The sequence below is a fragment of the Lysobacter antibioticus genome (assembly GCF_001442535.1).
In the GTDB taxonomy this organism is placed as follows: domain Bacteria; phylum Pseudomonadota; class Gammaproteobacteria; order Xanthomonadales; family Xanthomonadaceae; genus Lysobacter; species Lysobacter antibioticus.
The window spans coordinates 2,694,624-2,806,736 of the sequence record NZ_CP013141.1 but is presented as its reverse complement, the minus strand read 5'-3'; the positions used below and the strand labels follow the sequence as shown (position 1 = coordinate 2,806,736).

The window sequence follows — 112,113 nt, the reverse complement described above, 5'->3', positions numbered from 1 at the left end:
CACCTCCAACGATTACCTGCTGCCGGAAGTGCCGGCCCTGCCGGCCTTCGCCCTGCAACGCGCGGTCTCGACCACCATCCGCGACCTCGGCCACGACTACTGGACGGGCTCGGTCTACACCACCAACCGCCGCGTCTGGGAGCACGACGAAGCCTTCAAGGAACGCCTGCGCCAGATGCGCTGCATGGCCATCGACATGGAGACCGCGACCGTGTTCGCCGCCGGCTTCGCCAACCGCATTCCCTGCGGCGCGCTGCTGTTGGTGTCCGACCAGCCGATGATCCCCGAAGGCGTCAAGACCGAAGCCTCGGACGCCAAGGTCAGCGCGAACTTCGTCGACACCCACATCAGCGTCGGCATCGAAGCGCTGAAGCTGATCCGCCGCCACGGCAAGTCGGTGCGGCATTTGCGCTTCGACGAATAACCGCCGCAGCGCGCCAGCCTTTCCGCCTTTGAGTGATTCGCGCCGTCATGACGGATCACTCACGTGTAAGCGCCAACGCACAAAATCCCTCTCCCGCCCGCGGGAGAGGGGTTGCGGTGAGGGCAGCAACCGCTTTGCGCGCGCGCCGTGTCCGCCATCGCAGATCCGCCGCGCAGCCCTGAACCGTTTATCGATGAACGAGCGGATAAGCCTGTTTTTATAGGGGTTCTGCGACGCCAAGCACACGACATCGCACGGCCTGAGACCTCGCGCGCCGACACTGTATTCCACGGCCGGAGGACAGGTCATGGAACAGCTCATCTTCACCATCATCGGCGCCTTGCTTACCTGGGCGTTCTACTTCATCCAGCGTTTCGCCGAACGTCGCGGCACGGTCGACGCGATCGAGCGCGGCAAGCAGTTGCTGGCGCTCAAGCAGGAGCTCGACGGCGCTCATACCAGCGTCGAGGAACTGCGCCGCTTCGAAAGCCGGCTGGTCGGCAAGGCCGAAACCGCGGCGCGCATCGCCGACAGTTACTTCAGCAAGGCCGCCGCGGTCGCGCGCGACAACGAGGACGCGCGGGTCAGCGAAGCCGACATGAGCCAGCAGGCGATCGCCGAACTCAGCCGCGAGGAAGTGCGCTTGCAGGGCTTGGTCGCGCATCTGCGCAAGCAGCTCGACGGCGACGGCCTGGCGGCGTTCGAGCGGGCGCACGAAGCCTGGCTGACTTTTCGCGAATGCCATGCGCGTTTCGTCTCGCATTCGTACTCGGCCGGGCCGATCCGTCCCTTGATCCACGCGGTGACCATGGAAAGCATCACCGTGGCCTGGATCAACGAGCTGGAGACGCAGTTGGGCGAGGATCAGGCCGCTTGATGCGGCCTGCGATCTTCGGCGATTCATGTCGATGCGGCTTGGTGCCCGTCGCAGGGTGAGCGCGACAGCTTCGCGCTTGGTTTGCTAGGGTTCGCCACTTGATCCTCAGCGAGAACCCGCATGTCCGTGACCGCGAAAGACGTCGTCGATTTCTGGCGCAACGCCGGGCCCGCCCGTTGGTTCGATCGCAACGACAGCTTCGATCACCAATGCCGCAGCGGCTTTCTCGAAGCGCACCATGCCGCGGCGCGGCGCGAACACGACGATTGGGTCGAGCGCGATGCCGAATCCGCGCTGGCCCTGTTGATCCTGCTCGATCAGATTCCGCGCAACGTCTTCCGCGGCAGCGCGCATTCCTACGCGACCGACCCGCTCGCGCGGCACTACGCTCGGCGCGCGCTCGAACTCGGCCACGACCGCAGCATCGAGCCGGCGCTGCGCGCGTTCTTCTATTTGCCGTTCGAGCATTCCGAGGCCATCGACGATCAACGCCGTTCGGTCGAATTGCACCGTGGCCTGCCGCCGAACCAGGACGGCAGCGACGCCGCGCAGTGGGCCCTGGCTCATCTCGAGATCATCGAGCGCTTCGGCCGCTTCCCGCACCGCAATGCCGCGCTCGGTCGGGACAGCACGGTCGAGGAGCAGGCCTATCTCGATGGCGGCGGGTTCAAGGGCTGAGCCGGGGCGCGTTTCCCCGCGAACGCGTCGTATCCCCTGTAGGAGCGACGCCGCCGCTCTTGGGTAGGAGCGACGCAAGTCGCGACCGCGCGCCCACCCGAACCGACGCCGCAGTCCGTCAGCCTGCGTCGCGGCTCGCGCCGCTCCTACCCTCGCAGGCGGCGCTCCGGCTACGGCCGCATCAATCCAACAACCGCTGCTGCGGCGAATACGGGACGACGCGCAGGGTGCGGTCCTGGATCTCGCCGACCATGCGGCCGTGCACGCGGGTCTGGCGCTTGATCTCGGACCATTCTTCGTCGGCCATGAACTTGCTCCAGCGGTCCTTCATCGTCGTCTCGTCGGGCCATTCGAGCAGGTAGGCGAATTCGGTGCGCTGCGCGGTTTTGGTCTCCCACATAGCGACGATGCGGAAGTCGTAGCGGCGCATGATGCGCAGGGCGTGATCGCGGAAGCGGGCGTGGAAATGCGGTTTGGTGTCTTCGAAGATTTCGTAGATGCGCAGTTGTTGTACGGGAGCGGCGGTGGCGGCCGGGGTGTCGCTGGCCTGGGCCACGGGGGCGGCGCAGAGCAGGCACAGAAGCAGGGCGAGCGCACAACGGCGAAGGGCGGGCACGGCGGTAGCGTTCACGAAGAAGACTCCGGGTCGGATGCGCCGGTCCGTGGCGATGGTCGTGCGGGCAAGGGGCAAGGCGTGGTTGCCGGCGCCGAGCTTAGGCGATGGCCACGCCATGTCCATCGGCCAGAAGTTGGTAGAGCGACGACCATCCGCGGCGTTGCCAGCGCTCGGGTAGGAGCGACGCGAGTCGCGACCGCGCACCCGCCCGAGCCGGCGCGGCGATCCGCCAGCCCGGCCCACAAAACGAAACGGCCGCGACGCAGGGCGTCGCGGCCGTTCGATGCGGGCTTGCCGATCGATCAGAACTGCCGATCGATCAGTACTTCGGAATCGAAGCGTCCAGGTTGGCCCAGGCGTCGATGCCGCCTTCGATGTTGTAGACCTCGCGGAAACCGAGCTGGCGGAAGTGCTCGGCGGCCTGGGCGCTGCGGCCGCCGTGGTGGCACAGGAACGCCAGCGGGGTGTCCTTGGGCAGGCCTTCGAGGGCATCGGTGCCGGCATCGAAGGTATCGAAAGCGATGCCGACGCGGGCGATCGCGCGTTCGTCGGCGGGACGCACGTCGACCACGCGCAGCGAGCCTTCGCCGGCGCGCGCGAGCGCCTGCTCGGGGGCGATCGGCTGCACCGCCGGCGGGGCGTTGGGGTTGGTGATGACCAGGCCGCGGCCGCGTTCGTCGTCGGCCCAGTCGATGCTGACGCCGTCGGCGCGGCGGGCGTTGATCCAGTCGGTCTGCACGCGCACGCCTTCGGCCTCGACGGCGATGGCGTTGGCGTCGACCGGCGCCAGTTGCAGACGGACGTTGTGGCGCGCATCGACTTCAAGCTGCACCGCGTAGTTGTCGCCGGCATTGGCCACCGCGTCGCGCAACATCTTCGCCGCGGCCGGAGTGATGGTCAGCTTCGGCGGGCTGCGGTCCGGGACCGGCAGGCCGAGCAGTTCGTGCAGCTCGCCGCTGGCGGCCATCTGCTCGACGATGTCGCTGCCGCCGACCAGTTGTGCGTCGATGTAGAGCTGCGGGATCGTCGGCCACTCGCCGTATTGCTTGATGCCCTCGCGGATCTCAGCGTCGGCCAGCACGTCGACATGGGCATAGCCCTGCGGCAGCAGCGCGTTGAGCGCGCCGGAGGCCTTGGCCGAGAAGCCGCATTGCGGCGCGGTGGGGCCGCCCTTCATGAACAGAACGACGCGGTTGGACTGGAGCAGGGTTTCGATGCGCGAACGCAGGGCAGGGTCGAGGGACATGGAGGTCAGCCGGGCGGGGATAGGGGCAAGGTGGGGGCGGGCAGTCTACGCCGCAAGGTAGGATGCGGCATCCGCCGGCGTCTCGGGCTGCCGCGGAGCCCCTCCCGACCCTCGGAACCGCCCGCCGCGCATGAACGCCATCCTCGTCGCCCATCGTCCTCCGCGCCGTCCTGGTGTCTGGCTGTGGCTGTTCCTCGGCTCGCAGCTGCTGATGGTCGCCTTGTGGGCGCGCTACGGCTGGACCGTCGGCCTGCCGGCCTTGCTGCTGAGCCACGGGGCGATGGTCTGGGGCACCCTGTGGCCGCGTTCGCGTCTGTTCAGCCCGGTGCTGTCGCGGCTGCCGACCCGCGAACGCGCGATCTGGCTGACCATCGACGACGGCCCCTCCGACGACACCCTGGCCCTGCTCGATCTGCTCGACGCCCACCAGGCCAAGGCCACCTTCTTCGTGGTCGCGCAGCGCGCCGAACAACGCGCCGACTTGCTACGCGAGATCGTCCGCCGCGGCCACGACCTGGGCAACCACAGCGCCAGCCACCCCGCGGCGCGGTTCTGGATGCTGGGGCCGGCGGCGATGGCCGCCGAGATCGGCGGCGCCCAGGCGCGACTGCAGGCCTTGATCCCCGGCTTGCGCCTGCGCTGGTTCCGGGCGGTGGTCGGCATGGCCAATCCGTTCACCGCGCAGCCCTTGAGCACGCACGGTTTGATCCGGGTGGCGTGGAGCGCGCGCGGCTTCGATGCAGTCGCGGCCGACCCGGCCACGGTGGTGGCGCGGATCGAAAAAGATCTCGCGCCGGGCGCGATCGTGCTGATGCACGAGGGCGCGCGCCATGGGCGCAATGTCGAGACCATGGCGGTGTTGTTGCGGCGTTTGCGCGAGCTGGATTATCGCTGCGTGGTGCCGTCGGTCGAATGAGGGGCCGCCTGGGCCGAGCCGATAAGGGTAGGAGCGGCGCGAGCCGCGACCGCGCCCTGTCCGGTTACCGCGTGCCCCTCACTCCGGTCGCGCCGCCACGATCCGCCAGTTGTTGAACGGCGTGCGCCCGAACAGCGGCGTGAACTCGACCTCGAGACCGGCTTCGCGCAAGCGCGCGCGCAAACCTTCTCCGTTGGGGTAGTAGCGCGGCATCGCATTCATCCAGCCCAGCGCGCGCGAGAACAGGTCGACCGCGAGGGTGATGCGGGCACGGTGGGTGCCGTCGTCGAGGCCGGTGCGGATCACCAGGCGCGCGCCCGGGGTCAGCATCGCGATCATGGCGTCGATCGCGCGTGCCTGCGCCGGGTAGGGAATGAACTGCAGCACGTCGAGCATCACCACGCTGCCGCGATGCTCAGGCACTTCGTGAGCGAGGTCGACGGTCTCGAACACGGCCTGATCCAGGCCGACCCGCGCCGCGGCGCGGGTGGCGCGGCGGATCTTCGCCGCATCGCTGTCGACGCCGCGATACGGCAGGCGGATGCCGTCGGCCAGCAAGGTGTGGGCGAGCAGGCCGAGGCCGCAGCCCAGGTCCAGCAGCGGCGCGCGGGTGCCGCGCAAGGCTGCGCTGACGCCCGGATAGAGCGGATCGCTGCCGAGCTTGGCGCGGCTGTAGTAATAGTCCCAACGATTGCCGAGCGGGTGCTCGGGCAGATAGGCGCGCGCGATGCGGTCCGCCTGTCCGTGGGCCATGGCTTGTACCGCTTCGTTCATTGCTGGGTCCGGACTCCGTTCGCGGCCGTGCCGCCGGCGGCAGTTTGGCATCCCGGCGCGGCCCGCGCTCGGCGGTCGCGACGGGGCGGCATCGAGTACACCGTCGCCGCACTCGGCGCGGCCGCGTTCAGTCCGCGCGCGAGGCCAGCAGCCGCTGCGCCACCGGCACGGCCAGTTCGGTCCACTGCGTGTACATCGCCGCCGACGGATGCAGGCCATCCTCGGCGACCATCGCCGCTTCGCTGCCGCGTGCGCGCGAGACCGGAGTGATGTCGACGAAGGCGACGCCATGCCGCGTGCAGATATCGCGCGCGGCCTGATTGAACACATCGAGCTCGGCGCCGATCGTCGCCGGGCTGCGCTTGTCGCTGGCGCCGAACGGGGTCGCGCCCCAATCGGGGATCGACAGCACCAGCACGCGGTCGGCGCGGCCGTGGGCGTAACGGATCGCGCGTTCGAGCAGTTCGCGGAACTCGACGCCGTACTGCACCGCGCTGCGGCCGCGGTACTGGTTGTTGACGCCGATCAACAGGCTGACGAAATCCCACTGCCCCAGCGGTTCGGCCAGATCCAGCGCGAGCGCGAGCTCGTCGGTGGTCCAGCCGGTGGTGGCGATGATGCGCGGGTCGGCGAGGTCGACGCCGCGCTCGCGCAGCGTGCCGGCCATCTGCAGCGGCCAACGCCCGGCTTCGGGCACGGCTTCGCCAATGGTGTAGCTATCGCCGAGCGCGAGATAAGACAGCGCCATGGTCGCTTCAGGCCACCGCGGCGCGCTGCGTTTCGACCTGGGCGCCGCGCTCGGCGTAACGGTCGAGCACGCGTTCGATGCGCTGGAACACCTCGCGCACTTCGGCCGGCTGCGGCAGCAGGGTGACGCGGAAGTGGTTGCGGTAGGGCACGTTGAAGCTCGAGCCCGGCACCACCAGCACGTCTTCGGTTTCGAGCAGTTCCAGCGCGAACTTGTGGTCGTCGAAGCCCTGCGCGGCGGCGCCGACCACGGCCGGGAACGCGTACAGGGCGCCGGCCGGCGCGACCAGCTCCAGGTGCCGGCTGGCTTCGACCGACTCGATCACCGCGCGGCGCGCCTCGTACAGGCGTCCGCCCGGCACGCACAGCGGGGTGATGGTGTCTTCGCCGTTGAGCGCGGCTTCGATCGCGAACTGGCCCGGCACGTTGGCGCACAGGCGCAGCGCGCCGAGCAGGTCCATGGCGTGGTGGAAGTCGCCGCTGGCGACCGGGTCGCCCGACAGCACCGCCCAACCCACGCGCCAGCCGCAGGCGCGGTGCACCTTGGACAGGCCGCCGAAGCTCAGGCAGGGCAGGTCGCCGGCGATCGGCGCGACCGGGGTGAACTGGGCACCGTCGTAGAGGATCGAGTCGTAGATCTCGTCGCACATCAGCAGCAGCTTGTGGCGCGCGGCGATCGCGACGATGCGTTCGATCAGCTCGCGCGGGTAAGCCGCGCCGGTCGGGTTGTTCGGGTTGATCAGCACGATCGCGCGGGTGCGGCTGGAGATCAATTGCTCGATCTCGTCCGGGTCGGGCAGGAAGCCGTTCTCGGGCTGGCAGCGGTAATACACCGGGCGGCCGTCGTTGAGGATGGTCGCGGCCGACCACAGCGGGTAGTCGGGCGAGGGCAGCAGCACTTCGTCGCCGGGATTGAGCAGGGCGCGCAGCGACAGGTCGATCAGCTCGCTGACGCCGTTGCCGACGAACACGCGCTCGGGCGAGGCGTTGGGCGTGCCGCGGCGCTTGTGGAACGCGGCGATGGCTTCGCGCGCGGCCGGCAGGCCTTGCTGATGGGTATAGGGATCGGTGTTGGCGATGTGGTCGGCGATCGCGCGCTGCAGATGTTCGGGCGCGCGGAAGCCGAAGGCGCCGGGGTTGCCGATGTTGAGCTTGATCTGCTTGCGTCCCTGGGCCTCCAACTCACGGGCTCGCCGGGCCAGTTCACCGCGGATTTCGTAACGGACTTCGGACAGGCGTTCGCGGGTTTTCAGGGGCGGCAATGACATCGGGGCAGGGCTGGGTCGAAGGAGAGACCCCCAGACTAGCTGAATCGGTCCGGCGAATCAGCCGGGGGCGCCGATTCCGGGCGTCGGCGATCTGCGCAGGCGGGCACGGATTGGCCGCGCCGGCGGCCCCATTCCCGGCCGCCGCCGCCTTCGCCGCCGGTCCGGAGCCCGCCGCCGGGGCCGAAACCCGCGGCCGGCCTATGTAGAATCGCGCCATGACCCTCGTTGCCCGCGCCTTTGACTCCTGAACTCGCTGCCTTGCAGGCGATCGGCTGGCCGATCACGGCCGCCGAGCCGTTGCCCGCCGACCCCGTCTGGCGCCAGGCGCTGCTCGACCACCCTCAGGCCCGCCCGGCGCGGGTGACCGAGCAGCACCGCAGCGGCTATGTCGTGTCCGAAGGCCCCGACAGCGGCTATCGGGTCGAATCCCTGCCCGAATGGCAGCGCCCGGCCAATTACAAGAAAGGCTCGGTCGCGCCCGAACAGCGCCCCGGGGTCGGCGACTGGCTGCTGATCGAGGGCGACGGCAGCCGCGGCAAGGTCGTCGCGCTGCTGCCGCGCTACAGCGCGATCAAGCGCGGCGCCGCCGGCGAGCATTACAAGCAGCAGTTGATCGCGGCGAACATCGACACGGTGTTCATCGTCTGCGGGCTGGATGCCGACTTCAATCCGCGCCGGATCGAGCGCTATCTGCTGCTGGTCCGCGGCGGCGCCGAGCCGGTGGTGGTGCTGACCAAGGCCGACGAAGCCATCGCCGCCGACGAGAACGCGGTCGCCGAGGCGACCGGCGCCTTGATCGAGCTGGCCCAGGGCGTGGCGATCCGCGCGGTCAACGCGCGCGACCGCGACGGCAGCGTCGCGGCGATGGCGCCGTGGCTGCAGCCGGGCCGCACCGTGGTGCTGGTGGGTTCTTCCGGCGCCGGCAAGTCGACCCTGACCAACAGCCTGCTGGGCATCGAGCGCATGAAGACCGGCGCGGTGCGCGAGAGCGATGCGCGTGGCCGCCACACCACCACCCACCGCGCCCTGATCCCGCTGCCGTCGGGCGCCTGCCTGATCGACACCCCGGGCATGCGCGAGCTCAAGCCGACCGGCGAGGAAGACGTCGCCGAGAATTTCAGCGACGTCGAAGCCTTGGCCGAGCAGTGCAAGTTCCGCGACTGCTCGCACGACCGCGAACCCGGCTGCGCCGTACGCGCGGCGATCGAAGGCGGCCGGCTCGACCCGCAGCGGTTCGCCAACTATTTGAAATTGCGCGACGAAGTCGCCGGCGCGGCCAACAAGCTGGCCAACCGGCGCGCGCAGAAGGCCGACGAGAAAGTGGCCGGCAAGGCGCCCGGCAAGCGGCCGGACGACAAGCATGGGCGCCGCTGAGCGCCCGGGTTCAGTCGTAAAGCCGGGCGCAGACGGGGCGTTTGCGCTGGCCGAACCGCTCTCGCTCTCCACCGCGAAACACCCCCAAGGCCCTGCTGCATGAGCCTGCTCAGCCCCAGTCTGCACAGCGAAATCCAGCATCACGCCGCGCTCGATGCGCGCATGGTCCGGGTCGCGCGCGGGATCAAGCTGCTGACCATGGCGAGTTGGCCGTCGGGCCTGGAGGTGCAGTTCCTCGACGACTACGCGCGCGGCACCGCGCAGTTGCCGATCATCGAGTATCCGAAGTACGACTTCAGCGAAGCCCGGCGTGAGCTCGAAGCGGTCGCCGCCGAAGCCGATCCGGATCATCCGCTCGGCGAGTACCTGATCGAATCGGCGCATTCCTGGGGCGTGGCCGCGCAGTTGCTGGAATCGTTGGGCTCGACCGCGGTCACGGGCTATTCGGTGCAGTTGTTCGGCAAGCCCGATGCGGCGCTGCCCGGGCAGGGGCCGAGCACGCGCGAGGCCGCCAATCATTTCATCTCGATCGCCAACGAACTCGACCGCGAGCTGATGTCGCCGGCCGAAACCGTGGAAATCTCGGCGACTGCCTTGAGCCTGCAACTGCAGCGCGATCTCGACGATTACTTCGACGCCCGCGTGATCGAGGTCGTGCTCGACCCGGACCTGATCGCCAAGGCCGCCGCCGGCGCGACCCGCATCCGCCTGCGCAGCGGCGCCGCCTTCAGCGACTACGACCGCCATCAGCTGCTGCAGCACGAAGCCTTCGTGCACTCGCTGACCGCGCTCAACGGCCGCGAACAGCCGGTGCTGCCGAGCCTGGCGCTGTCGTCGCCGCGTACCACCGCGACCCAGGAAGGCCTGGCGACCTTCGCCGAACAGATCACCGGCAGCATCGACATCGGCCGCATGAAACGGCTGAGCCTGCGCATCGACGCGGTGGCGATGGCGCTCGACGGCGCCGATTTCATCCAGGTGTTCCGCTACTTCATCGACGCCGGCCAAACGCCGGCCGACAGCTTCGCCTCGGCCCAGCGCGTGTTCCGCGGCGTGCCCACGACCGGCGGCTCCGCCTTCACCAAGGACGCAGTCTATCTGCGTGGCCTGGTCGGCGTGCACACCTTCTTCCGCTGGGCCTTGCGCCAACAGAAGCTGCACCTGTGCCGCTGGTTGTTCGCCGGCAAGATGACCCTCGGCGACGTACAGCGGTTCGAGCCCTTGTTCGACAGCGGCGTGCTCGCGCCGCCGCGCTGGATGCCGCCGTGGATCACCCGCGCGAACGGACTCGCCGGAATGCTGGCGTTCTCGCTGTTCGCCAACCGCATCCGCCTCGACCAGATGGCGGAGGGGGATTTCAGCGAAATCGGTTGAGAGCCAGGAGTGAGTGCAGAAAAGTGAGAAGTGAGTAAGGGCAATAGCTTGCTCTCACTCATTCCTCACTCCTCTCCACTCGTTTCTAGCTTCAAGCCATATGCAGCCCGCCGTTGACCGCGTAATCCGCACCGGTCACGAAGGCCGCATCGTCCGAGGCCAACCACGCGCACAGGCTGGCGACCTCGTCCGGCTTGCCCAGGCGGCGCACCGGCACCGACGCGGCGAGCCGGTCGAGCACATCGGGCGGAAACGCGCTGATCGCGGCGCTGGCCACATAGCCGGGCGATACCGTGTTGACGGTGACGCCGCGCGCGGCGAACTCCTGGGCCAGGGCGCGGGTGAAGCCATGCATCGCCGACTTCGCCGTGGCGTAGTTGACCTGGCCGATCTGGCCTTTCTGCGCGCTGACCGAGGCGATGTTGATGATCCGGCCCCAGCCGCGCGCCGACATGCCGTCGATGACCTGCTTGGTGATGTTGAACAGGCTGTGCAGGTTGCCGGCCATCACCGCGTTCCAGTCCTCGCGGGTCATCTGCCGGAACAGCACGTCGCGGGTGCCGCCGGCGTTGTTGACCAGTACGTCGATCTCGCCGACCTCGGCCTTGACCTTGGCGAATGCGGCGACGGTCGACTCCCAGTCGGCGGCATTGCCTTCGGAAGCGATGAAATCGAAACCCAGCTCGCGTTGTTCGCGCAGCCAAGTAGCCTTGCGCGGCGAGTTGGGCCCGCAGCCGGCGACCACGGTGTGGCCGCCGTGGGCGAGCTTCTGGCAAATCGCGGTGCCGAGGCTGCCCATGCCGCTGGTGACGTAGGCGATGCGGAGTGTCATGGCGTCCCTCGTGGGTGGTAGGAGTGAGAAGTAAGCAGAGAGGAGTGAGTTGAGGGATAAGGAGTGAGTCGAGAGGAGTGAGAGTGAGTGGAGGCGTATGTGCGAGGTGAGGGAGCTTGTCGCTCTCACTCACTCCTCACTCCTGCCTACTCACTCCTCGCCTCAAGACGCCAGCGGATACAACGCCAGCGCCAGCGAAGCGAACATCAGCACCAGCGAGATCAACACCGCCCATTTCAGGGCGAAGCGCTGGTGGTCGGCGAAATCGACGTTGGCCATGCCGACCAGCAGATAGGTCGACGGCACCAGCGGGCTCAGCAGATGCACCGGCTGGCCGGCGAGCGAGGCACGCGCCATCTCGACCGGGGTGATGCCGTAATGGCCGGCTGCTTCCGACAGGATCGGCAACACGCCGAAGTAGAAGGCGTCGTTGGACATGAAGAAAGTGAACGGCATGCTCGCGATGGCCGTGATCACCGCCAGGTACGGGCCCCAGGCGTCGGGAATCACCGCCAGGAAGCTGCGCGACATCGCCTCGACCATGCCGGTGTTGGACAAAATGCCGGTGAAAATGCCGGCGGCGAAGATCAGCGACACCACTGCGAGCACGTTACCGGCATGGTTGCCGATGCGGCGGCGCTGTTCGGCGAGGTCGGGGTAGTTGATCACCAGGGCGAAGGCGAAGCCGATCATGAACAACACCGGCAGCGGCAGCACGCCGAGCACCAGCGCCGTCATCAATCCGAGCGTCAGCGCGGCGTTGATCCACAACAGCTTCGGCCGCTTGGTGTCTTCGCTGTCGGCCAGGGTCGGCAGATTGTCGCTGGCGGTGTCGAGGTCGGGGTTCCAGTCGGCGGCATGGCCGTCCAGGGTGACGATGCCGAGGCGCTTGCGCTCGCGCAGGCCGAGGTACCAGGCCAGCAGCAGGATGCCGACCAAGGACACCGCCATCGCCGGCACCAGCGGCACGAATACGTCGCTGGGGTCGACGTGCAAGGCGGTCGCGGCGCGCGCGGTCGGGCCGCCCCATGGGGTCAGGTTCATCACCCCGCCGGCGAGGATGGTCACGCAGGTCAGGTTGAGCGCGTTCATGCGCAGGCGCTGAAACAGCGGCAGCATCGCCGAGACGGTGATCATGTAGGTGGTCGAGCCGTCGCCGTCGAGCGAGATCAGCATCGCCAGCACCGCGGTGCCGACCACGATCTTGACCGGGTCACCCTTGACCAGCTTGAGGATGCGCTTGACTACCGGGTCGAACAGACCGGCATCGATCATCACCCCGAAGTACAGGATCGCGAACATCAGCATCACGCCGGTCGGCGCGATCTTCTTGATGCCCTCGATCATCATCTCGCCGATGTCGTTGCGGAAACCGCCGACCAGGGCGAACAGGATCGGGATCACGATCAGAGCCACCAGCGGCGACATCCGCTTGCTCATGATCAGATACATGAAGGTCAGGACCATGCCGAAGCCGAGCGCGGTCAACATGAGGAACTCCGGTGGGGGCGAGAAGTGAGGAGTGAGGAGTGAGGAACGAGCAAGAGCGGAGTGCCGTTACTCACTCCTCACTCCTCGCCTCTCACTCCTGCTTCAAAAGTCGTACTGGAACCGCCCCGTTAACGCCCGGGTCCGATCGAGCGTGACGCCCGCCAGGCGATCGCGGTTGCGACTCTCGATCCAATCGAGCATGAAGCGCAGGTTCGAACGCAGATGCCAGTTCACCCCGAGGCTCGCCTGCTCCATCGATACGTCGCTGAAATTCGCGGCGCCGTCGAGGTGCTGCTTGCCGCGGATCGTGTCGTAGCGCAGCGCGACCTGCCAGGCACCGCTGCTGCGCGCCGGTTTGACCCGGGCGAAGCGGCCGGTCTTGCTGTCGTAGGGCATCGACTCGCCGGTCAGGAACCAGCCGACCAGGCCATAGGCCGAACGGATCTGGCCGCGCTGGCTGCCGTCGTCGAAGTTGGCGCCGCCGAGTTCGGACTGCACATACAGCGGTCCGTGGGCGAGGCCGAACTCGAGCGAGTACTTGTCGACGTCGGTGTCGAGCCCGCGATTGAAGTTGACCAAGGTCGCGCGGCTGTTGTCGGACAGATGCCCGGCCGGGCGCGGCGCGATGCGCAGCGCGTTGGCGCCGTCGCGGCCGGGATGGTCGTAGGCCTCGCGCGCCAGCGACAGGCCCAGGTGCAGGGTGCGTTCGTCCGCATGCAGCGGCGTCCAAGTGCCGCGCGCGCCGACAGCGTGGCCCTTGACCTGCCACACGTCGATGCTTTCCAGGCTGTAGACGCTGCCGGCGACGGTGTAGTCGTCGCGCGCGGTGATCCAGGCGGCGCCCAGCCGGTACAGCGGCGCGACCGAGCTGGCGAACATGCTGCGCTCCATGAATACGCCGTAGTTCGAGCTGATGCGGTCGTCGAGGGTGAAGTGCTGCTTGAACTGGCCCAGGGTCAGCTTGCCGGCCTTGAAATCGCGGGTGACGTAGACGTCCTTGGCTTCGATGCTGTCCTTGGAGAAATCGTCCTGCAGGCCGGCGAAGTCGCCTTCGATCTTGTAGCCCCAGCCGTAGAACTTGCCGGACACGTCGAGCCACAGCCGGCGCACCTCGGTGTCGTCGCCGTTGCGCAGGCCGCGCGCGTCGTTGTCGAAATCGGCGAAGTCCCAGTGCAGGCGGCCGCCGAGTTCGGCGGTGACCGGGCCGTCTTCGGCCAGGCACGGGGCGGCGAACAGGCACAGCGCGGCGCACGCGGCGGCATGACGGAAAAGCACCATCGTAGGCATCTGGTTTCCCTATTTTTCTGCCGTTTTTCGACGACAGGCGCGTGTTGGTGCGCTTATAGTTGCTTCGGCCAGGACGGCCAGCCGCAACCCCTCGAGCGCAGGCTAGGCGGGCGAAGCTGTCATTGACCTGTCATTGGACTGTTCTCACCGCCGAGATCGGCCCGGTGGTACCTGACTTCGGCCACTGCGAGGGCCCCCGTTCGATGCGCATTCTTTTGGTCGAGGACAACGCGGATCTGGCCGACGCCATCGTCAGGCGGATGCGTCGCGACGGTCATGCGGTCGACTGGCAGTCCGACGGCATCGCCGCAGCCAGTGTGCTTCGTTATCAGTCCTTCGACTTGATCGTGCTCGACATCGGCCTGCCGCGGCTCAACGGCCTCAGCCTGCTCGCTGGCTTACGCGAGCGCGGCGACACCACGCCGGTGCTGATGCTCACCGCGCGCGACGGCATCGAGGACCGGGTCAAGGCGCTCGACGTCGGCGCCGACGATTACCTCGGCAAGCCTTTCGATTTCCGCGAGTTCGAAGCGCGCTGTCGGGTGCTGCTGCGTCGTAACCAGGGCCGCGCCGCCGGCGTGATCCAGGTCGGCAGCTTGGCCTTCGACAGCGCCGCGCATCGGGTCACGCTCGACGGCGAGGCGATCGACGTGCCGAACCGCGAGTTCCGCCTGCTCGAAATCCTGATCGGCAAGCTCGGCCAGGTGGTCAGCAAGGACGAGATCGGCAACGGCCTGTTCGGCTTCGACGACGAGGCCGGGCCGAACGCGATCGAGTTGTACGTCGGCCGCCTGCGCAAGCGCCTTGCCGCCGCGCCCTTGCGCATCCTCACCGTGCGCGGCGTGGGCTACATGCTCGAAGCGGCGCCGCCGGCCGAGACGCAGGTCGGCGCGGAGCCGCTCGATGCGTGAATCCACGCATGCATCGCCGGCGCGGCACGGTTCGATCCGCCGCACCCTGCTGGTTTATCTCGGCGCCTTATCCTTGATCGGTGCGGTGCTGTTGTTCGTCGCTGCGCGCAGCTACGGCCGCGCAGCCGCCGACCGCTCCTACGATCACCTGCTGATCGCCTCGGCACTGTCGATCGCCGACAGCGTGGCCCTGGTCGACGGCCAATGGCAGGTCGACCTGCCGTACGCCGCGCTCGATCTGCTGGCGATGGCGCCGGAAGACCGGGTGTTCTACCGCGTCGCCAGCCGCGAAGGCGCAACCATTACGGGTTACGACGACTTGCCGTTGCCGCCGTCGCCCCCGCTCGATGGCAAGCCGCGTTTGTTCGATGCGCTGTATCGCGGTGAGCCCACCCGCTTCGTCGCAGTATCGCGCTGGGTCGCCGGCCCGGCCACGCAAGGGCAGGCGATCGTCCAGGTCGGCCAGACCCGCATCGCCCGCGAGGCCCTGGCCGACGATGTGGTGCTGCGCGCCATCGTCGCCATCGTCGTGTTGTCGTTCGCCGCTCTGGCCCTGGTCTGGATCGGCGTGCATCGCGCGCTGCGGCCCCTGCAGAAGCTCGAACGCGATCTGTCACTGCGCGAACCTTCCGACCTCAAGCCGGTCGCCGGCGAAGTGCCGCTCGAACTCGATCAACTGGTCGGCGCCTTGAACCGTTTCATGGCGCGCCTGTCGGCGAGCAACGAGACCCTGCGCGCATTCATGGCCGATGCCGCACATCAGATGCGCACGCCGCTGGCGGCCTTGCGCGCCCAGGCCCAGCTTGCCCTCGACGAGGACGACCCGGCCGAACAGCGCCGCAGCCTGGTCACCATCGAACGCAACGCCAGCCACATGAGCCGTTTGCTCAACCAGTTGCTCAGCGATGCCAGCGCGATCCACCGCTCGCACCTGCAACAGTTCGAGACCGTCGACCTGGCCGAGCTGCTGCATCAAGCGCTGTACGAATCGATCCCGCAGTCCGGCCCGCGCCCCGACGTGCGCCTGGCTGCGACCCAAGGGCCGGTATTGGTGCGCGGCGATGCCTTGCTGCTGCGCGAGGCGATCAAGAACCTGATCGACAACGCGCTCAAGCACGGCCAACCACGGCCCGGCAGCGATGGCGGGCCGCTGCAGATCGCTCTGACCGTGGCCGAAGGCGAGGGCGCCTCGACGGCGGTGCTGACCGTGGCCGACCACGGCCCCGGCATCGCCCCGGCCGACGCGCAGACCGTGTTCGAGCGCTTCGCCCGCGGCCACGATGCTGCCGCCGGCGGCGCCGGGCTCGGCCTGGCGATCGTCAAACGCATCGTCGACAGCCACGGCGGCCGCATCGATCTGTCCAATCGGGTCGGCGGCGGGCTGATCGTCACTCTCAGCCTGCCGAGGAGCGTGGTTTGAAAAACGAGTCGAGAAAAATGAGAAACGAGAAAAAGCGGGATGCCTCGCGCTACAGCGCCGCGCGCTGCTTTTGCCTGTACTCGTTCCTCACTCTTCTGAACTCGTTCTTCGCCCCCGCCCCAGCCCACGCCGCCCCCGGCGACATCCGCATCTTCCAATCGCCGCAGACCACCACCGCGCGCCTGCGCATCCACGGTTCGACCGACATCGAGAACTTCGCCGCGGTCATCTCCGACTACCAGCGCCTGCATCCGGGCACCGAAGTCGAGTATTCCGACCTCGTCGCCCAGGACATCTACACCCGCCACCTCGCCGCCGGCCGCGGCCGCGTTGCCGACCTGCTGATCAGCAGCGGCATGGACCTGCAGACCAAGCTGGCCAACGACGGCCATGCGCTGGCCCACCGCTCGCCGGCCACGGTCGGCCTGCCGGCGTGGTCGCACTGGCGCCATGAAGCCTTCGGCATCAGCTACGAACCCATCGTCATCGTCTACAACAAGCGTCTGCTGCCGGCGGCGCGGGTGCCGCATACGCGCCGACAGCTGCTGGCCCTGCTGCGCGACCCGGCCGCGCCCTTGGCCGGCCGGGTCGGCACCTACGACGTCGCCCGCAGCAGCGTCGGCTACCTGCTGGCGACCCAGGATCATCAGCTCGGCAGCATGGCCGGCGCGTTGCAGGCCGCGCTCGGCGACAACCGCGTGCGCCTGGAAGAGCGCACCGGCGCCTTGCTCGACCGCGTCGCCCGCGGCGAACTCGCCCTGGCCTACAACGTGCTCGGCTCCTACGCCCAGGCCCGCATCGACGCCGGCGCGCCGCTCGGCATGGTCCTGCCCGAGGACTACACCCTGGTCCTGCTGCGCACCGCGCTGATCCCGCGCAGCGCGCCGAACGCGGCCGAGGCCGGGCGCTTCCTCGATTACCTGTTGTCGCCGCGCGGCCAGGCCATGCTGGCCCAGCAAGTCGGCCTGCAGCCGATCCGCGCCGCCAACGGCGCGCCGCTGTCGCCGCATGCGCGCGACGGCGCGCGGGTGCGCGCCCTGCGCCCGATCCCGCTCGGGCCAGGTCTGCTGGTGTATCTGGATGCGCTCAAGCGGCGCCAGTTCCTCGAGGCCTGGCGCAGCACGGTCCAGCCCGGACGCAAGCAGGCCGCCGATGCACCGTGACCGGGTTCGCCTTAGGCCCGTCGGCCTCGAGCCGGCCCGCCCATACGCCGGCGTCGGTTCGCTGCCGCGCCCGACCGTCGCGGCCGGCCCGCGCCGGGTTCGGCAAAGCGCCCGCACCGTCGTGCGGGTACAACTCCAAAGTACTAAGGCTTTCGCCACCGCGGTCGCGCGAATCCGCGTCGGCGATCCTTTAGACTGCAAGTCCACCTTTCCTCGCGCCCTTGCCACGGCAGCCATTCCCTGATGTCCGACAACGATCTGAAAACCGCCGCGCTCGACTACCACCGCCTCAGCCCGCCGGGCAAGATCAAGGTCACCGCGACCAAGCCGATGGTGACCCAGCGCGACCTCGCCCTGGCCTATTCGCCGGGCGTGGCCTACGCCTGCGAGGCCATCGTCGAAGATCCCAACGCCGCCAGCGAGCTCACCGCCCGCGGCAACCTGGTCGCGGTCATCAGCAACGGCACCGCCGTGCTCGGCCTGGGCGACATCGGCCCGCTGGCCGGCAAGCCGGTCATGGAAGGCAAGGGCGTGCTGTTCCAGAAGTTCGCCGGCATCGACGTGTTCGACATCGAGATCGACGAGCGCGACCCCGACAAGCTGGTCGACATCATCGCCTCGCTGGAGCCCACCTTCGGCGGCATCAACCTCGAAGACATCAAGGCCCCGGAGTGCTTCATCGTCGAGCGCAAGCTGCGCGAGCGCATGAAGATCCCGGTGTTCCACGACGACCAGCACGGCACCGCGATCATCGTCGGCGCCGCGGTGTTCAACGCCCTGGAAGTAGTCGGCAAGAAGATCGAAGACGTCAAGCTGGCCACCAGCGGCGCCGGTGCGGCCGGCATCGCCTGCCTCGACATGCTGGTCGCCCTGGGCATGAAGCCGGAGAACATCCTCGCGGTCGACCGCGACGGCGTGCTCTACACCGGCCGCCCCAACCTCGACCCGGACAAGGCCCGCTACGCCCGCGACACCGACAAGCGCACCCTGGCCGACATCGTCGCCGGCGCCGACGTGTTCCTCGGCCTGTCGGCCGGCGGCGTGCTCAAGGCCGAGATGGTCGCGACCATGGCCGCCAAGCCGATCATCCTGGCGCTGGCCAATCCCTACCCGGAAATCCTGCCCGAAGACGCCAAGGCCGTGCGTCCGGACTGCATCATCGCGACCGGCCGTTCGGACTATCCGAACCAGGTCAACAACGCGCTGTGCTTCCCGTACATCTTCCGCGGCGCGCTCGATGTCGGCGCCACCGTCATCAACGAAGAAATGAAGCTGGCCTGCGTGCGCGCGATTGCCCAATTGGCGCGCATGGAATCGTCCGACCTCGGCAGCGCCTACGGCGGCGACGTGCCGACCTTCGGCGCCGAGTACCTGATCCCGCGCCCGTTCGACCCGCGCCTGCTGGTCATGCTGGCCCCGGCCGTGGCCAAGGCGGCGATGGACTCCGGCGTCGCCGCGCGTCCGATCGTCGACATGGACGAGTACGAGGAACGGCTCAGCCAATACATCTACCGCACCGGCCTGCTGATGAAGCCGGTCTACGACCGCGCCCGCGCCGACCGCAAGCGCGTGGTCTACGCCGAAGGCGAGGAAGAGACCGTGCTGCGCGCGGTGCAGACGGTGATCGACGAGGAACTGGCCCACCCGATCCTGATCGGCCGCCCCGACGTCATCGAAACCCGCATCCAGCGCCTCGGCCTGCGCATGCGCGAAGGCGTGGACTTCGAGTTGACCAACATCAACGACGACCCGCGCTTCAACGATTACTGGCAGCAGTACCACGCCCTGACCGAGCGCCGCGGCGTGTCCCCGGCGGCGGCGAAGAACCTGCTGCGTTCGCGTCCCACCTTGATCGCTGCCCTCATGGTCGAGCGTGGAGAGGCCGATGCGATGATCTCCGGCTTGGTCGGCCGCTTCCACAAGAAGCTCGGCTACATGCGCAGCATCTTCGACTTCGACCCGGGCGTGTCGGGCACCTCGGCGATGACCGGCGTGATCAACGACCAGGGCGCCTGGTTCTTCCTCGACACCCATGTGCAGGTCGACCCGACCGCCGAGCAGATCGCCGAAGCGACCCTGCAGGCGACCTACCGCCTCAAGCTGTTCGGCATCGAGCCCAAGGTCGCCTTGCTGTCGCACTCCAACTACGGCAGCCACGACAACCCGTCGGCGGCGAAGATGCGCAAGGTTCGCCAGATCATCAAGCAGCGCCAGCCCAAGCTCGAGATGGACGGCGAAATGCAGGCCGACACGGCTTGGGACGACGCACTGCGCAAGCGCATCTTCCCGAACGCGACCCTGCACGGCCGCGCCAACCTGTTCGTGCTGCCGAACCTCGACGCCGCCAACATCACCTACAACATGGTGCGGGTGATGACCGACGGCGTGGCCATCGGCCCGATCCTGATGGGCCTGGACAAGCCGGCGCACATCCTGACCCCGGCCTCGACCCCGCGCCGCGTCGTCAACATGACCGCGATCGCCGCCGTCGACGCCCAGATCCGCGCCTCGCGCGAATCCGAGCGCAAAGGCCTGGGCGAAGTCGGCGGCACCTGAGCCGCGTTTCGCGGTAACCGTCGGCTGCGTCGATGACGCAGCCGGCGCTGCGACAGCCACGCATCCCCGCGCAGTTCCCCCTTTGTTGAGGGGGCGGGGGGATTCGCCGCAATGCTTCGTTTGCATCGTCGATTGATTTGCGTGGTCGCGGCTCGCGCCGCTCCTACCCAGGAAGCGCAAATTCCTGGTCGCGATTCGCGTCGCTCCTACACGGAACACAACGCCGCGCCGTTCCCTGCTAGCCCCGTGCTATTCCCCCCTTTGGAAAAGGGGGCAGGGGGATTTGCTTCAGTGCTTCGTTTGCATCGGCAATTGATTGGCGCGGTCGCGGCTCGCGCCGCTCCTACCCCAAAGCCGCGTACAGGGTAGGAGCGGCGCGAGCCGCGACCGCGAAAGCGAACGCTCGCGGCGCCACATCAAACACCCGCGCATCGCCGCTACATCCCCGCATTCTGTATTGCTGTATCCCGCACCCAACCCCGGTCACGCCGCGACAAATCCTCTCTCCCGTTCACGGGAGCGGGGTTGGGGTGAGGGCCGCGCGCCGATCAACCGCCTCACTCCAACGCCACCTCGCCCGGCAACCACCGCAACGCAAACTCCCGCAACAACTTCACCTTCGCCGAGCGCCGCAGATCCGGATGCGTCGCGAACCACAGATCCGCCCGTACCTGCGGCAACGGCGCCGAAATCCGCCGCACCGCCGGCGACGCATCGGCCAGATAACACGGCAACAAGGCCCGTCCCAATCCCGCCTCGCACGCCGCCAACGCCGCCGGCAGGGTATTGACCCGCATCGCGATGCGTTCGGCCGGCACCCGGTCGCTCAACCACTGCGCCGACGACAGATGCGCCAGGCTCTCGTCGAGCGCGACCCAATCGCCTTGCGCCAACGCCGCTTCGTCGAGCGTGGTCTTGCCGCGCCCGGCACCGCGCCCGCCGCCGCGTCCAGCCGCCGCATAGGCCGCGATCGAAATCGCCGCGACCTTGCGCGACGACAACCCCTCCGGCGGCAACACGCTCGCCCGCAGCGCCACATCCGCATCCTGCTGCTGCAGGCTCAGGAACGCATTGGCCACGACCAGGTCGCAACGTAACCCCGGCTGCTCGACGCGAAACGCCGCGCACATGCGCGCTGCCACCGGCGCCAAGGTGTCCGGCAAGGTGATGCGGATGCGCCCTTCGGTGCGCGCATCGCGCCCGGCGAGCTCGCGCTGCAGGCGCTCGGTCTCGGCCAGCACGCGCTGCGCGCTGGCGATGGTCAGCTCGCCGGCATCGGTCGGCGTATAGCCGCGGCGACTGCGCCGGAACAGCGCCGCACCGACCCGCGCCTCGACCGCGGCCAGGCGCCGGAACGCACTCGAATGGTCCAGCCCCAAGGCCTTGGCCGCGCCGGTCAGGCTGCCGTGCGCGCCGATCGCGCGCACCAGCTCCAGGTCGTCCAGGCTCAATCGTTCGTGTCGCATGTGCAAGCAATCCTTGTCGGTTCGCCGTGTTGGCGCCGCCGCGGCGGACGCCGAAAGTAGCGCCATCCCAACGGAGTGCGCTCATGAAACTTTACTTCACCCCCGGCACCTGCTCGTTCGCCCCCCACATCGCCATCCGCGAACTCGGTCTCGACGCCGAACTGCGCCGCGTGCGCATCGGCGCCGACCCGGTCGTCGTCGCCGACGGCCGCGACTTCCGCCAGATCAACCCGCTCGGCTACGTGCCGGTGTTGGAACTCGACGACGGCCGCGTGCTCACCGAGGGCGTGGCGATGCTGCTGCACCTGGCCGACCTGAAGCCCGAGGCTGGCCTCGCCCCCGCGGTGGGCACGCCCGAGCGCGACGAACTGCACCGCTGGTTGAACTTCATCAGCTCCGAACTGCACAAGACCTTCAGCCCCTGGCTGTTCCATCCCGAATACGGCGAACAGGCCGCCAACGTCGCACGCGAACGCCTGGCCAAGCGCCTGGCCGTGGTCGAGCGCCACCTCGCCGATCGCGACTACCTGCTGGGCGAGCGTTTCAGCGTCGCCGATGCGTACTTGTTCACCATCGTCGACTGGACCCGCCCGCTGAAGATCGCGCTCGACCCGTACCCCGCCTTGGCTGCCTACCTCGAGCGCGTGCGCGCCCGCGACAGCGTCGCCGAAGCCTTGCGCCGCGAGAAAGCGCCATGATCGGCGAAGCGATCAAACCCTCCGTCGCCTGGACCATGCTGATCGCTGCCGGCCTGATCGACGTGGCCTGGGCGCTGACGATGAAGTTGTCGCAGGGCTATACCAAACCCTGGTGGACCGCGGCCTCGATCGTCGCCCTGATCGCCTTCGTCTGGCTGCTCGGCCGCGCCCTGACCGCCTTGCCGGTTGGCAGCGCCTACGCCGTGTGGACCGGCATCGGCGCCGCCGGCACCGTGCTGATCGGCTCGATCCTGTTCGGCGAATCCATCACCCCGTTGCGCCTGGGCGGCGTGGCTTTGATCGTCGCCGGCATCGTGGTGTTGCGCAGCGCTCCGGGTTGAGGGTGGCGTGGAGAGAGATGTATCGCCGTCGATGATCGCGCAGCAGGAGGATGACGGTCGCGGCTTACGCCGCTCCTACAGGGGCGGCACCGCGGTTTCTCTGTAAGAGCGGCGTGAGCCGCGACCCCAGTTCGCGGCAAACCCCGACCTCACGACGACCCCGCATCCGATACCTGCGCTGGCGACGGGCAACGACGCTGTATCGCATGACCCCGTCTCCACCGCGCCCTCCTGGACACGCCGCACTCCGTCGCGGGCGTTGCTCCGAAACCCAAGGCATTTATTTGGTCACGTCGGTCACTGACGGCCGGCGAGCTTTGTTTGCCGACCCACGTCTGGCCACTGCGGCGACCGACGCGCTGCTCGATATGCGCCTGTGGCCGCGCTCGCGGCTGTTGGCGTGGGTGCTGATGCCCGACCACTGGCACGGCTTGGTCGAACTCGGCGCATGGGAAACCTTGCCGGATCTCATGCGGCGTTTGAAATCGAACACCGCGCGCCAGGTGCGCTTCGTACTACCGCTCGCGTGCAGCGTTTGGGCCCCGGCGTATCACGACCGCGCCTTGCGTCATGACGACTGTTTGCTTACGGCTGCCCGTTACCTGGTCGCCAACCCGCTCCGCGCCGGCCTCGTGCGTCGCGTGGGCGACTACCCTCATTGGGGCGCCCTATGGATCGAAGGCGTCCCGCCGACAGCGCGTGCTGCGCCACCCCATGCCCTGTGTCGCCGAATAGCCCCTGTAGGAGCGGCGTAAGCCGCGACCCGAGCCGCTGTGTGGTGGCATCGGGCGCCATAACCGGTCGCGGCGTCGTTGGCCCCAACCCGCTGCATCCATCCGCCGCAACCCCGCTTCGCCGGTCGCGGCTCACGCCGCTCCTACAAAAAGCCGGTGCCCACCCCTGTAGGAGCGGCGTAAGCCGCGACCCGAGCCGCTGTGTGGCGGCATCGGGCGCCATAACCGGTCGCGGCGTCGTTGGCCCCAACCCGCTGCATCCATCCGCCGTAACCCCGCTTCGCCGGTCGCGGCTCACGCCGCTCCTACAAAAAGCTGGTGCGCAGCCCCATGTAGGAGCGGCGTAAGCCGCGACCGCGCGACCTCACATGCCCGCGCCTGTCCAGGCGACCGCCCTCATACACCAAGTGCGACCCCGCCCCCAACCACACGCCCGCGTATCCCAGGCCGCCCCATCCACGGCCCGTCAACCCGATCCCCAGCCACCCGCCAACCCAAGCACACCCCTAGCCAAAACGGACTATTCCACCGTTTACAGCCGCCACCGCAAGCCGTAACCCCGTCACCGTTTGTTAGACTCGGTGCTCTAATCCGTCCCCCACCTTTGAGGCGCGGCCACGGGGCCGCGAGATCGATGAATCAGCCGCTTGCCAGCTCTCTGCACGACCTGCTCCAGAACGACCCCGATCCGACCGAAACCCAGGAGTGGGTCGAGTCCGTACAGGCCGTCATCGCCCGCGACGGTGCCGAGCGCGCGCACCAGCTGCTCGAAGGCATGGTCGAAGTCACGCGCCGCGCCGGCGCGCACCTGCCGTTCCAGCCCACCACCGAATACATCAACACCATCCCGCCGCACCTGGAGGCCAAGAGCCCCGGCGACGCCGCGATGGAATGGCGGATCCGCTCGCTGATCCGCTGGAACGCCATGGCCATGGTCGTGCGCGCCAACCGCAAGCCCGGCGACCTCGGCGGCCACATCGCCAGCTTCGCCTCGGCGGCCACCCTGTACGACGTCGGCTTCAACCACTTCTGGCGCGGCCCCGAAGGCGACCACCCCGGCGACCTCATCGGCATCCAGGGCCACAGCTCGCCCGGCATCTACGCGCGCTCCTTCCTCGAAGGCCGCCTGAGCGAATCGCACCTCGACAACTTCCGCATGGAAGTCGACGGCCGCGGCGTCAGCTCCTACCCGCACCCCTGGCTGATGCCCGATTACTGGCAGGTGCCGACGGTGTCGATGGGCCTGGGCCCGATCAGCGCCATCTACCAGGCGCGCAACTGGAAATACCTGGAAGGCCGCGGCCTGATGCCAAAGTCCGACCGCAAGGTCTGGGCCTTCCTCGGCGACGGCGAAACCGACGAGCCCGAATCGCTCGGCGCCATCTCGGTGGCCGGCCGCGAAGGCCTCGACAACCTGGTCTTCGTCATCAACTGCAACCTGCAGCGCCTCGACGGCCCGGTGCGCGGCAACGGCAAGATCATCCAGGAGCTGGAAGGCCAGTTCCGCGGCGCCGGCTGGAACGTCATCAAGACCGTCTGGGGCAGCTACTGGGACCCACTGCTCGCGCGCGACACCACCGGCAAGCTGCGCCAGCTGATGATGGAAACCGTCGACGGCGAATATCAAAACTGCAAGGCCTTCGGCGGCAAGTACACCCGCGACAATTTCTTCGGCAAATACCCGGAAACCGCCGCGCTGGTCGCCAACCTGTCCGACGACGACATCTGGCGCCTCAACCGCGGCGGCCACGACCCGCACAAGGTCTACGCCGCCTACCACGAGGCGGTAAACACCAAGGGCATGCCCACCGTGATCCTGGCCAAGACGGTCAAGGGCTACGGCATGGGCGCGTCGGGCGAATCGCTCAACCCGACCCACGGCACCAAGAAGATGGACGACGAAGCCGTCCGCCTGTTCCGCGACCGCTTCAACATCCCGGTCAGCGACGAGCAGCTCAAAGACGGCGCCGTGCCGTTCTTCCACCCCGGCGAGAAGTCGCCGGAAGTCGAATACATGCTCGAGCGCCGCAAGGCCCTCGGCGGCTTCCTGCCGCAGCGCCGCCGCAAGGCCAGCACCGCGCTCGAAGTGCCCAAGCTCGAAACCTACGACCGCCTGCTCAAGAGCACCGGCGAGCGCGAAATCAGCACCACCATGTCGTTCGTGCAGGCGCTCAACATCGCCCTGCGCGACAAGCAGGTCGGCCCGCGCATCGTGCCCATCGTGGCCGACGAAGCCCGCACCTTCGGCATGGAAGGCCTGTTCCGCCAGCTCGGCATCTACGCCCCGCACGGCCAGAAGTACAAGCCGGTCGACCGTGACCAGCTGATGTACTACCGCGAAGACACCACCGGCCAGGTGCTGGAAGAAGGCATCACCGAAGCCGGCGCGTTCTCGTCCTGGCTGGCGGCAGCCACCAGCTACAGCACCAACGACCTGCAGATGCTGCCGTTCTACATCTATTACTCGATGTTCGGCTTCCAGCGCATCGGCGACAGCGCCTGGCAGGCCGCGGACATGCGCGCGCGCGGCTTCCTGCTGGGCGCCACCGCCGGCCGCACCACGCTCAACGGCGAAGGCCTGCAGCACGAAGACGGCCACAGCATGGTCCAGGCCGGGTTGATCCCGAACTGCCGCAGCTACGACCCGACCTTCAGTTATGAGGTGGTGACCCTGCTCCAGCACGGCATGCAGCGCATGCTGACCGAGCAGCGCGACGAATACTGGTACCTCACCCTGATGAACGAAAACTACACCCACCCGGACATGCCCGAGGGCAGCGCCGAGGGGATCATCAAGGGCATGTACCTGCTGAAGGACGCCGGCAAGCCGAAGAAGGGCGAACTGCGCGTGCAGCTGCTCGGCAGCGGCACCATTCTGCGCGAAGCCATCGCCGCGGCCGAACTGCTCGACAAGGACTTCGGCGTCACCGCCGACATCTGGTCCTGCCCGAGCTTCAACGAGCTGGCCCGCGACGCCACCGACGCCGAGCGCTACAACCGCCTCAACCCGGAAGCCAAAGCCCCGCGCAAGCCCTACATCACCGAACTCTTGGAAGGCCGCCAAGGCCCGGCGATCGCCGCGACCGACTACATCCGCATGTACCCGGAACAAGTCCGCGCCTTCGTGCCGATGCGTTACACCGTGCTGGGCACCGACGGCTTCGGCCGCAGCGACACCCGCGCCAACCTGCGCCGCCACTTCGAAGTCGACCGCTACTACATCGCCCACGCCGCCATCGCGGCCTTGGCGGCGGAAGGGAAGATGACTGGGAAGGATGTGGCCAGGGCGATCAAGCAATACAAGATCGATGTGGAGAAGCCGAATCCGTTGGGGGTTTGAGTCTCAGCCCTTGAGGCGATCATCTGCCAAAGTAGTTTTGGCAGATGACTAACGGCGTATTCACTACACAGAGCTGATAGTTGCTCTGCGTGATGAATTGGCGTATACGACCTAACTAAGTGACGGTGCGGCTGGAGCTCAACATGACAACTGACATAGAGCATATTTTCCCCAAGGACTGGATAGCCACGCTTTCTTCGGATGAAATTGAGATTCTCCGGCAAGCTTTCGATCTTGCGCGGACGAGTCGTCTTAAGGAGGGCGCCAGGTTTGATTTTTTTGGCGGCGCCACTTTAGATCTTGACTCTGTTTTTATTCCGCCAGGCAGAGGGGATGCCCTGCTTAATTTTATGGATGAAAAATTGCAGGCGGCATAAGGATTATGTCGACATCGAATATTGCGTTAATCATACTGCCGCTCCTAGTGAGCGGCTTTTTATTTACTTTAATTTTTTACCCAACAAGGTTTATAAGTGCGAAGTTCGATGGGCAGAGGTTATTTTTCTTTGCTGCGACAATTGGCATTTTTTTTGGCCTTGTGACCGCTCTAGTTTATCCGATTATTGATTCCCTCATAGATGCTATTTGGCCATTATCCTATGGTCCGTTGGGGCTCCGAGCTCAGAAGATTTTCCCTGTAGATTATCCCGGGGCATTGATATCTTGCGTGGCGCTGTCGCTAGTTTTTGCTCTAGCGCTTAATGGTTTGCTCTGTATCTCATGGAATAAAAATAAATGGCATCGTGTAGTTGTTCGGAGTGGTTGGAACTGGACAATCAATTTTCTGATTCGCAAAATTGGCGATCCGCTGCAGCAATTGCTTATTCGTGCAGTAACTGAGCAAAAGAAGGTCGTAGTAAGCTTGAAGTCCGGGCGAGTCTATATAGGCTTCGTATATAGAGTTCCTCCCCGCCCTCATGTTGATACCTCTTATATCGAAGTTTTAACGGAATACTCCTTGTTTAGGACCACGCTGGGTAGATTTCCTAAGAGAGATCAATGGAGTGTTTATCCTGGGGCGAAGCTGACCGAGCTAAAAGGGTATATGGGGACCCTAAATGATTCCATTCGGAATATTAAAGCCCTTGAAGACGCGGCAGCTCAAACCAAGACCAAGCTTGTAACGATGCTTGAAAAAAAGCTTGGGACTGTCCGAGAGACTCTCGCGAAGCTCGAAGACGAGATTGGCGTGCTTCCCAAAGAAGATTGGATCCGAGTTATCCCTACAGCGGAGATAGAGTCAATTTCATATTTTGATGAGAGAATATTTGTTTGGTTTAGAGAAAATGCGCCAGAAATAGAAGAGGCGACAGTGCCAAGTTCAAAGGCTTAGTTAATTGGAGCTGTTCTTTGTAATATTCGTCTCTCTTAAGTCGAATGCAAAAGGCCAAGCTCATAAGTTATGAGCTTGGCCTTTTTGTGGTCTGGAGATTGGCGTGGTTACTTGGGTTGGTTCATGCCGTTCTTCAGTCCCAAGTCGCGGATATTGATAAGCGACTAATTGAAAAGATTGACTACGTTTGTGGTCGAATTGGTTTCGCTGATTCCAAGTAAATCATTTAAAAGCTTTGGTTGTACATGCATTTCACGTGAAACTGCGGCAATTGGAATGGATAATTGTTCTGAAAGGACTTGGATGCCTTCTGAAACAATTTCAGGAGTTTCTTGGGGGATGAGGCTGTCTTCATTTTCCTCAATGGCCTCTCCATGCCGCTTAAGAGTGATATAGCCCGATCGCATTTGATCATCGGAGAAAACGCCAAGTTGCTTTCCACGATACAAAAGAGCGGCTTTAGAAACACCCCAGCGAATTTTCAATTCACTAATCCCTTCCCAGTTAAGTCTAGATCTGCGAAGAACCCGATGGCTTTCGGCGAGAAAAGATGATCGTGGGAGTAAGAGTGCGCTGGCAAAGCGATTGGCCTGAGTTTCAGTCAGCCGATCTCCGGTTAGCACTCCTGTATGCAGAGCAAAGTGCCCCAGCTCGTGAGCAATACCAAAGCGAGCGCGGCAAGCAGATTTTCCCTGGCCATTCAAAGCGATTACAGGGCGTTGGGTGGCAAATGAAACGGCATCAACCTCTGCCGCCAGTCCGTTAACCCGCATAACTACAGCGCCGGCATTCTCAGCAATTCTCGTTATATTACTAATTGGGCCGTATCCTAAGCCCCATAATGACCTGCATCTTTCTGCGCCACGCTCTATCGCTTCTTCGGAGGTGGGTTCAGTCTCCAAAATATTATATGAGGGCAGCTCAAGGTGCCTGTCTAAAACACAAACTAAGCGTTTTAGAAGCTCACCCCGCGCACGTGCATATTGACGCAATGCCACCTTGGTAGTGAGTTGTTTTCTGAAATGACATTGTTCTTCAGTAATCGGCATCGGATCAAGATGCCGAAAGAATGCAGGAAGAACTCCTAATTCATCAACCAAGTCTCTTTCGAGAGTAGCGGAAACCTGTTCCGCTCCGGTCTCAATACGGCTTAAATATTGTTTCGATTTTCCAAGTCGCTCCCCTAGATCCGCCAAAGATAATCCGTGAAGTAATCGCGCGAGACGAATATTGGAGCCTAGAATGCTTTTCATTGTCCTGCGGATGTATCGATATCGTCACCTACGTCATAATCTCGCCGCTTAGGTGTGACCATCGGCTTGGTGACTTCAACAGCTTCAGGGCGAGGTGCTTTTATATCAATCAGCGTGCGATCGAGGGTCCCAGATTGCCAGCGACAAGCCAAATTACCAGAAGCGGTGAAGCCAAGAAGTTCAGCCCTCGGTTCTATGATTTCACCAAACCCTTGGTCAATTACGAAGCAGAATCTGACAGCCTGCCCAGGCTGCGCATCTTCAATTAAGCTCATCTGATATGGGTGAACCTGCAGTACTGCTCTTTTAGTCGGAGCCTCAAGACTGTCATTACTAAATCGGCACGGAATTCCAGAAATCGAGAAGACGAGATCAAGGCTGCCATTCTCAATTCCAAGCCAGTCGTGCTGGCCTGACAAATATTCGTTCACGATTCGCTGTAACTGACGGCCAAATCGGGTTGTGCCTCTGGTGTAAGAGGTATCTGTTTCCCGAATTAGGTCATCTTCGGTTGCATACCACTCTTCCAGCAGCCAGTTAGCTACCTGAGTTAAATACTCATCCTTCAAGCCTGGGTGGAAATCGGAGGGTCTCTTGATGGCCATGTTTGTGCGATATCCAGTGATCGTCAACCTATTGTGTGCAAAATTTACGATTCGTCAACCCCCTTCGTGGGGCTGCCTCACCATCGGGAAGATCCAGCCCGGTTGAGCATCTTTCGCGCTATGTTTTCGAATGAAAGCCTTAAAGCGCGGTCAGAGATCCACTAAAGCTAGACATTAAATTACGTTTAACGTAATTTACGCTCTAGCGGTTTGAAGCCATCCTTCTCCACATGGCCCAGACCGAAGTAGACGCCCGCTCCATCTTTGCCCAGCGCTTGAAGCAGGCCAGGGAAGATGCCGGGCTCACTCAGAAGGAGCTGGGTATGTCTGTGGGTTTGCCGCAAGAAACCGCCGCCGTGCGGATAAACCGCTACGAGAAGGCGGTCCATGACGCCGATCTGGCGACCGCGCGCCGCATCGCCGAGGCCTTGGGCGTCCCGCTCGCCTTCCTCTACGCCGAAACCGACACCATGGCCGAGGCCATCCTGACCTTGGGCCTGTTGTCCAAACCCGAGCAGCGCAAGGCCGTGGCCGACCTCAAGGCCCGGCTGACCGAGTCGGTCGCCACCCGCAGCAAGGCCTGACCTGGGCAAACCGAGCGGGCAGGGCAGTGCCTTCGGGTTATGGACGGCCGCCCGGCCGACAGCGAGAGTGCGCGCATCGGATCGGCCTGATCGAGGTGACGCTATGGGATGGCAGGCAGCGGTGTTGGGCATCCTGGTGATGCTCAACCTGGCGGCGACCTGGGTGGTGCTGCGCAGCGGCGGGTTCTCGGCCGCTCAACGGCGATGGCAGCTCGCCCTGATCTGGTTGTTGCCGCTCATCGGGGCCGCGGTGTGCGTGCACTTGGCGAGGACCGACGCATGCGAGGTCGGTCTAGCCCTCTCGCAACACGACCCGAACCGATACCCCGGCGACGGTGCCTACTCGGAAGATGGCCCTTCGATTTGCGGTTGTGGTAGCGGAGGCGAGAGCGGCGATTGATCCGCCCAACTTCAGGGCATTGAGCCGACTAGGTCACCCATGAGGTCATCGATGGGATCGAGGCTCCCCTTGTAGCGCCGCTCAAACACTTGCGTGCGGTGGTAATCCAGGTAAGCCCCCTGCTTCTCGCTAAACAAGCCGCAGTTCCGCCCCTGGCGCAGGTTCAAACCAAACCGCTTTATCACGTCGGCCGGCAGGTCGCTGGTAACGATGAGGCTGCCCTTGCCTTCGAAAGTGATCCAGCCGCGGTCAAACAGCAGGTCGGCTTGCGGTGTCAGCAGCACGCCGTTGTGGGCGTCGGTGCGTTCGTCGCCACTCGTGCAGGCGGCCCACGGCTTGATGTGGCTGGCGCGAAGGAAGCGCAGATCTTGAATGCCGGTGAGCCGGCACTGCTTCTCGATGCCGAGCAGACGCCTGCGGAACAGCGTCTGCTTGTTGCGAACTTCAACCAGCTGCGAAGAAACCGTACTGTCGAGCGTCTGATATGGGGCCTGGGGCTCCGCGATCTTATTACCGGCAAAGAAGGCGCCGTCTTCAACCGGGACGAGGCGAAAGACGATCGCGGTACGCAAAGAGCCGCCGGTGTCCGGTGTGTTGGGCCTCAGATAGGAGGACTGACTGACGAACTCGCCGAGGTAACGATACGGCTTGCCCCGTCCCATCATCTGAAACAACAGCAGTCGCTTGCCGTCGGCTACATGGTTCTCAATGGCCCAGTTGCCGCTGGTGTATTGCATGTCGCCGCTTTGGCCTTCGCCAAAGTAGTGGAAGACGCGTTCGTCATCCCAGAAGTCGTCATAACCGTGCGACTTACCGGCCTCGCCGGTGAAGGCAATGATGAAGGGCTGGTCCTTCGGCGTGGAGATGCCGCCTTGCCGTTGGCCCCCTAGCAAGCCATGAATTTCGTTGCCGCGGTGATACAGCGCACCAACTTCAAAAGGGAGGTCGATCACTGGGGCTTCGCCATGGTTGCGTCCGATGCGGGGCGGAGAGGTGTTTAGTCTTCCAACAGGCCAAGCAACATCTTCTGCTTCTTGGCCGGCAGTCGACGGTAGCGGGCTAGCAATGCCTGCTCGTCCTGACTGTCCGCCGCCCGGGGGGAAGGCTCACTGGCTTTGCGGGCCTTATCGGTCTTCGCCGAGCCGGACTTCTTCCCCGTGATCAGCCAATCCAGCGTCACGTTGTCCTGGGCGAACACCTGCAGGAACAGCTCAAGGTGTCCCAGATTCGGCTCGGCCCGCCCGGTCTCCCACTTAGAGACAGTCGCGCCCGTGACTTCGAGTTCGAAGCCCAGCTTCTCCTGAGACCAGCCGCGCGCTTCGCGCAGGCCTCGCAACCTGGAACCGAAAGTATCCATGGCCGGAGTCTGACTAAATCGGCAAGGACTTTCCTTTCCAAAACGGTTGACTTTGGTGCTGCCATATTGGAAAGTTGCGATGTGTCCGATCTGGACATATCCGGCCTTAGTCGCCGGCTCACTGAGGACTGGACGCATGGATGCTGCCCTGAATACCCGTCTCGCAAATGCCCGATTCGTCCGGTACTTAAAGCCGGGCGACGAGCCCGAGCTAGCAATCTTGCAACGCATCGCGGACGAGCTGCGAGTGCCGATCGCCTACCTGTTTGCAGACTCGGACTTGCTCGCGCAAATGGTGCTCGCCTTTGGGCTGCTATCAGAAGGGCAGCAGCGCAGGACCCTGGCGCAGATCAAGCAGCACATATTTCCTCCTTCTAAGTCGCGCGGCTAAGATGCAGGCACCATTGAGATAAGGACATCTAAGATGACGTCTAAGAGTGCAGCAATCGTAGGTTTCATTGCGAACCTGATGCCGCTGTATGAGCCTGAGCAGGTTGGAGATACCTGGTGTGCTCGTTCTCTGACGGATGGAACGCTAGTCCTTCCGGTCGATGAAGCAGCTGCCGGTGTCGACCCTGATGAAGAGCAGGGCTGGGTTCGAGTCCGCTGGCAGGGTGATCCGAATCGAGAGATTGAGACGTTTGGCACCAACTTAGCAACGTTGGCTGTCATTCGGTACATAGAGCTAAACAGCTTGGGCCAACCTGCAAAGAAGGTCGCCGTAGAGCTAGAACACCTTGAACAGCATTTCATATTCAAAACAGGCTGTTCGCTATATCTCCATGCCGAAATTGAAGCACCCTCAGCTCTTATGGTGGCAGTGAGAAAGGCGGCAGGCCGCATGGGTGAGAGGGCGCTAGCTGATCTTATTCTGAACGCCATCTAGGAGCGGATTAGTAATCCGGAAGACGGCCGAACTAGCTTCAAATTGCACAGCGGTATCGATACTGAAGAATAGCGCAACCCAGAGTTTCGACTTGGAATAGTCTGGGGCGAAGGTCTGATCAATAACGGATCTCTAATGATGGCGTGCAAGTGTGCTTAGTTCTCGATTCTTTGTAGACAGATCCGGCTATCGGTGCGGTTTATCGAAATACGCATTGTTTCCGGGGCAAGGGCTGACGTAACCTCGGCCTTGATTCCGAGATCATAGGCATTAGGCAGGCATGGACGGGCCGCAAACCATACGCATGAAGCGATCATTGCCGCCGCGATGGCTTGCGCTATGCGCATTGCCCGCCGCCTGCCTCGCATTAGCGGCCTGCGTGCAAGCACCGTCGAAGGCGAAGACCGCTCACCGGTCTTCGGAATCTGCCGCTAGGACCTTGTCCGATACTTTCAAGCCGAGTCTTGCCAGCGACTACCCGGAGATCACATCGGAGGAAATGGGACGGCGCTTTCTGAAGCTGGTCGACGGGCTTAAGACGGTGGACGCGCTGGCGCCGGGGTACGTGGCTGCCCAGACCGGCCTGCCTTTGAAGTACGTATCGGCCGGCAAGGTCCACTCGTTCACCCTTCACGAGCCCAAGTCGGGCTGGTACTACGGGCTGAACTATTATCAAAGCCCCGCAGCGGGTTGGAAAACCGCTAGCGTGGAGTTCAACAACCCGGCCAACCCGGGTGCGGATATGGCCCCGGTCTGTGGCTTGGATTTTGATGGCTATGCGGCGGTGCTCAAGGGCATGGGCTTCGTGATGACGCCAACCTACGACATGCACGGCAACGTGGTGGAGTACCACTTCTACCGCGGTGAGCTTGACGTGTCAGTCGGCTATCGCGAACAGGCACGCTCGACGCAGGCCGAGGAGACGCATTACTGCGTGGAGTCGATCTCGGTCCGCGGAGCGAAGTGACATGTCCCAGGCGAATGCTCAGCTGCAGGCAGCCATCCACCGCTTCGCGGTCCAGCCAGGCGTAACTGCGGACCTTGCCCAACAAAACCATGCAGCGCGAGGCGGTAACCCACTTCAAGGACCGACCGGCGAAGGCGAGCAGGATGCAGTTCTGTCGCATGAGTGCCGAAAACTCTACCGGAAGGGCATGCGCAGCTTCCGCACTACGCCGCCCAGACTTCAGAGAGTGTCTATGTGTCCTGAAGGCGAACGGCTCTTGGTTCTCTGTTCGTTGCTGGCGGGTTCGCTTATGCTCGCTTCGTCTGCAAAGCGAGCGGTGCATGGAATGCGCAAATTTCAGTTACGTCCGTTTCAATTATCGGCCCGTTTGGCCGCACGATTCAGGGCGCTTCGCGCAATTGCGCCGGCACCCGAGCCTCAGCAGATCCAGGCGGATCTCGGCCCGGCACGCGCGAGCTCCGCAATCCACCGTGCGTCACGCTCCTTGTTAGCGGCGACGCTCCTGGTATTGGGCAGCGCGTGTGCGCACGAGCCAACGGCCAGGCCCTCCACCCCACACAAGGAGCCACACGACATGACGTCAAAGGAGCCGTTTCGACCGAGTTCGTCCGCCGAATATCCCGAGCTGACCCCGTCGGAGGTCGGCAATCGGGTGCTTCGACTGTTGGATGGTTTGAAGACCACCGATGGTTTGACCGTGGATGAAGTAGCAGCCAAGACCGGGCTCCCACTGAAGTACGAGCCCCGGGGTAATGCTCATGGACTGATCATCAAATTACCGGATTCGCCCTGGTTCTACAGCGTCGTCTATCGTGGCGACAAGCTACCCAAAGCGGTCGAACTGAACTATGCGTACGACGGCGATGCCCCGCCGGCCGGAGAGCCGCTGTGCGGGTTGGAGTTGGATGTGGTGGCTAAAAAACTAAAAGATGATGGCTTCATGATGCGGGTCGATGAAGACGGGATAGGTCAGCCGCTCGCTTACATCTTTCGCCGCGACCGCGTCGATGTGATGGCGGTGCTCGCTTCGGATGCCCCTGGGGAGCAGTCCGCTGTGCCGCGTCTGTGCATCGGCCAATTGATGATCACTTCGGCGGACTGAGCATGGCAGGGATGAATCGGCAGCTGGATGCTGCAATCGACGCGTTCGCTGCGCAGCCTGGGATAACGATGGCTCAAGCTGAACAGTTGCGTCGATCTTTGCAGGCGGATGAGACGCTGCTAAGAGGTCTGAACGACGCAGCCAAGCAAGGAACCCTGCGCTCCTTCGCTCTTGAATCTGTTCAGGACGATCTTGTCGGCAGAACGGATATCGTCAGCGGGACCATGCGGCTGCCGCCTGATGCCCTCTCATCGGCGGAGCACGGTACGGCTGCCTCATTGCACACGGCGCTGAAGCTTCAGGAAATGTCCCTGCGTTTCGGCAACAGCGAGTACGTGGACAGTCAAGGCCGAGCTGCGCGCGTATCCCAGGAGATGGTCAGTAACTTGCAGCAGACACTGGGGGCGTCGCCGCTGTTGCTCCAGCGCACCGCAGAGGCCATCAATGCCAGGCCAGAGCCGCACCTGAAAAGCTTCACGGTTCTGGCTGGGGATCAAGGCATGGGCGCGGCCTACGATGGCGACGCCAAGGCCATGCTGATTCCAGCGCATCGGCTTCAAGCCATATCCGCAACGAATCCTCGCGGGTACGAGCAGGTCTCGATGGTCTACGCCTTCGGCCACGAAATCCAGCACGGCTTCAATCACGAACGTAAGCAAGGGGCGTGGAGCGAGTTCAAGGCGGAAGTGCGTCAGATCGCTAGGGACGGCGAGCCGGTCAACGACTATACGCAGCCTGTCGCGAAGATCATTCGGGCCTCGCGCGTGGATGAGGCGGAGGGCGAGATCGCCGGTTGGAATGCCGTGTTGAGCATGAAGCAGAAGGACAACCCGTCGTTCGACCTGGACGGTATGAAGAAACTAACAGGTACGCGACCCTATCTGTTTGTCACGGTTAATTCGTCGAGCCTGAACCCGCTTGGGCGATCCGGGCTGAGGTTCAATGATGATGGGTCGGTCACGCCTTCCGCCGAGAACATCGAGGCGATGGGAAAGAACTACTTCGACCGTGCGTCCAAAAAAGGACTGGCCGAGTCCGCCGACCGGGTAGGGTTGGGGCCGCATAAGGAATCCAACTACCCCAACTACTACGGGCGGAACGCGATCGAAGAACTCATTACCCTCGATAGAAGAGCTGCGAGAACGGTCGGTGGGGTCGAACCGCGGATGCAGCTGAACATGGCGGCACTGGGCTTGGAAGAAGATCTCATAGAGCGGCTGGGGCTGCGGGTCGATCCCCGGCCGCAAGAACGTCAGCCGTATTACGACAGCAGCGAATCGCCGCCCGTTCTTCGCCATTTCGACCATACGCGCAACGGCGCTAATTTGAACCAGCACATCCCACTCGAACCGGTATCCGACGTCTTGGCTGATGCTGCCAAGCCTGGCGATCCGACGCAGCCCTCGCACCCAGACCACCGGCTGTACGGACAGATTCGAGATCTCGTGCTGGCCCAAGATCAGCAACACGGCCGCCAGTGGGATCAGGACAGCGAACGGCTGAGCGCGAGTCTGTTGGCTCTGTCGAAGGAGGCCGGGCTGACCCGCGTCGACCATGTGGTGTTCAGTCAGAAGACCGACCGCGTTGCCGCGGGCGAAAACGTCTTCGTCGTGCAAGGCCGGCTGGACGATCCGGCCCATGTCCGCGCGCACATGAAGACCGAAGAGGCCACGCGAACGCCAGAAAATGCGTCATTCGCAAAAGTAGACGCGTTAAACGAGCGGATGGCTACGCAGCCCGCCGTGCCCGTGCAAACCCAAGGGCAGGAGGAGCTCGCACGAGGCCCATCTATTGGGCGGTAATGCCCGGTTGCAACGTTCCCGGCTACGTCCCAACGATCCGCAAATGCAGCAGTGTGGGCGGCGGCGATTGATCGGGTCGGTTCTTGCAGGCCTGCGAAGCTCAGGCCTCGACCGGATAGCGCATGACCAGTGCTTGAGTGATAAGGCTGGCCTGAGCCGGGCTGAGTGGTGCCGCGCCAGGGCGCGCATCCGCCATGAAATGGGCGCCCCGGCCCGAAGGGTTGAACACCCGGACGCCGTCTTCCGGCAGGCGAGGGCTATCGATCCACCAGCCCGGAAGCGCGACGGCCGCTTTCACCGGCACCGTAATATTCATCTGGCGCAGGTGGGCGGCTAACCAGCCGGCTTGCTGCCGTGCCTGCGTAATGGCTTTCGCGTTGACGTGGTCCGGAAAGCGCAGCCGCTCGCCGTCGTAGGCGACCTTGAAGTGATCTTTGCTGCCGGTCTTGGGCGGTTTGCGCACCGACTTCGTTTCGACCACGAAAACGGCATGGCGGCCGATGACGACGTGGTCCAGGTTGAAGGACTCGCAGGGCACGTCGTGCAAAACCGTCAAGCCCAGCCCGACCAACCGATTCAGCTCCTGCGCGACGAACATCTCGGCCTTCAAGCCGTCCATTCCGCGGCGCCGTGCGTTGCCGCTGACGATGATGCGCCGCAGGGAGAACGCTGCCATCACCAGGAAAGCGACCAGAAACAGGGTTTCGCTCAGGCCAAATTTAGCCTTGCTCCAGTCGACCCGCGGCAGCGCCCATGCGGCGAGAAAGTAAGGGCCTAGAAAGAACAGGGCGATCAAGCCGCCCAGCATCGAGTCGGTATGGTCTTCGATGCGCTTGCGCAACTGCTCGCCCGCTCCGTGGATGCGCCGGTCCGCGAGTGGGGATCGGCGGCCCTGGCGGTCGCGCCAGAGTTTGTAACCCCACAGCGCGCCGACCGCGAGCAGCGTCGGGATAAAGATGGACGCGGCCACCACAAGAATGAGAAGGATCGAATCCATCAGATGTCCCTATCTGTGTCGGGTTTACCCGCGCAGGCTCTTACATGAAACGGCCGATGACAAGGGCAGGGCGCTCAGATTGAGCAGGTGAGAAACCTAGCAGCCCCCGATGCCTGGTACTCCGTTTTGACCGCCTTATCCTTCGACACTATTCCGGCTTGAGGCCGGTGCTGGCCTAAATACTCGGGCACTTCGGCGTCGCTGGCCGGCGGAGAGAATGCAGCGATGGTTGAGCGAATAGGCCCGTCTACGAGCCAAGCCGCAACCTGGAGTTGCGATAACAATGCACCGGGGAGGGCTGGACAGCGGATGACGCTGCGCCCATTGCAGCCTCACAAGTGTGCCTAGCTCACGATTGCTTGTAGACAAAACGCGTGAACAATGCGGTTCATCGAAATACGCATTGTTTCCGCGGTTGGAGCTGGCGTACTCTCGGCCTGATCCCGAAGTTACAGGCAAAGGCGACATGGACGGGCCGCGAAACTTACGCATGAAGCGACTACCGCCGTCACGGTGGCTTGCGCGATGCGTATCGCTTATCTCCTGCCTTGCATTGGCCGCTTTCGTCCATGCGTCGCCAGCTCCCGTGTCGGAAGGCCCGGCAGAAGCCGGGCCTTCCGACACGGCGCCGACCGATACCTATCGCATCAGCGCACTCTCCGAGCATCCGGACCTGACCCCTGAGGAAGTCGGTCGCCGAATGCTGCGGCTGATTGACGGGCTGGGCTCCATGGATGAGCTGACGACCGAACAGGTGATCCTGAGAACCGGGCTTCCTCTGAAATATGCGCCCAAGGGGAAGGTCTACGCGTTTACGATTCAGATGCCCGACTCGCCTTGGTATTACGGCGTGACCTATCGCGACGAACGCGAAACCAAGATGGTCGAACTGGAGTATTCGTACTCCGGGGACAGCATGCCAAAGGGGGCGCCCTTATGCGCTATGACGGTCGACGATTTGGCAAAGCAATTCAAGAGAGATGGCTTTTCCCTATGGATCGACGTGGACGAATTGGGGCAGGCTTTGGCCTACTACTTCAAGCGTCCGTCGCTTAGGGTTCGGGTGGTGCCGGGCGCGAGCGTTACTAATAACGAGACTGGAACCTATCGCTTATGCGTGTCGCAGTTGATGATTACCAAAGCGGATTGAGGCCGAGCGGAAGCATATGAAGATCCTAATCAATTCCTCAGTGGTATCGCTCCTGCTACTGAGTACCGGCAGCGCCCTGTTAGCTGCTTGCGCCCATGCCCCGTCAGTTAGCGCGATAGAGAATTCATCTGCCAAGGAGGCTTCCGACATGACCTCAACCGAGTCCTATAAACCGCAGCTTGCCAGCGACTACCCCGAAATCACACCCGAGGAAATGGGGCGGCGCTTCCTGAAGTTGGTCGATGGGCTCAAGACGATCGACGACCTGACTCTCGAACGTATCATCGAGCAGACCAAACTGCCAATGAAGTACGCCCCGTTGGGCAAGGTGTACTCCTTCACCATCCACGAGCCGAAGTCTGGCTGGTACTACGGAGTGGATTTCTATCAGGACCCAGGCTCCGGTAGAAAGACGGCGCGCTTGGTATTCGGTAACCCAGCTGATAAGCAGGCCGACATGGGGCCGGTTTGCGACATGAATTTTGCTGCGTACGCTTCCGCTCTGCAGGGAATGGGTTTCACAATGGCGGACATCCGGGATGAGCTCGGGCGGGTCGAAGACTATCGCTTCTATCGTCCTAAGATCAGCGTGATGGTGGCTCATCGATATCAGGCGCGTTCACCGGAGGAGAAGTTAACGCTCTTCTGCGTGGAGTCGATATCGATTCATGCGGCGAACTGATCATGGCGAATCCCAATGATCAACTGGAAACCGCGATCAGCAAACTAACAGCGCAGCCTGGCGTAACCTCAGATCAGGTGATGCAATTAAGAGCCGCGATTGTGGCCGATGCTCAGCTACTGTCCCGCCTGAATCAAGATGCGCAGGCGGGGCATTTGCGAGGTTTCGCCTTGCAAGGGGCGGGTGGCCCGGCCAATCTGATCGGGACGTACGACTTGCAGTCCGGCGTGGTGACCTTGCCATTGTCGAGCCTTGGGTCAACTGGCGTAGACCCGACGGCCGATATTGCTGGTACGTTGAGGCTACAGGACATGTCGCTCAGATTCGGGCACAGCGTCTATAAGGATTCGTCGGGCAATCAGCAAGTTGTCACCCAGGAAATGGTCGACAACCTTCAGGGCAGCATTAATAGCTCGCCTGTTCTGGCTAAACAGGTCCAGAGTGCGGTGACTGCAGGGCCCAAGCCGCATCTAGAGCATATTGCCATTTCGCCCGCGGAAGCGGGGTTAGGCGGGAGTTACGACGGAGTCAGCAAGACCTTGAGCTTGCCAGCAGTTGTTCTGCAGGCGGGAACGAGCACGAATACACAGGGGCGGTTCGACAGCGACAATTTGGCTTTCACGATTGCTCATGAAGTGCAACATGGGTTTAATCACGCAGGTAGGATGGCGGCGCTAGCTGCATTCGATAGGGACGTCACGCTGATCGCGCAGGATAGCAATCCGATCAATGACTACACAGTTCCTATCGAGAGCCGTATCCAAGCGGCCCGAGAAGATGAAGCCAAGGCTCAGATTGCAGCTTGGAATGCTCTAGTCAGTAAGCATCAGAAAACGGGTTCGGCAAACCTGGAGAGTATCTACGGATTGCAAACAACGCGAGTGAACGACTTTTTAGAGTACGACGTCGCGGCAAAGCAGGTTGTCCCAAAGGCTGGCTTATCGCTCAACAACGATCTCACCTTGTCGGAAACTCCAGGTAATGTCGTTGCTGCTGGGAAGCACTACTTCGATAAGTTTCCAAAAGGGCAAGCAGGTGTTCCCGTCGAACAGACGTCGACATTAGGGCCGCATCGGGAAGCAGATAACATCAACTACAGCGGTAGGGGCGCGATTTCAAGAGCGATCACGATCGATCGAGCCTATGCGCACCCAGTCGATGGCGTTGCTCCTCAGATGCATATAAACATGAAGCAACTGCGCCTAGAGGAGCGTTTGATCGAGCGCTTAGGTCTAGGCATCACTCCGAATCCGGGCCAGCCGCAGGCTTACTACGACACTAGCCAGAATCCGCCGGCCCTGCATCATTTTGAGCATACAAAAACCGGTCCGAATCTGAATCAGCATGTGCCTCTGGAGCTGCCCGTTGCTGAGGCTTTGACTGCGCCCAGCTCGCTTACTCCTGCGCAATCGGGCCACCCCGACCACACGCTGTACTCGCAAATAGTCGCGCAAGTAAAGGAACAGGATCGTGCGAACGGGCGCAGCTGGGATCAGGTCAGCGAGCGCTTGAGCGCAAGCCTGTTGTCGCTGGCAAAGGAAAACGGCGTCGCCCGCGTGGACCACGTGGTCTTCAGTCAGAAGACCGATCGCGTGGCAGCCGGGGAGAATGTATTCATCGTGCAAGGGCAGTTGAACGATCCTGCTCACGTGCGCGCGCATATGAAGACCGAGGCGGCGGTGCAGACGCCGGAGGCCGTGTCGTTCCAGAAGGTCGAAGCGCTGAGCGAGCGGTCGGCGCAGCAGGCGCTCAACACACAGCAGAATTATCAGGCGCAAGAGGAAGTGCAGAAGACTTCAGGCATGAGTCGATAAGGCGCGTCTCGATGGCGTTGCATCGGTTTGCTGCCGAGACCTTGTCCGTAACGACTATCCGACATCTCAAAAAACCGGGCCGCTTTCGCGGCCCGATTCCTATCTATCGCTGACGGCGACCGATCACTCGACAAACCGCGCCGTCCCCACGTCGTACCACGGGGTGCACAGCAGCTGGCGGCCGGCGCTGGTGTCGCCGGTGGCGGTCCAGATCGGGCCGTGGTCGGTCTTGACCGGGTTGCGGTACTGCTTTTCGTCGAACGCGGCCACGGCGACGCACCAGCGCAGGCGCTTGGGGGCGTCGGTGCCGGTGAAGCGGTGGACGAACTGGTCGGAGAGTTCGCCGCCGGGCTTCAGTTCGACGGCAAGCGGGGCGGAGCCCAGCGGGTCGGCCGACGCGGTGGCCGCGGCGGCGCCGGGGGCGTGCAGCAGCACGGTGCCGCCGTCTTGTTGTTCGACGCGCGGGGCGCCGACCGGGCCGGGGTTGAAGACGGCGCCGGCGCGCTCGCCGTAGACGCCGCGGTCGAACACGGCCAGGGCGCGGTCGGCGCTGCCGTTGCGCAGGCGGTAGCGCACCAGCACGGTGTTGGCGTCGGCGCTGTAGTGGAACTCGGCGTGCAGGCTCACTTCCTGGCCGTCCTGCACGCGCAGGCGGGTGTCGGCAGCGGCGGTGGTGGTGTCGGGTTGGGCGTTCATTCGGGATTCTTCTGCAGGATGCGGTAGGCCATGCGCGCAGGCGGCGGCAAGCGAGGCGGCGAACACGGCGGTGGCCTTGAGCGCGTGTCGCGGGCGGGCGGCGGTCGTGTGGTTCGCTGTCATCGGGCGGGTCTCGGCATGGGTCGTTGATTCACAGGTAGGTGTGGGCGCGCCGCGCAGGCCCGTGGGCTGCGCGCGGCGGTCGCTCATCGGCGCATGCCGCCGGCGCTTTGCGTCGGTTCGGCTTGTTGTTGCTGCTGCGCCTGGGCCTGGGTCTGCGCCTCGGCTTGTTCCTGGCGGTCGACGGCGTGGATGGCTTCGTGGCGCATGGCCTGGCCGGGCGCTTGCTCGGCGAGGGCGCGGGTGGCTTCGCGCGTCGCAGTGCGGTCGCCGGATTCCATCGCCTGCAACAGCGCGTCCAGGTGGGCGTGGCTGTGGTTGTGCCCGCCGTTGGGGCCGGCGCCGGTCGCGCTGGGGTTGCCCGGGGCGGAGAACGCGCTCTTGGCGTCGACGCTGTAGTCCGGACGGCGCGTCAGACCCATCTCGTCGCGCATGCCGTTCTCGGTCAGGTTGCGCGGGTTGGTCTTGGTGTCCGGTGTGGCCGCGTTGTGATCGAAGTCGAAGGCGACGCCGCTGTTGTCCAGGCCGACGGCCTGGCGCTCGAAGTTGCGTACGGCGCCCGAGTCCGGGCCGGTGCCGCTGTACACGCCCTGCTGCAGGGTGCCGCCGGTGATGTTGTAGGCGTGCGACATCTCGTGGTGTAGCACCACCGTCGGCGTCTCGAAGAAGTCGCTGTGGAACGAGGGGTTGTAGCTGATCACCGAATCCATGCCGGCGCCGCGCGTGGTGACGCCGGTGGTGGGGTCGGTCTGGAGGAAGGCGTCGTTGGTCAGCGAGGGGCCGGCGTAGCCGTTCATCTCGTTGCTCAGCTCGGTGATGCTGACGCTGTGGCCGGTGCCGATGGCGGGGCTGGCGTTGCGGTCCAGCTCGCTGAGCATTTCGCGGCCGTTGTTGGACGAGCGCAGCATGTCCAGGTCGGCTTCGACACGCTGGCGGAACGCATCCGATGAGCCGGCGGCGACAGTGACCGTGGCGCCGACGTTGGTGGTCATGTCCACTTCGATCTGATTGTTGCGCGCGCCGCGGGCGGCGGTGATGGTGTCTTCGCTGCTCTGGCCGTAGACGGTGTCGCGGCCGGAACGGTTGTCGACGGTGTCGGCGCCTGCGCCGGTGTAGACGCGGTCGTTGCCCTGGCCGCCGCGCAGGATGTCGTTGTCCTGTCCGCCGGACAGGATGTCGTTGCCCTGGCCGCCTTCGAGAGTGTCGTTGCCGCGCCCGCCCTCGAGGTAGTCGCGGCCCTGGCCGCCGCGCAGGATGTCGTTGCCGTCGCCGCCGTAGACCACGTCGTTGCCGCCGCCGGCGTCGATGGTGTCGTTGCCGGTGTTGCCGAACACGTCGTCGCGGCCCAGGCCGGTGCTGATGGTGTCGTCGCCGGCGCCGCCGTCGACGCGGTCGCGTCCGCGGCCGGTGGTGATGGTGTCGTTGCCGTTGCCGCCCTGCACGTCCATGTTGACGCGCACGTTGGGGCCGGCATGAATGATGTCGTTGCCGTCGCCGCCGCGCACGCCGAGCTGCTGCTGGGGGGCGAGGGTGATCTGGTACGGCTGGCCGTTGATCTGCACGTCGAGCACGCCGTTGGCGCGCTGGCTGACCTGGACGTTGTCGTCGCCGGCGCCGCCGTTGATGACGAGCAGGTCGCTGAATTGATCGCCGCCGGTCACTTGCTCGCGGCTGATGACGATGTCGCCCTGGCGGAACAGTTCCTGCGAGACGATGCCCTTGCCGTCGGCGGTGCTGCGCGACAGATCGGGCGGCGGACTGCCGGGCGGGACGGTGCCACCGTTGATGACGGTGGGAGTAGGACCTGCCATAGATATTCTCCTTGGCGTTGAAAGGCTGACGGGTTGAAGGGGGCTCGGCGCAGCCGTGTTCCTGCCGAACGTCCTGGATTTGCCGCACGGGGCGGCGTTCTGTGCCGACTATAGGCGGACTGCGGGAGCGAAGGAAATCGGGCGGTCCGATCGACGCGTCCTGCGGCCCCGGCTGGGTCGGCGAGGGTGCGCCCCGGGGCCGGGTCGAGGCCCTGAAGTGGGAGCGCAGTCACAAGAAACGCGATGGCCGGGGGTATCCGGCCACGGCGGGGGCGGCGTGGGTCCGTGGGCCGCTGTCCATGAGGGGCATCGGCGGGTCGCGCGGTGGCCGGCGGGCTCATCGCCCGCCGAGGTCGCGCCTGGCTGAACAGGGCTGGCCTTGCCGTATCCTGCCGCCCCATGCACACCTATATCGCCTTGCTGCGCGCCGTGAATGTCGGCGGCACCGGAAAACTGCCGATGGCCGAGTTGCGCGCGATGTGCGAGGCCGCCGGCTTCGCCGATGTGCGCACCTACATCGCCAGCGGCAACGTGGTGCTGCGCAGTGCGCTGACCGCCAAGCGCGTGCAGGCGGCCCTGGAACAACGCTTGGCCGACTACGCCGGCAAGCCGGTCGGGGTAATCGTGCGCACCCCGACGGAGATGGCGCGCGCGCTGGCCGCGCAACCGTTCGTGGGCGCCGCGCCGAACCGCGCGGTGCTGATCTTTCTCGACGCGCCGCCGCCGGCCGATGCGCTGGCCGCGGTCAGGCATCGCAACGGCGAACAGATCGCCCTGGGCGAGCGCGAGATCTACGTGCACTACGGCGACGGCATGGCCGATTCCAAGCTGGTCATTCCCGCGGCCAAGGCCGGCACCGCGCGCAACTTGAACACGGTGGCGAAGTTGATCGAGATGGCGGGCGGTTGAACGGCGCGGCCGCCAATATCGGGGCCGGAACGGTGGAGCTGGCCTTCCTGGAGCCGGCGCGGGTCGGCGCTCGTCTTCCGGCCTACGGCCCGCCGTACTAGACTCCGGCCCATGCGAAATCCACTGCAAGATCAATTGCTCAAGGCCGGCCTGGTCAAGAAGGCCCAGGTGTCCCAGGTCGCGCGCGAGCAGGCCAAGCAGCGCCAGGGCAAGGCGCCGCCCGCGCCGACTGCCGAACAGATCGAGAGCGAACGGCTGCGCGCCGAACGCGCCGAGCGCGACCGCGCACTGGCGGCCGAACGCAATGCCCAGGCGAAGGCGCACGAGTTGCGCGCACAGGTCCGCCAGATCGTCGAGACGAACAAGGTCAAGCGCGAGGGCGAGATCGCCTACGGTTTTACCGACGAAGGCAAGATCAAGAACGTGCTGATCAATACCGCGTTGCGTACGCAACTCGCGAACGGCAGCCTGGTGATCGCGCGCCACGACCAGGGTTACGAGCTGCTGCCGCGCGCCGCCGCGGAGAAGGTCTACGCTCGCGACCCGTCGATGATCGTGCTCGATCACGCCGCACCCAAGCCCGAGGCGCCGCCGAGCGAGGACGACGAGTACTACGCCCAGTTCCAGGTGCCGGACGATCTGGTCTGGTGAGGCCTGCAACGTAATCTGTGTGCATTGGTCGCGTCGGTTTCGGCGCATCGAAACCGGGGTAGGAACGCTCATGAAGTCCGTCGTGGCGCTTTGCTTCTTGCTTGCCGTGGACGCGACGCTCGCGCCCGTGTCGGCGGCTGCGTTCGACTCGCCGGCGAACCTGCTCAAGGACGTCGACACCGCCGATGGCGTCAGCGAGTGGGAAGCCGACGCCATCGCGAAGGCGTACTTCGCACGCCACGTCGGTTGCGGCTCCTACGGCGGTGTGTCCGATAGCCCGGAGGGTTGGGTCGTCGCGGGCAGGTTCGGCTATGCCGGCAGCGAGATCACCGGTTTCCTGATCGACAAGGCCGACGGCCGCGTGCATTCCACGATCGGGCCGAGTTATGCGACACCGCGCGAGATGTTGCAGCCGGCGACGGATTTTCCCGAATCGCAGGACGGCCTGCCACGCGCCCCGGAAACGAACGGGGCGGCAGCATCGAGTGGCGGCGCTTAGCACGAATGTGGTAACCGGACTCTGTCTTAGCCAGAAGCTCTCTAAAGTCTCCGTGTGTCATCAAGCCCATTGCGCCTCTATGCGCGTTAGCAACTGCTTGTTGCATCAGAAACTGTAGCGCCGACGACGTCAGCGCTACTTTCAGTTGCCGTTGTTGCGGTCGTTCGGTTGACGTAGGCTTCGAGCCATAAGAACCGATCGAGTCGCGACCTGCGTGTCATCGCCATCGTCGCGTAGTCCGGACTTTTCTTGCCATGGAGGCATCGATGCGTACCGTAGTCCCTCTTATCTTTCTCGCGCTGCTGGCGATGGCTGTGTCCGGCTGTTACGACACCGGGTTCCCGACGACCAAAGAGCTCGAAGCGATGTACCGTCGCAACCCCGCGCCGAAACAGACCTACCGGGTCACACTTAGCCTCGCCGAGGCGCCGGGGCCGTTCGCCAAAGTCGAAGGCTCGATCCGCTACGAGGCGCCGAATTGCGGCTATATCGCCGAAGGGATCTCTGGTGTGTCGAAGCTTCCTTACTATTACTTGCCGATCAAGTTCAGCAAAATCGGTGAGAACACCTTTGCCGCCACGATCCATGCGGATGCAATGCTCGATGAGGATTATCTCGGCACGGGTGTGTGTCGCTGGCAACTGACGAGCGTGACTTCCTCGATCCGGGCCACCGGCGCCAAAACCGATATCGAATACATCGTGGGTTTGAGTGGCGACGAGTTGCGGGGGCTGAGTGCCCAGACTAATTACTTCGTCAAGGACGAATATCCGGGCAACGATCCGTCCGAGCGCAGCGATTTGGGCAATGCCGATCCCAGCCGCTACCGGCCGGAGCTTCAGAATCAGCTGTTCAGCGCCACCCTGACGCCAGCGGCGGTGACACCGTGAGCACCGGAGCGTCGCCGGTATGTCCGCTGGGCATTCGCAGGGCTCTGGCCATCCAACGCCAACGCAACTTTCGGTTGCCGTTGCGGCAATCTCCCACCTGACGTAGGCTCGGACCCATAAAGGCCCAGCCTTGACCTGGGTCGAGGCCGTCGCGGTACTGCCGCGGTTGGCCCGTCCCTTAACCATCTCTTGCCATGGAGGCATCGATGCGCGGTGAGCTTCGCACCTTTTGTCTTCTGCTGGCGTTGAGTACTTCCGCCTGTGGCGCTCCCGAGACTGCAATGACTTCCGACAAATCCTCGCCTGGTTCAGATCCCTCCACGGCTGAGATGGAGGCCAAGTACAAGCGCAATCCTGCTCCCAAGCAGCCGTATCAGATCGTGCTCAAGATAGAGGGTGCGCCAGGGCCATTCGCCAAGATAGAGGGCTTTGCGAGCTATGAGGCTACGGAGTGCACCTATACGCCTGATCCGATCGCCGGCGTGCCGCTGAAGCCTGGGAGCGACATACCGATGGAATTCTCCAAGGTCGACGAATCCACGTATACGGCGACGATTTATGCCGACGCGATGCTCGATGAAGACTATCTTGGTAGGGGGGTCTGCCATTGGGGCCTGATGAGCGTGAATACTTGGGTTAAAGCCACTGGCGCAAAAACCGATATCAGCTATGTTGCGACCTTGTGGAGTGATGATCTGATCGCCCAGAAGGCGCGTACGAATTACTACGTCAAGTACGCTTATCCAGGCAGCGATCCGGATGAGTTCTCCGATCATGGCGAAGTGGATCGGAGCAAGTACAAACCTGAGTTCCAGGATCAATTGTTCACTATCAACTTGACGCCGAAGGCTGGGATGCCATGACTCTCAATAGCCAGCAGTACGCTGATCTTGCCCGCGACGCTTACGAGGACCGATCGGATAAGAAGGGCGTTGTACTCGACGGTGTGCACTACAAAGTGCTCAAGACTGTCGACAAGCCTTCTGGTTATCAAGGAACGATTTATCAGCGTTCTGATACGGGCGAGATCATCGTCGCTCACCGCGGTACCGAATTTGATCGGGAGATGATCAAGGATGGTTTGGCTGATGCCGGCATGGCCACGAACCGCACCAATGCTCAGGCCGAGGATGCCATCGCTCTGACTCGTTATGCGTTGAAGCATGCAGAACTGCTAGGCAGCGGCAAGTCCTCCGCCCCCGAAGTCACCGTCACAGGCCACTCCCTGGGCGGCACACTCGCGCAGATCACCGCCCACCACTTCGACCTACGCGGGGAGACCTTCAATGCCTACGGCGCGGTCAGTCTGGGCTATCGCATTCCCGAAGGCGGCAACCGCGTCACCAACCATGTGATGGCGGGCGACGCGGTCAGTGCGGCCAGCGACCACTACGGCAAGGTCAAGGTCTACGCGACGCCGCAGGAAATCGCGACGATGAAGGACCGCGGCTACGAGAACAATCGCAGTATGTTCGACTCGCGCAATATGGCTGGCGCGGTGAAGGACATGGTCGTTCCTTCGCACCGCATGGACAATTTCACTAATGAGGATACGAATCACAAGCCCGACCGCTCGGTGCTCGCCGATCCACAGACGCAGCGCCTGGCGCAGCAGTACGACCCGATGATCGACAAGTACCGCGGGGACGTCGAAAACACACGCCGAGGTATCACCCATATTTCCCGCGGACCGTTCGAACGCGTCGGCGATGCGATCGACGATATTCGCGGCCCGGTCAAGGCCGGCGAGCCGGGGCGCAAGGAAGAGCGCCACGCGCCGGCCCTGCCGCAACGACATTCGGCGCCGCTGCATCTCGATCCCTATGCCCCCGGCAAGAGCATTCCCGACTACATCCATCCGGGCAGGGAGCAGCCGTCCGGCCCCGGCATTCCGTTCCGCAACGCGACTACTTCGGTCGGCGGCGACCCGTCGGCCTTCCTCGACCGCATGTTGGCGGCGTCGCAGAACGGCGACCGCGATACCTTCCGGCAGATGACCCAGGACGCCGCTTCGGCGCCGCCGGGGCGCGCGCTGCGCGAGGAAGCGGTGGCGACGGTGGACCGGCAGGAACAGGCGCTCGCCCAGCAGGCGGTGGTGCAGCAGGCGCAGGTCGCCGAGCAGGCATCGCCGTCGCGCAGCGGGCCGCGCATGGGGTGATCGACGCGGTCCGGCGGCGTGTTGCCGCGGGCTTTGGAACAACGGGCACGGTTTGAGATCGCACCGAGGAGCGGTTGGATGCAACAGGACGAGTTGATGGGCCTGGTCAGCAAGACCGCGGCCTTGATGGAGCAGTTCGAGCGACGCTGCGAAGAGATCGAGCAACACCAACGCGCGGTGTACCAGCAGTTGCAGCAACTCGCGCAGCAGGTGCCCGGCGTGGTGCGGCAGTCGGCCGACGAAAGCCTGCGCAATCTGCCCGGCGCGGTGATGGGCAAGCTCGAAAGCGGTTTGTCGCAGCCGGTCGGCGCCTATGAGCGCCGCCTGCAGGATGCCGGCGGCTTGTTGCAGGAAGGCTCGCAGTCGCTGGCCGCCCAGCTCAAGCGCATGGAATGGCTGCACAAGCAGCTGATCTGGAAAGTGGTCGGTGCGGCCCTGGGCAGCGTGCTGTTGCTGCTGGCCGGCGGCGGTTGGCTGCTGTGGCAATACCGCAACGACATCAACGAGAATCGGGTCACCGCCGACCTGCTGCGCGCCTACAACCAGGCCGACGTGACCCTGTGCGATGGCCGCCTGTGCGCAAACGTCGACACCAAGGGCAAGGCTTACGGCGACAACAAGCAGTACCGGCCGGTGCAAGCCCGGCCCTGATCGACCCCGATCCGCGCAGGTTGTCTTAGCGCCTGCGTTGGCTGCGAAGTTCGCAGTCCGCTTCGTCTCTCGAAGACTTCGACCACCCCCGAGTTCGCCTGGCTGCCTGCAGTCGGCCTTCGGCTGGCCGCGAACTGCGGTGACCGCTGTGTCGCCGTTCCGGTCGGCCCGCACCCCGCGGCGACGAATGCTTCGGCCTCGCTCGAATTGAGGACCGATTTTGTCCTCAATGGTGGATATCTTGGTCCTGCCGCACCGGCCGTTATCCATCCCATCGAGGCGCTCATGCTCACTCTGATCCACGCACCGCACTCCCGCTCGACCCGAATCATCTCGCTGCTCAAGGAACTCGACGCATTGGCCGACGTCGAGGTCCGCTCGGTCGACATCCAGCGCATGGGCCAAGCCTTCGACGGCGATGCGCGCAACCCGCATCCGGAAGGCAAGGTGCCGCTGCTGATTCACGACGGCGTGGAGATCTGGGAAAGTCCGGCGATCATCCTGTATCTCACCGATCTGTACGCGCATCGCAAGCTCGGCGCGGCCATCGGCGACAAGGACCGCGGCCGTTATCTGTCGTGGCTGAGCTGGTACGGCGGCGTGGTCGAGCCGGTGCTGCTGCTGGGAGCGGCCGAGATCAGCCATCCCTACGTCCATGCGACGTTCCGCGGCCCGCAACAGCTGCATGAGCGGCTCGCCAAGGCTCTGGCCGATCAGCCGTATCTGATGGGCGACCACTACACCGCCGCCGACCTGTTGCTGCACTCGCCGTTCGCCTGGTTTCCCGACAGCGCGCCGCAAGACCCGGCGGTGCAGGCTTGGATCAAGCGCTGCGGCGAGCGCCCGTCGCTGCAGTTCGCCGCCGAATACGACGCCGCGCTGGCGGCCTAGACTTAGGCCTAGGCGCTCGCTGGCCCGGCCCTGCGCATCCGCGGTGATGCGCAGGGCCGGACGCGGGTTGCTGAATGCGGGGCAAGACCCTCCTGCAGCGGCGCAGTGCCTTTCGTCGATCACTCCGTTCGCGCAGTGGCGTTAATCGAATGCGCAAACGAGGCTTGACCTCAACCGCACTTGAGGCCTTAGCGTGGGCCGCACTTCAAAGCGACCGAGGGCCGTGCGATGTCGCCACGCCTGCAAGACCTCAGCACCTATCTGCAACGCCTGGGCTACCAGAGCGCGCCGCCGCCGACCCTGGACAGCCTGCGCGAGCTGCAGCGGCGGCATACCGCCGAGTTTCCGTTCGAGACCCTGGCCACCTTGCTGCGCATGCCGGTGCCGATCGACCTGGCCTCGCTCGAGCGCAAGTTGCTGCACGAAGGCCGCGGCGGCTATTGCTTCGAGCTCAACCGGATGTTCCTGGCCCTGCTGCAGCAACTCGGCTACGACGCGCGCGGCCTGACCGGCCGGGTGCTGATGGGCGGCCCCGAGGACGCCATGCCGGCGCGCACCCACATGCTGGTGCTGGCGACCATCGATGGCGTGCGCTACATCGCCGACGTCGGCTTCGGCGGCATGGTGCCGACCGCGCCGTTGCGCCTGGACAGCGAAGACGAACAAACGACGCCGCATGAGTCCTATCGCTTGGAGCCGCGCGACGGTGGATACCTGCTGCGCGCGCACGTCGGCGAAGAGTGGCGGGCGATGTACGTGTTCGACCTGCAGACCCAGGTCGACATCGACTACGTCGTCGGCAACTGGTACGTCTCGACGTATCCCGAATCGCCGTTCCTCGGCCAGTTGTTCGTCGCCCGCACCGGCGAGGGCTTACGCAAGACCTTCAACAACGGCAGTTTCGCCGTGCACCGGCTCGGTGCGGATAGCGTGCGTCGCGAGCTGGCCGATGCCGACAGCGTGATCGAGGTGCTGAGCAAGGAATTCGGCATCCGCGTGCCGGCGCATCCGCAGTTGCACGAGGCGATCGAACGCCTGTTGGCCAAATCGGTGGCGGCGTGAATCGGGGTGGGCGGCCGTTCGGCGCATCGGTTCGTTGAGAAGCGCGCGGATCCTTCTCCAGCAGGAGCCGCGTTCCAATAGGGTTTCCTTTGATCACCCGTCGCGACCGCGTCGTCGCTGGGGGGCGTGGTCGCGGCTTGCGCCGCTCCTACCCCTAACGGCGACGCGTTCTAGACAGGCGCTGCGGCATACTGCGGCCGCATCGGAGCGAACGACCATGGCCCAGAATATCTACGACGATCCGGCCTTCTTCGAAGGCTATTCGCAACTTCGGCGTTCGATCGAAGGATTGGTCGGCGCACCGGAATGGCCGTCGCTGCAGGCGCAGTTGCCGGAACTGCGCGGGCGGCGGGTGATCGATCTGGGCTGTGGCTATGGTTGGTTCTGTCGCTACGCGCGCTTGCAGGGCGCGGCGCACGTGGTCGGCGTCGACGTGTCCGAGAAGATGCTGGAACGCGCGCGGGCCACGACCCAGGATACCGGCATCGCCTACATTCGCGCCGATCTGGATCACTTCGATCCGGGCGAGGCCGCGTTCGATCTGGTCTACAGCTCCCTGACTCTGCATTACCTCGACGATCTGCCGGGCTTGCTGGCGAGGGTCCATCGCGCGCTGGTGCCGGGCGGGCGCTTGTTGTTTTCCGTCGAGCATCCGATCTACACCGCGCCCGCGCATCCGGCTTGGTCGAGCGATGACGACGGCCGCAAGACCTGGCCGGTCAACGGTTACCAGACCGAGGGGCCGCGGGTGACGCATTGGTTCGCGCCGGGCGTGCGCAAGGTGCATCGCACCCTCGGCACCTATCTCAACGGCCTGATCGCGGCCGGCTTCCGCATCGCCCACGTCGAGGAGTGGGGGCCGAGCGACGCCCAGGTCGCACAGACGCCGGCGCTCGAAGAGGAGCGCGAGCGGCCGATGCTGTTGTTGGTGGCGGCGCAGCGTCCGGAAGGCTAAATGCGGCCTTCGACTTCGAGGGACGCAATCGTTTCGTCGGCCTGACGGCATCGTTAGATCCGAGTGACGAATCGGTGAGCGCCGATTGAAATCTTGTCCCCGCCCATACCGTCGATTAAGCGTCTTTCTTCCTTGCATCGGCGATGCCCGCATGAATGCGGGGATGTTCATGCCCCGTTTGCGTGCTCTGTCGAAAATCGAGACTCCCCCACGCACAGGAGTACGCCATGAAGCCGCTCATGCTCGCGCTCGCCTTGGCGGCCTGCATCCCCGTCGTCGCCGTGGCGCAATCGCCGCAAGGCAGCGTAGCCCTGACCGAGCACCAGATCCGAACGCGTCTGGCCGAACAGGGTTATACCAAGGTCAACGATCTCAAGTTCGGCGATGGCGTCTGGCATGCCGATGCGCGCAGCGGCGACGGTAACCGCGTCCAGGTCCGCCTCGATCCGGTCACCGGCACGGTGTATCCCAACGAGCAGGTCGCGCGCATGAGCGAACGCGACGTGCGCGCGGCGCTGGCCGCGGCCGGCTACACCAACGTCCACGATGTCGACTACGAGGACGGCATCTGGAACGCCGAGGCCGACAGCCCGACCGGCAAGGACGTCGAAGTGAAGATCGATCCGTACACCGGCAAGGTCATCGGTACCGAAAAGGATTGATGCTGCGTGAGGCGCCGATGCGGCCGCTCCCCCCCGGGGGCGGCCGCATCGCTGTAGGCGGCATCGCCTGCCCGACACCGCCTGAGTGGCCGCGAGGCATCGGTGCATCCGGGCGGGCTGCCACTAGACTGTCCATCACCGAAATCCCGCCGACCGCCGCATGGACGAATTCGACCGACGCATCCTGCAACGCCTGCAACTGGATGCCCGCACCACCTCCGAAGAGATCGCCGAGTCGGTCGGGCTGTCGGCGACTGCGGTGCAACGGCGCATCAAGCGTCTGCGCAGCGAGGGCGCGATCCGCGCCGAGGTCGCGATCGTCGACCCGGCCGCGGTCGGGCAGGGCCTGACGGTGATCGTCGGCATCGAGCTGATCCAGGGCAGCCGCACCGACCTGATCGACCGTTTCAAGCGCCGCATGGCCGCCGAGCCGCAGGTGCAGCAGTGCTACTACGTCGCCGGTGACCACGACTTCGTGTTGGTGGTCCTGGCCCGCGACGTGCGCGACTACGAAGCCCTGAGCCGGCGGCTGTGGTTCGAGGACGCCAACATCAAGCGCTTTAGCACCACCTTCGTGCTCGACCCGGTCAAGACCGGGCTGCAGGTGCCGATCGCCTGATCGGCGGGCGGAGGCAGCGAACACCTTGCCCGTTGCACGGCGCCGTTCGGCGGCCTTGTTGCGCGCCGATTCGCCGCGGCGCGGCGCTGTCGTCCATCGAGAATGCGCCGGCCGGATCGGCGGCCTGCGGACAGCATCGGACATGGCGAACCACGACTACCTGATCCACGACGACGAGTTCCGCCGTTGCATCCGCCTGAGCGCCAACGTCGAGCGCCTGGCCGACGGTTGCCGCTGGGCGGAAGGCCCGACCTATTTTCCGGCGTTGAGCTGTCTGGTCTGGAGCGACATCCCGAACGAACGCCTGCTGCGCTGGGACGAATGCAACGGCCAGGTCGGCGTGTTCCGGCAGCCGTCCGGTTACGCCAACGGCGGCACGGTCGATCGTCAGGGGCGCATGATCCGTTGCGAACAGGGCGGACGGCGGGTGACGCGGGTCGAGCACGACGGCAGCGTCAGCGTGCTGGCGGATCGCTATGGGGACCGTCGCTTCAACAGCCCCAACGACGTTGTCGTGCAGTCGAACGGCGCGATCTGGTTCAGCGACCCGTCCTACGGCATCGATTCGAATTACGAGGGCGTGCGAGCCGAGCGCGAACAGGACGGTTGCCACGTCTACCGCATCGCGCCAGAGGACGGCTCGGTGGAACGTGTCGCCGACGACTTCACCCAGCCTAACGGCCTGGCGTTCTCTCCGGACGAAACGCGGCTGTATATCGTCGACAGCGGGCTCGGGGTCGGTGTGCTGCGAGTGTTCGACGTGGGCGCCGACGGCCGGCTGTCGAATGGCCGGGAATTCGCGCGCTGCGCAGATGCGATCTACGACGGCGTGCGGGTGGACGAGGACGGGCGGGTCTGGATCAGCGCGGGCGAAGGGCTGCACTGCCATCGTGCCGACGGCCGCCTGATCGGCGAGATCCGCATCCCCGAGCGAGTCTCCAACCTGGTATTCGGCGGGCCCAAGCGCAACCGGCTGTTCGTGACCGCGACGACGTCCCTGTATTCGGTGCTGCTGGCGGTGAGCGGGGCGAAGACGTTCTAAGGGCTGAGCCCGAGGGGAGCGGTCGCGGCCTGGACAGCTTTCACGGGGCTGGCGCCGGTTGCGGCGCGAGACCGATGCAGCGCGGTCGCGGCTTGCGCCGCTCCTACCGCGCGAGAGTTCGTGGCTTCGATCCGCGACGACGGCGACGCGAATTCTGCGCGTTCCTTGGTCGCGGCTCACGCCGCTCCTACAAAGAAGGCAGGGACTCTCGCCGCGGGCTGGGCCAGGGGGCAGGGGGGGGCGGCGGGCCGGGTGCGGGGAGTGGTGAGCGCCAAAAAAAATAATTTTGCGATCGTGTCGATTGCGCCGATCTTGGTTCGTCGTTGTCATAAGCAGGCAGGAAACAGACCCTATCCGACCCGCCCGCCGAACCTCCCTTCATCCCGCCAAGGATTCGCCATGTCCGACCAGCCCAAGATCTTCGTCAACCTCGCCGTCAAGAACCTCGACCGCGCGGTCGCCTTCTATACCCAGCTCGGCTACACCTTCAACGCCAAGTTCACCGACGAAAACGCCACCTGCATGATCGTCGGCGAGAACATCTTCGTCATGCTGCTGGTCGAGCCGTTCTTCCAGTCCTTCACCAAGAAGTCGATCTGCGACACCTCCAAGAGCGTCGAGGCCCTGCTCGGCCTGTCGGCCGAGAGCCGCGAGAAGGTCGACGAACTGGTCGAAAAGGCCATCGCGGCCGGCGCGGTCATCCCCAAGGAGCCGACGGATTACGGCTTCATGTACCAGCGAAGCTACGAAGACCTCGACGGCCACACCTGGGAAGTGTTTTACATGGACCCGAATGCGGAACCGCACGCCGCCCAGCAGTAAGCCCCTGCGCCAGGCATCGCCATAGTCGGGCGATGCCCATCTGCCCACTGCCATCGAGGCCCTCGGCAGTGGGCGGCACCGGCACCGGATAAAAAATCGCCCCGGATGCATGGCATCCGGGGCGATCGTCGTTTCAGGGGATGCCGCGTTCGAGGCGGGAACGCTCAGGCGCCCGGCGCCTTCAGTTCCTGCGACAGCCAGTCGTCGATCAGGCGCTTCTCGTAACGCAAGGGGTCGCTGTCGCTGACGCTGCGCGCACCCATCATGAAGCTCATGTCGCGCAGGGTGCGTTCGCCTTCTGCGACGACCTGGCCGTTGGCGTCCAGGCGCTTGAAGTTCAGGACGATGCGCGGCGGATAGATCTCGCGGATGAAGCGGGTGTCGTCGAACTGCGGACCGTGCCAGGGCTCGAAGTCGCCGGCGCGTTTGATGTCGGCGATGTCGACTTCCAGGCGCTGACCTTCCGGCAGCCGCTTTTGCGCGCGGGTGCGCAGGTGTTGCGCCAGTTGCTCGACCCAGTTGCCGCGTTCGGCCTCGAAACGATTGCGGCTGTAGCGGATTTCGGTGAACTTCGCCGGGTCTTCCCAGCGCACCGCGACCGGGCCCTGTTCGGGCAAGGCGCGCGGCGCGTCGGGATCGGTGACGTTGCGGGACTTCGCGTCGACGTCTGCGGCCATCAGCGCGGCGGCCGAGAGCAGGACGGCGAGGGCGATGCGCAGGTTCATGACGGGCTCCGATGCGGTGGGGATACGACCCGATTCTCCGCCTGCCACCGTATCGTCGCCAGCGACAAGGCGTTAAACCCGCGTATGCGGGAGATTCCGTTGCCGCCAATTCACGATCCTTGCCGCGCTCGCGGGCGCTTCACTCGCAGGCGATGCCGTCGCCGTCGCGATCCAGATGGCGGCCGTAGCCGGGATCGCCGCGTCGTACCGGTGCGGCGCCGGCAGCGCGCGCGGCGCTGCAGTTGGCGTAGGCGCCGCTGCCATCGGCCGCCCCCGAGTCGTCGTCGGCCCAAGACGAGGCCCGACCGGGTGCGCGCGGCGACGTCGGCCGCAAATTGCCGCCGCCCGCGGCAGGGCCGCGATGGCAGTGATAGCCGCCGTGCTTGCGATCGTTATGGCAGCCCTCGGCATTGAGGCCGCCGCCGTGAGCCCAGGCGGGCGAGGCGGCGCTCAGCGCCAGTGCGGCGGCGAGCGCGATGGAATGAGCGTGCATGATGAGTCCCCCGTTCCGAACCCAACGGGCCCGGCCCGGGAAAGCGGCCAAGTCTCGAACACGCGGTTGAGATCGCCGAGCGTCGGCGGACGGAGGCTGTTGTTGCTTTTATCGCCTTACAGCCGGATACGCGGTGAGATTGATGTTGCGTGGTCGCGGGCTGGAGTCGGCGACGCGACCGGCAGAGACGGTATCGCTGCCATTGTTGCGGTTTCGTGTCCGCGGGGGACAACGAAACATAGGCGATACGAAAGACGGCTCAGCCGACCCTCAGGACGCGAACTCGCGCCGCACGTGATCGAGGTCCACGACCGGACGCACTTCCAGCCGGCCGGTACGGCTCCACGGGAAGGATTCGGCGATGCGCACGGCTTCGTCCATGTCGGCCGCTTCGATCAGGTTGAAGCCGCCCAGGTATTCCTTGGCTTCGGCGAAGGGGCCGTCCATGAAGGTGGTGCGGCCGTTGCGGGTGCGCAGCGTGGTGGCCTGCGCCGGCGGTGCGAGCATTTGCGAATCCAGCAGCACGCCGGCGTCGTGCAAGGCGTCGGCGTGGGCCAGGCAGCCGCGCATCATGGTGCCGAACTCGCCCTCGGGCAGGGCTTCGATCAGGCTGTCGTCGTTGTAGATCATGACCAGATATTTCATGGCGTCCTCTGGGGGCAGGCAGGAAGGCGTTCGTCGATGGGTCCGCTGGCGGCGAGGGCTGGGCAGCGCGCCGCGGGGACTGTGGCGCCGAGCATAACGCCCTGGTCGCGCGGCGCAGCAGTGACGAAACTCATGCGCCGCATCCGCTCGCCGCATCCGCTCGCCGCGTTCGCCGGATGAATGCGCAGGTCCTCACCGCATCGGTGCGGCAATCTGCCGGGCAGCCGTCGCAGGGGCTGCGATCCCGGCCGCAGCGATGACGCCCATGCCTGCGGTCATCGACGCACGACAAGGGCTGCGGCGACAATGCCGAGGTTCCGCAACGCCTGGCCACGCCCGATGTCCGAAGTCTTCGCTTGCCGCCCCATCGCCTATCTGCGCTCGCCTTATGCGCAACGCATCGATGCGCCGCACCAATCGACGGTGGTGCAGGGCACGCAGAGCGGCGAGGTGGTCGAGGCGCGGCTGGAATTCGTCGACGACCTGGCGCCGGAGGCCTATGCCGACCTGGCCGGGTTCGAACGCATCTGGCTGATCTTCGCGTTCCATCGCAGCCAGGGCTGGAAGGCGCAGGTGAAGCCGCCGCGCGGCGGGCCCAAGCGCGGCGTGTTGGCGACGCGGTCGCCGCACCGGCCCAATCCGCTGGGCTTGTCGGCGGTGGAATTGGTCGCGGTCGAACCCGGCGCATTGATCCTGCGCGGCGTGGACCTGCTCGACGGTACCCCGGTGCTCGACATCAAACCCTACGTGCCCTATGCCGATGCTTTCGCCGGATCGCGCGCCGGCTGGATCGACGAGATCGATGCCGCGCAGGGCCGGCAATCGGCGCCGGGGCCGAAGCGCCCGCGCAAGCCTGTGGGCGGCCAGGCCGACTGAGGCCTGGCGACGTCGCCGGACTCGGCTGCGAACCGATCGAAACGGAGGCTTGACCGCACCGGTCTGCCGCTGTACTTTCCGTTTAGGTTAATTAGCTATCTGGTTTATCTGAAGGTCCTGCAAGGCCCGGCGCCGTCCGAGGCGCGCGGCTTTCCCCTATCGCCCGAGGAATTCCCATGACGTTCGATGGCCCCAGCACCGCCGATACCGCATCCTCCGACCGCACCACCCACAGGGTCGACGACCACAGCATCACCTTGCGGCGCGTTCTCAACGCCCCGCGCGAGCTGGTGTTCGCGGCCTGGACCGATCCGGTGCAGGTCGCGAAGTGGTGGGGGCCGCACGGCTTCAACAGCCAAGTGCGGCAGATGGATGTCGCGGTCGGCCGCATGTTCCGCATCTGCATGGTCGCGTCCGACGGCGCCGAGTACCCGATCAAGGGCACGTACCAGGAAATCGTCGCACCCGAGCGCCTGGTCTACATCGACGATTGGGACGACGACAGCAAGCCCTCGCAGTCATCGCGCGTCACCGTGACCTTCGCCGAACACGGCGCGGGCAAGACCCTGCTGACTCTGGAGATGCGCTTCGGTTCGATCGCCGAGCGCGTCGAAGCCGAGCAGCAGGAAGTCATCCCGGGTTGGGGCGAATGCTTCGAGCGTCTGGACGCGCTGGTGTCCGCGCACTGACGCTCGAACCGTGCACGCAGTCGCGCGCCGGCCCATGCCGCCGGCGCGCGACGGCCGTACACTGGGCGACCGCACGCGCCCGGCGCGAGTCTCGCGCCGTCGTCCGCGTCATCGCCTCCGCGGAGTGTCCATGCCATCCGTTTCCGAAGCTTCCCCGCTGCCCGCGCATGCGCGCAGCGACGCGCCCGCGATCGTCTCGATCAAGGGCCTGACCAAAACCTATGCCGGCGGTTTCCAGGCGCTCAAGGGCGTCGACCTCGACATCCGCCGCGGCGAGATCTTCGCCTTGCTCGGGCCTAACGGCGCCGGCAAGACCACCCTGATCAGCATCGTCTGCGGCATCGTCAATCCCAGCGGCGGCCAGGTGCTCGCCGATGGCCACGACATCGTCCGCGACTACCGCGCTGCGCGCTCGGCGATCGGCCTGGTGCCGCAGGAACTGCACACCGACGCGTTCGAGACGGTGTGGGATACGGTCAAGTTCAGCCGCGGCCTGTACGGGCGGGCGCCGAATGCGACGTATCTGGAGAAAGTCCTGCGCGACCTGTCGCTCTGGGAAAAACGCGGCGAGAAAATCATGGCCCTGTCCGGCGGCATGAAGCGGCGTGTGCTGATCGCCAAGGCGCTGTCGCACGAGCCGACGATCTTGTTTTTGGACGAGCCGACCGCGGGCGTCGACGTCGAACTGCGTCGCGAGATGTGGGCGATGGTGTCGCAACTGCGCGACAGCGGCGTCACCATCATCCTGACCACGCACTACATCGACGAGGCCGAGGAAATGGCCGACCGGGTCGGGGTGATCAACCACGGCGAGATCGTCCTGGTCGAGGAAAAACGCGCGCTGATGCGCAAGCTCGGCAAGAAACAGCTGACCCTGCAACTGCAGACCGCCTTGTCGGCACTGCCCGAGGCCCTGGCCAGCGATGCGCTGAGCCTGTCGCAGGACGGCCACGAGCTGGTCTACACCTTCGATGCGCAGTCCGAGGAAACCGGCATCGCCGCGCTGCTGCGGCGCCTGGGCGAGCACGGCATCGACTTCAAGGACCTACACACCAGCCAGAGCTCGCTTGAGGAAATCTTCGTGAATCTGGTCAAGTCGCCGCGTCAGTCCGGCCCGGAGGTGCGCGCATGAACCGGCACGCGATCAAGGCGATCTATTTCTTCGAGATGCACCGCACCTTCCGCACCCTGATGCAGTCCATCGCCACGCCGGTGCTGTCGACCTCGTTGTACTTCATCGTGTTCGGCTCGGCGATCGGCTCGCGCATGGTCGAGATCGGCGGGGTGAGCTACGGCGCCTTCATCGTGCCGGGTCTGATCATGATGGCCTTGCTGACCGAAAGCATCTCCAACGCCTCCTTCGGCATCTACCTGCCGAAATGGTCGGGCACGATCTACGAACTGCTGTCGGCGCCGGTGTCGTTCCTGGAGGTGATCGCCGGCTACGTCGGCGCGGCGGCGACCAAGTCGGTGATGCTCGGCATCCTGATGCTGATCACCGCGCGCTTCTTCGTCGACTTCGAGATCGTGCATCCGGTGTGGATGGCGGTGTTCCTGGTGTTGACCGCGGTCACCTTCAGCTTGTTCGGCTTCATCATCGGCGTATGGGCCGACGGCTTCGAGAAGCTGCAGATGATCCCGATGATGATCGTGATGCCGCTGACCTTCCTCGGCGGCAGCTTCTACTCGATCGACATGCTGCCGCCGTTCTGGCGCAGCGTGTCGCTGTTCAACCCGGTGGTCTACCTGGTCAACGGCTTCCGCTGGAGCTTCTACGGCAAGTCGGATGTCGACATCGTGCTGAGCGTCGGCATGACCACCGGTTTCATGCTGCTGTGCCTGGCGGCGGTGTGGTGGATCTTCCGCACCGGGTACAAGTTGAAGAGTTGAGGAAAGAGTGGAGGTATAGACGGGGCGAGGCAGCGTTCCCTTCTCCCGCAGGCGGGGGAGTTGCCTTTCCTTCTCCCGCAAGCGGGAGAAGGGGGCCCGAAGGGCCGGATGAGGGCCCGTGTGCTTTAGCCGCGCGCGTGCCCTCACCCCAACCCCTCTCAGCTGTGCACTCCCTGCGGTCGCCGCAAGCGGGCGAGGGGCTTCGGCTCGCTGGAAGGGAGGCTGAGGCGAGGCGGACCAGTGGATTCGACGGCATGCCGTCTCGCTTACGCCTGCCGCATCGCGCCACCCCGGAGTATGCTTCGCCGATTCCGGTCCGGCCGCGTTGAGCGCAGCGCGGGCGTCGTGCCGGACCGATTCCGGGAGCCTCGCCGATGCAGACGAACCAGCAGGAACTTCATCGCGGTCTGAGCGAACGCCATATCCGCCTGATGGCGCTCGGCGCCGCGATCGGTGTCGGCCTGTTCCTGGGCTCGGCCAACGCCATCAAGCTGGCCGGCCCCGGCATCCTGCTGGCCTACCTGCTCGGCGGCGCGGCGATCTTCATCATCATGCGCGCGCTCGGCGAGATGGCCGTGCACAACCCAGTCGCTGGGTCCTTCAGCCGTTACGCGCGCGACTACCTCGGCCCGCTCGCCGGCTACCTGACCGGCTGGAACTACTGGTTCCTGTGGCTGGTGACCTGCGTGGCCGAGATCACCGCGGTCGGCATCTACATGCAGGTCTGGTTCCCGGATACGCCGCAATGGATCTGGGCGCTGGCCGCGCTGATCGCGATGGGCTCGGTCAACCTGATCACGGTCAAGGCCTACGGCGAGTTCGAATTCTGGTTCGCGATGATCAAGGTCGTGACCATCGTGGTGATGATCCTCGCCGGCCTGGCGATGATCGTGTTCGGCTTCGGCAACAACGGCGTGGCCATCGGCATCAGCAACCTGTGGGCGCACGGCGGCTTCTTCCCGAACGGCGCGCAGGGCGTGTTGATGTCGCTGCAGATGGTGATGTTCGCCTACCTCGGCGTGGAAATGATCGGCCTGACCGCCGGCGAGGCCGCCAACCCCGGCAAGTCGATTCCCGACGCGATCAACTCGGTGTTCTGGCGCATCGTGATCTTCTACGTCGGCGCGCTGTTCGTGATCCTGTCGCTGTACCCCTGGAACGAGCTGGGCACCACCGGCAGCCCGTTCGTGATGACCTTCGAGCGCCTGGGCATCCGCGAGGCCGCCGGCATCATCAACTTCGTGGTCCTGACCGCGGCGCTGTCCTCGTGCAACGGCGGCATCTTCAGCACCGGCCGCATGCTCTACAACCTGGCCCAGCAGAAGCAGGCGCCGGCGTTCTTCGCCAACACCTCGCGCGGCGGCGTGCCGCGCGCGGCGATCCTGGTGTCGGTGGTGGCGCTGCTGTTCGGCGTGCTGCTGAACTACCTGGCGCCGAAGGAAGTGTTCGTCTGGGTGACCTCGATCTCGACCTTCGGCGCGATCTGGACCTGGGCGGTGATCCTGGTTTCGCACATGCGCTTCCGCAAGGCGCTCAGCGCCGAGGAACGCGCCCGCCTGGCCTTCCGGATGCCGATGTATCCCGTCGCCTCGTGGGTCGCGCTGTCCTTCCTGGTGCTGGTGGTTGGCCTGATGGCCTATTTCCCCGACACGCGCGTGGCGCTGTACGTCGGCCCGGCGTTCCTGGTCCTGTTGGTGGTGCTGTACTACGCGGTCGGCTTCCACAAGCGCGACAGCGCGGTGGCGCAAGGCGCCTGATCGCTGCCGTTCAAAGCCCCTCTCCCGCGTGCGGGAGAGGGGTTGGGATGAGGGGTGCGTAACACTGGTTCGGCCGTAGCTAATTATTCAGCGAACCGTCGCGGCCTCACTCGCCGCCGACCGCCGCCCCGCGCGCCGGCGCCGCCGAGGCCTGCAGCCCGCGGGCCGTTTCCGCCAGCCGCAGGAATTCGCCGCGGTAACCGTTGCGGTCGTCGCCGCGAGCATCGGCGGCCAGCTTGATCACACCGTCCCAGCCGAAGTTCGCGTCGACGTGGGCGCCGCCGCGCAGCAGGTCGCCGAAACCGGCCACCGAGGCGGCGAAGCGCAGGCGTTCGCTGGCTTGCGCGGCGATGTCCTGGCGCCGCAGCGGGGTCTCGATCAAACGGCTGTCGTTCTCGCCGGGGCGCTTGTAGCGCAGGCGCAGTAGAGCGAGTTCGTCCTTGCGCACGCCGTCGTCGGGCTTGGCCTCGCCGGCCGGCTTGGCCGCCGCGTAGCGCAACGGATCGACCGATTCGCCGCCAGACCCGACCAGGGCCACTTCGTACAGAGCGGTGACGTCGTGACCGGCGCCGATCTCGCCGGCGTCGACGCGATCGTTGTTGAAGTCCTCGCGCCGCAGCAGGCGGTTTTCGTAGCCGATCAAACGATATTCGGCGACCACCGCCGGGTTGAACTCGACCTGGACCTTGACGTCGCCGGCGATGGTCAGCAGGGTCGAACCCAGTTCTTCGCCGAGCACTTTCTGCGCCTCCAGGGCGCTGTCGATGTAGGCGTGGTTGCCGTTGCCCACGTCGGCCAGTTGCTCGGCCATGGTGTCGTTGTAGTTGCCGCTGCCGAAGCCGAGCGTGCTCAGGGCGATACCGGACTTGCGCTGGTCGGCGACCAGGGTCTCCAGCGCCTTCTGGTCGACCGTGCCGACGTTGAAGTCGCCGTCGGTGGCGAGCAGAACGCGGTTGATGCCGTCGGGGATGAAGGCTTGTCGGGCGGTGGCATACGCCAATTGGATGCCGTCGCCGCCGTTGGTCGAGCCGCCGGCCTGCAGGCGTTCGAGCGCGTCGAGGATCTCGCCGCCGCGGTCGCCCGGCGTCGGTGGCAGCACCAGGCCGGCCGAGCCGGCATAGACCACGATCGAGATCCGGTCCTGCGGGCGCAATTGTTTGACTAACTGGGCGAAGGCTTTCTTCAGCAGCGGCAGCTTGTCGGGCTCGTCCATCGAGCCGGAGGTGTCGATCAGCAGCACCAGGTTGGCCGGCGGCAGTTCGCTGCGGTCGACGTCGTAGCCCTGGATGCCGATCTGCATCAGCACGTGCTTGGCGTTCCACGGCGCCGGCGCGAGCTCGGTGCTGACCTTGAACGGCGTGTCCTTCGAGTCCGGCGCCGGGTAGCCGTAGTCGAAATAGTTGATGAGTTCCTCGACCCGCACCGCGTCCTTGGGCGGCAGTTCGCCGGCGGCGAGCATGCGGCGGACGTTGGCGTAGCTGCCGGTGTCGACGTCGATGGAAAAGGTCGACACCGGCTGTTCGGCGGCGCGGTGGATCGGGTTGGGTTCGACCTCGGCGTATTTCTCGGTGTTGGCGGGGGCCGACTGGTCGGTTTCGGCCATCAGGACTTTCGCCGGCATCGGCATCGACACCGCTTCGGCCGAAGCCGCCGCGTCGGCGCGTTCGACTTTCTTGCCGCAGGCGCCCAGCAGCAGGGCGAGAGCGATGCCGCAGGCGAGGGCCGCGGAGGGGAAGCGGGTGGGGGTGGGGCGGTTGCGCAGCAACATGGTGATCCTCCGTTGATCGGGTTGTGCGTCTTGGGAACGTCGGCCGGCGCGCGATGGGGTCGAGGCGACGGCGATGGCCACACTAGGCAAGTGCGTCTTCGCTTTTCGTTATGACGGCCGTCGTTTTCCGTTGGCCCGGCTTGGTCCACAATCTGCGCTCGTTACGAATGCCGGCGCCGGGGAGGCGCCAGGCCCCGATGACCCCCGACCGGCTCGCCACCGCCGACCTGCTGCGGCTCGCGCTCGACGCCATCCATCAGGCGCGCGACGTCGAGGCCGTGCGCCTGTTGCAGCGCGTGCTCGAACGCGAGCCGGACAATCTGCACGTGCAGTACCTGCTGGCGATCCAGCACGCCCAGCTCGGTTTGTTCGATCGCGCCGAAGAGCGCTTGCGCGCGGTGCTGGAAGTGCTGCCCGAATTCGTCGTGGCCCGTTTCCAGCTGGCGCAGTTGCTGCTGATGCGCGGCACCGCCAAGGACGCGTGCGAGTGGCTGGCGCCGGTGCTGGCCCAGGCCGATCCGCTCGGCGCTTATGCGCGCGGCCTGTCGGCCGCGGCCGAAGGCGACCTCGACCGCGCCTGCGCCGTGCTCGAAGCGGCGCTGCGTCTGCCGCAACCGGTGCCGGCCCTGGCCGGCGACATGCGCCGGCTGTGCGAACAATGGCGCGAGACGGCCACCGCCTGAGCAGGCCCGGGCGCTGCGCTCAAGGGCGCAGATTGACCGCAAGCAGGCCGAGCACGGCCACCGCGACCAGGACGAAGTGGATCAGTTGCAGGTTGTCCTGACGGATGTAGTAGGCGAACCAGCTGCCGCCGACCGCCATCAGGAAGCTGGTCGCCATCAGGGCGGTCAGCGCGAGGTTGGCCAGGATCGTGGCGTCGGCGGAGGTGGCGAGGCCGGCCAGGGCGGCGACCGTCGCCCACAACAGCACGACCGTGACCATCTCGGCGCCGAGCACGATCGAGAACGCGGCACGGTGCCAGGATGCCCGCTCGATGCGACGCGACAGCAGGGGCGTCTGGATCGCCGGCGCTTGCTCGAACGGCGTCATGCGCATGATCGAGGCGAGCGCGAACACGCCGTTGCGGAAGGCGATGAGGTTGTTGAACGCGACCACGGTGAGCCACAACGCCAGACCGGCGATGAAGACGAGCTTGAACAACAACAGGCTGGCAGCGAGGGACATGCGGATCTCCGGAAGGTCGTAGCGGTGCGCCCCGCCGCGGATGCGGCATTCGGGGGCTGTTGCTGTATCGACGATCCAGGAGGCGGGTTTAAGACATCGCCTGCGAAAAAAAGTGTCCGCAAAAAATGGCGGCGCGCCGTGCCCCGGTGGGCGACGGCGCGGCGCGGGCAGGCGGGCTTACTCGGCCTGCGGTGCTTCGGTCAGGTAATAGGGCTCGACCTGGCCCTTGACCTTCATCGTCATCGGGTTGCCGCGGCGGTCGAGCGACTTGCCGACCGGCAGGCGCACCCAGCCTTCGCTGACGCAGTATTCCTCGACGTTGTTCTTCTCCACGCCGTTGAAGCGCAGGCCGATCCCGCGTTCGAGCACGGCCGGGTCGTAATAGGGGCTGCGCGTGTCGTTGGAGAGGCGGTCGGGCGGGGTGTCGGTCATGCTGGCGCTCTTTCGGTAGTGAACTGACGTGGTGCGAGGCCGACCCGGTGCGGGGCGACGGGCGTTGGAGATCAGGCGCTCAGGATACGCGGACCGTCGCGCCCGGCCCAGTCTGCGCGGCGGCGCGTTTCGGCGCGGTGCCTGCGCGGCCGCAGCGATGCCGGCGATGCGGCCGGGGCGCCGTGAAAGTCCGGCGGGGCGACCGAATGCAGGAAAGCGTCGGCGAATCGGGGTGTCGGCCGTCCGCGACGGGCGCGGTGAAATTCCCCGGTGAGGGGCGCGGGCGCCCAGGCTTGGCCATCGCCGTGCGCTGGTGCAGGATCGGGCGTCGCGCCGCCGGCGCCGGAGAGCCCGATGATCCTGCGATCCCCCCTGCTTGCCTGGAGTCTGTCGATGACGCTTGTTGCCGCCCCCGCCGCTGCCGCCGAACAGCGCGCGCAGCCCGAGTTGCTGGTCGGTTGCTACACCGGCGCGGTCTGCAAGGGCATCGGCCGCTATCGTTTCGACCCGGCCCAGGGACGCATCGAGCCGCAACCGCTGGAAGTGATCGAAACCGACAACCCCTCGTGGTTCACCTTCTCCGCCGACGGCCGCCGCTTGTTCGCGGTCAACGAGAATGGCCCCGAGTCGGACGACCCGGTCGGCCGCGCCAGCAGCTTCGCCCTTGCGCGCGGCAGCGACCGCTCAAAGCCGCTGTCGCAGGCCAACTGTCTCGGCGACGAACCCGCGCATGCGGCGCCGAGCCTCGACGGGCGCTATCTGTTCGTCGCCAACTATTCGGTCAATGCCGATCCCGGCGGCACCCTCGCGGTGCTGCCGGTCGATGGCGAGGGCCGCCTGCAGTCGGCGGTGCAGGTATTGACTCATCGCGCCAGCCAGGCCGATCGCGAACGCCAGCTGTCGACCCATGTGCATGCGGCGGTTCCGTCGCCCGACGGCCGCCACGTGTTCGCCGCCGACCTCGGCGCCGACAAGGTCTATGCCTATCGCTACGACCCGGTGCGCAGCGGCGAACGGCCGCTGCGCGCGGCGGCGACGCCGTTCCTGGAACTGCCGCCCGGCAGCGGCCCGCGCCATCTGTTGTTCGACGCGTCCGGCCGCCATGCCTATCTCACTTTGGAAATGAGCGGCGAAGTGGTGGTGCTCGACTACACCGACGGTCGTCTGCAACCGGTGCAGACGGTGGCGATGGACCCGGGCCGGACCCGCGGCAACGCCGCCGCGGCGCTGCATCTGTCCGCCGACGGCCGCTTTTTGTATGCGAGCAACCGCGGCGAGGACAACCACATCGCCGTATACGCGGTCGATGCGGACAGCGGGCGTTTGTCGGCGCTGCAGCGTCGCAGCAGCGAAGGCCGCGGGCCGCGCGAATTCGCGCTCTCGCCCGATGGCCGTCATCTGATCGTCGCCAACCAACACAGCGGCAACCTGGTGGTGATCGAGCGCGATCCCGCCGACGGCAGGCTCGGCAAGACCGTGCAGACGCTGGAAGCGGTATCGCCGTCGGACATCAAGTTCGCGCCCGCGCCCTGAGTTCGCTCGCCGTTGGCGGCGCGCGCCGCCGCATCCCGCCCCCTGGTTTCATTCTCGCAAGGCCCGGCATGTCCGGGCCTTGTACGGTTTCGAAGCCCGGCATGTCCGGGCCTTGTACGTTCTCGAAGCCCGGCATGTCCGGGCCTTGTGCGGTTTCGTGGGCAACCATTGCGCCTTCGATGGGGAGGCCGCGCGCGACCGGCCCCACTGGGGTCAGCCCGAGGATGAAGGCCGCCGGCCGCCGGAGGAAGATGACGCGGTGCAGCGCAGCTTGCCTCCTGCACCGGGGCAGGACGGATCAGCGCCCGTGCGACGAAGCGCCAGCCGGCGCAGTTCAGGGGTGATGGGGGTCGCGGATCGCGATTTTGCTACGCAAAACCGCCTCGAACAGCACTTGCCAGTCGGGCAAATGCAGTACAAGGACCCCGCGGGGAATTTTTAATTCTCATGGGGAAACAAAAATGAACAAATATTCCGAACGCCGGTTCGCCGCCTGCCTGCCGTCGTCGCTGTCGCTCGCCGTGATCGGCCTATTGGCCCTCGCCGCGCCCTGGCTCGCCATCGCGGGTCCGGCGCCCGAAGACCGCGCGTTGGCCCAGCGTCTGCAGATCGAGGAATCGATGGCGCGGGTCGACCGCGCCGTCTACGCCGACTACTTCCGCCAGGCCTATGCGCGCTACCCGGCGATTCCGGCCGGCACGCTCGAATCGGTCGCCTACGTGATGAGCCGTTGGCAACACTTGCAGCCGAGTGCGGCCCAATACGGCGAGCAGCACCAGCACATGCCGCGCTCCTACGGCGTCATGGGCCTGTACCGCGGCGAAGGCTTCGCCGACCAGGTCGGCGAGGGCGCCAGGCTGCTCGGCGTGCCGGCGGCGCGCGTGCAGCGCGATCCCTTGAGCAACATCCTCGCCGCCGCCGCCTTGCTCGATCGCGAGCTGCGCGCCGACGGCATCGGTGCGAAGGCCGCGCCCGAGGCCACGCGCCCGGCGTTGGAGCGGTATGCCGGCTTCGCCCGTGGCGGCAACGCACTCGCGCGCAGCGCCATCCAGGACCACGCGCGTTCGAGCTTCGCCTTCGACGTGCTGCTGGCCCAGGACAAGGGCGTCAACGACCGCGGCATCGTCGTGCCCGCGCGCGCGGTCGCTTGGGAACGCGCCTTCGACGCGCGCAAGCTCGTGCAATTGCGCGCACCGTTCGTGCGCCTGGACGTGGCCAACGATCGGGTCGAGACCCCGGGCCTGAAAAGCGGCGGCTACGCCATCGACCCGCTCAGTGAAACCCTGACCGCGCCGAGCCTCGATAGCGCCGACACCAAGAGCACCGACTACGGCCCGGCGCTGTGGGTCGCATCGCCGTACCACTCCACCCGCAACTCGTACGACTCGGTCACCATCCACACGATGCAGGGCTATTACGCCGGCAGCATCTCCTGGTTCCAGAACAACCCCTACAGCGTCAGCGCGCACTATCTGGTCCGCAGCTCGGACGGCCAGATCACCCAGATGGTGCGCGAGGACCGCGCCTCGCACCACGTCGGCATACATAACAAGACCACACTCGGCATCGAGCACGAAGGCTTCATCAACAACGCCAGCTGGTACACCAGCGCCATGTACAACGCCTCGGCGGCGCTGACCCGGCACTTCTGCGCCCGCTACAGCGCGATCAGTTGCGCCAGCGCGTTCCGCGGCCCGGCCGGCAGCGGCATCAACGTGTTGCCGACCAGCGTCAAGGTCAAGGGCCACCAGCACTACAGCGGCCAGGACCATACCGATCCCGGCATCAACTGGGATTGGGCGCGCTACTACAACCTGCTCAACCCGGGCAGCGGCACCGGCACGGTGATCGACAGCTTCGAGAGCACGGTTGGCCACTTCGATACCGGCCCGGCCTATTCGGGCAGCACCACCGGTATCGCCGCGACTTCGCTCGGCGAGCGCAACTGCGCCACCCGCAAGAACGGCGAATGCTCTCTGCGCGTACTGCTTAAGGACGACACCGCCAGCGCCAGCGATTGGGCGGTGCGCCTGTTGTCGGCCAGCGGCACGCCAGCCAGCAACGCCGCATTGACGCGCGCCAACGGCAAGGTCGGGTTCTGGGTCTACACCGGCGCGACCGGCATGAGCGCCGCGCTCGGCATCGACGACAGCGACGGCACCGAGCGTTCGGTCAGCCGCGCGATCCCGGCCGGCACCTGGACCTACCTGGAGTGGCGCCTGGACGACGCCGCGCAGTGGGACGCCTGGGTCGGCAACGCCAACGGCGCGATCACCGGCAGCACGGTGAAGCTCGACGCGATCTGGCTGTACCGCGACCAGACCAGCTACGACGTCAACCTGTATCTCGACGACGTCCAGGTCAAGTACTGATCCAACCGCTCCACCACCGATCCCTCCGCGCGCAGGCCGGCCCCCCGCAACCGGCCTGCGCGCTTCGGATCATCGCCGCCGCACGCGCACCACTTCGCACCGCCGATCGGCGCGGAGCGCGCCTGCGGACGGTTTCGTCACCCACAGGGGATCGTCCATGTCCGAGCACCCGCAAGCGCCCGACGCGCCGCATCCATCGAGACCGCCGCGTCGCCTGCCGACCTGGCTGGCGGTCCTGGCCCTGTTGCTCGCCGGCGCCGTATTCGCGCAGTGGCTGCGCACACCGGGCGCGGGTCATCGCGCCAGCCGCGTCGGCTCGGCCAGGCCGGCATCGGACAGCGCATCGGGCAGTCGCGCACTCGATATCCGCGTACGCGACAGCGTCAGCGGCCGCGCGCTGGATTCGCACTTGGTCGTGATCGCACGCGGCGCCGAAGCGCGCGTGCACGACCTCGGCATCACCACCCGCGGCGGCCGCGTCGCTGCCTTGAACGAAGGCCGCTACGAGTTGATCGTCAGCGCGCCCGGCTACGACAGCCTCAGCACCCGGGTCGAGATCGACGCCGCGCCGGTGCTGCCGCTGACCGTGTGGCTGTCGCCGTCGATGCCCTCCGAAGCCCTGGATCTGTTGGCGCTGAAGGCCGCGGCCTGCGCGCAGTGCGCGGTGTTCAGCGGCCACGTCTACGATCGCAGCGGCCGTCCCGTCGCCGGTGCGCAAGTACGCAGCAGCCAGGGCGCACGCACGACCGCCGACGGCGAGGGCTATTTCGAGCTCTCCGCGCAATTGCCGCGGGCCCTGGCGCGCGACAACGAGGCCTTGCCGGCGACGGTCGAGATCACCGTCAGCGCCAAGGGGTATCGCAGCCAGCGCCTGACCGGCCTGCCGCTGCTCAACGACAGCCGCCACCTGATCGTCGACCTCGAAGCCGGCGGCGGTTCGACCGTGGTGGTCGATCGCAGCCACGTGCAACTGCGCGCGCGACAACGCGAAGATCAGCAACGGCCGCGTTCGGCCGCCGATGCGCTGCAGGCCGAGTCCGACGCCGCAACCCAAGAGGACGCCGCGCTCGACCCGGCGCGCCCGGCCTCGGTCGCGACCGCGCAGCGCTTGGCCGCGCAGGCGGTCAGCGTGCCGGTGCCGTCGAGCATTCGCGTCGGCACCAATTGCTCGGGGCGTTCCTGCAGCGGGGTGTCGGTCTACGGTTTCGAAGACTACGTCGGCCGCGGCCTCGACGAGGAATGGATCCCGTCCTGGGACGCCGACTCGCTCGCCGCCGGCGCCGTCGCCTACCGCAGCTACGCGGCGTATTACGTCGTCCACCCGGTCAACAGCCGCTACGACATCTGCAACAGCACCTCCTGCCAGGCCTTCAACGCCGACAGCGTGTCGGCGACGGTCGCGGCCGCGGCGGCCACGCGCGGCGTGCTGCTGACCCGCGACGGCAAGACCGCGGCTTTCAGCGAGTACTCCTCGGAGAACAACGCCTGGGACAGCCCCAGCGACGGTCTGTCCTGCGTCAACAACGACCTGAGCTGCGGCAACGGCCGCAACGGTTCGCCGCGCAACAACTGGCCGTGTCTGTCCGACGAGGTCGGGCGCAATCGCGGTTGTTTCGGCCACGGCCGCGGCATGAGCCAGTGGGGTACGCAGCGCTGGGCCGCCAACCACGGCCGCGACTGGCGCTGGATCACCAACCACTACTTCAACAACAACAACAGCCCTGGCGGCATGCGCAACGCCTTCCTCGCCAACGAGGGCGGCGGCGGTCCGGGCGGCGGTGCGATCGTGCTCGATGGCTTCGAGAGCGGCGTCGGCCGTTTCGCCAGCGCGCCGACCGCGTCCGGCAGCACGACCGGCGTGTCGACCGCATCGCTGGCCCAGCAGGACTGCGCCACCCGCAAGAACGGCAGTTGTTCGCTGCGGGTGTTGCTCAAGGACGACCCTACCGTCGCCACCGCCTGGGCGGTGCGCCTGTTGTCGGGCGGCGGCACGCCGGCCAACAACGTCGAGCTGGTGCGCGACGGCGGCAAGGTCGGCTTCTGGGTCTATACCGGCGCCAGTGGGCTCAGCGCGAGCCTGAGCATCGACGACAGCGACGGCACCGAGCGCGCGATCAGCCGCGCGATTCCGAGCGGGCAATGGACCTGGCTGGAATGGTCGCTCGGCGATGCCGCGCAGTGGAACGCCTGGGCCGGCGCCAGCAACGGCACGATCGACGCCGCCAGCGTGCGCCTGGATGCGGTGTGGTTCCTGCGCGAGCAGACCAGTTACGACGTCAACCTCTATCTGGACGACGTCCAGATCCTGCACTGACCCCCTTCAACCGCGTCGCGCCGCCGGCAACGGCGCGACCTCATCGATGGAGTACCCCCGCCATGAACGCAGTAACCGCAAAACGTTTCCGACTTCGCGGTCTGTCCGCGCTGTTCGCTTTCGCCGCATTGTTCGCTACGGCCGCCGAAGCCGCGCCGAACTTCCAGATGCCGTTTCCCTGCGGCCAGACCTGGGCCGGCCAGACCCGCTCCAAGCACAGCCCCAAGTATGCAGTGGACCTCAACCGCACCAACGACGAAGGCGATACCGTGGTCGCCTCGGTCGGCGGCACGGTCAGCGTGGTGCGTAACCTCGGCAGCGTCAGCTACGGCAAGTACGTGGTGATCGACCACGGCGGCGGCTGGAGCACCCTGTACGCGCATCTGAATTCGTATTCGGTCTCGGTCGGCCAGAACGTCGCCGCCGGCAAAGCGATCGGCACCGTTGGCAACACCGGCGGCTCGTTCGGCGCCCACCTGCACTTCGAAGAACGCTTGAACGGCAGCGCCCAGCAGATCCGCTTCAACGGTTCGCTGATCAAGTACTTCGACGAAAGCGGCAACAGCACCAACTACACCAGCCGCAACAGCTGCAGCGGCGGCGGCACCGGTTCGGGCACGGTCAACACCAACGGCACCCCGCTGAACGTGCGTTCCGGCCCCGGCACCTCGTACTCGATCGTCGGCAGCCTGGCCGACGGCACCGCGGTGACGATCCAGTGCCAGACCACCGGCACCTCGGTGACCGGCACCTACGGCACCAGCAACATCTGGAACCGGATCGGCAGCGGCCGCTTCATTCCCGATGCCTACACCTACACCGGTTCGGACGGGCGCGTCGCACCGCCTTGTTGATGCGTCGAGGGCGCTCATAGTCGGGCCGTCCTCACCCCCGCCCCTCTCCCGTCGACGGGAGAGGGGTTTTGTTGCGCTTGTGTCGACGGATGCGTTTTCCCAGGCGGGCAATGGGCGCCGCGTTATCCTGCGACGAGGTTCTAACGGTTCGAATGCGTATGAAATCCAGCCAGGTGCTGTTGATCGCCCTCGTCTGCGCTGCGCTGGGCGCCGCGCTCGGCGCCTATGTGGCGCGTCGCGAGGTAACGGCCGCATCGACGCCAGCGGCGCCGTCCTCGACGCAGGCGCCGCAGCCGCCGGCCAGGATCGACGCGGCGACGAGTCCTGAATACCTGGTGCTCGGCAACGAGCGGATCAGTTTCGAGTCGCTGCGGCAACGCGCGAGCCGCGATCCGGCTTTCCTGCAGAGTCTGCTGCAGCGTTACCGCAACGAACGCGACCTCGCCGCGCGCGGCGAACTGCTGTCCCTGCTCAATGCGGTGTCGGGCGACGAGGTGCTGCGCTTCGCTTTGTCGCTCGCCGCCAGCACCCGGCCCGAGGACGAGCGCGACGGCCTGGAGCTGCTGCGCGCGTACTCGATGGACCGCCCTGAAGTGCGGCAGACGCTGTTGGCCAAGCTCGAGCGTGGCGGCGACCCGCAGCGCATGGGCGAACTGGTGGCAATGCTGACCCCGGCGACGATGCCGAGCGAGGACGCCGCGCCGGTGGTCGCCGAACTGGCGGCGCTGGCGCGTCATCCCGATCCGAACCTGCGCGCGCAGGCCGTGTTGCAACTCGCGCAATGGGACGACGGCGAACAGGTCGAGGACCTGCTGCACCGGGCGATCCTCGACAGCTCGGCGGAGGTACGCGCGAAAGCGATCGCTGGGGTGCAGGGTTCGGGCATCCGCAGCGATCGTCTCAAGGAAGCCTTGCTCGCCATCGCCGCCGATCCCGAGGCGAGCGCGGCCGATCGCGGCGCGGCGACGTTCGCGCTGCAGGAGTTCCGCCTCAACCGCGCCGAGTACGGCATCTGGCGCCGCGCCCAGGCGCAGTCCGACGAGGAGGGCGGCGAGGGCCGATGAGGCCTCGAGCCGGGACGGTTGCCGGCCCGATCGGGCCGCGGCGGCGGGACGGATCGGCGCTGATCGGGGTTCCACGGGCCGCCGGAGGCCGGGATCGACCCCGGTTTGGCATCGGTCCGGGGCGGCCGAATATGAACGCGGTTCAGGTTCGATGCAGCGAGCGGATTCGGTTTATTCGGCGCCAAGTCGTCCAATTGCCGGAAGTAAAATCGTAAAATTCAATAGAATCAATTAGATGAGGTCGGGGCGATAGCCTGCGCAGGCCCTCTGCCGCTACCCGGCCGCAGACGGCATGTTCCAAACCGTGCACTGGATCGCCTAATCGAATGAACGCGGGTGCGTTTCTCCAATTGATTTTCCCACCGCAGGCCACTACGGTGTACGAGCTGAGTTCGTCAAGGGTCACCGTAGGTCGTGACCCGATGCCGTAGATCGCTGATCCACTCCATCGTTCCACCTCGCTTCCTCCTTGCAACCAGCCCCAACGCCGTGAAAGCGGCATTCCAACACAACGTTTCAAGGAGTAAGCAACATGTCGGATCGTGAGATCGGTACTGTCAAGTGGTTCAACGACGCCAAGGGTTTTGGTTTCATCAGCCGTGAGAGCGGCGATGACGTGTTCGTGCATTTCCGCGCGATCCAGGGCCAGGGCTTCAAGAGCCTGCAGGAAGGCCAGAAGGTCTCCTTCGTCGTGACGCAGGGCCAGAAGGGCCTGCAAGCCGACCAGGTGCAGGCGGTCTGAACCCTCGGGTTCAACGCTGACCTCGCTACCCGCGCCGCAAGGCAGGGTGGCATCGAGAAGCCCGGCGCAAGCCGGGCTTCTTCGTTTTGGGGCTCCGCCCGTGGCGGGCTTCCTCGTTTCCTGGGCCCGGCCGTGCCGCGCCTTTTTCGTTTTTTGGCCCAGCTACGCCGGGCCGGCCGCATCCGTCCGTCGCCCCGGCTTTCCAATCCGGGCGCCAGGTCGCACCATTTCCCTTCCCCTACGGACGCCACCCCATGAGCGCACCCGACAACGAATCCGACTACGAGGGCGACGAGATCGAATTCGCCGGCGGCGACAGCGACGAGGAACTCGACGAAGAGGCGCTGGTCTGGCAGCTGATGCTGCTGATCAACCCCGGCGACGAGGACACCGCGCTGCAGCAGTTCGCGCGTTACCGCGAAACCTGCGAGGACGACGCCGACGCCGAGCCCGCCGAGACCATCCAGGAGGTGATCGACTGGACCTCCGGCTATCGCGTCGACTGGAAGGACACCGGCTCCTTCATCGATTCGATCGCGCAACTGGCCTCACGCTGGAACCTCAGCGTGGACTGGGGCGTGGAAGATCCGACCGACGAGGACTTCCTCGACGCCACCGACGTGCCGGAGCTGATGGCCAAGGCCTTCGTGCGCCTGCGCGAACACGGCTACACGCTGTGGAACCGCGACACCGGCAGCGACATGTACGCCGGCTGGATCACCCTGCGCCGCGACGACGAGAACATGGAAGCGGTCGCCGCCGCGCTCGGCATCGACATCCGCCTGGGCAGCGATGCCTACTGATCCTGCGGGGCCGGCCGGTCGCGGCTCGCGCCGCTCCTGCCCGAGTTTCATCGGCTCCGGGTAGGAGCGGCGCGAGCCGCGGCAGCGTACCGACGGGTTGAGGCGTCAGCCTGCCATCGTGAGCATCGCCCGCCGCTAAGGCGCGATCGACTCCGATCAATGCCGGCAGAACGCCGCCAGCCGCGGATGGCGTTGCTCGAACGCCCCGAGCCTGCCGAACACGCCGTCGAAATAGCCGACCGCGATGGCGACGATCTTGCGCAGCTTGTGTTCCTCGCACACCAGCACGCACAGCACCTGGTGCAGGGTCAGCAACTCGATCAGCCAATGCACCGACCAGCGCGAGGCATTGGAGCGCAGCGCGTGCACGGCGTTGCGCGAGGCGTAGTAGCGGCGCCAGGCCACGTGGTTGCTGGTCGAAAATATCCCGCGCTTGACGAAGCGCCCGACCTGCTGGCGCATCTCGACCGCGGCGTTGACGTAGACCGGTATGCCCTGGCGCGTGGCGCGCAGGCCGTACTCGATGTCGACGTACTCGATGAAATAGTCCTCGCGGAACGCGCCGAGCTCGCGATAGGCCGCGGCCGAGATCGCCGACCCCGACGAAATCACGAACAGAGTCGGGATCAGGCCCTCGACGCGATCGTCGATCCGCTCCGGCCGAGGCATCCGTCCGGCCGGCGAGAACACCGGCAGATAGCGGCCGAGGTTGGCCTCGAACACTTTCGGCCCGAGCACGAAGGCCTGGCTGCCGACCTGGGCGCAGGCCTGCATCATCCGGGCGAAGAAGTCCGGGCCGAGCTGCGAGTCCTGGTCGAGCAGGAACACCACCTGGCAACCGCGCGCCAGCAAGGCCTCGACGCCGCGGTTGTAGGCGCCGGAGATGCCGCCGGCGTTGCGGTTGAACACCACCTCGATGCCGGCGCCGCGCAGGCGCTCGTGCAGGTCGGCGTCGGCCTCGGGCGAGTTGTCGACGGCGACGACGTGGCGGCAAGCGGCATGCGCATCGTCGAGATGGATCAGGTGCGAAGCGTCCGGATGCCACAGCACGAACACCACGCCGAAGGCGCGCGGATCGATCGCGCTCGGGGTCCTGGCCGGTTCGACGGCGGTGTCGCTGGGCGGCGGCGGTCCGTACGGCGCATCCGCGCCGAGGTCGCGGTCCACCTTCATGCCGCTTCCCGCACCGACAGGATGTCGGTCTCGGCCGGATTGGCGGTGCGGCCGCGCTCCCACAGCGAGGCGATGACGTGGTCGCGGATCGCTTCGGCCTGCTCGCGCGGCAGCGAATGCTGGTCGGACATGAAGCTGAAATCCAGCTCGCCGGCGAAGCCCGACATCAGCACCGAGGTGGTGGTGCGCCAGGGCAGGTGCAGGCTCGGGCTGTACACGGTTTCCAGGTGGAAGCCGTGGTAGTCGCGCGGCATTTCGATGCGGCCGACGTTGGACAAGGTGACGTCGTAAGCGTCGAGGTCGGAGCGGCGCTCGGCGATGAATTGGTCGAACACCGAATGCAGCAGTTCCAGGCCGATGAAGAACTCGTAGACGTTGCGGGTCAGGCGTTCGATGCGCTGGTTGAGACGGGTCTTGAACGCACGCGCCTGGTTCCAGTAGCCGAGCTCGTCGACCTGGTCCGGCGGGGTGCGATTGTCGAGGGCGACGATGGCGCCGGGCGCGGAGGCGAACAGACTGTCGGCGCTGAGCCGCGGCAGGAATTTGCGGATGTCGACCGGCACGAACACCTTGCCGTTGGCGCGGTCGCTGCGGATCGTACGGAACGCCAGCGAGAACGCGACCGCGATCGCGGCGAACACCGTCACGCCTTCGGCGCGCGCGCGTTCGGCCAGGGCCTGGCTCGCTTCGCGCGGCAGTTTCCAGCGCAGCACATAAAACTCGCCCTGCGGTATCGGCGTGCGTTTGCGCCGGACCGCGAAAAACAGGCGGAACGCCATCGCCTTCCAGCGCGCGTTGCGGTGGGCGCGACGATCGTTCAGGACTTCCTCGGGCAACAGGTCCTCCATGCCGTTGACGCTGGTGTGGTGGCCGATGTCGAGGTCCGGGCGGTCGCACAGGGCCAGAGTCTCGCGCAGCAGGGTCACCATCGACAGGCCGTCGCAGATGCAGTGATGGCAAGTCAGCAGCAGCTCGCCGCCGTCTTCGTCGTGGATCCAGACCGCGCGCATCAGCGGCGCCTGGTCGCTGGCGAAGGCGGTCTCGCGTTCGCTGTGCGCTTCGCGCAGCCAATCCTGGTCGCTTTCGCGCACGACCAGGCGCAGCGGGATCGGCGCGGGATCGTCCTCGAGCAGGATCTGCGGCGAGTCGCCGTCGAGCACGGCGCAGCGCAGCATCGGATGCTTGAGCTGGATGCGGTCGAGGGCGTGGCGCAACTGCGCCGGGTCGAGCCGACCGCGGATGCGCGCGGCCTGGACCAGGGTGAACGGGGTTGCGCGGTCGACGTACATGATCCGCTCGCACAGCATCATCTTTCGTTTCATCGTGTTCTCGCGATCGGGTGGGGCGCGGCTGGCCAGGAAAGATCGGGTACGGCCGTTCGCGTTGTAGCGCAGACTTCAGGCCGTTGCGGTTCCCTCGCCCGATCGGGACGAGGGAACCGCGGCGATGCGCTCGCCGGTCGGATCAACAGTCCGGAATCACCGCGCCGTTGTTGTCGCGCGCCTCGTCGTTGCCCCAGCGGCTCAGGTAATACGCCGACACCCAGGCTCCGGCCGGACCGACATCGAGATCGGTCTTGAGCCAGTAGTGGTTGTAGCTGGTGCCGACGCGCACTTCCTGGCCCCAGGCTTTGCAGTAGACATAATTGGTGCCCTGGTAGAGGGTGCCGACCGGGGTCAGGGTCGACGGCCACTTGTAGCCGGTGGCGTTGGCGAAGGTGTCGACCCAGTACTTGCCCGGCGGGTTCGGCGTACCGCCGCCGTTGATCAGGCCGTAGTAGCTCGACCACGGGAAGTACTTGCCGGGGTCGTAGCGGTTCTCGTTCTGGGTCAGCATGCCGTGGCCCTTGACCCGCACGCTGTCGGGGACCAGATGCCAGCTGTCGTAGCCGGGGCCGTTCCAGGCCGTGCGGCAATCGATGCCGCGGCGCGCGCAGATGCTCTTGGTCAGGCGCGCCGAGGCGTTGAGCATCGCCGCCGACCAGTTGCCGGCATCGGCGGCGCGGCCGTCGTGTTCGATGCCGACGGTGTAGTAGTTGTGGTACTTCGCATGCCAGGCCTGGCGGTTTTCCGCCACCATCTGGGTGATCTGGCCGTCGGACTTGCGGATCAGATAATGCGCCGACACCTGCGCGCTGGGATTCTGGAACCAGGCGATCGAGCCGGCGTAGGAGCCTTCCATCGTGTGCAGGATCACCGCGCTCATCGCGTTCGAGGCGGTGCTGTAGTTGCTCGGGCTGGCCGGGTTCCAGATCGCTTCGCCGAAATCGACCGCCTGGGTGCCGACATCGATCGCCGGCCGCGCCAACCGATCGGCGAGTGCATGGTCGACGCGGACGCTGTCGGCGCTAGCATCGATCAGCAGGGTGGGTGCGCGCAGTCTCTGCAACTGACCGGCGTCGAAGGCGCGTTCGAGCTGCAGTGCTTGCGCCGGGATCTCGACCCCCTGCGCGCTGACGCCGCGTTCTAGCGTCTGCAGCACGCCGTAGGCGAAGCTCTGGCGTGCGTAGTCGGCGATGCCGCCGCTGGAGGCGCCGTAACCGGCGTAACGCGCCAGCACCGGGGCCAGATCTTCCGCCTGGGCGAGGGCGCGGCTGCGCCGCTCGCCTCGGCTGGCGGCCAGCGCACGGTCGAGCAGGGCGGCGCCGGCGAGGATGTTGCTTTGCGGGTCGTCGATGACCTGCTGCGCGCTGCGCCCGATCAGGCGCGCGCCTTCGCCGACCTGATCGGCGAAACCGCCGCCGTGATAAAGGCCCATAACACCGTAGGAACGCGGCATGTGCAGATCGTGCGGGTTCTGCGCTTCGGGGGCGACGTGGTTCCAGCCGGTTTCGGCATAGGCGATCGCTTCCAGCGAGCCGGCCGGCAGGTTCGGATAACGCGCATAGGCGCGGCGGAAATACTCGGGGTAGGACGCGCGCCGGGCTTGCGCCAGCACTTGCGCCTGGGTCTTGTCGAATTCGAAACGCAGAACGTCGAGGTCGGGACGGTCGGCCGCGACGGCCAGCGCCGAGGTCAGCAGCAGCGAACAGCCGAGGGCTGCGGCGAGTGAGTGCACATGCATCGAACGATCTCCTTCGGAGTGTGTAGTCCGTGGAAAGCCGCGTATGGATCCCGTTCGTTCATTGTCGTGAGCAACCGCAGGGTTTACGTGACCCGTTGCCGGAAACCGGCGCTTTGCGATGCGTCGATCTGTGCCGACGCTTCCAGTCCGGCGCGGTAGTGCGCACCGCACGCGAATATTTCACTGCGATGAACACGTTGCGCCGCGTCTGGTCCGATGCGGCGTCATGCGTCACGCATGGGGATCGCCGCCGGCGGCGGTCGCATCCGATGGCTGGCGCGCAGGATCGATTCACGAGAGCGCCTCGACTCCGTTGCAGCGGTTCGTTCGCTGAGGCATTCGCGTAGAACCAGTCCGAGCACGGCGTGCGCTTCGCCAGCCGCCTGTTCAGATCGGCAGCGTCGTCTTGCCACGAGACGGCGCCGCGTTCGTCGCGCCGTTCGTTGACGACCGGACAGTGGCCGTCCGGAACTCGCCGGGGCGCGCGGTACCGGTACGAAACGAAGCACCGTCGTCAGCGCGCCTGGGCGGTGCGCGCGGTGCTTTAAACAGTGCTCGCCGCGGTCGAGGTCTGGCGCAAGGGTCGAAACCGCAAGGTGCGCGTTACCAGCTGTCTTCGAGCATGCGCGGCTTGCATGCCAGGCGCCCGCCGACGAGCAGCACCACCAGGCAGGCGCCGAGCATCGCGAACGGCCACACCCAGCCATGACTGAGATCGTGCAGCCAACCGAACAACAAGGGACCGAGGCAGCTGAGGGTGTAGCCGAGCCCCTGCATGAAGCCCGACAACGCGGCCGAGCCGGCCGGCGTGCGCGTGCGCAGATTGATCAGGGTCAGCGACAGCGGGAAGGTGCTCGGGCCCAGGCCGATCAGCCCCACCCAGAGGAAGGTCAGGTGCATCGGCGCGAGCAGCAGGCCGGCGAAGCCGCCCAGGTAGGCCAGCATGCAGGCGATGACGATCGGAAACGGGTTGGCGATGCGTACCGCCAGTGCGGGCATGCACAGCGCGCTGATCATGCCCAGGGTCGAGAACAGCGCGACCATGCTGCCGCCGAGCGCCGGGCTGCCGCCGGCCTCGATCAACAGCTTCGGCAACCAGGTGAACATCGAATAGGTGACCAGCGAGGTCATGCCGAACATCAGCGCCATGCCCCAGGCGACCGGCGAACGCCAGACCCGGCCGGGTGCGGTGGTGGCCGGGGGCGCACTGAGTTCGGGCGCTTCGTCGCCGACGCAGACCGCATCGTCGTGGGCCCGCGCCAGCGCGCGCGCCTGCGCCGAGCGGCCGCGCGCCTCCATCCACAGCACGGTGATCCACGGCAGCGCGGCGGCCACCGCCACCAGCGACCACGAGCCCAGCGAGGTGCGCCAGCCGGCGGCCTGCGCCAGCGGCACCGCCGCCAATGCCGGCAGGATCGTGCCGAGCTGCAGCACGGTGATGTAGGCGGTGCTGACCGTGCCGACGCGATCGGCGAAATAGCGTTTGACCAGCGGCGGCAGCACGACGTTGCCGATGCCCATGCCCGCGAGCGCGAGCGCCGAGGCGATCAGCAATTGCCCGGTGCTGCCGACGAAAGCGCGTGCGAGCAGGCCGAGCGCGGCCATCGCCATCGCCAGCAGGGCGGCGCGTTCCAGGCCGATGCGGTGGGCCAGTGCCGGCGTCGCCACGCCGAACAGTGCGAACGCGGCGGTCGGCACCATCCCGAACACGCCGGTCATGGTCGAACCGAAGCCGAACTCGCGGCCGAGCGCGTCGAGCAAGGGCGTCAGCGAGGTGACCGCGGTGCGCAAGGTGAACGCCGACAGGACGATGCCGATCAGCACCCAGGCGCGTCCCTGCCACAGCGGGCGTACGATCGGGGCGGGGACAGCGGCGGTGGCGCTCATGGCTAGGTTCGTCGGACAGACGCGCCGACATGCGATGCACGCGGCCGCGCGGGAAACTGGAATCGTCGGCGCCGTCGTGGACGGCGCGTCCGCAGCCGCGGACAGGCGATGGTGAGCGGACAGTGTGGCCAGTCGCTCGCGCCGGCGCCAGCACCGCCGAGGCAACGGTCAGTTGCGGCAAAGTGGCGCCGTGCTTCGCGGCCCCGTCACGCGCGCTGCGCTGCGGCGACCATCCTGCATCGAGGCGCGGTATCGTGACCGGGCCGCCGCCCCTGCGGCGCGATGCGCGGGGCGGCGTTCAGACATTCGAGGGAGCGCGGGACCGTGGTGGCAAGCAACGACGTCCAGGACGGCATCGGCAAAGCCGATGGCGGCAACACGCACAGTGCGGCGCCGCCGCCGGCATCGCCCGTGCTGGCGCCGCTGCCGTATCACGCGGCCCTGGTCGCGCACCTCAAGCGCGCCGAAGCGGAGGTCTGGGCTTGGGCGTCCTCGCTCAGCGTGCAGGCGCAGCACGCCCAGGAGCTGCGTGCGGAACTGTTGCGCAAGACTTACCGCCTGACCCCGGAGTCGCACCCGCAGGCGCATGCGATCTGCGCCGCAGTCGTGCAACGGCTCGGCATCGAGGCGGCGACGACCTTGTATCAGGCCAGCGACGGCGCGATGGGCGCGAGCCTGTGGTACTTGCCCGGCGAAGCGCATGTGGTCCTGCAAGGGCCGGTGCTCGAACGCCTCGACGAGACCGAGCTGAGCGCCTTGCTCGGCCACGAGCTCGCGCATTACCGGCTGTGGGCGCTCGATGGCGGCGACTACTACACCGCGCAGCGCATCCTCGATCACTGCATGGCCGATCCCCAAGCAGCCGCCAGCCATGCCGAGAGCGCGCGCCTGTACAGCCTCTACACCGAGATCTATGCCGACCGCGGCGCGGCGATCGGCGCGCAGTCGGCGACCCCGGCGATCGCGATCCTGGTCAAGGTGCACACCGGCCTGGGCAGCGTCGATCCGGCCGCTTACCTGCGCCAGGCCGAGGAACTGGAATCGACCGATGGGCGCCGCTCCGAAGGCCACTCGCATCCGGAAAGCTATCTGCGCGCGCAGGCGGTCGAACGCTGGTGGCGCGGTGCCGCCGATACCGACGCCTGGCTGCGCCGGCGCCTGCAGGGGCCGCTGTCGGCCGATCGTCTCGATCTGCTCGACCAGCTCGAACTGAGCGCGCTCACCCGTCGCTTCATCGCCCGTCTGCTGCGGGTTGAAGCCTTGGGCGGCGAACTGGCGCAACAGCAGGCACGCGCCTATTTCCCCGATTGGGGCGCCGACGAAGCGGTCGCCGGCGACGATGAGCTGAGCGCCGAACGCATCGACGACAGCGTGCGCCGCTACCTGCATTGCGTGATGCTGGATTTCGCCCTGATCGACGAAGCGCAACGCGAAGCGGCGGTGTTCGAGGCCGCGCGTCTGGCGCATACGCTGGGCAGCCGTAGCGAATTCATTACTGCGCTCAAGCGCGATGCGGGGCTCGGCAAACGCGAGCTGGACAAGCTCGCGCGCCGCCTCGACAAGGAACCGAGCGCATGAACGAGCCCGTGAACGAGCCGGCCACCGGGCCGGCCCTGCCGACGCAAGCGAGCAGCCTGCGTGCGGTGGTCGAAGCCCAGCGCGGCGCCGGCCTGGCCACCGACGACGTCCTGTTCCTGGCCTTGCCGCTGTTTCGCTCGGTCGCGCAGCTGCATGCGCACGGGCGCGTCGCCGCGCTCGGCGCCGACGATATCGTCCAGGTCGCCGGCGAGGGCTTGAGCCTGCGTGCAGCCGACGGACGCTTGCCGCGGCTCGAACTGGAAGCGATACGACGCCTGCAACCGCCGCCGGGCTCGACCCTGAACATCGTCGGCGAGCTGCGCGTCACCCAGGACGCCGCCCACGGCGCACGGGTCGAGAACCTGCAGACCCAACGCGACGCTTCGCAGCCGATCGAGCATCCGGTGTACCTGCCGGGCTATACCTCGTGGGAACTGGTCCTCGGACATCACGACGAAATCGGCGACATCTTCCAACTCGGGCAGGTGCTCGCCAGCCTGGCCTGCGGGCTCGACTTCGACGACGGCGACGACCTGGAACTGTTCGCCGCGCAACGACAGAACCTGTTCCGGATCAACCCGCGCCTCAACCCGGTGCTCGCCGCGATCGTGGTCGAGATGACCGCCCTGAATCGCCACGAGCGCGCCACCGACCTGGCCTCGATCGTGCGCCGTCTGGAGACTTATCGCGACCAGCCGGTGGGCCTGGATGTCGAGCGCGTCCTGTCCGGCGCCCAGGGCGAGGTCTCGCGCCGTGTCGCAGTGCTGTCGCATCTGCGCGACCGCTTGTTCGATCTGTCGCGGCGCAATCGCCTGCTGCAGTTCCGCCCGACCCAGGCCAGCGTCAACCTGACCATCGCCAGCGTGCCGATCGTGCTGCAGCTCGGCAGCATACGGCCCGAACAGCTGTGCACCTGGAGCGGCGAGTTCGCCGACGAGGTGATCGCCGGCAAGGCGGTCAGCCTGCATCGCTGGCTGCGTTTCGAAGACCAGCCGTATCTGCCGGGCGCGCTCGACCGCATCGCCCAGGAAACCCGGCGCGACCGCGCCGAGTATGGTTTCAGCCATCTGCGCCTGGTGGTCGCGTTCCTGCGCTGGCACAACCTCAAGGAAGATCCCGAACAGCGCATGGTCTCGCCGCTGCTGTGGCTGCCGGTCGAACTGGTGCGCAAGAAGGGCGTGCGCGATCAGTACGTGATCCAATGCGAAGACGGCGAAGCCGAGTTCAACCCGGCCTTGCGCCATTACCTGCGTCAGCTCTACGACATCCGCCTGCCCGAGACCGTCGACCTGCAGAAGGTCTCGTTGGAATCGATCCATGCCGATCTCGCCGCGCAAATCCGCGCCTCCGAGCCCGGGGTCGAGCTGCGCCTGCAACGCAAGCCGGCGATCGAGCTGATCCGGCGCAAGGCAGTGCAACGCCTGCAGCAGTATCAGCGCCGCAGCGGCGGACGCGCACGCAGCGACGGCCCGCGCCCGGACTTCAGCTACGAACGCGACGACTACCGTCCGCTGGGTTTGGCCTTGTTCCGCCAGCATGTCCAGCCGAGCCCCTTGCCGCTGCGCGGCGCGGTCGGTGCGGCGCCGACGCCGAGCCCGTTGCACATGAGCGCGAGCGCGGACGAGGTCGAGCACACGACTTACGCGCTGCAGGACGACAACGGCCATGCCTACGCCTGGGACTTCGATCTGACCCAGGTCACCCTGGCCAATTTCAACTACCGCAAGATGTCGCTGGTGCGCGACTACGCGCAACTGATCGAAGAAGGCGCCGCCAACCCGGCCTTCGACAAGGTGTTCTCGATCGAGCCGCGCGAGGTGGATGTCGCCGCGCCGCCGCCGATCGCGCCGGCCGAACAGTGGAACGTGATCGCCAGCGACGCCACCCAGACCGCCGCGGTGGCCTTGGCCCGCGGCGGCCGTAGTTTCATCATCCAGGGGCCGCCCGGCACCGGTAAATCGCAGACCATCACCAATCTGATCGCCGATTACGCCGGCCGCGGCCAACGCGTGCTGTTCGTGTGCGAGAAGCGCGCGGCGCTGGACGTGGTGTTCCATCGTCTCAAGCAGGCCGGCCTGGACGAGCTGTGTTGCCTGATCCACGATTCGCAAACCGACAAGAAGGCCTTCGTGCAGAACCTGCGCGAGGGTTACGAACGCTGGGTCGCCCAGCCGCATCAGCACGAGCGCCTGAGTCAGTCGCGCGCATCGAGCCTGGATGAACTGGCCGGGCAGCTCGGCCGGATCGAAGGCTTCGAGCGCGGCATGGCGCAGATGCCGGAACGCCTGGCCTGCAGTGTGCGCAGTCTGCTGCGGCGTTCGATCGAGCTGCCGCCGATGCAGGCCGAGATCGGTGCGGCCGAACGCGAACATCTGCCCGACTACGCGGTGTGGGAGCGCAATCGCGAATCCGGCGAGCGCTTGCGTGCCTTGCTGCAGGAGCGCTTCGGCCTCGACCGCCTCGCCGGCCATCCGTTCGCGCGCCTGTCGGCGGGGCTGCTCGGCGACGAACGCGCCTATGCCCAGACCGTGGCCTGCCTCGACGAATGCGAGCCCTTGCTCGACCGCCTCGACGCCGCGTTCGAGGACGGCAACAGCCTCTTGAATCCTCAGCGGGGTCTGGCCGATGCGGTGCAAGCGTCGTCGATGGCCCGGCGACTGCGCGACGCCCGATTGGCGGCGCATCCGGATTTGCTCGATGCCGGTTCGACCGCGAGCGCGCAACTGCGGCGCGAGCGCGACGAACTCGACGGACTGGACCGGCGCCGCGCCGAAGCCGGGCAGGGCACCGTGCACTGGCGCGCGCCGTTCTCGGTGCAGGACACCGAAGCGGCCCTGGCGGCCGCGCGCCGCGATGAAGCCTCGCTGCTGCGCTGGCTCAAGCCGTCGTGGTGGCGCCTGCGAGGGGTGCTGTCGCGCAGTTACGACTTCGCCCAGCACGCGATGCGCCCGAGCTATACCCAGGTGTTGGAAGCCAAGGCCGCTCATCATCAGGCGGACGCGGCCTATGCGCAGGCCGAAGAGCGCCTGCGCGCACGCCTGGACACGCCGGCGGCCGCCGCCTGCCTGGCCACGCTCGACCAATGGACCAGCGCGTCGGCGGCTTCGCCGGTGTTGCGCGAGTTGCTCGAACGCCTGCGCGCGGCGCCGGACCCGCTTGCCCATGCCGCGCGCGAAGCCGAGTACGCCGACCCGCTGCTGCGCCTGCAGCAGATCGTCGAGAGCCGTCTCGACATGCCGAAGACAGTGAGTCTGGGCGAGTTGGCCGAATGGACCCGCGATCTGCGCGAGAGCCTCGACGACCTGCCGGATTTCCTGCCGTCGCTGCGCGCGATCCATCAGGCCGGTCCGGCCTATGCGCATGCCTTGCAACAGCTCGATCTGCCGGCGTCGCAGCTTGAGGCCCTGGTCGCCGACGAGGCACTGGCCCGCTTGTACCGCGAGCAGCCCGAACTCGCACGCTTCGACGGCCGCACCCTGGCCGACGCGGCGCAGCGCGTCGCCCGCGCCGAACGTCAGTTGCTCGAACGCAATGCCTCGGTGGTGCGGGCGACCCTGCACCGCAGCTTCCTCGAACACGTGCGCCAGTCCTCGCTGTCGGCCAGCCAGCTCGACAGCGACGGCAAGCTGTTCAAGAAGCGCTACGCCACCGGCCGGCGCGAGCTCGAACACGAGTTCGGCAAGAGCATGCGCTACCGCTCGATCCGCGAACTCGCCGGCGGCGATACCGGGTTGGTCGTCAACGACCTGAAACCGATCTGGCTGATGAGCCCATTGTCGGTGTCCGACACCTTGCCGCTCGCCGCCGACCTGTTCGACGTGGTGATCTTCGACGAAGCCAGCCAGATCCCGACCGAAGAAGCGGTGCCGGCACTGAGCCGCGCGCGCCAGGCGGTGGTGGTCGGCGACGAAATGCAGTTGCCGCCGACCAGCTTCTTCTCCGCCGCCGGCGACGAGGACGATATGCAGGTCGTCGCCGAAGAGGACGGCGAGCGCATCGCGATCAACCTCGACGCCGACAGCCTGCTCAACCAGGCCGCGCGCAACCTGCCGGCGACCTTGCTGGCCTGGCATTACCGCAGCCGTCACGAGGCGCTGATCAGCTTCTCCAACGCCGCCTTCTACGATGGCCGCCTGATCACCATTCCCGACCGCCGGCTCGACGCGCGCGTCGACGAGTCCTTGAGCGTGCGCGCCGCCGAAGCGCAGGCCGCGGCGGCCGGCGTCGACGCGTTGCTGGCGCGGCCGATCAGCCACCACCGCGTGGAGGACGGCGTTTACGCCAACCGCTGCAACCTGGCCGAGGCACGCTACATCGCCGGCCTGGTGCGCGAATTGCTGCGCCGCGAAACCGGTCTCAGCCTGGGCGTGGTCGCCTTTTCCGAGGCGCAGCAGGGCGAAATCGAATCAGCGCTGGAGGCCTTGGCGGCCGAAGACGCCGACTTCGCCATGCGCCTGGAACGCGAGTACCTGCGTGAGGACGACGATCAGTTCTGCGGCCTGTTCGTCAAGAACCTGGAGAACGTGCAGGGCGACGAACGCGACCTGATCCTGCTGAGCATCTGCTACGCGCCCGGCGCCGACGGCCGCATGCTGATGAACTTCGGCCCGATCAACCAGCGCGGCGGCGAGAAGCGCCTCAACGTCATCTTCAGCCGCGCCAAGCATCGCATGGCCGTGGTCACCACGATCCGCGCCGACGCGATCACCAACACCCACAACGACGGCGCCGCCGCCTTGCGCGCCTTCCTGCAGTTCGCCGAAGCTAGCGCGCGCGGCGAATCCGAACGCTCGCAGACCGTGCTCGGTGCCCTCAACCCCGGCGCCGAGCGCGCCTTCGCCAGCGCGCCGAAGCGCGACGCCTTCCGCGCCGCGCTGCTGCGGGCCTTGCGCGAACGCGGCCATGTCGTCCACGAGCATGTCGGGCGCTCGCAGTTCCGCTGCGACCTGGGCATCGTCGACCCGAGCGGCGAAGGCTATGCGCTGGCGATCCTGCTCGATGCGCCCGATGTGGACGGCGAGGCGGTGTCGGTGGAGGTGCGCGAGCGCTACGTGTTCCGCCCCGGCATCCTGCGCGCGTTCGGCTGGCGGGTGATCGACCTGCCGTCGAGCGAGTGGTTGCGCAACCCGCAGGCGGTGCTGGAACGCATCGAAGCCAGCATGCAGGCCGATCAGGATGCGGCTGAGGAAGCTGTCACCGACGAGGGGGCTGCAGCCGACGGTACGACCGGCAGTGTCGAGACCGTTTCGATGCCGACCGACGCGGCTGCACCGGATCCGGCTTCATCGCCGTCGACGGCCGCACCGACCTTGCGCGAGTTCCTGCTGCAACAGGGCAGCTCGAACAAGTTCTGGCGCATCGGCCAGCACGACGGCGAGATGACCGTAGTGTTCGGCCGGGTCGGCACGCGCGGGCAGACCCTGATCAAGCAGTTCGATACGCCCGAACGCGCCGAACGCGAAGTCATCAAGCTGATCGAGGAGAAGCTGCGCAAGGGTTACACGGAGGCCGCGCCGGGCTGAGCCAATGGAACGCACCGATCCGCTGGTGCGGCGCGGAGCCGGTTGAACCCTACCGGTTCCGGCCGCATCGTGAGGGTTCATTCCAACCGCCTCGCGCAGCCTTCCCATGACCCAGAACGCCACCAACCCGACGCCGCGCGTCAAGATCGACTTCGTTTCCGACGTGGTCTGCCCCTGGTGCGCGGTCGGCCTGAAATCGCTGGAGCAGGCCATCGCCCGGATCGGCGACGAGGTCGAAGTCGAACTGCATTTCCAGCCGTTCGAACTCAACCCGCAGATGGCGCCCGAAGGCGAGAGCATCGACGAGCATCTAGCGCATAAGTACGGCCTCAGCGCCCAGCAACTCGCGCAGAACCGCGACGCCCTGCGCCAGCGCGGCGCTGCGGTCGGCTTCGAGTTCAACGCACGCGACCGCATCTACAACACCTTCGACGCTCACCGCCTGCTGCACTGGGCCGCCACCGAAGGCGCCGTCCAGGAACACGCGCTCAAGAACGCCCTGCTCAAGGCCTATTTCACCGACAGCCAAGATGTGTCTGCGCACGACATCCTCGCCCGCGCCGCCGCCGAAGCCGGTCTCGACGAAGCGCGCGCACGCGCGGTGCTGGCCTCCGGCGAGTACGCCGACGACGTCCGCGAGCAAGAGCGCTTCTACCAGAGCCAAGGCATCCGCGCCGTGCCCTCGGTGATCATCAACGACCGTCACCTGATCCAGGGCGGGCAACCGGTCGAACAGTTCGAAGCCGCGCTGCGGCAGATCGCGGGCTTGCCTTCGCCCGGCAAGGCCTGATCGCTTGCGTTCTGGGCGGCCAGGGATGCGATGGCAGCCTTGCTGAATCTCGTCCGCCGACCTTTCTGACTGACGCCATCCCGCTCGCTGATCGGGATGGCGTTGCCGTTATTGGCATCGCAATCGCCATCGTTGCTCCAGGTTCGATCCCGATTCCCTGGATGAGACGCGGCAGGGTTGTGTAAGTGCGCCAAGGTCGTAACGGTCATCGAAACACCATCGGCTCGTAGCCAGTGCGTATGCCTTCAGGCCTTGTCTTGATCCCGCCCGATCCGTAGCATGCGCCTCGCGATCAACAAGGTCGCATCCCCTCTTTGCCAGCCCGGCTCCGCGCCTGCCAGCTTCTTTTTTCCTCCGTTCGCGCTTCTGGGCGAGAATGCCCGGCATGCTGATCGAAAGGTCGACATCAGGTCGTGAGGAATTCAATCATGCGCTCACGTTCGGCCAGCGCTTACCTGTCGTTGATGGTCGGAGTCGCCACAGGCGTATTCGTGTTGTCTATTGCGAGGACGCTCTACTACTTCGCGATCGACCGGCAGCCCGAGATGTCGCCGATGATGTTCATCGTTTTCGCGCCGGTCGTCGCTCTGCCTTTCATGTTCGTCGCCGCAGTCGCCGAGTTCGTGGCGCGACGATTGATGCCCCGCTTGAAGCAGTCGAGGAAGCAATCGAGTCGGTCGTGGTCTTTTTTGATCGGCGCCTCCTACACCTCGCCGCTGTTCGGGCTCATCGACGCGCGCTTGCTCGTGCTCTGTCTGTTGATCAATCCCGTTGTCGCGCATGTACTGCTTGCGCGGCGCGAGCGCGCTGACGCGGTCGACCGACCACTGAGTTGACGGCCAATCGCCGGCGATCCGACGGTCCGGCACCGCGGCATCCGGTTTCGGCCACTCGGCTAGTCCAGCAATCCGGCCTTTGCCGACTCGGGCCAAAACCCAAGCCCTCCCGACCGCCTGATCTTGCCGATCGAGCGTTTTAGGCGCTGCTTTGCACAAAAACGCGCCGCAAGCCCGAAAAACGCACGGAAAACCCGCCTGAACGGGCTTTTGGCGGCTTGACCCGGATCGGCTTAAAAAAGAGAATGATCGTTCATTCTTTGAAGTGGCCGCGGTCCGTCCGACCGCCACAACGTCCTGAGGCTCCCCCATGCCGTCGCGCAAGTCCATGTCCTATAAGGCAATTCTCACCGTTTCCGTGCTCGCCATGGCGCTCGCCGCCTGCGGCAAGGGCGGCGATCAACAAGGCGGGCCTGGCGGCCCCGGCGGCCAGAAGGGCCAGGTCACCGTGGTGACCCTGAAGCCCGAGACCATCACCCTGACCCGCGAGCTGCCGGGGCGCACCAGCGCGTCGCTGATCGCCGAGGTCCGGCCGCAGGTCAACGGCATCGTCGAGAAGCGTCTGTTCACCGAAGGCGGCCTGGTCCGCGCCGGGCAGCCGCTGTATCAGCTCGACGACAAGACCTATGCCGCCGATCTCGAAACCGCGCGCGCCACTCTGGCGCGCGGCGAAGCGGCCTTGAACTCGGCGCGTCTCAACGCGCGCCGCTCCAGCGACCTGGTCAAGATCGATGCGGTCAGCAAGCAGGACGACGAAACCGCGGTCGCTACGCTCAAGCAGAGTCAGGCCGATGTGTCCTCGGGCCGCGCGGCGGTGCAGAGCGCCAGCGTGATCCTCGGCCGCGCGCGCATCACCTCGCCGATCAACGGCCGCATCGGCAAGTCCGCGGTGACGCAGGGCGCGCTGGTCACCGCCAACCAGGCCGAGCCGCTGGCGGTGGTGCAGCAACTCGATCCGGTCCACGTCGACATCAGCCAGTCCAGCGCCGAACTGCTCGCCCTGCGCAAGCAGATCGCCGCCGGCACCCTGACCGAGGCGACCACGCCGGTGACGATCCTGCTCGAAGACGGCAGCAAGTACGCGCTCGAGGGCAAGCTGGCGTTCTCGGAAGTCACCGTCGACGAAGGCACCGGCAGCTTCCTGCTGCGCGTGGTGGTGCCGAACCCCGACAACATCCTGATGCCCGGCATGTACGTGCGTGCCCTGGTCGGTACCGGCGTGCGCCAGAACGCGCTGCTCGTGCCGCAGCAGGGCATTTCGCGCGATCCCAAGGGCGCGGCGACCGCGATGGTCGTCAACGCCAAGGGTCAGGTCGAGCCGCGCGAAGTCCAGGTCAGCCAGGCCATCGGCGACAAGTGGCTGGTCGAAGGCGGCCTGAAGGCCGGCGACAAGGTCATCGTCGAAGGCCTGCAGAAGATCGGCCCCGGCATGCCGGTCGACGCGACCGAAAAGGGCGCAGCGCCGGCCAAGCCGGCCGCGGCCCCCGCCGCGCCGAAGCAGTAATCGGAGAAATTCATGGCACGGTTCTTTATCGATCGCCCGATCTTTGCCTGGGTCCTGGCGATCATCATCATGCTCGGTGGCGCGATTGCGATCACCCAGCTGCCGATCTCGCAGTACCCCACCATCGCGCCGCCGACCGTATCGGTGAACGCGTCCTACCCCGGCGCCTCGGCCAAAGCCGTCGAAAACTCGGTGACCCAGATCATCGAGCAGAACATGAAGGGCATCGACGGCCTGATGTACATGTCGGCGACCAGCTCGTCCGACGGTCAGTCCGGCGTCACCCTGACGTTCGAAAGCGGTACCGACCCCGACATCGCCCAGGTCCAGGTGCAGAACAAGCTGCAGCTGGCCACGCCGTTGCTGCCGCAGATCGTGCAGCAGCAGGGCGTGAGCGTGTCGAAGGCTAACTCGGCCTTCCTGCTGGTGATCGGCTTCGTGTCCGAAGACGGCAGCATGAGTGGCGCCGACATCGCCGACTACGTCGCCGCCAACCTGGTCGACCCGCTCGCCCGCGTCGACGGCGTCGGCAGCACCCAGCTGTTCGGTACCAAGTACGCGATGCGCATCTGGCTCGACCCGGACAAGCTCAACACCTACAAGCTGACCCCGACCGACGTCATCAACGCCCTGCGCGCGCAGAACGCCCAGGTCGCGGTCGGCCAGCTCGGCGGCACGCCGTCGGTGAAGGGCCAGCAGCTCAATGCCACCGTCACCGCGCAGGATCGTCTGCAGACGGCCGAGCAGTTCCAGAACATCGTCGTGCGCGCCAACAGCAGCGGCGCGGTGTTGAAGTTGTCCGACGTGGCCCGGGTCGAACTGGGGCAGGAGGACTACAGCACCATCGCCCGTTTCAACGGCAAGCCGGCGACCGGTATCGCCATCTCGCTGGCGACGGGCGCCAACGCGCTGGCCACCGCGCAGGCCATCCAGGCCGAACTCGAGCAACTCAAGCCTTCGTTCCCGAAGGGCCTGACGGCGGTGACGCCGTTCGACACCACGCCGTTCGTGCGCGTGGCGATCGAGGAAGTGGTCAAGACCCTGCTCGAAGCGATCGTGCTGGTGTTCCTGGTCATGTACCTGTTCCTGCAGAACTTCCGCGCCACCCTGATCCCGACGATCGCGGTGCCGGTGGTGTTGCTGGGTACGTTCGGCCTGCTCGCGTTGTTCGGCTATTCGGTCAACATGCTGACCATGTTCGCGGTGGTGCTGGCGATCGGCCTGTTGGTCGACGACGCCATCGTCGTGGTCGAAAACGTAGAGCGCGTGATGAGCGAAGAGGGGCTGTCGCCCATCGAAGCCACGCGCAAATCGATGGACCAGATCACCGGCGCGCTGGTCGGCATCGGCCTGGTGCTGTCGGCGGTGTTCGTGCCGATGGCCTTCCTCGGCGGCGCCACGGGCGTGATCTATCGCCAGTTCTCGGTGACCATCGTTTCGGCGATGGGCCTGTCGGTGCTGGTCGCGATCGTGCTGACCCCGGCGCTGTGCGCGACCATGCTCAAGCAGATCGAGAAGGGTCACCACGCTTCCGACAAGGGCTTCTTCGGCTGGTTCAACGACAAGTTCGACCGCGGCAACAAGAAGTACCAGAGCGCGGTGCACGGCATTGTCACCCGCACCGGCCGCTTTATGATCGTGTTCGCGGCGATGGCGGCCTTGATGGCGGTGCTGTTCTTCCGTCTGCCGTCCTCGTTTCTGCCGCAGGAAGACCAGGGCTTCTTGTTCACCATCGTGCAGGCGCCGGTCGGCGCCACCCAGGAACGCACCGGCGAAGTGCTCAAGAAGGTCGAAGAGCAGTTCCTCGGCGACAAGGCGGTGGACTCGCTGTTCACGGTGCAGGGCTTCAGCTTCGCCGGTAACGGCCAGAATGCCGGTATGGCGTTCTCGCAGCTGAAGTCGTGGGAAGAGCGCGAAGCGACCTGGGGCGACCGTTGGCGTTGGCTGACCAGCTTCGGCAAGACGCCGATGCCGGACAACAGCGTCAACGCCGTGGTCGGCCGCGCCATGGGCAGCTTCATGCAGATCAAGGATGCGTTCGTGTTCGCGCTGGCGCCGCCGGCGGTGTTCGAACTCGGCAACTCCAACGGTTTCGTGTTCTACCTCAAGGACAACGGTGCGCTCGGCCACGATGCGCTGGTCGCCGCGCGCAACCAGTTCCTCGGCGCGGCCGGTCAAAGCGCGCTGCTGCAGAACGTGCGTCCGAACGGCATGGAAGACACGCCGCAGTTCCGCGTCGATGTCGACAACCAGAAGGCGTCGGCCCTGGGCCTGAACATCGCCGACATCAACTCGACCCTGCAGGCGGCCTGGGGCGGCCAGTACATCGACGACTTCGTCGACCGCGGCCGCGTCAAGCGCGTCTACATCCAGGCCGATGCGCCGTTCCGCATGGCGCCGACCGACTTCAACCGTTGGTACGTGCGCAACGACAAGGGCGAAATGGTGCCGTTCTCGGCGTTCGCCACCACGCGCTGGGAGTTCGGTTCGCCGCGCCTGGAGCGCTACAACGGCGTCTCGGCGCTGGAAATCAACGGCGAAGCCAAGCCGGGCGTGAGCTCGGGCGAGGCCATGGCCGAAGTCGAGAAGCTGGTCGCGCAGCTGCCGGCGGGCATCGGTCTGGAATGGACCGGCCTGTCGTACCAGGAACGCCAGGCCGGTGCGCAGACGCCACTGCTGTACACCTTGTCGTTGCTGATCGTGTTCCTGTGTCTGGCCGCGATGTACGAAAGTTGGGCGATCCCGACCTCGGTGCTGCTGATCGCGCCGATGGGCATCCTCGGCACCGTGCTGGCGACCTGGATGCGCGGCATGGAGCGCGATGTTTACTTCCAGGTGGCGATGCTCACTACCGTGGGTCTATCGAGCAAGAACGCGATCCTGATCGTGGAGTTCGCCAAGGAAAACCTCGAGAAGGGCATGGACCTGATCGCGGCGACCCTGGCCGCGGTCGGCGACCGTCTGCGCCCGATCATCATGACCTCGCTGGCGTTCGGTCTCGGCGTGTTGCCGCTGGCGTTGGCGAGCGGCGCGGGTTCCGGTGCGCAGCGCGCGATCGGTACCGGCGTGCTCGGAGGCATGGTGGTGGGTACCTTCCTCGGTATCTTCTTCGTCCCGCTGTTCTTCGTGGTGGTCGAGAAGCTGTTCGTGAGAAAGAAGAAGCATGCGGCCAAGGACCACGCTGCGCCCTCGCAGCCTGCCGCGGAAGGAGCGCAGAGCCATGAATAAGTTCGCCATGCATGCCCTGGCGCTCGCGGTGACGCTGGCCATGACCGGCTGCGTCAGCCTGGCGCCGAAGTTGCCCGCCGCCGATGCGGCGATCCCGGGCGAGTGGCCGTTGCCGCCGACCACCCAGGCGTTCGCCGGCACCGCGGCGGAGACTGCGGCGTCGACGACATCGGCTGACCCCGCGACGGCTTCGGCCGTCGCGGTGGCCGACATCGGCTGGCGCGATTTCTTCGTCGACCAGAATCTGGAAGACCTGATCGGGCGCGCCCTCGACAACAACCGCGACCTGCGCGTGGCTGTGCTCAACGTCGAGAAGGCGCGTGCGCAGTACCGCATCCAGCGCGCCGACCGTCTGCCCGCGGTCGGCGCCAGCGCCGAACTGCAGCGCACCGGCGGCGACAACCGTCAGGTCAGCGACGTCTACACCGCCGGTGTCGGCATCGCCAACTTCGAGCTCGACCTGTTCGGTCGCGTGCGCAGTCTCAGCCAGGCCGCGTTGCAGCGTTATTTCGCCGAAGAGGAAAACCGCCGCAGCGCCCAGCTCAGCCTGATCGCCGAAGTCGCCAACGCCTACCTGACCCTGGCCGCCGACCGCGAGCTGTTGTCGGTGTCGGAAGCGACCTTGAAGAACCAGCAGGCCGCCTACGATCTGACCGAGAAGCGCCGCGAGCTCGGCGCGGTGTCCGGGCTGGAAGTCAGCCAGGCCCGCACCCAGGTCGAGACCGCGCGTGCCGATGCGGCGCGTTATGCCGGCCAGGTTGCGCAGGACATCAACGCGCTCAACCTGCTGGTCGGCGAGCCGGTCGATGCGGCGCTGTTGCCGCAACGCCTGACCGACGGCACCACCGGCATCGGCGCCTTGCCGGCCGGCTTGCCGTCGGAGGTATTGCTGCGTCGCCCCGACGTGCAACAGGCCGAACATCTGCTGCGCGCGGCCAATGCCAACATCGGCGCGGCCCGCGCCGCGTTCTTCCCGTCGATCAGCCTGACCGGTCTGCTCGGCAGCTCCAGCAACGAGCTGTCGGGTCTGTTCGACTCGAACACGCGCGTGTGGACGGTGAACCCGGTGGTCAACATCCCGATCTTCCAGGGCGGCAAGCTGCGCGCCGGGCTGGGTTCGGCGAAGGCTGACCAGGGCATCGCGTTGGCGCAGTACGAAAAGGCGATCCAGTCCGGTTTCCGCGACGTCGCCGATGCACTGGCGCTGACCGCGACCCTGGCCGAACAGCGCCAGGCGCAGGAAGCCCTGGTCGAAGCGGCGACGCGCGCCGACCAGTTGTCGACCGCGCGCTACAAGGCCGGTCGCGACAGCTACCTCAACCAGCTCGATGCGCAGCGCACGCTGTATGCCGCGCAGCAGGGCCTGGTGTCGACGCGCCGGGCCGAACAGGCCAATCGCGTCACGCTCTATAAAGTCCTTGGAGGTGGCTGGAACGAGCGCAGCCAATGAGCACCCCGGGCAAGCCCACTGCCAAGGCCGAGGCGCGCGCGCTGGCTCAGCGCGAGCGCATCCTGACCGCGGCGCAGAAATGCTTCGTCGTGCATGGCTTCCATGCCGCGAGCATGGCCAATATCGCCGATACGGCCGGCATGAGCGCCGGCCTGATCTACCGGTATTTCAAAGGCAAGAACGACATCATCCTGGCGATCATCGAGCGTCAGCTCGAAGAGGCGCGGGCCGATATCGCCAAGCTGCACGCGACCAGCGACCTGGTGTCGGGCATCGCCGAAGTGTTCCAGCAATGGCAGGCGAACGATCCCAACATCACCAGCGCGGCCTTGTTCCTGGAGCTGACCGCCGAAGCGACGCGCGATGAAGAGATCGCCGCGGCGACCCATGCCTCGGATCGGGTGTTCCGTTCCGATCTTGCGGCCTGGTTCGCGCGCAGCGCCAAGGATGGTGGCCTCGGCATCCCGAAGGCCGCCGTCGATACGCGTGTGTTGATCCTGCAATGCCTGATCGAAGGACTGGCGATGCGGGCGATCTCGCAACCCGACCTCGACGTGGAGCAGGTGAAGACGGCGTTGGACCAGTTTCTGCCGAGCCTGCTGACGGCGTGAGCCGAGTGGAAGATTGAGTCGTTAGACGTCGCCGGACGGCGACGAGCGCAGAGGCCGCCTTCGGGCGGCCTTTTGTTTGTCGCTGAGGCGATGTTGCGCCGTTGTCGCATTGACGCGGTCGCGGCTCGCGCCGCTCCTACCCCGGAAGCAACGCAAGCAAGGGTAGGAGCGGCGCGAGCCGCGACCATGCACCGACCACGCCACTGCGCATCAACCCTGCAACCCCTTCGCCAACTCACCGACCGTGCGCAGCGCGGTCTCGATCTTGCGGTCCCAGGGTTGCCCGCAACTCAAGCGCATGTGGTGGCTGTAGTCGCCGCGGTTCGAGAACAGATGCCCGGGCAAGGTGCCGATGCCGCGCTCCAGCGCGGCCTCGAACAAGGCTTGGCCGTCGATGTCGTCGGGCAATTCGATCCACAGGGTCATGCCGCCGGCCGGTTCGGCCACGCAGGTGCCGTCGGGCCAGTGATCGAGCAAGGCCTGCCGATATGCCTGGGCGTTGTCGGCGAGGGCGCGGCGCAGGCGGCGCAGGCCGCGTTCGACGTCGTGGCGGGCGAAGTGCTCGATCAGCGCCATCTGCGGCAAGGTCGCGGTGGCGACGGTCGAGAAACTCTTGGTGCGCAGCAGTTCGGTCGTGCGGCGCCCGCCGATCATCCAGCCCACGCGCAGCCCGGGTGCGAGCATTTTCGAATACGAGCCGCAGGTCACCACGTGTTCGCCGTCGTCGTAACGGCGCAGCGGCGAGGGGCGTTCGCCGGAGTAGGCCAATTCGCCATAGAGGTCGTCTTCGATGACCACCGTGCCGTGCGCCGCGCAGGCGGCGACGAGCGCACGCTTGTCGGCGTCGCTGGTCAGGCTGCCGAGCGGGTTGTTGAAGTTGGGCACCAGCAGGGCGGCGCGCACGGCATGACGTTCGAGCAGTTCGCCGACCTGGGCGGCGTCGATGCCCAGGCCGGGGCGGTTGGGTACTTCGAGCACGCGCAGGCCTTGCGCGGCGACCGCCTGCAGCAGGCCGTGATAGGTCGGCGTCTCCAGGATCACGATGTCGCCGGGCCGGGTCACCGTGCGCAAGGTCAGGCTGATCGCTTCCATCGCACCGGCGGTGATGACGATTTCGTCGGGGTCGATCTCGATCCCGCACTGGCCGTAGCGTTGGGCGATGCGTTCGCGCAGCTCCGGCAAGCCTTGCGGCACGGTGTAGCCGAGCGCGGTGCCGGGGTCGCGGCGCATCACCCGGGTGATCGAGGCGGCCAGGGCCGCGCTCGGCAGCAACGCCGCGGCCGGCGTCGCCGCGTGCAGCGGTACCAGGTCGCGGCGCGACTGCACGTCGAGCACGCCGAGCAGGGCCGGATTGCGCACCGGCATCGGCGCGCGCGACAGGTGCCGCGCGCGCGGGCTGCGCGGCGCCTGCATCGGCGCCGAGCGCACGTAATAGCCCGAGCGCGGCCGCGCCTCGATCAGGCCTTCGCGTTCGAGTTGCTGATAGGCCTCGACCGCGGTGGCCAGGCTGATGCGCTGGTCGCGGCCGAGCCGGCGCAGCGAAGGCAGGCGTTCGCCGGCGCGCAACACGCCGCGCTGGATCTGCCGGCGCATACGGTCGGCAAGGCGTTCGTAGAGCAGGTCCTGGGACATGCGACGACTCTCTCGGGGCAGGGGCGATTGCCGTGCTCTCGGCCGGCGGAACAGCACGATAGTCCGGATCTGTACTGGTCGAATCCGATCCTAACTGAATCTGTATCGGTCCGCCGCCTCGGCCTAGGCTGTCCTTCCCCCCTTGCCGTCGCCGCCATGAACGCCGTCAGCCCGAGCGAGTCGCGTAGCGCCCTGATCCAGTTGCTGATCGCCGAGCTGTTGATCGGTTCGGTCGGTGTGTTCGTGCACGAGAGCGGCCAGGACGCGATCACCGCGGTGCTGTTCCGCTGCGTCTTCGGCAGCGCGTTCCTGATTGCCTGGGGCGGCGCCCGCGGTCTGTTCCGCGGCCTGCTGGGCGAGCGCGCGCTGATCCGCTCGGCGATCTTCAGCGGCGTGCTGCTGGTATTGAACTGGGTCGCCCTGTTCGCCGGCATGGCGCGTTCGTCGATCGGCGTGGCGACCATGGTCTACCACTTCTTTCCGTTCGTGGTCATGGGCATGGCGGCGATGTTCTACGGCGAGCGCACGCGCAGCGCCGACCTGGGCTGGACCGCGATCGCCTTCGTCGGCGTGCTGTGCTCGGCCGACCCGTTCAAGCTGTGGAACAGCGCCGGCAGCGGCTATCTGATCGGCGTCGGCCTGACCTTCGTGGCGGCGATCCTGTGCGGGGCCTCGTTGTTGCTGTCGCGGCGGATCAGCCGCGAGCGGCCGTTCGCGGTGGTGTTGATCCAATGTCTGGTCGGCATCGTCATGCTGGCGCCGTTCGCCGACTACACGGCGGTGTGGGTGCCGGGCGATCACTGGTTCTGGCTCGCCGGCCTGGGACTGATCCACAGCGGCGTGTGCTACGTGCTGTTCTACACCTCGTATCCGCGCCTGCCGGTGGCGACGATCGCGGTGCTGGCTTTCATCTATCCGGTGATCGCGCTGCTGCTCGACTATCTGGTCTACGGCCACAGCCTGGTGCCGGTGCAGAGCCTCGGCGTGGTGTTGATCGTGATCGGCACGCTCGGGGTGAATCTGAAATGGCAGTGGCGGCGGCCGCAGCCGGTGCGCGCCTGAACGAATCGGCGCTTATCGTTTTCTCGACCCGATCCGCGTACGTAACGCGGCTCAGTGGGTGCATCGCCCACTCGTCCGGCGCAGGGAGGCGCCGGCGGGGAATTTATCGACGCGGCGGCGTGCGGCCCGCGACCGATTCAGTCGGCCAACACCAGGCGCCAGGCGCCTTCGACGTCGCCCTCGACCTGAGTCCACGGCACGCGTTCGCGCCCGCACAAACGCTCCCAGCCGCGGGCCAGGTCGTCGCGGATGTCGGACCAGTGGCGTTCGCCGTGATGCAGGCGTGCGCCGAGGCCATAAGTGATGGCGAGCTCGCGGGTTTCGTGGGATAGCGCCGCCGCGGACGCGGCGGTCGGGGTCGGTTCGCACTCACTGTCGGAGTGGAAGGAGGACAGCCGGTCGGCATTGCGATGCGTCATGAGCTCAGTCCGTTGGCATTCCTCTTGCATTCGCACGATATCGGTTTTCGGCAGGCCGCGGGCCTGGAAAAGTCGCCAGCGCACAAATGAACCGCGAGCGTAGTCGCAAAGGTGCGTAAAGCTTGTTCAGACAACGGCAAAGGCGTTCATGGTTGCCTGAATCGTGTAAATAGAGCTGAACCACGGTTGGGTCGCGCCCTGAATGCGGGGGCGGCGACGCCGAGGCTCGGGGCCCCGCGCTCAGGCAAAAAAAGCCGCCCCGAGGGGCGGCGTCGAAAGCGCAAACCGGTGCTTCAACCCTTGATGCAGACCACCTGGCGCAAGGTGTGGACCACCTCGACCAGGTCGGACTGCGCAGCCATCACCGCCTCGATCGGCTTGTAGGCCGCCGGCGACTCGTCGATGACCGCCGCGTCCTTGCGGCATTCCACGTGGGCCGTGGCCTCGCGGTGATCTTTCAAGGTGATCTGCTTGCGGGCTTCGCTGCGGCTCATGACCCGGCCGGCACCGTGGCTGCAGCTGTGGAAGCTGTCGGCATCGCCCTTGCCGCGCACGATGTAGCTGCGCGCGCCCATGCTGCCCGGGATGATCCCGAGTTCGCCCTCGCGGGCGCTGACCGCGCCCTTGCGGGTCACCCACAGCGATTCGCCGAAGTGCTGCTCTTGCTGCACATAGTTGTGATGGCAGTTGACCGCGGTCTTTTCCAATTGGAACTTCGGCAACTGGATCCGCATCGCGTGCAGGACCCGGTCCATCATCGCCTCGCGGTTGTGGCGAGCGTAGTCCTGCGCCCACGACATCGCTTCGATGTAGTCGTCGAACAAAGGCTCGCCTTCGAGCAGGAAGGCCAGGTCCTTGTCCGGCAGATGAAAGCCGAGCACGCGGCGTTCCAGCTTCAGCCGCGCCAGTTCGATGAAGTAGCTGCCGATCAGGTTGCCGGTGCCGCGCGACCCCGAGTGCAGCATCGCCCACACCGCGCCGGCTTCGTCGAGACAGACCTCGATGAAGTGGTTGCCGCCGCCGAGCGTGCCGATCTGTTTGTCGAGCTTGTCGGTGCGCAGCTTGCGGTGCTTGGCGTGGATGGCGTCGAGCCGCTGCGCCAGTCCGGACTTGGCCAGGCGCGTGGCATGGCTGTCCGGCAAACGCCGGTGCTCGCCGCCGCGGCCGTTGCCGACCGGGACGCAGTGCTCGATCGCCGAGCGCAGTTTGGCCAGGCTGTCGGGCAGATCCTTGGCCCGCAACGTGGTGCGCACCGCGGCCATGCCGCAGCCGATGTCGACGCCGACCGCGGCCGGGATGATCGCGCCGCGCGTGGGCACGACCGAACCGACCGTGGCGCCCTTGCCGAGGTGCACGTCCGGCATCACCGCCACCCAGGGCCCGACATGGGGCAGGGCGGCGATGTTGCGCAACTGCCGCTTGGCGCCTTCGTCGACGGGGACGCCGCGGATCCAGGCCTTGACCGGCACCGCGCCTTCGTCGGCGTGGAGCAGTTCGTAGTTCGATGTAGTCGTCATTCAATGTTCCTTGTGGCGGCCGCCGGGGCGGATGGGTCCGCGGTACTTGCCCATCCGGCGCCAGCGCCGTGGGACGGGGGCGTCGTAGGCGTCCGGCAGGTCGTTGTTTCTGAGTCCGTGTTCGAGCAGTTCGCTGCGTGCGAGTTGCCGCTTGCGCTGTGCATAAACGCCGGCGTCTGTGTAAAGGCGCTCGCGCCGGCTCGCGCCGGCTCGCGCAGTCGCTGGCGGGCTGGCCGATGACCGCATCGTGGGCGAAGGCACGAACCGTGCCGTGCGCAGCGTGACGCGGCTGGCGTTGCCAGGACGCAGGCACGGGCGCCAGCTCGATCGCATACCAGATGCCGTCGATGCGCCGCAGCTGAGCGGACGGCCCGAGTTTGCGCACCTCCGGCTCCAGCCCTTGTTGGCGGTGCTGCACCGCCCGTACATGCGCGCGACGCCGCTCGATCCGCGCACGGAGCGCCGCTTCGTTGCGCATCAGGCAGCCGCTGTCCGGGCACACGTACAGCTCGTGCCAGGACTCGGCCAAGGCCTTGAAGCCGCCGTAACGGCGCATCGCGCACAGTTCGCCGTCGATCCGATGCACCTGCATCGCCACGAAATCCTCGAGGTGTTGGTGGATGTGCTGTTGCACCGTGTTGCGCCGGTCGACCCGCTCGCACAGTTCCGAGTAGACGAAATCCCAGCGCCGACCGAGCTGCCGTTCCAGATAGCGTTGCAGCGGTTTCAGGTTTTCGTTGAGCCACTTGCGGCTGCCGTGGCGGTATTTCATGCCCTCGTGCAGCGGTTCGTCTTCCAGATCGCGAGCCGGCCGCGTGCGAGTCGAGGCCATGCCTCCGCCTCGCGGCCGTTCGACGATCACTTTGTACATATCGTTACGCATCGCGATTCTCTATCCGATAGTCCGTCGTGCCCCGCGGGCACGACGATATGGCCGCTCCCTGGGGAGCGGCGTCCGTTATGGGCTTGCGGCCCCGGCGCTATCGGAATCCGGACGGCGATGCCGCCCGGTCCTGCGTTCAGCCGTGGCCCCTGAGACTGACCAATTGCTTCATGACTCCCTCCAGACCGCCGAACACGGTCAACTTGTCGATCTTCTCGGTGATCTTCTCCAGCGCCTCGAGCTCCTTGAGCCGCATCAGCACCGGGCTGTCTTCGATCAACTTCGCGGTGTTGAGCAGGCTGCGCGTTGCGTTCGCCTCCTCGCGGCGACGGATCACGTTGGCTTGCGCCGTCTTCTCCGCCTGCACCACGCCGTTGAGGATCTCCTTCATCTCGCCCGGCAGGATCACGTCCTTGACGCCCACCCCGAGCACTTCGACGCCGATGCCGGCGACCTGGCCACGCACGTAGGCGAAGATGTCGGCGTCGAGCGAGGCCTTGTCGCCGAGCAACTCGTCCAGCGTCTTCGACGAGACCGCCTTGCGCAGGCCGTACTGCAGCTCGCGATAGACGTGCTCGGCGTGCTTGGCGACGCGGGTGCGCGCGGCGACCGGGTCGGTCACGCGCACGCTGGCCGCCAGGTTCACGCGCAGTGAGACCTTGTCGCGGGTCAGCAACTCCTGGCCCGACACCTCCATCGCCTGCATACGCAGCTCGACCACCTCCACGCTGACGTTCTTGCGGAAATTCCAGAACGCATAGGCGCCCGGCTCGAGACGGCGCACCAACTTGCCGTCGACAAACAACAGCCCGGCCGACTCGGTCGGCACCGCGCCGGCAACGGCGATGCGGTCCAGGTAAGCGAGCTGACGCAAGCGGTTGGCGACGTCCGGCTCGATCGCCAGACCATCGGCGAGGGCGATAGTGCGCACTTCGACCTGCGCCAAGCCCTTCCAATACAACTGGCGGGTGCCCGGTGCGAGGACATCGTCGATCCTGCCGTTGCGCAGCATCAGGCCGATCTCCTGCATGCCCAGGTTGGCGAGCACGAAGTGATCGTGCAGGCGCGCGCCGAGGCCGGCGATCAGCGCGTCGACGTCGCGGCCGTTGTACTGGGCGTCGACGATCGAGTGCAGCGACACTTCGAGTTGGCGCTTCCAGTTGCCGAGTCGGTGGACGCCGGGGCCGAGCACGCGCTCGATCCGGCGATTGCGGTAAACCAGGGCGCGCTCGGCATCGCCGACCACGACCTTCTTCATCCAGAACATGGTGTTCTCCTTGTGGTTCCGGTGGGCCCGATCCGTGGTGGTGGCCGTTGCGACCGAATCGGTCGTCGCAAAGGCGCGGTGATCCGTCGTGCGCAAGCGCCGACGAAAGTAATAGGTAGGAAACGCCCCTGGCGTCGCCATCGCGAAACCCGCGCGCTTTCCGGCGGGAGGCGATGCGGCTCGCGTTCGCGACCTTCCCTGTCGCGAGGCTTACGCCGCACCGTCGCGCGCCACGAGGGCGCGGGTCCGGCGATGGTGCCGCTGCGTCGTTCCGTTGCGCGCCGCGCGAACGCGGCGTTTGGCGAAACGCCGCGCGGGGCGTTTCCTGAGTCGGAACTTTCGTTCCTGGTTAACTGCTTGGAAGGCAGTTAGGGATAGCGGGAGTCGAACCCGCGACCGACAGCATCGAAGCTGTTGCTCTACCCGACTGAGCTATATCCAAAGACCGACGGATCGGATTCGAACCGATGACTCGCGCACTACGTCGCCGCTCTACCAGGCTGAGCTACCGTCGGTTTGAGAAACATCCATCCACGGACGTCGGCATACGCCACGGCAGCGCCGCGCGCACCGGACGGGCTGCGAGCCCGTACCGCTGTCGTCCGTTTCTTCGGATGCTTCGTATTGCCGACTGTCGCCAATCGGCAATGGGTTCGGGCGCAAGCGCCCATGTCTGCGAATCCATGACCGGCCGCCCGTGCCGAAGCATCGGGACACAGCGCTGAAAGCGCCTCGACGGCTCATCCCCTTTCCTCTCGGATGCTTCGGGGCGTATGGACTCGCGTTATTGGTTGGGGTTCCCTTTGCGGACGCTGAAACTGAAACGCCCCCGGTGGTTGACCGAGGGCGTTCGCGTTCCACGGGAGATCGGGGCGACCGATCTCCCGTGGTAAAGGGAGTCAGTCCGGCGTGTGCAGAACGTCGAGGCGACCGCGCTTCGTCGACGCGCGGTCGAACATGCCTTGGCACGAGGGCCGCGGCGCGTTCTGTTTGGCGATGTCGAGAATGAAATGCACGGAAGGAGGTCGGTCGAATGCGTCGCTAGGACGAAGGCCGCGAACAATACGCCCGCAAAAAACCGGATGCAATACCGTTCGTCGCCCCATGAGCGGCGCGGCGCGGCGTGGCGTGGTGCGGCGCGGCGTGGTGATGGGGAAGGGGGATGCATCCGTTCGCAAGCGCGACCAATCCGGTTCGTCGATTCGTTTCGACGCAACAGGTTTGCGCCGGGCGACGAGATGTCTTCGGCCGGGGCTGCCCTCGCCGCAACCTTCCACCGCGCAGCGGGAGAGGGAATCGATAGCTTCGGCGCGGTCGTGCTTTCGCCCGCTACGCGCAAGCGATCCTCGCGATCAGTGCGTCGCTGTCGATCACTTCGGCGAACTCCGCGCGCAAGGTCGTCAGATGCGCGCGGCTGACCGCTTCGGCCGGGATCACGCTGCCGTCGGTGTCGGCGAGGTCGAAGCAGAAGCAGGCGTCGGCGACGACGATGGTGCGATAGCCGAGGTTGCTGGCGACGCGCGCGGTGGTCGATACGCACATGTCGGTGCTGATGCCGAACAGGGCGATGGTGTCGATGCCCAGCCGGCGCAGGCGCAGGTCGAGGTCGGTGCCGATGAAGGCGGCGTTGACCGATTTGCCTATCGCCGTTTCGCCCGGCTGTGGTTCGAAGCCGGGACGGAAGGCGTTGCCGGGATGCGAAGGATGCAGCGTGGAGCCGGCATGGATGGAATCGTGGCGGACGTGGATCAGCGGCCATCCGTGTTCGCGCCACGCCGCGAGCAGGCGCTGGCCGTTGGCTTCCATGGCGGGGTTGTTGCGGCGACCCCAGGGCGGATAGTCGAAGCCCCGTTGCACGTCGATGGGGATCAAGGCGATGCGATTAGGTTCGGTCATGGGAGGCACGGGTCCTGAGGGAGGGTTCGGTCGGCAGACGGGCGCGGGCCGCCGTAGGCGCGTTGGACGATGGCGATGCGCTGCTCGAAGCGCTGGTACCAGCGGCGATGGCCCAGATCGCGGGGGACCGTGTGCTCGGCGTGTTCGCGCCAGGCGCGGATCGCCTGTTCGCTGTCGAAGTAGGCGACGGTGATGCCGAAACCGTCGGCGCCGCGGGTCGACTCGAAGCCGAGGAAGCCCGGCTGGTCGCGCACCAGTTCGGCCATGCGCGTGGCGGTGCGGTCGTAGCCTTCGGCATCCGCTGCGCTGCGTTGCGAGGAGAAGATCACCGCGTAATACGGCGGGGCGGGCAGGTCGGCGAAGCCGGAGGCGGCCATCGGTGCGATTTCGGTCGGGGCGCGGGGCGATGGCGTATCGTGCGCATTCGCTTGCGCCGGTCTCAACCCGGCAAAATGCCGGTCAGGCCGGCGATGCTGCCGGCGACCTCGCCGGATGGGTGGCCCTCGCGATGAAGACGCTCGACGAAACCGACCGCAAGCTGATCGCGCTGCTGCAGGACAACGCGCGCTTGTCGACGGTCGCCCTGGCCAAGGCCGTCGGCCTGTCGCGCAGCACCGTGCAGGAGCGCCTGCAGCGCCTGGAGGCGGGCGGGGTCATCGCCCAGTACACCGTGCGCCTGGGCAGCGGGGGCGATCCGCTGCGCGCCTGGTTGCTGCTGCGCTATGGCGAGGGTTTCAGTTGCGACGACGTGGTACCGCCGCTGGCGCTGCTGCCGCAGGTGCGCCTGATCCACAGCGTCGCCGGCGAGATCGATCTGATGGTGCTGGTGGAAACGCATTCGCCGAGCGAACTGGCGGACCTGCGCGAGCGGGTCGCTGCGCTCAAGGGCGTCGACGACGTCACCACGGTTCCGGTGCTGCGCACGGCCCTGGATCGGTCGTGACTACGGCGAGCACGGCCTTGGAGTAGGAGCGGCGCAAGCCGCGACCGCGTGGTTGCAACGGCCGGCGCAAGGCGCGGTTCAGGCCGCTCCACCACGAGCGGCGCTCATTCCGATTCGACTTCGGCCAGCCGCATCACCCAGGCCGGCGTCTGCGGTTCGCCGGCGAAGAAGCTCGCCGGTTTGTTCTCGCCGATCGCCCAGCGGTGCAGCCAGCTCGGTCCGACCGGGCCGAGATAGGCGTCGCTGCGCTCGAAGGCGGGGTCGCGCATGGCTTCGTCCAGGCCGACGAAACGGTAGCCGCGCTTGCGCATCATCGCGACCAGCTCGCCATAGGTGTCGGCGTTGAGCAGGTTGGCATGGATCAGCCAGATCTGCGGCAGGGCGTAGCCGAGCAGGGCGACCGATTGACGTTCGTAGTAGTCGAGTTTGTCGCCCATGTGCTCGACGTAGTCGCCGCGCAACTTGGCCTTGAGCTTGCGCGCCTCGCGCCTGGAGAGATCGGGCGATTCGCCGACGCGCAGGTAGGCGGTGGCCCAGATCCAGTCGGTGTTGTCGGCGGTGACCGGGGCGATGCGGTAACCGTGTCCGGCGAGGAAGCGCTGCAGATCGGCCTTGTCCTGCGCGCTGCGGCCGGCGCGCAGATAGGGATGACGGAACCAGCGCGGCGGCTCGCGGCCGGTGCGTTCCAACAAGGGCCGCAACTGCCGCTCGCCGAGCAGGATGTCGGCCTGATAGGCCGGCAGACCGACCGCATGCAGGTCGAGGTGGCCATGGCTGTGGTTGCCGAGCTCGGCGCCGGCGTCGAGCCAGTCGCGCAGCATCGCCAGGCGTTCGGGCCGGACCCGGCCGTCGTGTTCGAGCTTGCCCTCGTTGACGAAGCCGATCGCCGGCACGCCGGCGCGCTCGATCGCCGCGACCAGGCGGCGGTGGCCGTCGATCGCCTCGGCGCTCGGCACCGACGGCAACTGCACCCAGGGCAGATCGTCGACGGTCATGACGATGCGGCGGTCGGGAGCATGGCCTTGGTCGGGAACGTCGGCCGCGGCGCCGGCGAGCGACGGCCATGAGGCGACGACGGCGAACAGGCAGACAACGAACAGATGCAGCGATGTGAGCGGACGCATGCGGGGCTCCGGGGCGGAAGCGGCGATCATCGCCGCCTCCGCACCCGCAAGAAACCGTCTTTCGGCCGAACTCGGCGCGAAACCCCTACGACTTTGGTCAATTCAGCTTGCGCGAAATGAAGTAGTAGGCGAGATTGCCCAACCCGCAGGCGCCGAGCAGCACCGCGACCATGCCCGGGCTGGCTTCGCGCCAACCGGTGGCCTCGATGATGCCGAAGGCGAGGGCCAGCAGGACCATGACGATGCCCCAGCGCAAGGCACCGTGGCGGCGACGGATGTCTTCGTCGCGGGCCATCGAGCGCAACAGCTCTTCGGCGCCGCCGGTCGACAGCAATTTATTGCGGAAGCGCGCGTCGACGACGATCTTGATCGCGTAGACGATGCAGATGAACAGGGTGATGGGGATCAGCAGTTCGAATTCCATGTGGGCAGTCTCTTCGGGTTCGGGTCACGAGGTAATGGATACGGGTACCTGGCGATCGGTTGCAGGCCGAGCGGCGGGCCGTCGGGTGGGCGTGCCGGCCGGGGGCCATGCCGGTTACAGGACGGCCGGCGAGGGTGGACGGTCCGGCCGGGTCGCCCGGAAGTTGACCGTTGTCATGTCGCGATGGATATCCTCGTCACTGCAACCGATTGCTCCCTGACCGCATCTTAAGTGCGATGACCGGCCTCCCCATCAACGACGACCGCAGTCTGGTCGCTGCCGTCCTGGCCCAGACGCCGGGTGCCTTCGAGTGCCTGGTGCGGGACTATCAGGGGCTGTGCTGGCACATCATCCAGCGCATGGTGCGGCACCCGGACGACACCCGCGAGCTGTGTCAGGAGGCGTTCTTGCGGGTACACCAGTGCCTGCATCAGTACCGCCACGAGAGTCCCTTGAAGTCGTGGATCGGCCAGGTCGCCTATTCGGTCGCCAAGCGCCATCTCGAACGCAAGCGCATCCCGATCCTGGAGGTCGCCGACGACGAGGACGCGTTATCGCCGCTGGACATGGTCAGCGACGGCTTCGACCTGGAGGCGGCCTGCGCCGACGAGGAGATCGCCGCCGGGTTGCACGCAGAGATCGAAGCCTTGCCGCCGCTGCAACGCACCTTGTTGACCCTGTATCACCTCGAAGAAGTGCCCATCGGCGAAATCGCCACCATGACCGGCCTGGCCGAGGGCACCATCAAGAGCCATCTGTTCCGGACTCGCGCCCGCCTGCGCCAGCGCCTCGAAGCCCGGTTGGGAGAATTCGCATGAACCGCAACGGCATTCCTTCCGATAACGAACCGCGTTTCGACGACGAACGCGTCGCGCGCGAGTGGCGGCTGCAGGAGCGCGCGCTGCAGGAAGAGCGCGCCGGCCTGCCGATGAGCGCCGGCGATCCGCGCCTGGCCCAGTACCGGTTGCTCAGCCGGGCGCTGCGTGCGCCGGTGATGGAGCCGATTCCCTACGGTTTCGCCACGCAGGTCGCGCGCCGGGCCGAGTCCGCGGCGAACGCCGGCGATCGCCTCGAACGCCTGCTGCAAGGCGGTTTGCTGGGCCTGCTGTTGGTGATCGGTGTCGGCATGATGATGGCGACCAGCGCGAACTGGTTGCCGGCGCTGCAGGCGCCGTTGCAGGCCTTGCCGCAAGGCAGCGTGTCCTGGGGGCTGGTCGTGGCGGCATGCTGCGCCCTGACCTGGGGTTGGGACGGGGCTCTGCGCGGTCTGGGCTTGGACGGCGCCGCGCAAGGCCGCGCCGCGTAGGCAAGGCCTGCGGCGAACGCGCATGCACGCCGCCGCGTGGCGGCGTTGCGCGGTCGTCGACGCGGATCTGTGACGCAGTCGCGGCTCCGAGGCGTTCGTCGAACGCGCGACGATCGATTCGCAACTCGCCTGCGGCCCTCCGGGCGGGCGTCGGACATCGTTTGAAACGCCGCGCCGACGTGTCGTGGCGCACGCGCCTTCCGTGACGCTCGCAGCCTTGCCGCCCCACGCGCGCAACGGCATCCGACGCGTATTGCGGACATCGGCGAAGGCGACGAAATCGCAACACGTCCACGAAAACGGAAACGGAAGTCGCGTATCGCGACGGGGTGCGCAGTTCACCGCCCTCAGCAGCAAGCGCGTGTCACCCAAGTAACAGCCATCGCCAGACCCCCTAACCAGACTCGCTCTCAGGTGCTCGACACAGGAGAGGCGAGAGATGGAACGTCCCAAGAATGAGCGCGACGACCTCAAGGTCGCCGACGAAATGTTCGCCAACGCTTGGCGGATGTGTTTGCCCGAGCTGGAGGCGCGCTCGCGCCGCTTCGCCGATGGTCAGCGCGACCAGGCCGAGGAATTGCTGGCCAATACCGCGATCAAGGCCCTGCTGTTCATGCGCCGCGCGCCCCAGACCGTGACCGACCCCTGCGGCTTCCTGTTCGTGGTGCTGCGTCACGTATTTCTCGACAGCGTGCGCCGACGCGGACGCGACCGCGAGGTGTTCGACCGCAACCGCGAGATCGACAGCGAAGCCAGCGGCTTCGCCCACGACGGCCTGTCGGCGCTGCAGAAGCTCGAACTGGACCAGCAACTCGATCGCGTCGTCGCCGCGGTCTCGCGCTTGAGCCGCGAACAGCGCCGCCTGTTCGCCTATCGCTTCATCGACGATCTGCCGTACCCGGTGATCGCACAGAAATTCCAGATCAACCAGCCGCTCGCGCGCAAGCGCGTGGAGCTGCTGCGCAACCGGCTCAAGACCGCGATGGCGCGCGACTGAGCGCGCTCGACCGAGCGGGGCGGAGGCCTCGTCCGCGGGGTCCGCAAGCGCCTCGGTCGAATCTCGTTTCACAACGGTACTGGCCGGGCGTTCCTCCCAATCAGACCCACGACGAATAACGGAATGGACAGCGCGACCCCGGCGCCGGTCATGCCGACCCCTTCAAACCGCATCATTCAAGGACAGGCTCATGGCCGACGAGACCTCCGTCAATTCGCAGATCACCGACGCTGTCACCCAAACCAACGTCAAGGTGGTCGCCGAAGCGCCCGCGCAAGCGATCGCATCCCTCTATCAAGTGTCCAGCCATTCGGCCGGCCTGTCGCTGCAGAACGCCGTACACAGCCAGCAAGTGCTCAACCAGATCTCGAGCGCGGTGGTGTCCAAGGCGGTTGCGTTGATCATGGCGATCGGGGAGAAGCCATGACGCTGGTTGCGTCGGCGCTGGCGCCGGCGAGGCGGGGGCATGAACCCGATCGCGACCCTCGACGCGGGAGCGCCCGGCGATGAAACAACGGCCCGGCAAGAACAAGAACGCGTCGGGCAAGCAATCGGCTCGCAACGCGAGCGCAGCGCCACCGCCAGCACCGTCCGCACCGTCGATCGCAGCGTCCGCGCCGACACCCTCCACCGCGACGGCCAGCCTCACGCCGCCCGTTGCGGTATCCGCTGCCACGCCGCCTATAGCGATACCCGCCGCCATGACCATCAACGCCACCACTCCGCCCGCACCGATCGATCCGCCCGCCGCCGATGCCGCCGCGGCCAGTGCCGGTGCGACGGCTCCGGCACCGGCCGCCACCGCGCCCGTTGCCGCAGCGTCGTCTGCGCCTGCTGTGTCCGCTGCACCGGCCGCGTCAGACCCTGCGAATACGCCGACCGCGACCGCGACCGCGGCACCGGCCGCCGCGACGCCGCCGAGCGACGCGCCGGCGGATCCCGCGACTGCCGCCAAT

At 66.2% G+C, this 112,113-nt stretch carries 102 protein-coding genes and 2 tRNA genes (1 of these 104 cut by a window edge); 68 read left to right on the top strand and 36 right to left on the bottom strand.

Annotated elements, in window-relative coordinates; genetic code table 11:
* The 3 genes from GLA29479_RS11325 to GLA29479_RS11315 form a co-directional block, all read left to right on the top strand.
* Nucleotides 1-424, top strand: the 3' portion of a protein-coding gene (locus GLA29479_RS11325) for an AMP nucleosidase (protein WP_057919309.1). The gene continues 353 nt to the left of window position 1, outside the view; the window shows 424 of its 777 coding nt (coding positions 354-777); its start codon lies beyond the left edge, outside the window; it ends in the stop codon at nt 422-424.
* Nucleotides 425-731: 307 nt separating this feature from the next.
* Complete coding sequence (locus tag GLA29479_RS11320) at nt 732-1,301, top strand: lysozyme inhibitor LprI family protein (RefSeq protein ID WP_057971637.1); 570 nt, start codon at nt 732-734, stop codon at nt 1,299-1,301.
* Between the two features lie 120 nt (nt 1,302-1,421).
* Nucleotides 1,422-1,979: a DUF924 family protein gene (locus GLA29479_RS11315; protein ID WP_057971636.1), complete on the top strand. Its 558-nt coding sequence runs from the start codon at nt 1,422-1,424 to the stop codon at nt 1,977-1,979.
* A gap of 181 nt (nt 1,980-2,160) precedes the next feature.
* On the opposite strand, the gene GLA29479_RS11310 is transcribed toward GLA29479_RS11315, so the two are convergent.
* Nucleotides 2,161-2,610 carry an NIPSNAP family protein gene (locus tag GLA29479_RS11310; RefSeq protein ID WP_248842833.1) on the bottom strand — a complete coding sequence of 150 codons (450 nt, stop codon included), beginning with the start codon at nt 2,608-2,610 and terminating at the stop codon, nt 2,161-2,163.
* A 304-nt stretch (nt 2,611-2,914) separates the two neighbouring features.
* Nucleotides 2,915-3,841: a Grx4 family monothiol glutaredoxin gene (gene grxD, locus GLA29479_RS11305; RefSeq protein WP_057971635.1), complete on the bottom strand. Its 927-nt coding sequence runs from the start codon at nt 3,839-3,841 to the stop codon at nt 2,915-2,917.
* Nucleotides 3,842-3,971: 130 nt separating this feature from the next.
* On the opposite strand from grxD, the gene GLA29479_RS11300 reads away from it, so the two are divergent.
* On the top strand, nt 3,972-4,757 hold the full coding sequence (locus GLA29479_RS11300) for a polysaccharide deacetylase family protein (protein ID WP_057971634.1): 786 nt from the start codon (nt 3,972-3,974) through the stop codon (nt 4,755-4,757).
* Nucleotides 4,758-4,835: 78 nt separating this feature from the next.
* On the opposite strand, the gene GLA29479_RS11295 is transcribed toward GLA29479_RS11300, so the two are convergent.
* The 3 genes from GLA29479_RS11295 to GLA29479_RS11285 all read right to left on the bottom strand — a co-directional run bounded on the left by GLA29479_RS11295 (nt 4,836) and on the right by GLA29479_RS11285 (nt 7,546).
* Nucleotides 4,836-5,510 carry a methyltransferase domain-containing protein gene (locus tag GLA29479_RS11295; RefSeq protein WP_057973166.1) on the bottom strand — a complete coding sequence of 225 codons (675 nt, stop codon included), beginning with the start codon at nt 5,508-5,510 and terminating at the stop codon, nt 4,836-4,838.
* A 148-nt stretch (nt 5,511-5,658) separates the two neighbouring features.
* Nucleotides 5,659-6,279 (bottom strand): SGNH/GDSL hydrolase family protein, encoded by a 621-nt coding sequence (locus tag GLA29479_RS11290; protein WP_057971633.1) that lies wholly within the window; start codon nt 6,277-6,279, stop codon nt 5,659-5,661.
* Nucleotides 6,280-6,286: 7 nt separating this feature from the next.
* On the bottom strand, nt 6,287-7,546 hold the full coding sequence (locus GLA29479_RS11285; protein ID WP_057971632.1) for a pyridoxal phosphate-dependent aminotransferase: 1,260 nt from the start codon (nt 7,544-7,546) through the stop codon (nt 6,287-6,289).
* Nucleotides 7,547-7,771: 225 nt separating this feature from the next.
* Between GLA29479_RS11285 and rsgA the strand changes: the two genes are divergently transcribed.
* Together rsgA and GLA29479_RS11275 are read left to right on the top strand one after the other, a co-directional pair.
* A complete protein-coding gene (gene rsgA, locus GLA29479_RS11280; protein WP_082638552.1) occupies nt 7,772-8,920 on the top strand; it encodes a ribosome small subunit-dependent GTPase A in 1,149 nt (382 codons plus the stop codon).
* A gap of 99 nt (nt 8,921-9,019) precedes the next feature.
* Nucleotides 9,020-10,294, top strand: coding sequence for a flavohemoglobin expression-modulating QEGLA motif protein (locus tag GLA29479_RS11275; RefSeq protein WP_057919301.1), 1,275 nt, complete (start codon nt 9,020-9,022; stop codon nt 10,292-10,294).
* A gap of 91 nt (nt 10,295-10,385) precedes the next feature.
* On the opposite strand, the gene phbB is transcribed toward GLA29479_RS11275, so the two are convergent.
* The 3 genes from phbB to GLA29479_RS11260 form a co-directional block, all read right to left on the bottom strand.
* On the bottom strand, nt 10,386-11,126 hold the full coding sequence (gene phbB / locus GLA29479_RS11270; RefSeq protein ID WP_057971631.1) for an acetoacetyl-CoA reductase: 741 nt from the start codon (nt 11,124-11,126) through the stop codon (nt 10,386-10,388).
* 162 nt (nt 11,127-11,288) lie between these two features.
* The gene (locus GLA29479_RS11265; RefSeq protein WP_057971630.1) at nt 11,289-12,617 is read right to left on the bottom strand and encodes a CitMHS family transporter; all 1,329 of its coding nucleotides are present in this window, start codon (nt 12,615-12,617) and stop codon (nt 11,289-11,291) included.
* A 102-nt stretch (nt 12,618-12,719) separates the two neighbouring features.
* Complete coding sequence (locus tag GLA29479_RS11260) at nt 12,720-13,904, bottom strand: OprO/OprP family phosphate-selective porin (protein ID WP_057971629.1); 1,185 nt, start codon at nt 13,902-13,904, stop codon at nt 12,720-12,722.
* 203 nt (nt 13,905-14,107) lie between these two features.
* On the opposite strand from GLA29479_RS11260, the gene GLA29479_RS11255 reads away from it, so the two are divergent.
* The 4 genes from GLA29479_RS11255 (at nt 14,108) to GLA29479_RS11240 (ending at nt 19,954) form a co-directional block, all read left to right on the top strand.
* Entirely contained in the window at nt 14,108-14,815 is a 708-nt protein-coding gene (locus GLA29479_RS11255) for a response regulator transcription factor (RefSeq protein ID WP_057971628.1), read from the top strand.
* A complete protein-coding gene (locus GLA29479_RS11250) occupies nt 14,808-16,235 on the top strand; it encodes a sensor histidine kinase (RefSeq protein ID WP_057971627.1) in 1,428 nt (475 codons plus the stop codon). Before GLA29479_RS11255 ends, GLA29479_RS11250 begins: the two co-directional genes overlap by 8 nt.
* A 17-nt stretch (nt 16,236-16,252) precedes the next feature.
* Nucleotides 16,253-17,398, top strand: a complete 1,146-nt coding sequence (locus GLA29479_RS11245; protein WP_082638550.1) for an ABC transporter substrate-binding protein — start codon at nt 16,253-16,255, stop codon at nt 17,396-17,398.
* Nucleotides 17,399-17,641: 243 nt separating this feature from the next.
* On the top strand, nt 17,642-19,954 hold the full coding sequence (locus GLA29479_RS11240; RefSeq protein ID WP_057919296.1) for an NADP-dependent malic enzyme: 2,313 nt from the start codon (nt 17,642-17,644) through the stop codon (nt 19,952-19,954).
* A gap of 557 nt (nt 19,955-20,511) precedes the next feature.
* Here the strand turns inward: GLA29479_RS11240 and GLA29479_RS11235 are convergent.
* The gene (locus tag GLA29479_RS11235) at nt 20,512-21,420 is read right to left on the bottom strand and encodes a LysR family transcriptional regulator (RefSeq protein ID WP_169795645.1); all 909 of its coding nucleotides are present in this window, start codon (nt 21,418-21,420) and stop codon (nt 20,512-20,514) included.
* A gap of 83 nt (nt 21,421-21,503) precedes the next feature.
* On the opposite strand from GLA29479_RS11235, the gene gstA reads away from it, so the two are divergent.
* The 6 genes from gstA to GLA29479_RS24505 all read left to right on the top strand — a co-directional run bounded on the left by gstA (nt 21,504) and on the right by GLA29479_RS24505 (nt 27,866).
* A complete protein-coding gene (gstA, locus tag GLA29479_RS11230; RefSeq protein ID WP_057971625.1) occupies nt 21,504-22,118 on the top strand; it encodes a glutathione transferase GstA in 615 nt (204 codons plus the stop codon).
* On the top strand, nt 22,115-22,459 hold the full coding sequence (locus tag GLA29479_RS11225; protein ID WP_057971624.1) for a DMT family transporter: 345 nt from the start codon (nt 22,115-22,117) through the stop codon (nt 22,457-22,459). Before gstA ends, GLA29479_RS11225 begins: the two co-directional genes overlap by 4 nt.
* A 50-nt stretch (nt 22,460-22,509) precedes the next feature.
* The gene (locus tag GLA29479_RS23690; RefSeq protein WP_345775654.1) at nt 22,510-23,214 is read left to right on the top strand and encodes an REP-associated tyrosine transposase; all 705 of its coding nucleotides are present in this window, start codon (nt 22,510-22,512) and stop codon (nt 23,212-23,214) included.
* 613 nt (nt 23,215-23,827) lie between these two features.
* A complete protein-coding gene (gene aceE / locus GLA29479_RS11220; RefSeq protein ID WP_057971623.1) occupies nt 23,828-26,533 on the top strand; it encodes a pyruvate dehydrogenase (acetyl-transferring), homodimeric type in 2,706 nt (901 codons plus the stop codon).
* A gap of 143 nt (nt 26,534-26,676) precedes the next feature.
* Nucleotides 26,677-26,910 (top strand): hypothetical protein, encoded by a 234-nt coding sequence (locus GLA29479_RS24510; RefSeq protein WP_144436467.1) that lies wholly within the window; start codon nt 26,677-26,679, stop codon nt 26,908-26,910.
* Between the two features lie 5 nt (nt 26,911-26,915).
* On the top strand, nt 26,916-27,866 hold the full coding sequence (locus tag GLA29479_RS24505) for a cupredoxin domain-containing protein (RefSeq protein ID WP_144436466.1): 951 nt from the start codon (nt 26,916-26,918) through the stop codon (nt 27,864-27,866).
* 164 nt (nt 27,867-28,030) lie between these two features.
* Here GLA29479_RS24505 and GLA29479_RS23685 read toward each other — a convergent pair whose 3' ends face one another.
* Together GLA29479_RS23685 and GLA29479_RS24500 are read right to left on the bottom strand one after the other, a co-directional pair.
* A complete protein-coding gene (locus tag GLA29479_RS23685; RefSeq protein WP_082638547.1) occupies nt 28,031-29,119 on the bottom strand; it encodes a helix-turn-helix domain-containing protein in 1,089 nt (362 codons plus the stop codon).
* On the bottom strand, nt 29,116-29,724 hold the full coding sequence (locus tag GLA29479_RS24500; protein WP_144436465.1) for a hypothetical protein: 609 nt from the start codon (nt 29,722-29,724) through the stop codon (nt 29,116-29,118). The genes GLA29479_RS23685 and GLA29479_RS24500 overlap by 4 nt, the downstream gene beginning before the upstream one ends.
* A 230-nt stretch (nt 29,725-29,954) precedes the next feature.
* Here GLA29479_RS24500 and GLA29479_RS11215 point away from each other — a divergent pair, with 230 nt between their 5' ends.
* Nucleotides 29,955-30,308 (top strand): helix-turn-helix transcriptional regulator, encoded by a 354-nt coding sequence (locus GLA29479_RS11215; protein ID WP_057971622.1) that lies wholly within the window; start codon nt 29,955-29,957, stop codon nt 30,306-30,308.
* A 103-nt stretch (nt 30,309-30,411) separates the two neighbouring features.
* Nucleotides 30,412-30,708: a hypothetical protein gene (locus tag GLA29479_RS11210; RefSeq protein WP_057971621.1), complete on the top strand. Its 297-nt coding sequence runs from the start codon at nt 30,412-30,414 to the stop codon at nt 30,706-30,708.
* 11 nt (nt 30,709-30,719) lie between these two features.
* Here the strand turns inward: GLA29479_RS11210 and GLA29479_RS11205 are convergent, their stop codons facing one another.
* Both GLA29479_RS11205 and GLA29479_RS23680 read right to left on the bottom strand, forming a co-directional pair.
* Entirely contained in the window at nt 30,720-31,661 is a 942-nt protein-coding gene (locus tag GLA29479_RS11205) for an HNH endonuclease (protein ID WP_057971620.1), read from the bottom strand.
* A gap of 44 nt (nt 31,662-31,705) precedes the next feature.
* Entirely contained in the window at nt 31,706-32,203 is a 498-nt protein-coding gene (locus GLA29479_RS23680; RefSeq protein ID WP_169795644.1) for a helix-turn-helix domain-containing protein, read from the bottom strand.
* On the opposite strand from GLA29479_RS23680, the gene GLA29479_RS25245 reads away from it, so the two are divergent.
* From GLA29479_RS25245 to GLA29479_RS11180, 5 genes are all read left to right on the top strand, one after another.
* Entirely contained in the window at nt 32,202-32,456 is a 255-nt protein-coding gene (locus GLA29479_RS25245) for a hypothetical protein (protein ID WP_057971618.1), read from the top strand. The genes GLA29479_RS23680 and GLA29479_RS25245 overlap by 2 nt on opposite strands.
* 33 nt (nt 32,457-32,489) lie before the next feature.
* Nucleotides 32,490-32,951, top strand: coding sequence for a hypothetical protein (locus GLA29479_RS24495; RefSeq protein WP_144436464.1), 462 nt, complete (start codon nt 32,490-32,492; stop codon nt 32,949-32,951).
* 439 nt (nt 32,952-33,390) lie between these two features.
* The gene (locus GLA29479_RS11190) at nt 33,391-33,918 is read left to right on the top strand and encodes a hypothetical protein (protein WP_057971617.1); all 528 of its coding nucleotides are present in this window, start codon (nt 33,391-33,393) and stop codon (nt 33,916-33,918) included.
* A gap of 574 nt (nt 33,919-34,492) precedes the next feature.
* A complete protein-coding gene (locus tag GLA29479_RS11185; RefSeq protein ID WP_057919286.1) occupies nt 34,493-35,020 on the top strand; it encodes a hypothetical protein in 528 nt (175 codons plus the stop codon).
* 11 nt (nt 35,021-35,031) lie between these two features.
* On the top strand, nt 35,032-36,822 hold the full coding sequence (locus GLA29479_RS11180) for an XVIPCD domain-containing protein (RefSeq protein WP_144436463.1): 1,791 nt from the start codon (nt 35,032-35,034) through the stop codon (nt 36,820-36,822).
* Nucleotides 36,823-36,922: 100 nt separating this feature from the next.
* Here the strand turns inward: GLA29479_RS11180 and GLA29479_RS11175 are convergent, their stop codons facing one another.
* Entirely contained in the window at nt 36,923-37,819 is an 897-nt protein-coding gene (locus GLA29479_RS11175; protein ID WP_082638543.1) for a nuclease-related domain-containing protein, read from the bottom strand.
* Between the two features lie 490 nt (nt 37,820-38,309).
* Here GLA29479_RS11175 and GLA29479_RS11170 point away from each other — a divergent pair, with 490 nt between their 5' ends.
* From GLA29479_RS11170 to GLA29479_RS25580, 3 genes are all read left to right on the top strand, one after another.
* Entirely contained in the window at nt 38,310-38,969 is a 660-nt protein-coding gene (locus GLA29479_RS11170) for a hypothetical protein (protein ID WP_144436462.1), read from the top strand.
* Nucleotides 38,970-39,117: 148 nt separating this feature from the next.
* A complete protein-coding gene (locus tag GLA29479_RS11165; RefSeq protein ID WP_057971612.1) occupies nt 39,118-39,651 on the top strand; it encodes a hypothetical protein in 534 nt (177 codons plus the stop codon).
* Between the two features lie 2 nt (nt 39,652-39,653).
* Entirely contained in the window at nt 39,654-41,465 is a 1,812-nt protein-coding gene (locus tag GLA29479_RS25580) for an XVIPCD domain-containing protein (protein WP_057971611.1), read from the top strand.
* Between the two features lie 123 nt (nt 41,466-41,588).
* Here the strand turns inward: GLA29479_RS25580 and GLA29479_RS11155 are convergent, their stop codons facing one another.
* Together GLA29479_RS11155 and GLA29479_RS11150 are read right to left on the bottom strand one after the other, a co-directional pair.
* Complete coding sequence (locus GLA29479_RS11155) at nt 41,589-42,161, bottom strand: hypothetical protein (protein WP_057971610.1); 573 nt, start codon at nt 42,159-42,161, stop codon at nt 41,589-41,591.
* A gap of 206 nt (nt 42,162-42,367) precedes the next feature.
* Nucleotides 42,368-44,092, bottom strand: a complete 1,725-nt coding sequence (locus GLA29479_RS11150; protein ID WP_057971609.1) for a M91 family zinc metallopeptidase — start codon at nt 44,090-44,092, stop codon at nt 42,368-42,370.
* 399 nt (nt 44,093-44,491) lie between these two features.
* Here GLA29479_RS11150 and GLA29479_RS11145 point away from each other — a divergent pair, with 399 nt between their 5' ends.
* From GLA29479_RS11145 to GLA29479_RS11080, 14 genes are all read left to right on the top strand, one after another.
* The gene (locus tag GLA29479_RS11145; protein ID WP_057971608.1) at nt 44,492-45,001 is read left to right on the top strand and encodes a DUF1697 domain-containing protein; all 510 of its coding nucleotides are present in this window, start codon (nt 44,492-44,494) and stop codon (nt 44,999-45,001) included.
* Between the two features lie 111 nt (nt 45,002-45,112).
* Nucleotides 45,113-45,652 carry a DUF2058 domain-containing protein gene (locus tag GLA29479_RS11140; protein ID WP_057971607.1) on the top strand — a complete coding sequence of 180 codons (540 nt, stop codon included), beginning with the start codon at nt 45,113-45,115 and terminating at the stop codon, nt 45,650-45,652.
* 70 nt (nt 45,653-45,722) lie between these two features.
* Nucleotides 45,723-46,151 (top strand): hypothetical protein, encoded by a 429-nt coding sequence (locus tag GLA29479_RS11135; RefSeq protein WP_057971606.1) that lies wholly within the window; start codon nt 45,723-45,725, stop codon nt 46,149-46,151.
* A gap of 266 nt (nt 46,152-46,417) precedes the next feature.
* The gene (locus GLA29479_RS11130; protein WP_144436461.1) at nt 46,418-47,041 is read left to right on the top strand and encodes a hypothetical protein; all 624 of its coding nucleotides are present in this window, start codon (nt 46,418-46,420) and stop codon (nt 47,039-47,041) included.
* Nucleotides 47,042-47,322: 281 nt separating this feature from the next.
* Complete coding sequence (locus GLA29479_RS11125) at nt 47,323-47,904, top strand: hypothetical protein (protein ID WP_144436460.1); 582 nt, start codon at nt 47,323-47,325, stop codon at nt 47,902-47,904.
* Nucleotides 47,901-49,199, top strand: coding sequence for a Tle-like phospholipase domain-containing protein (locus GLA29479_RS11120; RefSeq protein WP_057971603.1), 1,299 nt, complete (start codon nt 47,901-47,903; stop codon nt 49,197-49,199). Before GLA29479_RS11125 ends, GLA29479_RS11120 begins: the two co-directional genes overlap by 4 nt.
* 78 nt (nt 49,200-49,277) lie before the next feature.
* Nucleotides 49,278-49,850 carry a hypothetical protein gene (locus GLA29479_RS11115; RefSeq protein WP_057971602.1) on the top strand — a complete coding sequence of 191 codons (573 nt, stop codon included), beginning with the start codon at nt 49,278-49,280 and terminating at the stop codon, nt 49,848-49,850.
* Between the two features lie 285 nt (nt 49,851-50,135).
* The gene (locus GLA29479_RS11110) at nt 50,136-50,741 is read left to right on the top strand and encodes a glutathione S-transferase family protein (protein WP_057971601.1); all 606 of its coding nucleotides are present in this window, start codon (nt 50,136-50,138) and stop codon (nt 50,739-50,741) included.
* A 228-nt stretch (nt 50,742-50,969) separates the two neighbouring features.
* Nucleotides 50,970-51,803 (top strand): arylamine N-acetyltransferase family protein, encoded by an 834-nt coding sequence (locus GLA29479_RS11105; protein WP_057971600.1) that lies wholly within the window; start codon nt 50,970-50,972, stop codon nt 51,801-51,803.
* Between the two features lie 217 nt (nt 51,804-52,020).
* On the top strand, nt 52,021-52,758 hold the full coding sequence (locus tag GLA29479_RS11100; RefSeq protein WP_057919269.1) for a class I SAM-dependent methyltransferase: 738 nt from the start codon (nt 52,021-52,023) through the stop codon (nt 52,756-52,758).
* A gap of 227 nt (nt 52,759-52,985) precedes the next feature.
* A complete protein-coding gene (locus GLA29479_RS11095; protein WP_057919268.1) occupies nt 52,986-53,420 on the top strand; it encodes a PepSY domain-containing protein in 435 nt (144 codons plus the stop codon).
* Between the two features lie 160 nt (nt 53,421-53,580).
* Nucleotides 53,581-54,039 (top strand): Lrp/AsnC family transcriptional regulator, encoded by a 459-nt coding sequence (locus tag GLA29479_RS11090; protein ID WP_057971599.1) that lies wholly within the window; start codon nt 53,581-53,583, stop codon nt 54,037-54,039.
* A 142-nt stretch (nt 54,040-54,181) separates the two neighbouring features.
* The gene (locus tag GLA29479_RS11085) at nt 54,182-55,081 is read left to right on the top strand and encodes an SMP-30/gluconolactonase/LRE family protein (RefSeq protein ID WP_057971598.1); all 900 of its coding nucleotides are present in this window, start codon (nt 54,182-54,184) and stop codon (nt 55,079-55,081) included.
* Between the two features lie 399 nt (nt 55,082-55,480).
* Entirely contained in the window at nt 55,481-55,903 is a 423-nt protein-coding gene (locus GLA29479_RS11080; protein ID WP_057971597.1) for a VOC family protein, read from the top strand.
* 164 nt (nt 55,904-56,067) lie between these two features.
* Here the strand turns inward: GLA29479_RS11080 and GLA29479_RS11075 are convergent, their stop codons facing one another.
* The 3 genes from GLA29479_RS11075 to GLA29479_RS11065 form a co-directional block, all read right to left on the bottom strand.
* Nucleotides 56,068-56,628: a DUF3016 domain-containing protein gene (locus tag GLA29479_RS11075; protein WP_057971596.1), complete on the bottom strand. Its 561-nt coding sequence runs from the start codon at nt 56,626-56,628 to the stop codon at nt 56,068-56,070.
* Nucleotides 56,629-56,767: 139 nt separating this feature from the next.
* A complete protein-coding gene (locus tag GLA29479_RS11070) occupies nt 56,768-57,121 on the bottom strand; it encodes an excalibur calcium-binding domain-containing protein (RefSeq protein ID WP_057971595.1) in 354 nt (117 codons plus the stop codon).
* Nucleotides 57,122-57,391: 270 nt separating this feature from the next.
* Nucleotides 57,392-57,766, bottom strand: coding sequence for a YciI family protein (locus tag GLA29479_RS11065; RefSeq protein ID WP_057919262.1), 375 nt, complete (start codon nt 57,764-57,766; stop codon nt 57,392-57,394).
* 339 nt (nt 57,767-58,105) lie between these two features.
* Here GLA29479_RS11065 and tsaA point away from each other — a divergent pair, with 339 nt between their 5' ends.
* The 5 genes from tsaA to GLA29479_RS11040 all read left to right on the top strand — a co-directional run bounded on the left by tsaA (nt 58,106) and on the right by GLA29479_RS11040 (nt 62,978).
* Nucleotides 58,106-58,642 carry a tRNA (N6-threonylcarbamoyladenosine(37)-N6)-methyltransferase TrmO gene (tsaA, locus tag GLA29479_RS11060; RefSeq protein WP_057919261.1) on the top strand — a complete coding sequence of 179 codons (537 nt, stop codon included), beginning with the start codon at nt 58,106-58,108 and terminating at the stop codon, nt 58,640-58,642.
* A gap of 176 nt (nt 58,643-58,818) precedes the next feature.
* Nucleotides 58,819-59,331 (top strand): SRPBCC family protein, encoded by a 513-nt coding sequence (locus GLA29479_RS11055; protein WP_057919260.1) that lies wholly within the window; start codon nt 58,819-58,821, stop codon nt 59,329-59,331.
* 130 nt (nt 59,332-59,461) lie between these two features.
* Nucleotides 59,462-60,463 (top strand): ABC transporter ATP-binding protein, encoded by a 1,002-nt coding sequence (locus tag GLA29479_RS11050; RefSeq protein ID WP_057971594.1) that lies wholly within the window; start codon nt 59,462-59,464, stop codon nt 60,461-60,463.
* Nucleotides 60,460-61,221, top strand: coding sequence for an ABC transporter permease (locus GLA29479_RS11045; RefSeq protein WP_057919258.1), 762 nt, complete (start codon nt 60,460-60,462; stop codon nt 61,219-61,221). Before GLA29479_RS11050 ends, GLA29479_RS11045 begins: the two co-directional genes overlap by 4 nt.
* A gap of 374 nt (nt 61,222-61,595) precedes the next feature.
* Nucleotides 61,596-62,978 carry an amino acid permease gene (locus tag GLA29479_RS11040; RefSeq protein WP_057971593.1) on the top strand — a complete coding sequence of 461 codons (1,383 nt, stop codon included), beginning with the start codon at nt 61,596-61,598 and terminating at the stop codon, nt 62,976-62,978.
* Between the two features lie 106 nt (nt 62,979-63,084).
* Here GLA29479_RS11040 and GLA29479_RS11035 read toward each other — a convergent pair whose 3' ends face one another.
* The gene (locus tag GLA29479_RS11035; RefSeq protein WP_057973164.1) at nt 63,085-64,605 is read right to left on the bottom strand and encodes a vWA domain-containing protein; all 1,521 of its coding nucleotides are present in this window, start codon (nt 64,603-64,605) and stop codon (nt 63,085-63,087) included.
* A gap of 338 nt (nt 64,606-64,943) precedes the next feature.
* Here GLA29479_RS11035 and GLA29479_RS11030 point away from each other — a divergent pair, with 338 nt between their 5' ends.
* Entirely contained in the window at nt 64,944-65,429 is a 486-nt protein-coding gene (locus GLA29479_RS11030; RefSeq protein ID WP_057971592.1) for a tetratricopeptide repeat protein, read from the top strand.
* A gap of 19 nt (nt 65,430-65,448) precedes the next feature.
* Here the strand turns inward: GLA29479_RS11030 and GLA29479_RS11025 are convergent, their stop codons facing one another.
* Entirely contained in the window at nt 65,449-65,931 is a 483-nt protein-coding gene (locus GLA29479_RS11025) for a DUF2165 family protein (protein ID WP_057971591.1), read from the bottom strand.
* Between the two features lie 177 nt (nt 65,932-66,108).
* Nucleotides 66,109-66,363: a DUF3297 family protein gene (locus GLA29479_RS11020; protein WP_057919254.1), complete on the bottom strand. Its 255-nt coding sequence runs from the start codon at nt 66,361-66,363 to the stop codon at nt 66,109-66,111.
* 393 nt (nt 66,364-66,756) lie between these two features.
* On the opposite strand from GLA29479_RS11020, the gene GLA29479_RS11015 reads away from it, so the two are divergent.
* The 7 genes from GLA29479_RS11015 (at nt 66,757) to GLA29479_RS10985 (ending at nt 76,045) form a co-directional block, all read left to right on the top strand.
* Nucleotides 66,757-67,896: a lactonase family protein gene (locus GLA29479_RS11015; RefSeq protein ID WP_144436458.1), complete on the top strand. Its 1,140-nt coding sequence runs from the start codon at nt 66,757-66,759 to the stop codon at nt 67,894-67,896.
* 461 nt (nt 67,897-68,357) lie between these two features.
* Entirely contained in the window at nt 68,358-70,268 is a 1,911-nt protein-coding gene (locus tag GLA29479_RS11010) for an N-acetylmuramoyl-L-alanine amidase (RefSeq protein ID WP_057971589.1), read from the top strand.
* A 157-nt stretch (nt 70,269-70,425) separates the two neighbouring features.
* The gene (locus tag GLA29479_RS11005; protein ID WP_057971588.1) at nt 70,426-72,582 is read left to right on the top strand and encodes a SpoIID/LytB domain-containing protein; all 2,157 of its coding nucleotides are present in this window, start codon (nt 70,426-70,428) and stop codon (nt 72,580-72,582) included.
* Nucleotides 72,583-72,644: 62 nt separating this feature from the next.
* The gene (locus GLA29479_RS11000) at nt 72,645-73,436 is read left to right on the top strand and encodes a M23 family metallopeptidase (protein WP_057971587.1); all 792 of its coding nucleotides are present in this window, start codon (nt 72,645-72,647) and stop codon (nt 73,434-73,436) included.
* Between the two features lie 158 nt (nt 73,437-73,594).
* A complete protein-coding gene (locus GLA29479_RS10995) occupies nt 73,595-74,500 on the top strand; it encodes a HEAT repeat domain-containing protein (RefSeq protein WP_057971586.1) in 906 nt (301 codons plus the stop codon).
* Between the two features lie 532 nt (nt 74,501-75,032).
* On the top strand, nt 75,033-75,242 hold the full coding sequence (locus GLA29479_RS10990; RefSeq protein WP_031371060.1) for a cold-shock protein: 210 nt from the start codon (nt 75,033-75,035) through the stop codon (nt 75,240-75,242).
* Nucleotides 75,243-75,496: 254 nt separating this feature from the next.
* Complete coding sequence (locus GLA29479_RS10985) at nt 75,497-76,045, top strand: DUF6630 family protein (protein WP_031371061.1); 549 nt, start codon at nt 75,497-75,499, stop codon at nt 76,043-76,045.
* Between the two features lie 156 nt (nt 76,046-76,201).
* Here the strand turns inward: GLA29479_RS10985 and GLA29479_RS10980 are convergent, their stop codons facing one another.
* The 4 genes from GLA29479_RS10980 to GLA29479_RS10965 form a co-directional block, all read right to left on the bottom strand.
* The gene (locus GLA29479_RS10980; protein ID WP_057971585.1) at nt 76,202-77,218 is read right to left on the bottom strand and encodes a glycosyltransferase; all 1,017 of its coding nucleotides are present in this window, start codon (nt 77,216-77,218) and stop codon (nt 76,202-76,204) included.
* On the bottom strand, nt 77,215-78,540 hold the full coding sequence (locus GLA29479_RS10975) for a condensation domain-containing protein (protein WP_082638540.1): 1,326 nt from the start codon (nt 78,538-78,540) through the stop codon (nt 77,215-77,217). The genes GLA29479_RS10980 and GLA29479_RS10975 overlap by 4 nt, the downstream gene beginning before the upstream one ends.
* Before the next feature lie 142 nt (nt 78,541-78,682).
* Nucleotides 78,683-80,281 carry an N-acetylmuramoyl-L-alanine amidase gene (locus GLA29479_RS24490; protein WP_144436456.1) on the bottom strand — a complete coding sequence of 533 codons (1,599 nt, stop codon included), beginning with the start codon at nt 80,279-80,281 and terminating at the stop codon, nt 78,683-78,685.
* Nucleotides 80,282-80,884: 603 nt separating this feature from the next.
* Nucleotides 80,885-82,168, bottom strand: a complete 1,284-nt coding sequence (locus GLA29479_RS10965) for an MFS transporter (protein ID WP_082638538.1) — start codon at nt 82,166-82,168, stop codon at nt 80,885-80,887.
* Nucleotides 82,169-82,492: 324 nt separating this feature from the next.
* On the opposite strand from GLA29479_RS10965, the gene GLA29479_RS10960 reads away from it, so the two are divergent.
* The 8 genes from GLA29479_RS10960 to GLA29479_RS10925 all read left to right on the top strand — a co-directional run bounded on the left by GLA29479_RS10960 (nt 82,493) and on the right by GLA29479_RS10925 (nt 97,687).
* The gene (locus tag GLA29479_RS10960; RefSeq protein ID WP_211265053.1) at nt 82,493-83,746 is read left to right on the top strand and encodes a M48 family metalloprotease; all 1,254 of its coding nucleotides are present in this window, start codon (nt 82,493-82,495) and stop codon (nt 83,744-83,746) included.
* Nucleotides 83,743-89,268 carry an AAA domain-containing protein gene (locus GLA29479_RS10955; RefSeq protein WP_057971583.1) on the top strand — a complete coding sequence of 1,842 codons (5,526 nt, stop codon included), beginning with the start codon at nt 83,743-83,745 and terminating at the stop codon, nt 89,266-89,268. Before GLA29479_RS10960 ends, GLA29479_RS10955 begins: the two co-directional genes overlap by 4 nt.
* Before the next feature lie 106 nt (nt 89,269-89,374).
* Nucleotides 89,375-90,058 (top strand): DsbA family oxidoreductase, encoded by a 684-nt coding sequence (locus GLA29479_RS10950; protein WP_057971582.1) that lies wholly within the window; start codon nt 89,375-89,377, stop codon nt 90,056-90,058.
* Between the two features lie 428 nt (nt 90,059-90,486).
* Nucleotides 90,487-90,894, top strand: a complete 408-nt coding sequence (locus GLA29479_RS10945; RefSeq protein WP_057971581.1) for a hypothetical protein — start codon at nt 90,487-90,489, stop codon at nt 90,892-90,894.
* Between the two features lie 328 nt (nt 90,895-91,222).
* Entirely contained in the window at nt 91,223-92,398 is a 1,176-nt protein-coding gene (locus GLA29479_RS10940) for an efflux RND transporter periplasmic adaptor subunit (protein WP_057920218.1), read from the top strand.
* Between the two features lie 12 nt (nt 92,399-92,410).
* Nucleotides 92,411-95,626, top strand: a complete 3,216-nt coding sequence (locus GLA29479_RS10935) for an efflux RND transporter permease subunit (protein ID WP_057971580.1) — start codon at nt 92,411-92,413, stop codon at nt 95,624-95,626.
* Nucleotides 95,619-97,076 carry an efflux transporter outer membrane subunit gene (locus GLA29479_RS10930; protein WP_057971579.1) on the top strand — a complete coding sequence of 486 codons (1,458 nt, stop codon included), beginning with the start codon at nt 95,619-95,621 and terminating at the stop codon, nt 97,074-97,076. The genes GLA29479_RS10935 and GLA29479_RS10930 overlap by 8 nt, the downstream gene beginning before the upstream one ends.
* Nucleotides 97,073-97,687 (top strand): TetR/AcrR family transcriptional regulator, encoded by a 615-nt coding sequence (locus GLA29479_RS10925; protein WP_051884589.1) that lies wholly within the window; start codon nt 97,073-97,075, stop codon nt 97,685-97,687. Before GLA29479_RS10930 ends, GLA29479_RS10925 begins: the two co-directional genes overlap by 4 nt.
* A 210-nt stretch (nt 97,688-97,897) precedes the next feature.
* On the opposite strand, the gene GLA29479_RS10920 is transcribed toward GLA29479_RS10925, so the two are convergent.
* Nucleotides 97,898-99,319: an aminotransferase-like domain-containing protein gene (locus GLA29479_RS10920; RefSeq protein ID WP_057971578.1), complete on the bottom strand. Its 1,422-nt coding sequence runs from the start codon at nt 99,317-99,319 to the stop codon at nt 97,898-97,900.
* Nucleotides 99,320-99,475: 156 nt separating this feature from the next.
* Here GLA29479_RS10920 and GLA29479_RS10915 point away from each other — a divergent pair, with 156 nt between their 5' ends.
* Nucleotides 99,476-100,381 carry a DMT family transporter gene (locus tag GLA29479_RS10915; protein ID WP_057971577.1) on the top strand — a complete coding sequence of 302 codons (906 nt, stop codon included), beginning with the start codon at nt 99,476-99,478 and terminating at the stop codon, nt 100,379-100,381.
* Nucleotides 100,382-100,518: 137 nt separating this feature from the next.
* Here the strand turns inward: GLA29479_RS10915 and GLA29479_RS10910 are convergent, their stop codons facing one another.
* Both GLA29479_RS10910 and GLA29479_RS10905 read right to left on the bottom strand, forming a co-directional pair.
* Entirely contained in the window at nt 100,519-100,800 is a 282-nt protein-coding gene (locus GLA29479_RS10910; RefSeq protein WP_057971576.1) for a hypothetical protein, read from the bottom strand.
* 293 nt (nt 100,801-101,093) lie between these two features.
* A complete protein-coding gene (locus GLA29479_RS10905) occupies nt 101,094-102,317 on the bottom strand; it encodes an RtcB family protein (protein WP_057971575.1) in 1,224 nt (407 codons plus the stop codon).
* 247 nt (nt 102,318-102,564) lie between these two features.
* On the opposite strand from GLA29479_RS10905, the gene GLA29479_RS10895 reads away from it, so the two are divergent.
* A complete protein-coding gene (locus GLA29479_RS10895) occupies nt 102,565-103,353 on the top strand; it encodes a hypothetical protein (protein ID WP_144436455.1) in 789 nt (262 codons plus the stop codon).
* Here GLA29479_RS10895 and GLA29479_RS10890 read toward each other — a convergent pair.
* From GLA29479_RS10890 to GLA29479_RS10870, 5 genes are all read right to left on the bottom strand, one after another.
* On the bottom strand, nt 103,337-104,467 hold the full coding sequence (locus tag GLA29479_RS10890) for a slipin family protein (protein WP_057971572.1): 1,131 nt from the start codon (nt 104,465-104,467) through the stop codon (nt 103,337-103,339). The genes GLA29479_RS10895 and GLA29479_RS10890 overlap by 17 nt on opposite strands.
* Before the next feature lie 369 nt (nt 104,468-104,836).
* Nucleotides 104,837-104,907: transfer RNA gene (locus tag GLA29479_RS10885), tRNA-OTHER, on the bottom strand.
* Nucleotides 104,908-104,911: 4 nt separating this feature from the next.
* A tRNA-OTHER gene (locus tag GLA29479_RS10880) sits at nt 104,912-104,982 on the bottom strand.
* An 814-nt stretch (nt 104,983-105,796) separates the two neighbouring features.
* Nucleotides 105,797-106,363, bottom strand: coding sequence for a cysteine hydrolase family protein (locus GLA29479_RS10875; RefSeq protein WP_057971571.1), 567 nt, complete (start codon nt 106,361-106,363; stop codon nt 105,797-105,799).
* Nucleotides 106,360-106,740 carry an antibiotic biosynthesis monooxygenase family protein gene (locus tag GLA29479_RS10870; RefSeq protein WP_057971570.1) on the bottom strand — a complete coding sequence of 127 codons (381 nt, stop codon included), beginning with the start codon at nt 106,738-106,740 and terminating at the stop codon, nt 106,360-106,362. The genes GLA29479_RS10875 and GLA29479_RS10870 overlap by 4 nt, the downstream gene beginning before the upstream one ends.
* Nucleotides 106,741-106,871: 131 nt before the next feature.
* Here GLA29479_RS10870 and GLA29479_RS10865 point away from each other — a divergent pair, with 131 nt between their 5' ends.
* Nucleotides 106,872-107,306 (top strand): Lrp/AsnC family transcriptional regulator, encoded by a 435-nt coding sequence (locus tag GLA29479_RS10865; protein ID WP_057920217.1) that lies wholly within the window; start codon nt 106,872-106,874, stop codon nt 107,304-107,306.
* A gap of 104 nt (nt 107,307-107,410) precedes the next feature.
* Here GLA29479_RS10865 and GLA29479_RS10860 read toward each other — a convergent pair whose 3' ends face one another.
* Nucleotides 107,411-108,430 carry a polysaccharide deacetylase family protein gene (locus tag GLA29479_RS10860; protein WP_082638535.1) on the bottom strand — a complete coding sequence of 340 codons (1,020 nt, stop codon included), beginning with the start codon at nt 108,428-108,430 and terminating at the stop codon, nt 107,411-107,413.
* A gap of 97 nt (nt 108,431-108,527) precedes the next feature.
* Nucleotides 108,528-108,854 (bottom strand): DUF6249 domain-containing protein, encoded by a 327-nt coding sequence (locus GLA29479_RS10855; protein ID WP_057919234.1) that lies wholly within the window; start codon nt 108,852-108,854, stop codon nt 108,528-108,530.
* 236 nt (nt 108,855-109,090) lie between these two features.
* On the opposite strand from GLA29479_RS10855, the gene GLA29479_RS10850 reads away from it, so the two are divergent.
* The 4 genes from GLA29479_RS10850 to GLA29479_RS10835 all read left to right on the top strand — a co-directional run bounded on the left by GLA29479_RS10850 (nt 109,091) and on the right by GLA29479_RS10835 (nt 111,584).
* Entirely contained in the window at nt 109,091-109,672 is a 582-nt protein-coding gene (locus GLA29479_RS10850) for an RNA polymerase sigma factor (RefSeq protein ID WP_057919233.1), read from the top strand.
* Nucleotides 109,669-110,160 carry a hypothetical protein gene (locus tag GLA29479_RS10845; RefSeq protein ID WP_057971569.1) on the top strand — a complete coding sequence of 164 codons (492 nt, stop codon included), beginning with the start codon at nt 109,669-109,671 and terminating at the stop codon, nt 110,158-110,160. Before GLA29479_RS10850 ends, GLA29479_RS10845 begins: the two co-directional genes overlap by 4 nt.
* A 439-nt stretch (nt 110,161-110,599) precedes the next feature.
* Complete coding sequence (locus GLA29479_RS10840) at nt 110,600-111,157, top strand: RNA polymerase sigma factor (RefSeq protein WP_057919231.1); 558 nt, start codon at nt 110,600-110,602, stop codon at nt 111,155-111,157.
* Between the two features lie 190 nt (nt 111,158-111,347).
* Nucleotides 111,348-111,584 carry a RebB family R body protein gene (locus GLA29479_RS10835; RefSeq protein ID WP_031371088.1) on the top strand — a complete coding sequence of 79 codons (237 nt, stop codon included), beginning with the start codon at nt 111,348-111,350 and terminating at the stop codon, nt 111,582-111,584.
* The last annotated feature ends 529 nt before the right edge of the window (nt 111,585-112,113 follow it).

Bases quoted from the DNA above. Each gene is read 5' to 3' on its own strand.
- GLA29479_RS11320 (WP_057971637.1), top strand. From the start codon at position 732: ATGGAACAGCTCATCTTCACCATCATCGGCGCCTTGCTTACCTGGGCG.
- GLA29479_RS11315 (WP_057971636.1), top strand. From the start codon at position 1,422: ATGTCCGTGACCGCGAAAGACGTCGTCGATTTCTGGCGCAACGCCGGG.
- grxD (WP_057971635.1), bottom strand. From the start codon at position 3,841: ATGTCCCTCGACCCTGCCCTGCGTTCGCGCATCGAAACCCTGCTCCAG.
- GLA29479_RS11300 (WP_057971634.1), top strand. From the start codon at position 3,972: ATGAACGCCATCCTCGTCGCCCATCGTCCTCCGCGCCGTCCTGGTGTC.
- GLA29479_RS11295 (WP_057973166.1), bottom strand. From the start codon at position 5,510: ATGGCCCACGGACAGGCGGACCGCATCGCGCGCGCCTATCTGCCCGAG.
- GLA29479_RS11290 (WP_057971633.1), bottom strand. From the start codon at position 6,279: ATGGCGCTGTCTTATCTCGCGCTCGGCGATAGCTACACCATTGGCGAA.
- GLA29479_RS11285 (WP_057971632.1), bottom strand. From the start codon at position 7,546: ATGTCATTGCCGCCCCTGAAAACCCGCGAACGCCTGTCCGAAGTCCGT.
- GLA29479_RS11275 (WP_057919301.1), top strand. From the start codon at position 9,020: ATGAGCCTGCTCAGCCCCAGTCTGCACAGCGAAATCCAGCATCACGCC.
- phbB (WP_057971631.1), bottom strand. From the start codon at position 11,126: ATGACACTCCGCATCGCCTACGTCACCAGCGGCATGGGCAGCCTCGGC.
- GLA29479_RS11265 (WP_057971630.1), bottom strand. From the start codon at position 12,617: ATGTTGACCGCGCTCGGCTTCGGCATGGTCCTGACCTTCATGTATCTG.
- GLA29479_RS11260 (WP_057971629.1), bottom strand. From the start codon at position 13,904: ATGCCTACGATGGTGCTTTTCCGTCATGCCGCCGCGTGCGCCGCGCTG.
- GLA29479_RS11255 (WP_057971628.1), top strand. From the start codon at position 14,108: ATGCGCATTCTTTTGGTCGAGGACAACGCGGATCTGGCCGACGCCATC.
- GLA29479_RS11250 (WP_057971627.1), top strand. From the start codon at position 14,808: ATGCGTGAATCCACGCATGCATCGCCGGCGCGGCACGGTTCGATCCGC.
- GLA29479_RS11245 (WP_082638550.1), top strand. From the start codon at position 16,253: ATGAGAAACGAGAAAAAGCGGGATGCCTCGCGCTACAGCGCCGCGCGC.
- GLA29479_RS11240 (WP_057919296.1), top strand. From the start codon at position 17,642: ATGTCCGACAACGATCTGAAAACCGCCGCGCTCGACTACCACCGCCTC.
- GLA29479_RS11235 (WP_169795645.1), bottom strand. From the start codon at position 21,420: ATGCGACACGAACGATTGAGCCTGGACGACCTGGAGCTGGTGCGCGCG.
- gstA (WP_057971625.1), top strand. From the start codon at position 21,504: ATGAAACTTTACTTCACCCCCGGCACCTGCTCGTTCGCCCCCCACATC.
- GLA29479_RS11225 (WP_057971624.1), top strand. From the start codon at position 22,115: ATGATCGGCGAAGCGATCAAACCCTCCGTCGCCTGGACCATGCTGATC.
- GLA29479_RS23690 (WP_345775654.1), top strand. From the start codon at position 22,510: ATGACGGTCGCGGCTTACGCCGCTCCTACAGGGGCGGCACCGCGGTTT.
- aceE (WP_057971623.1), top strand. From the start codon at position 23,828: ATGAATCAGCCGCTTGCCAGCTCTCTGCACGACCTGCTCCAGAACGAC.
- GLA29479_RS24510 (WP_144436467.1), top strand. From the start codon at position 26,677: ATGACAACTGACATAGAGCATATTTTCCCCAAGGACTGGATAGCCACG.
- GLA29479_RS24505 (WP_144436466.1), top strand. From the start codon at position 26,916: ATGTCGACATCGAATATTGCGTTAATCATACTGCCGCTCCTAGTGAGC.
- GLA29479_RS23685 (WP_082638547.1), bottom strand. From the start codon at position 29,119: ATGAAAAGCATTCTAGGCTCCAATATTCGTCTCGCGCGATTACTTCAC.
- GLA29479_RS24500 (WP_144436465.1), bottom strand. From the start codon at position 29,724: ATGGCCATCAAGAGACCCTCCGATTTCCACCCAGGCTTGAAGGATGAG.
- GLA29479_RS11215 (WP_057971622.1), top strand. From the start codon at position 29,955: ATGGCCCAGACCGAAGTAGACGCCCGCTCCATCTTTGCCCAGCGCTTG.
- GLA29479_RS11210 (WP_057971621.1), top strand. From the start codon at position 30,412: ATGGGATGGCAGGCAGCGGTGTTGGGCATCCTGGTGATGCTCAACCTG.
- GLA29479_RS25245 (WP_057971618.1), top strand. From the start codon at position 32,202: ATGGATGCTGCCCTGAATACCCGTCTCGCAAATGCCCGATTCGTCCGG.
- GLA29479_RS23680 (WP_169795644.1), bottom strand. From the start codon at position 32,203: ATGCGTCCAGTCCTCAGTGAGCCGGCGACTAAGGCCGGATATGTCCAG.
- GLA29479_RS24495 (WP_144436464.1), top strand. From the start codon at position 32,490: ATGACGTCTAAGAGTGCAGCAATCGTAGGTTTCATTGCGAACCTGATG.
- GLA29479_RS11185 (WP_057919286.1), top strand. From the start codon at position 34,493: ATGACGTCAAAGGAGCCGTTTCGACCGAGTTCGTCCGCCGAATATCCC.
- GLA29479_RS11180 (WP_144436463.1), top strand. From the start codon at position 35,032: ATGAATCGGCAGCTGGATGCTGCAATCGACGCGTTCGCTGCGCAGCCT.
- GLA29479_RS11175 (WP_082638543.1), bottom strand. From the start codon at position 37,819: ATGGATTCGATCCTTCTCATTCTTGTGGTGGCCGCGTCCATCTTTATC.
- GLA29479_RS11170 (WP_144436462.1), top strand. From the start codon at position 38,310: ATGAAGCGACTACCGCCGTCACGGTGGCTTGCGCGATGCGTATCGCTT.
- GLA29479_RS11165 (WP_057971612.1), top strand. From the start codon at position 39,118: ATGACCTCAACCGAGTCCTATAAACCGCAGCTTGCCAGCGACTACCCC.
- GLA29479_RS25580 (WP_057971611.1), top strand. From the start codon at position 39,654: ATGGCGAATCCCAATGATCAACTGGAAACCGCGATCAGCAAACTAACA.
- GLA29479_RS11155 (WP_057971610.1), bottom strand. From the start codon at position 42,161: ATGAACGCCCAACCCGACACCACCACCGCCGCTGCCGACACCCGCCTG.
- GLA29479_RS11150 (WP_057971609.1), bottom strand. From the start codon at position 44,092: ATGGCAGGTCCTACTCCCACCGTCATCAACGGTGGCACCGTCCCGCCC.
- GLA29479_RS11145 (WP_057971608.1), top strand. From the start codon at position 44,492: ATGCACACCTATATCGCCTTGCTGCGCGCCGTGAATGTCGGCGGCACC.
- GLA29479_RS11140 (WP_057971607.1), top strand. From the start codon at position 45,113: ATGCGAAATCCACTGCAAGATCAATTGCTCAAGGCCGGCCTGGTCAAG.
- GLA29479_RS11135 (WP_057971606.1), top strand. From the start codon at position 45,723: ATGAAGTCCGTCGTGGCGCTTTGCTTCTTGCTTGCCGTGGACGCGACG.
- GLA29479_RS11130 (WP_144436461.1), top strand. From the start codon at position 46,418: ATGCGTACCGTAGTCCCTCTTATCTTTCTCGCGCTGCTGGCGATGGCT.
- GLA29479_RS11125 (WP_144436460.1), top strand. From the start codon at position 47,323: ATGACTTCCGACAAATCCTCGCCTGGTTCAGATCCCTCCACGGCTGAG.
- GLA29479_RS11120 (WP_057971603.1), top strand. From the start codon at position 47,901: ATGACTCTCAATAGCCAGCAGTACGCTGATCTTGCCCGCGACGCTTAC.
- GLA29479_RS11115 (WP_057971602.1), top strand. From the start codon at position 49,278: ATGCAACAGGACGAGTTGATGGGCCTGGTCAGCAAGACCGCGGCCTTG.
- GLA29479_RS11110 (WP_057971601.1), top strand. From the start codon at position 50,136: ATGCTCACTCTGATCCACGCACCGCACTCCCGCTCGACCCGAATCATC.
- GLA29479_RS11105 (WP_057971600.1), top strand. From the start codon at position 50,970: ATGTCGCCACGCCTGCAAGACCTCAGCACCTATCTGCAACGCCTGGGC.
- GLA29479_RS11100 (WP_057919269.1), top strand. From the start codon at position 52,021: ATGGCCCAGAATATCTACGACGATCCGGCCTTCTTCGAAGGCTATTCG.
- GLA29479_RS11095 (WP_057919268.1), top strand. From the start codon at position 52,986: ATGAAGCCGCTCATGCTCGCGCTCGCCTTGGCGGCCTGCATCCCCGTC.
- GLA29479_RS11090 (WP_057971599.1), top strand. From the start codon at position 53,581: ATGGACGAATTCGACCGACGCATCCTGCAACGCCTGCAACTGGATGCC.
- GLA29479_RS11085 (WP_057971598.1), top strand. From the start codon at position 54,182: ATGGCGAACCACGACTACCTGATCCACGACGACGAGTTCCGCCGTTGC.
- GLA29479_RS11080 (WP_057971597.1), top strand. From the start codon at position 55,481: ATGTCCGACCAGCCCAAGATCTTCGTCAACCTCGCCGTCAAGAACCTC.
- GLA29479_RS11075 (WP_057971596.1), bottom strand. From the start codon at position 56,628: ATGAACCTGCGCATCGCCCTCGCCGTCCTGCTCTCGGCCGCCGCGCTG.
- GLA29479_RS11070 (WP_057971595.1), bottom strand. From the start codon at position 57,121: ATGCACGCTCATTCCATCGCGCTCGCCGCCGCACTGGCGCTGAGCGCC.
- GLA29479_RS11065 (WP_057919262.1), bottom strand. From the start codon at position 57,766: ATGAAATATCTGGTCATGATCTACAACGACGACAGCCTGATCGAAGCC.
- tsaA (WP_057919261.1), top strand. From the start codon at position 58,106: ATGTCCGAAGTCTTCGCTTGCCGCCCCATCGCCTATCTGCGCTCGCCT.
- GLA29479_RS11055 (WP_057919260.1), top strand. From the start codon at position 58,819: ATGACGTTCGATGGCCCCAGCACCGCCGATACCGCATCCTCCGACCGC.
- GLA29479_RS11050 (WP_057971594.1), top strand. From the start codon at position 59,462: ATGCCATCCGTTTCCGAAGCTTCCCCGCTGCCCGCGCATGCGCGCAGC.
- GLA29479_RS11045 (WP_057919258.1), top strand. From the start codon at position 60,460: ATGAACCGGCACGCGATCAAGGCGATCTATTTCTTCGAGATGCACCGC.
- GLA29479_RS11040 (WP_057971593.1), top strand. From the start codon at position 61,596: ATGCAGACGAACCAGCAGGAACTTCATCGCGGTCTGAGCGAACGCCAT.
- GLA29479_RS11035 (WP_057973164.1), bottom strand. From the start codon at position 64,605: ATGCCGATGCCGGCGAAAGTCCTGATGGCCGAAACCGACCAGTCGGCC.
- GLA29479_RS11030 (WP_057971592.1), top strand. From the start codon at position 64,944: ATGACCCCCGACCGGCTCGCCACCGCCGACCTGCTGCGGCTCGCGCTC.
- GLA29479_RS11025 (WP_057971591.1), bottom strand. From the start codon at position 65,931: ATGTCCCTCGCTGCCAGCCTGTTGTTGTTCAAGCTCGTCTTCATCGCC.
- GLA29479_RS11020 (WP_057919254.1), bottom strand. From the start codon at position 66,363: ATGACCGACACCCCGCCCGACCGCCTCTCCAACGACACGCGCAGCCCC.
- GLA29479_RS11015 (WP_144436458.1), top strand. From the start codon at position 66,757: ATGACGCTTGTTGCCGCCCCCGCCGCTGCCGCCGAACAGCGCGCGCAG.
- GLA29479_RS11010 (WP_057971589.1), top strand. From the start codon at position 68,358: ATGAACAAATATTCCGAACGCCGGTTCGCCGCCTGCCTGCCGTCGTCG.
- GLA29479_RS11005 (WP_057971588.1), top strand. From the start codon at position 70,426: ATGTCCGAGCACCCGCAAGCGCCCGACGCGCCGCATCCATCGAGACCG.
- GLA29479_RS11000 (WP_057971587.1), top strand. From the start codon at position 72,645: ATGAACGCAGTAACCGCAAAACGTTTCCGACTTCGCGGTCTGTCCGCG.
- GLA29479_RS10995 (WP_057971586.1), top strand. From the start codon at position 73,595: ATGAAATCCAGCCAGGTGCTGTTGATCGCCCTCGTCTGCGCTGCGCTG.
- GLA29479_RS10990 (WP_031371060.1), top strand. From the start codon at position 75,033: ATGTCGGATCGTGAGATCGGTACTGTCAAGTGGTTCAACGACGCCAAG.
- GLA29479_RS10985 (WP_031371061.1), top strand. From the start codon at position 75,497: ATGAGCGCACCCGACAACGAATCCGACTACGAGGGCGACGAGATCGAA.
- GLA29479_RS10980 (WP_057971585.1), bottom strand. From the start codon at position 77,218: ATGAAGGTGGACCGCGACCTCGGCGCGGATGCGCCGTACGGACCGCCG.
- GLA29479_RS10975 (WP_082638540.1), bottom strand. From the start codon at position 78,540: ATGAAACGAAAGATGATGCTGTGCGAGCGGATCATGTACGTCGACCGC.
- GLA29479_RS24490 (WP_144436456.1), bottom strand. From the start codon at position 80,281: ATGCATGTGCACTCACTCGCCGCAGCCCTCGGCTGTTCGCTGCTGCTG.
- GLA29479_RS10965 (WP_082638538.1), bottom strand. From the start codon at position 82,168: ATGAGCGCCACCGCCGCTGTCCCCGCCCCGATCGTACGCCCGCTGTGG.
- GLA29479_RS10955 (WP_057971583.1), top strand. From the start codon at position 83,743: ATGAACGAGCCCGTGAACGAGCCGGCCACCGGGCCGGCCCTGCCGACG.
- GLA29479_RS10950 (WP_057971582.1), top strand. From the start codon at position 89,375: ATGACCCAGAACGCCACCAACCCGACGCCGCGCGTCAAGATCGACTTC.
- GLA29479_RS10945 (WP_057971581.1), top strand. From the start codon at position 90,487: ATGCGCTCACGTTCGGCCAGCGCTTACCTGTCGTTGATGGTCGGAGTC.
- GLA29479_RS10940 (WP_057920218.1), top strand. From the start codon at position 91,223: ATGTCCTATAAGGCAATTCTCACCGTTTCCGTGCTCGCCATGGCGCTC.
- GLA29479_RS10935 (WP_057971580.1), top strand. From the start codon at position 92,411: ATGGCACGGTTCTTTATCGATCGCCCGATCTTTGCCTGGGTCCTGGCG.
- GLA29479_RS10930 (WP_057971579.1), top strand. From the start codon at position 95,619: ATGAATAAGTTCGCCATGCATGCCCTGGCGCTCGCGGTGACGCTGGCC.
- GLA29479_RS10925 (WP_051884589.1), top strand. From the start codon at position 97,073: ATGAGCACCCCGGGCAAGCCCACTGCCAAGGCCGAGGCGCGCGCGCTG.
- GLA29479_RS10920 (WP_057971578.1), bottom strand. From the start codon at position 99,319: ATGTCCCAGGACCTGCTCTACGAACGCCTTGCCGACCGTATGCGCCGG.
- GLA29479_RS10915 (WP_057971577.1), top strand. From the start codon at position 99,476: ATGAACGCCGTCAGCCCGAGCGAGTCGCGTAGCGCCCTGATCCAGTTG.
- GLA29479_RS10910 (WP_057971576.1), bottom strand. From the start codon at position 100,800: ATGACGCATCGCAATGCCGACCGGCTGTCCTCCTTCCACTCCGACAGT.
- GLA29479_RS10905 (WP_057971575.1), bottom strand. From the start codon at position 102,317: ATGACGACTACATCGAACTACGAACTGCTCCACGCCGACGAAGGCGCG.
- GLA29479_RS10890 (WP_057971572.1), bottom strand. From the start codon at position 104,467: ATGTTCTGGATGAAGAAGGTCGTGGTCGGCGATGCCGAGCGCGCCCTG.
- GLA29479_RS10875 (WP_057971571.1), bottom strand. From the start codon at position 106,363: ATGACCGAACCTAATCGCATCGCCTTGATCCCCATCGACGTGCAACGG.
- GLA29479_RS10870 (WP_057971570.1), bottom strand. From the start codon at position 106,740: ATGGCCGCCTCCGGCTTCGCCGACCTGCCCGCCCCGCCGTATTACGCG.
- GLA29479_RS10865 (WP_057920217.1), top strand. From the start codon at position 106,872: ATGAAGACGCTCGACGAAACCGACCGCAAGCTGATCGCGCTGCTGCAG.
- GLA29479_RS10860 (WP_082638535.1), bottom strand. From the start codon at position 108,430: ATGCGTCCGCTCACATCGCTGCATCTGTTCGTTGTCTGCCTGTTCGCC.
- GLA29479_RS10855 (WP_057919234.1), bottom strand. From the start codon at position 108,854: ATGGAATTCGAACTGCTGATCCCCATCACCCTGTTCATCTGCATCGTC.
- GLA29479_RS10850 (WP_057919233.1), top strand. From the start codon at position 109,091: ATGACCGGCCTCCCCATCAACGACGACCGCAGTCTGGTCGCTGCCGTC.
- GLA29479_RS10845 (WP_057971569.1), top strand. From the start codon at position 109,669: ATGAACCGCAACGGCATTCCTTCCGATAACGAACCGCGTTTCGACGAC.
- GLA29479_RS10840 (WP_057919231.1), top strand. From the start codon at position 110,600: ATGGAACGTCCCAAGAATGAGCGCGACGACCTCAAGGTCGCCGACGAA.
- GLA29479_RS10835 (WP_031371088.1), top strand. From the start codon at position 111,348: ATGGCCGACGAGACCTCCGTCAATTCGCAGATCACCGACGCTGTCACC.